At 70.1% G+C, this 113,315-nt stretch carries 107 protein-coding genes and 1 pseudogene (1 of these 108 only partly in view); 65 read left to right on the top strand and 43 right to left on the bottom strand.

Going from position 1 to position 113,315, the window contains the following annotated elements:
* Window positions 1-50 carry the 3' end of a hypothetical protein gene (locus ACFY1J_RS15385; RefSeq protein WP_390713033.1) on the top strand. Its footprint begins 463 nt before the window's first position, so the window shows 50 of its 513 coding nt (coding positions 464-513); its start codon lies off the left edge, out of view; the stop codon is at window positions 48-50.
* A gap of 13 nt (window positions 51-63) precedes the next feature.
* On the opposite strand, the gene ACFY1J_RS15380 is transcribed toward ACFY1J_RS15385, so the two are convergent.
* Window positions 64-963 carry a helix-turn-helix domain-containing protein gene (locus tag ACFY1J_RS15380; protein ID WP_390713032.1) on the bottom strand — a complete coding sequence of 300 codons (900 nt, stop codon included), beginning with the start codon at window positions 961-963 and terminating at the stop codon, window positions 64-66.
* A gap of 179 nt (window positions 964-1,142) precedes the next feature.
* Here ACFY1J_RS15380 and ACFY1J_RS15375 point away from each other — a divergent pair, with 179 nt between their 5' ends.
* Both ACFY1J_RS15375 and ACFY1J_RS15370 read left to right on the top strand, forming a co-directional pair.
* Window positions 1,143-2,186: an NAD(P)-dependent alcohol dehydrogenase gene (locus tag ACFY1J_RS15375; RefSeq protein ID WP_390713031.1), complete on the top strand. Its 1,044-nt coding sequence runs from the start codon at window positions 1,143-1,145 to the stop codon at window positions 2,184-2,186.
* Between the two features lie 135 nt (window positions 2,187-2,321).
* Window positions 2,322-2,705 (top strand): VOC family protein, encoded by a 384-nt coding sequence (locus ACFY1J_RS15370; RefSeq protein ID WP_390713030.1) that lies wholly within the window; start codon window positions 2,322-2,324, stop codon window positions 2,703-2,705.
* A 1-nt stretch (window position 2,706) separates the two neighbouring features.
* Here the strand turns inward: ACFY1J_RS15370 and ACFY1J_RS15365 are convergent, their stop codons facing one another.
* Together ACFY1J_RS15365 and ACFY1J_RS15360 are read right to left on the bottom strand one after the other, a co-directional pair.
* The gene (locus tag ACFY1J_RS15365; RefSeq protein ID WP_390713029.1) at window positions 2,707-3,456 is read right to left on the bottom strand and encodes a Type 1 glutamine amidotransferase-like domain-containing protein; all 750 of its coding nucleotides are present in this window, start codon (window positions 3,454-3,456) and stop codon (window positions 2,707-2,709) included.
* Between the two features lie 94 nt (window positions 3,457-3,550).
* Window positions 3,551-4,837 (bottom strand): ATP-binding protein, encoded by a 1,287-nt coding sequence (locus ACFY1J_RS15360; protein ID WP_390713028.1) that lies wholly within the window; start codon window positions 4,835-4,837, stop codon window positions 3,551-3,553.
* A gap of 172 nt (window positions 4,838-5,009) precedes the next feature.
* Here ACFY1J_RS15360 and ACFY1J_RS15355 point away from each other — a divergent pair, with 172 nt between their 5' ends.
* A complete protein-coding gene (locus ACFY1J_RS15355) occupies window positions 5,010-5,738 on the top strand; it encodes an SDR family oxidoreductase (protein WP_390731324.1) in 729 nt (242 codons plus the stop codon).
* 7 nt (window positions 5,739-5,745) lie between these two features.
* Here the strand turns inward: ACFY1J_RS15355 and ACFY1J_RS15350 are convergent, their stop codons facing one another.
* A complete protein-coding gene (locus tag ACFY1J_RS15350; RefSeq protein WP_390731323.1) occupies window positions 5,746-6,180 on the bottom strand; it encodes a hypothetical protein in 435 nt (144 codons plus the stop codon).
* Between the two features lie 120 nt (window positions 6,181-6,300).
* Entirely contained in the window at window positions 6,301-6,759 is a 459-nt protein-coding gene (locus ACFY1J_RS15345; RefSeq protein WP_390713025.1) for a DUF4291 domain-containing protein, read from the bottom strand.
* A 174-nt stretch (window positions 6,760-6,933) separates the two neighbouring features.
* Here ACFY1J_RS15345 and ACFY1J_RS15340 point away from each other — a divergent pair, with 174 nt between their 5' ends.
* Window positions 6,934-7,707, top strand: coding sequence for a hypothetical protein (locus tag ACFY1J_RS15340; RefSeq protein ID WP_390731322.1), 774 nt, complete (start codon window positions 6,934-6,936; stop codon window positions 7,705-7,707).
* 151 nt (window positions 7,708-7,858) lie between these two features.
* Here ACFY1J_RS15340 and ACFY1J_RS15335 read toward each other — a convergent pair whose 3' ends face one another.
* Window positions 7,859-8,206 (bottom strand): hypothetical protein, encoded by a 348-nt coding sequence (locus ACFY1J_RS15335; RefSeq protein ID WP_390731321.1) that lies wholly within the window; start codon window positions 8,204-8,206, stop codon window positions 7,859-7,861.
* Between the two features lie 264 nt (window positions 8,207-8,470).
* On the opposite strand from ACFY1J_RS15335, the gene ACFY1J_RS15330 reads away from it, so the two are divergent.
* Window positions 8,471-11,173, top strand: coding sequence for an ATP-binding protein (locus ACFY1J_RS15330; RefSeq protein ID WP_390731320.1), 2,703 nt, complete (start codon window positions 8,471-8,473; stop codon window positions 11,171-11,173).
* Window positions 11,174-11,414: 241 nt separating this feature from the next.
* Here ACFY1J_RS15330 and ACFY1J_RS15325 read toward each other — a convergent pair whose 3' ends face one another.
* The 3 genes from ACFY1J_RS15325 to ACFY1J_RS15315 form a co-directional block, all read right to left on the bottom strand.
* Window positions 11,415-11,684: a hypothetical protein gene (locus ACFY1J_RS15325; RefSeq protein ID WP_390713021.1), complete on the bottom strand. Its 270-nt coding sequence runs from the start codon at window positions 11,682-11,684 to the stop codon at window positions 11,415-11,417.
* Window positions 11,685-11,873: 189 nt separating this feature from the next.
* Window positions 11,874-12,287, bottom strand: coding sequence for a hypothetical protein (locus tag ACFY1J_RS15320; protein WP_390713020.1), 414 nt, complete (start codon window positions 12,285-12,287; stop codon window positions 11,874-11,876).
* A 69-nt stretch (window positions 12,288-12,356) separates the two neighbouring features.
* A complete protein-coding gene (locus tag ACFY1J_RS15315; protein ID WP_390731319.1) occupies window positions 12,357-13,013 on the bottom strand; it encodes a hypothetical protein in 657 nt (218 codons plus the stop codon).
* 469 nt (window positions 13,014-13,482) lie between these two features.
* Here ACFY1J_RS15315 and ACFY1J_RS15310 point away from each other — a divergent pair, with 469 nt between their 5' ends.
* Both ACFY1J_RS15310 and ACFY1J_RS15305 read left to right on the top strand, forming a co-directional pair.
* A complete protein-coding gene (locus ACFY1J_RS15310) occupies window positions 13,483-14,022 on the top strand; it encodes a hypothetical protein (protein ID WP_390708567.1) in 540 nt (179 codons plus the stop codon).
* A 74-nt stretch (window positions 14,023-14,096) separates the two neighbouring features.
* Entirely contained in the window at window positions 14,097-15,446 is a 1,350-nt protein-coding gene (locus ACFY1J_RS15305; RefSeq protein ID WP_390708568.1) for a VanZ family protein, read from the top strand.
* Window positions 15,447-15,670: 224 nt separating this feature from the next.
* On the opposite strand, the gene ACFY1J_RS15300 is transcribed toward ACFY1J_RS15305, so the two are convergent.
* From ACFY1J_RS15300 to ACFY1J_RS15290, 3 genes and pseudogenes are all read right to left on the bottom strand, one after another.
* Entirely contained in the window at window positions 15,671-17,269 is a 1,599-nt protein-coding gene (locus tag ACFY1J_RS15300; protein ID WP_390708569.1) for a M48 family metallopeptidase, read from the bottom strand.
* Window positions 17,270-17,496: 227 nt separating this feature from the next.
* Window positions 17,497-17,643: pseudogene (locus ACFY1J_RS15295) on the bottom strand (DUF4291 family protein); the annotation flags it as partial.
* Window positions 17,644-17,735: 92 nt separating this feature from the next.
* Window positions 17,736-18,854, bottom strand: coding sequence for a hypothetical protein (locus ACFY1J_RS15290; RefSeq protein WP_390708570.1), 1,119 nt, complete (start codon window positions 18,852-18,854; stop codon window positions 17,736-17,738).
* 175 nt (window positions 18,855-19,029) lie between these two features.
* Here ACFY1J_RS15290 and ACFY1J_RS15285 point away from each other — a divergent pair, with 175 nt between their 5' ends.
* Window positions 19,030-20,184, top strand: coding sequence for a cystathionine gamma-synthase (locus ACFY1J_RS15285; RefSeq protein ID WP_390731318.1), 1,155 nt, complete (start codon window positions 19,030-19,032; stop codon window positions 20,182-20,184).
* A gap of 31 nt (window positions 20,185-20,215) precedes the next feature.
* Here ACFY1J_RS15285 and ACFY1J_RS15280 read toward each other — a convergent pair whose 3' ends face one another.
* From ACFY1J_RS15280 to ACFY1J_RS15270, 3 genes are all read right to left on the bottom strand, one after another.
* Window positions 20,216-20,464: a hypothetical protein gene (locus tag ACFY1J_RS15280; protein WP_390708572.1), complete on the bottom strand. Its 249-nt coding sequence runs from the start codon at window positions 20,462-20,464 to the stop codon at window positions 20,216-20,218.
* A 25-nt stretch (window positions 20,465-20,489) separates the two neighbouring features.
* The gene (locus ACFY1J_RS15275) at window positions 20,490-20,993 is read right to left on the bottom strand and encodes a sigma factor-like helix-turn-helix DNA-binding protein (RefSeq protein WP_390708573.1); all 504 of its coding nucleotides are present in this window, start codon (window positions 20,991-20,993) and stop codon (window positions 20,490-20,492) included.
* A 109-nt stretch (window positions 20,994-21,102) separates the two neighbouring features.
* Window positions 21,103-21,609: a MarR family transcriptional regulator gene (locus ACFY1J_RS15270; RefSeq protein ID WP_363293889.1), complete on the bottom strand. Its 507-nt coding sequence runs from the start codon at window positions 21,607-21,609 to the stop codon at window positions 21,103-21,105.
* Window positions 21,610-21,770: 161 nt separating this feature from the next.
* On the opposite strand from ACFY1J_RS15270, the gene ilvA reads away from it, so the two are divergent.
* The 3 genes from ilvA (at window position 21,771) to ACFY1J_RS15255 (ending at window position 25,039) form a co-directional block, all read left to right on the top strand.
* Window positions 21,771-23,000: a threonine ammonia-lyase gene (gene ilvA / locus ACFY1J_RS15265; RefSeq protein ID WP_390708574.1), complete on the top strand. Its 1,230-nt coding sequence runs from the start codon at window positions 21,771-21,773 to the stop codon at window positions 22,998-23,000.
* Between the two features lie 174 nt (window positions 23,001-23,174).
* Complete coding sequence (locus ACFY1J_RS15260; protein ID WP_390708575.1) at window positions 23,175-24,185, top strand: ATP-binding cassette domain-containing protein; 1,011 nt, start codon at window positions 23,175-23,177, stop codon at window positions 24,183-24,185.
* Window positions 24,182-25,039 (top strand): ABC transporter permease, encoded by an 858-nt coding sequence (locus tag ACFY1J_RS15255; protein WP_390708576.1) that lies wholly within the window; start codon window positions 24,182-24,184, stop codon window positions 25,037-25,039. Before ACFY1J_RS15260 ends, ACFY1J_RS15255 begins: the two co-directional genes overlap by 4 nt.
* Before the next feature lie 58 nt (window positions 25,040-25,097).
* Here the strand turns inward: ACFY1J_RS15255 and greA are convergent, their stop codons facing one another.
* Both greA and ACFY1J_RS15245 read right to left on the bottom strand, forming a co-directional pair.
* Complete coding sequence (greA, locus tag ACFY1J_RS15250; RefSeq protein ID WP_363293893.1) at window positions 25,098-25,598, bottom strand: transcription elongation factor GreA; 501 nt, start codon at window positions 25,596-25,598, stop codon at window positions 25,098-25,100.
* Between the two features lie 167 nt (window positions 25,599-25,765).
* Window positions 25,766-26,164, bottom strand: coding sequence for a DUF4307 domain-containing protein (locus tag ACFY1J_RS15245; protein ID WP_390708577.1), 399 nt, complete (start codon window positions 26,162-26,164; stop codon window positions 25,766-25,768).
* A gap of 202 nt (window positions 26,165-26,366) precedes the next feature.
* Here ACFY1J_RS15245 and mca point away from each other — a divergent pair, with 202 nt between their 5' ends.
* On the top strand, window positions 26,367-27,248 hold the full coding sequence (gene mca / locus ACFY1J_RS15240) for a mycothiol conjugate amidase Mca (protein WP_390708578.1): 882 nt from the start codon (window positions 26,367-26,369) through the stop codon (window positions 27,246-27,248).
* A gap of 1 nt (window position 27,249) precedes the next feature.
* The gene (locus tag ACFY1J_RS15235; protein WP_363293897.1) at window positions 27,250-27,483 is read left to right on the top strand and encodes a hypothetical protein; all 234 of its coding nucleotides are present in this window, start codon (window positions 27,250-27,252) and stop codon (window positions 27,481-27,483) included.
* 24 nt (window positions 27,484-27,507) lie between these two features.
* On the opposite strand, the gene ACFY1J_RS15230 is transcribed toward ACFY1J_RS15235, so the two are convergent.
* Window positions 27,508-30,708, bottom strand: a complete 3,201-nt coding sequence (locus tag ACFY1J_RS15230; protein WP_390731317.1) for a tetratricopeptide repeat protein — start codon at window positions 30,706-30,708, stop codon at window positions 27,508-27,510.
* A gap of 178 nt (window positions 30,709-30,886) precedes the next feature.
* Here ACFY1J_RS15230 and ACFY1J_RS15225 point away from each other — a divergent pair, with 178 nt between their 5' ends.
* The 5 genes from ACFY1J_RS15225 to ACFY1J_RS15205 all read left to right on the top strand — a co-directional run bounded on the left by ACFY1J_RS15225 (window position 30,887) and on the right by ACFY1J_RS15205 (window position 39,761).
* Complete coding sequence (locus ACFY1J_RS15225) at window positions 30,887-32,914, top strand: thioredoxin domain-containing protein (RefSeq protein ID WP_390708580.1); 2,028 nt, start codon at window positions 30,887-30,889, stop codon at window positions 32,912-32,914.
* A gap of 193 nt (window positions 32,915-33,107) precedes the next feature.
* On the top strand, window positions 33,108-34,376 hold the full coding sequence (locus ACFY1J_RS15220) for a glycosyltransferase (RefSeq protein ID WP_390708581.1): 1,269 nt from the start codon (window positions 33,108-33,110) through the stop codon (window positions 34,374-34,376).
* Window positions 34,373-36,025 (top strand): ArnT family glycosyltransferase, encoded by a 1,653-nt coding sequence (locus ACFY1J_RS15215; protein WP_390708582.1) that lies wholly within the window; start codon window positions 34,373-34,375, stop codon window positions 36,023-36,025. The genes ACFY1J_RS15220 and ACFY1J_RS15215 overlap by 4 nt, the downstream gene beginning before the upstream one ends.
* Window positions 36,022-37,362: a glycosyltransferase gene (locus ACFY1J_RS15210; protein ID WP_390708583.1), complete on the top strand. Its 1,341-nt coding sequence runs from the start codon at window positions 36,022-36,024 to the stop codon at window positions 37,360-37,362. Before ACFY1J_RS15215 ends, ACFY1J_RS15210 begins: the two co-directional genes overlap by 4 nt.
* Window positions 37,359-39,761 carry a galactose oxidase-like domain-containing protein gene (locus ACFY1J_RS15205; protein WP_390708584.1) on the top strand — a complete coding sequence of 801 codons (2,403 nt, stop codon included), beginning with the start codon at window positions 37,359-37,361 and terminating at the stop codon, window positions 39,759-39,761. Before ACFY1J_RS15210 ends, ACFY1J_RS15205 begins: the two co-directional genes overlap by 4 nt.
* Here ACFY1J_RS15205 and ACFY1J_RS15200 read toward each other — a convergent pair.
* From ACFY1J_RS15200 to ACFY1J_RS15185, 4 genes are all read right to left on the bottom strand, one after another.
* The gene (locus ACFY1J_RS15200; RefSeq protein ID WP_390708585.1) at window positions 39,758-40,489 is read right to left on the bottom strand and encodes a Mut7-C RNAse domain-containing protein; all 732 of its coding nucleotides are present in this window, start codon (window positions 40,487-40,489) and stop codon (window positions 39,758-39,760) included. The genes ACFY1J_RS15205 and ACFY1J_RS15200 overlap by 4 nt on opposite strands.
* Window positions 40,490-40,522: 33 nt before the next feature.
* A complete protein-coding gene (locus tag ACFY1J_RS15195) occupies window positions 40,523-41,161 on the bottom strand; it encodes a TetR/AcrR family transcriptional regulator (RefSeq protein ID WP_390708586.1) in 639 nt (212 codons plus the stop codon).
* A complete protein-coding gene (locus ACFY1J_RS15190; RefSeq protein ID WP_390731316.1) occupies window positions 41,158-42,774 on the bottom strand; it encodes an MFS transporter in 1,617 nt (538 codons plus the stop codon). The genes ACFY1J_RS15195 and ACFY1J_RS15190 overlap by 4 nt, the downstream gene beginning before the upstream one ends.
* Before the next feature lie 110 nt (window positions 42,775-42,884).
* The gene (locus ACFY1J_RS15185) at window positions 42,885-43,598 is read right to left on the bottom strand and encodes a hemolysin III family protein (RefSeq protein WP_363293908.1); all 714 of its coding nucleotides are present in this window, start codon (window positions 43,596-43,598) and stop codon (window positions 42,885-42,887) included.
* 353 nt (window positions 43,599-43,951) lie between these two features.
* Here ACFY1J_RS15185 and ACFY1J_RS15180 point away from each other — a divergent pair, with 353 nt between their 5' ends.
* Window positions 43,952-45,775 carry a phosphoenolpyruvate carboxykinase (GTP) gene (locus ACFY1J_RS15180; RefSeq protein WP_390708588.1) on the top strand — a complete coding sequence of 608 codons (1,824 nt, stop codon included), beginning with the start codon at window positions 43,952-43,954 and terminating at the stop codon, window positions 45,773-45,775.
* A 202-nt stretch (window positions 45,776-45,977) separates the two neighbouring features.
* Here ACFY1J_RS15180 and ACFY1J_RS15175 read toward each other — a convergent pair whose 3' ends face one another.
* The gene (locus tag ACFY1J_RS15175) at window positions 45,978-46,406 is read right to left on the bottom strand and encodes a GtrA family protein (protein ID WP_390731315.1); all 429 of its coding nucleotides are present in this window, start codon (window positions 46,404-46,406) and stop codon (window positions 45,978-45,980) included.
* Between the two features lie 127 nt (window positions 46,407-46,533).
* Between ACFY1J_RS15175 and ACFY1J_RS15170 the strand changes: the two genes are divergently transcribed.
* Complete coding sequence (locus ACFY1J_RS15170) at window positions 46,534-47,580, top strand: glycosyltransferase family 2 protein (protein WP_390731314.1); 1,047 nt, start codon at window positions 46,534-46,536, stop codon at window positions 47,578-47,580.
* Window positions 47,581-47,672: 92 nt separating this feature from the next.
* Here the strand turns inward: ACFY1J_RS15170 and ACFY1J_RS15165 are convergent, their stop codons facing one another.
* On the bottom strand, window positions 47,673-48,953 hold the full coding sequence (locus ACFY1J_RS15165; RefSeq protein ID WP_390731313.1) for a hypothetical protein: 1,281 nt from the start codon (window positions 48,951-48,953) through the stop codon (window positions 47,673-47,675).
* A 137-nt stretch (window positions 48,954-49,090) separates the two neighbouring features.
* On the opposite strand from ACFY1J_RS15165, the gene rfbA reads away from it, so the two are divergent.
* Complete coding sequence (gene rfbA, locus ACFY1J_RS15160) at window positions 49,091-50,020, top strand: glucose-1-phosphate thymidylyltransferase RfbA (protein WP_390708592.1); 930 nt, start codon at window positions 49,091-49,093, stop codon at window positions 50,018-50,020.
* 30 nt (window positions 50,021-50,050) lie between these two features.
* Window positions 50,051-50,695, top strand: a complete 645-nt coding sequence (locus ACFY1J_RS15155) for a dTDP-4-dehydrorhamnose 3,5-epimerase family protein (RefSeq protein ID WP_390731312.1) — start codon at window positions 50,051-50,053, stop codon at window positions 50,693-50,695.
* Between the two features lie 185 nt (window positions 50,696-50,880).
* Here ACFY1J_RS15155 and ACFY1J_RS15150 read toward each other — a convergent pair whose 3' ends face one another.
* Window positions 50,881-51,435 (bottom strand): hypothetical protein, encoded by a 555-nt coding sequence (locus ACFY1J_RS15150; protein ID WP_390731311.1) that lies wholly within the window; start codon window positions 51,433-51,435, stop codon window positions 50,881-50,883.
* Window positions 51,436-51,462: 27 nt separating this feature from the next.
* Between ACFY1J_RS15150 and ACFY1J_RS15145 the strand changes: the two genes are divergently transcribed.
* The 3 genes from ACFY1J_RS15145 to rfbD all read left to right on the top strand — a co-directional run bounded on the left by ACFY1J_RS15145 (window position 51,463) and on the right by rfbD (window position 53,717).
* On the top strand, window positions 51,463-51,666 hold the full coding sequence (locus ACFY1J_RS15145; RefSeq protein ID WP_390731310.1) for a hypothetical protein: 204 nt from the start codon (window positions 51,463-51,465) through the stop codon (window positions 51,664-51,666).
* A 168-nt stretch (window positions 51,667-51,834) separates the two neighbouring features.
* Complete coding sequence (gene rfbB / locus ACFY1J_RS15140) at window positions 51,835-52,809, top strand: dTDP-glucose 4,6-dehydratase (RefSeq protein WP_390708596.1); 975 nt, start codon at window positions 51,835-51,837, stop codon at window positions 52,807-52,809.
* Complete coding sequence (gene rfbD, locus ACFY1J_RS15135) at window positions 52,806-53,717, top strand: dTDP-4-dehydrorhamnose reductase (RefSeq protein WP_390731309.1); 912 nt, start codon at window positions 52,806-52,808, stop codon at window positions 53,715-53,717. The genes rfbB and rfbD overlap by 4 nt, the downstream gene beginning before the upstream one ends.
* Window positions 53,718-53,772: 55 nt before the next feature.
* Here rfbD and ACFY1J_RS15130 read toward each other — a convergent pair whose 3' ends face one another.
* The 5 genes from ACFY1J_RS15130 to ACFY1J_RS15110 form a co-directional block, all read right to left on the bottom strand.
* Window positions 53,773-54,252, bottom strand: a complete 480-nt coding sequence (locus ACFY1J_RS15130) for a tetratricopeptide repeat protein (RefSeq protein WP_390731308.1) — start codon at window positions 54,250-54,252, stop codon at window positions 53,773-53,775.
* 205 nt (window positions 54,253-54,457) lie between these two features.
* A complete protein-coding gene (locus ACFY1J_RS15125) occupies window positions 54,458-55,732 on the bottom strand; it encodes a glycosyltransferase (protein WP_390708599.1) in 1,275 nt (424 codons plus the stop codon).
* A 52-nt stretch (window positions 55,733-55,784) separates the two neighbouring features.
* Entirely contained in the window at window positions 55,785-56,339 is a 555-nt protein-coding gene (locus ACFY1J_RS15120; protein WP_390708600.1) for a tetratricopeptide repeat protein, read from the bottom strand.
* A 250-nt stretch (window positions 56,340-56,589) separates the two neighbouring features.
* On the bottom strand, window positions 56,590-57,024 hold the full coding sequence (locus tag ACFY1J_RS15115) for a hypothetical protein (protein ID WP_390708601.1): 435 nt from the start codon (window positions 57,022-57,024) through the stop codon (window positions 56,590-56,592).
* An 86-nt stretch (window positions 57,025-57,110) separates the two neighbouring features.
* Window positions 57,111-58,322 carry a pyridoxal phosphate-dependent aminotransferase gene (locus ACFY1J_RS15110; protein ID WP_390708602.1) on the bottom strand — a complete coding sequence of 404 codons (1,212 nt, stop codon included), beginning with the start codon at window positions 58,320-58,322 and terminating at the stop codon, window positions 57,111-57,113.
* 126 nt (window positions 58,323-58,448) lie between these two features.
* On the opposite strand from ACFY1J_RS15110, the gene ACFY1J_RS15105 reads away from it, so the two are divergent.
* The gene (locus ACFY1J_RS15105) at window positions 58,449-59,231 is read left to right on the top strand and encodes a hypothetical protein (RefSeq protein WP_390708603.1); all 783 of its coding nucleotides are present in this window, start codon (window positions 58,449-58,451) and stop codon (window positions 59,229-59,231) included.
* A 154-nt stretch (window positions 59,232-59,385) separates the two neighbouring features.
* On the top strand, window positions 59,386-60,246 hold the full coding sequence (locus ACFY1J_RS15100; protein WP_390708604.1) for a serine protease: 861 nt from the start codon (window positions 59,386-59,388) through the stop codon (window positions 60,244-60,246).
* A gap of 29 nt (window positions 60,247-60,275) precedes the next feature.
* Here the strand turns inward: ACFY1J_RS15100 and ACFY1J_RS15095 are convergent, their stop codons facing one another.
* Both ACFY1J_RS15095 and ACFY1J_RS15090 read right to left on the bottom strand, forming a co-directional pair.
* Entirely contained in the window at window positions 60,276-61,886 is a 1,611-nt protein-coding gene (locus tag ACFY1J_RS15095; RefSeq protein WP_390731307.1) for an amidohydrolase family protein, read from the bottom strand.
* Window positions 61,887-61,933: 47 nt separating this feature from the next.
* Window positions 61,934-63,199 carry an amino acid deaminase gene (locus ACFY1J_RS15090; protein WP_390708606.1) on the bottom strand — a complete coding sequence of 422 codons (1,266 nt, stop codon included), beginning with the start codon at window positions 63,197-63,199 and terminating at the stop codon, window positions 61,934-61,936.
* Window positions 63,200-63,335: 136 nt separating this feature from the next.
* On the opposite strand from ACFY1J_RS15090, the gene ACFY1J_RS15085 reads away from it, so the two are divergent.
* The gene (locus ACFY1J_RS15085; protein ID WP_390708979.1) at window positions 63,336-64,382 is read left to right on the top strand and encodes a sugar kinase; all 1,047 of its coding nucleotides are present in this window, start codon (window positions 63,336-63,338) and stop codon (window positions 64,380-64,382) included.
* Window positions 64,379-65,140 carry an IclR family transcriptional regulator gene (locus ACFY1J_RS15080; protein WP_390731306.1) on the top strand — a complete coding sequence of 254 codons (762 nt, stop codon included), beginning with the start codon at window positions 64,379-64,381 and terminating at the stop codon, window positions 65,138-65,140. Before ACFY1J_RS15085 ends, ACFY1J_RS15080 begins: the two co-directional genes overlap by 4 nt.
* Window positions 65,141-65,153: 13 nt before the next feature.
* Here ACFY1J_RS15080 and ACFY1J_RS15075 read toward each other — a convergent pair whose 3' ends face one another.
* Window positions 65,154-66,272, bottom strand: coding sequence for an RNA-guided endonuclease InsQ/TnpB family protein (locus tag ACFY1J_RS15075; protein WP_390731305.1), 1,119 nt, complete (start codon window positions 66,270-66,272; stop codon window positions 65,154-65,156).
* A 44-nt stretch (window positions 66,273-66,316) separates the two neighbouring features.
* On the opposite strand from ACFY1J_RS15075, the gene ACFY1J_RS15070 reads away from it, so the two are divergent.
* On the top strand, window positions 66,317-66,727 hold the full coding sequence (locus tag ACFY1J_RS15070; RefSeq protein ID WP_390708608.1) for a RidA family protein: 411 nt from the start codon (window positions 66,317-66,319) through the stop codon (window positions 66,725-66,727).
* Window positions 66,728-66,740: 13 nt separating this feature from the next.
* Entirely contained in the window at window positions 66,741-70,883 is a 4,143-nt protein-coding gene (locus ACFY1J_RS15065) for a CHAT domain-containing protein (protein ID WP_390708609.1), read from the top strand.
* A 4-nt stretch (window positions 70,884-70,887) separates the two neighbouring features.
* Here the strand turns inward: ACFY1J_RS15065 and ACFY1J_RS15060 are convergent, their stop codons facing one another.
* Window positions 70,888-72,666, bottom strand: coding sequence for a caspase domain-containing protein (locus tag ACFY1J_RS15060; RefSeq protein ID WP_390731304.1), 1,779 nt, complete (start codon window positions 72,664-72,666; stop codon window positions 70,888-70,890).
* A gap of 97 nt (window positions 72,667-72,763) precedes the next feature.
* Between ACFY1J_RS15060 and ACFY1J_RS15055 the strand changes: the two genes are divergently transcribed.
* The 6 genes from ACFY1J_RS15055 (at window position 72,764) to ACFY1J_RS15030 (ending at window position 78,229) form a co-directional block, all read left to right on the top strand.
* The gene (locus ACFY1J_RS15055; RefSeq protein WP_390731303.1) at window positions 72,764-73,225 is read left to right on the top strand and encodes a hypothetical protein; all 462 of its coding nucleotides are present in this window, start codon (window positions 72,764-72,766) and stop codon (window positions 73,223-73,225) included.
* Between the two features lie 58 nt (window positions 73,226-73,283).
* Window positions 73,284-75,110: a hypothetical protein gene (locus tag ACFY1J_RS15050; protein ID WP_390731302.1), complete on the top strand. Its 1,827-nt coding sequence runs from the start codon at window positions 73,284-73,286 to the stop codon at window positions 75,108-75,110.
* Window positions 75,107-75,445 (top strand): hypothetical protein, encoded by a 339-nt coding sequence (locus tag ACFY1J_RS15045; protein WP_390708613.1) that lies wholly within the window; start codon window positions 75,107-75,109, stop codon window positions 75,443-75,445. The genes ACFY1J_RS15050 and ACFY1J_RS15045 overlap by 4 nt, the downstream gene beginning before the upstream one ends.
* Entirely contained in the window at window positions 75,442-75,993 is a 552-nt protein-coding gene (locus ACFY1J_RS15040; protein ID WP_390708614.1) for a hypothetical protein, read from the top strand. The genes ACFY1J_RS15045 and ACFY1J_RS15040 overlap by 4 nt, the downstream gene beginning before the upstream one ends.
* Window positions 75,994-76,042: 49 nt before the next feature.
* Window positions 76,043-77,608, top strand: coding sequence for an AAA family ATPase (locus ACFY1J_RS15035; RefSeq protein WP_363293937.1), 1,566 nt, complete (start codon window positions 76,043-76,045; stop codon window positions 77,606-77,608).
* A gap of 84 nt (window positions 77,609-77,692) precedes the next feature.
* Window positions 77,693-78,229: a hypothetical protein gene (locus ACFY1J_RS15030; RefSeq protein ID WP_390731301.1), complete on the top strand. Its 537-nt coding sequence runs from the start codon at window positions 77,693-77,695 to the stop codon at window positions 78,227-78,229.
* A 4-nt stretch (window positions 78,230-78,233) separates the two neighbouring features.
* Here ACFY1J_RS15030 and ACFY1J_RS15025 read toward each other — a convergent pair whose 3' ends face one another.
* The gene (locus tag ACFY1J_RS15025; protein WP_390708616.1) at window positions 78,234-79,589 is read right to left on the bottom strand and encodes a M14 family metallopeptidase; all 1,356 of its coding nucleotides are present in this window, start codon (window positions 79,587-79,589) and stop codon (window positions 78,234-78,236) included.
* Window positions 79,590-79,953: 364 nt separating this feature from the next.
* Between ACFY1J_RS15025 and ACFY1J_RS15020 the strand changes: the two genes are divergently transcribed.
* From ACFY1J_RS15020 to ACFY1J_RS15010, 3 genes are all read left to right on the top strand, one after another.
* Window positions 79,954-82,272, top strand: a complete 2,319-nt coding sequence (locus tag ACFY1J_RS15020; RefSeq protein ID WP_390708617.1) for an ATP-binding protein — start codon at window positions 79,954-79,956, stop codon at window positions 82,270-82,272.
* A gap of 37 nt (window positions 82,273-82,309) precedes the next feature.
* A complete protein-coding gene (locus ACFY1J_RS15015) occupies window positions 82,310-83,230 on the top strand; it encodes an anti-sigma factor RsbA family regulatory protein (protein ID WP_390708618.1) in 921 nt (306 codons plus the stop codon).
* A gap of 132 nt (window positions 83,231-83,362) precedes the next feature.
* Window positions 83,363-83,845 carry an ATP-binding protein gene (locus ACFY1J_RS15010; RefSeq protein ID WP_390708619.1) on the top strand — a complete coding sequence of 161 codons (483 nt, stop codon included), beginning with the start codon at window positions 83,363-83,365 and terminating at the stop codon, window positions 83,843-83,845.
* 73 nt (window positions 83,846-83,918) lie between these two features.
* Here ACFY1J_RS15010 and ACFY1J_RS15005 read toward each other — a convergent pair whose 3' ends face one another.
* On the bottom strand, window positions 83,919-85,622 hold the full coding sequence (locus ACFY1J_RS15005) for a chitinase (protein WP_390708620.1): 1,704 nt from the start codon (window positions 85,620-85,622) through the stop codon (window positions 83,919-83,921).
* 247 nt (window positions 85,623-85,869) lie between these two features.
* Here ACFY1J_RS15005 and ACFY1J_RS15000 point away from each other — a divergent pair, with 247 nt between their 5' ends.
* The 14 genes from ACFY1J_RS15000 (at window position 85,870) to ACFY1J_RS14935 (ending at window position 97,052) form a co-directional block, all read left to right on the top strand.
* Window positions 85,870-86,730 (top strand): hypothetical protein, encoded by an 861-nt coding sequence (locus ACFY1J_RS15000; protein WP_390708621.1) that lies wholly within the window; start codon window positions 85,870-85,872, stop codon window positions 86,728-86,730.
* A gap of 67 nt (window positions 86,731-86,797) precedes the next feature.
* Window positions 86,798-87,499, top strand: coding sequence for a Flp pilus assembly protein CpaB (gene cpaB / locus ACFY1J_RS14995; RefSeq protein WP_390708622.1), 702 nt, complete (start codon window positions 86,798-86,800; stop codon window positions 87,497-87,499).
* Between the two features lie 12 nt (window positions 87,500-87,511).
* Window positions 87,512-88,756 carry a CpaE family protein gene (locus ACFY1J_RS14990; protein WP_390731300.1) on the top strand — a complete coding sequence of 415 codons (1,245 nt, stop codon included), beginning with the start codon at window positions 87,512-87,514 and terminating at the stop codon, window positions 88,754-88,756.
* A gap of 14 nt (window positions 88,757-88,770) precedes the next feature.
* Window positions 88,771-89,148, top strand: coding sequence for a TadE/TadG family type IV pilus assembly protein (locus ACFY1J_RS14985; RefSeq protein ID WP_390708624.1), 378 nt, complete (start codon window positions 88,771-88,773; stop codon window positions 89,146-89,148).
* A 1-nt stretch (window position 89,149) separates the two neighbouring features.
* Window positions 89,150-89,500, top strand: a complete 351-nt coding sequence (locus tag ACFY1J_RS14980; RefSeq protein ID WP_390708625.1) for a TadE/TadG family type IV pilus assembly protein — start codon at window positions 89,150-89,152, stop codon at window positions 89,498-89,500.
* Window positions 89,501-89,524: 24 nt separating this feature from the next.
* Window positions 89,525-90,862 carry a CpaF family protein gene (locus tag ACFY1J_RS14975; protein WP_390708626.1) on the top strand — a complete coding sequence of 446 codons (1,338 nt, stop codon included), beginning with the start codon at window positions 89,525-89,527 and terminating at the stop codon, window positions 90,860-90,862.
* 11 nt (window positions 90,863-90,873) lie between these two features.
* Window positions 90,874-91,818, top strand: coding sequence for a type II secretion system F family protein (locus tag ACFY1J_RS14970; protein WP_390731299.1), 945 nt, complete (start codon window positions 90,874-90,876; stop codon window positions 91,816-91,818).
* A gap of 16 nt (window positions 91,819-91,834) precedes the next feature.
* Window positions 91,835-92,722: a DUF5936 domain-containing protein gene (locus tag ACFY1J_RS14965; protein WP_390708628.1), complete on the top strand. Its 888-nt coding sequence runs from the start codon at window positions 91,835-91,837 to the stop codon at window positions 92,720-92,722.
* A gap of 17 nt (window positions 92,723-92,739) precedes the next feature.
* Entirely contained in the window at window positions 92,740-94,146 is a 1,407-nt protein-coding gene (locus ACFY1J_RS14960) for a sensor histidine kinase (protein ID WP_390708629.1), read from the top strand.
* Between the two features lie 13 nt (window positions 94,147-94,159).
* Entirely contained in the window at window positions 94,160-94,912 is a 753-nt protein-coding gene (locus ACFY1J_RS14955) for a response regulator (RefSeq protein ID WP_390731298.1), read from the top strand.
* Window positions 94,913-95,019: 107 nt separating this feature from the next.
* Entirely contained in the window at window positions 95,020-95,217 is a 198-nt protein-coding gene (locus ACFY1J_RS14950; protein WP_363293951.1) for a hypothetical protein, read from the top strand.
* Window positions 95,214-95,807 (top strand): pilus assembly protein TadG-related protein, encoded by a 594-nt coding sequence (locus tag ACFY1J_RS14945; RefSeq protein ID WP_390708980.1) that lies wholly within the window; start codon window positions 95,214-95,216, stop codon window positions 95,805-95,807. Before ACFY1J_RS14950 ends, ACFY1J_RS14945 begins: the two co-directional genes overlap by 4 nt.
* 34 nt (window positions 95,808-95,841) lie before the next feature.
* A complete protein-coding gene (locus ACFY1J_RS14940; RefSeq protein ID WP_390708631.1) occupies window positions 95,842-96,423 on the top strand; it encodes a hypothetical protein in 582 nt (193 codons plus the stop codon).
* Window positions 96,420-97,052, top strand: a complete 633-nt coding sequence (locus ACFY1J_RS14935) for an OmpA family protein (RefSeq protein WP_390708632.1) — start codon at window positions 96,420-96,422, stop codon at window positions 97,050-97,052. Before ACFY1J_RS14940 ends, ACFY1J_RS14935 begins: the two co-directional genes overlap by 4 nt.
* Before the next feature lies 1 nt (window position 97,053).
* Here ACFY1J_RS14935 and ACFY1J_RS14930 read toward each other — a convergent pair whose 3' ends face one another.
* A complete protein-coding gene (locus ACFY1J_RS14930; RefSeq protein WP_390708633.1) occupies window positions 97,054-97,419 on the bottom strand; it encodes a DUF192 domain-containing protein in 366 nt (121 codons plus the stop codon).
* Window positions 97,420-97,496: 77 nt separating this feature from the next.
* Here ACFY1J_RS14930 and ACFY1J_RS14925 point away from each other — a divergent pair, with 77 nt between their 5' ends.
* Window positions 97,497-98,369 carry an LLM class flavin-dependent oxidoreductase gene (locus ACFY1J_RS14925; protein WP_390708634.1) on the top strand — a complete coding sequence of 291 codons (873 nt, stop codon included), beginning with the start codon at window positions 97,497-97,499 and terminating at the stop codon, window positions 98,367-98,369.
* 50 nt (window positions 98,370-98,419) lie between these two features.
* A complete protein-coding gene (locus ACFY1J_RS14920; RefSeq protein ID WP_390708635.1) occupies window positions 98,420-98,977 on the top strand; it encodes a GNAT family N-acetyltransferase in 558 nt (185 codons plus the stop codon).
* Between the two features lie 18 nt (window positions 98,978-98,995).
* Here the strand turns inward: ACFY1J_RS14920 and ACFY1J_RS14915 are convergent, their stop codons facing one another.
* Window positions 98,996-99,526, bottom strand: a complete 531-nt coding sequence (locus tag ACFY1J_RS14915; RefSeq protein ID WP_390708636.1) for a DinB family protein — start codon at window positions 99,524-99,526, stop codon at window positions 98,996-98,998.
* Between the two features lie 767 nt (window positions 99,527-100,293).
* Between ACFY1J_RS14915 and ACFY1J_RS14910 the strand changes: the two genes are divergently transcribed.
* The 4 genes from ACFY1J_RS14910 to ACFY1J_RS14895 all read left to right on the top strand — a co-directional run bounded on the left by ACFY1J_RS14910 (window position 100,294) and on the right by ACFY1J_RS14895 (window position 105,389).
* The gene (locus tag ACFY1J_RS14910; protein WP_390708637.1) at window positions 100,294-101,067 is read left to right on the top strand and encodes an isoprenyl transferase; all 774 of its coding nucleotides are present in this window, start codon (window positions 100,294-100,296) and stop codon (window positions 101,065-101,067) included.
* 345 nt (window positions 101,068-101,412) lie between these two features.
* Window positions 101,413-102,738: a PhoH family protein gene (locus tag ACFY1J_RS14905; protein WP_363293958.1), complete on the top strand. Its 1,326-nt coding sequence runs from the start codon at window positions 101,413-101,415 to the stop codon at window positions 102,736-102,738.
* A 418-nt stretch (window positions 102,739-103,156) separates the two neighbouring features.
* Window positions 103,157-103,852, top strand: a complete 696-nt coding sequence (locus ACFY1J_RS14900) for a transglycosylase SLT domain-containing protein (protein ID WP_390708638.1) — start codon at window positions 103,157-103,159, stop codon at window positions 103,850-103,852.
* Between the two features lie 139 nt (window positions 103,853-103,991).
* Window positions 103,992-105,389: an AI-2E family transporter gene (locus tag ACFY1J_RS14895; RefSeq protein ID WP_390708639.1), complete on the top strand. Its 1,398-nt coding sequence runs from the start codon at window positions 103,992-103,994 to the stop codon at window positions 105,387-105,389.
* Between the two features lie 27 nt (window positions 105,390-105,416).
* On the opposite strand, the gene ACFY1J_RS14890 is transcribed toward ACFY1J_RS14895, so the two are convergent.
* Together ACFY1J_RS14890 and ACFY1J_RS14885 are read right to left on the bottom strand one after the other, a co-directional pair.
* Entirely contained in the window at window positions 105,417-105,950 is a 534-nt protein-coding gene (locus ACFY1J_RS14890) for an alkyl hydroperoxide reductase (protein WP_390708981.1), read from the bottom strand.
* A 1-nt stretch (window position 105,951) separates the two neighbouring features.
* A complete protein-coding gene (locus ACFY1J_RS14885; protein WP_030859927.1) occupies window positions 105,952-106,506 on the bottom strand; it encodes a peroxiredoxin in 555 nt (184 codons plus the stop codon).
* 148 nt (window positions 106,507-106,654) lie between these two features.
* Between ACFY1J_RS14885 and ACFY1J_RS14880 the strand changes: the two genes are divergently transcribed.
* The 4 genes from ACFY1J_RS14880 to ACFY1J_RS14865 all read left to right on the top strand — a co-directional run bounded on the left by ACFY1J_RS14880 (window position 106,655) and on the right by ACFY1J_RS14865 (window position 109,572).
* On the top strand, window positions 106,655-107,599 hold the full coding sequence (locus ACFY1J_RS14880; RefSeq protein WP_390731297.1) for a LysR substrate-binding domain-containing protein: 945 nt from the start codon (window positions 106,655-106,657) through the stop codon (window positions 107,597-107,599).
* A 186-nt stretch (window positions 107,600-107,785) separates the two neighbouring features.
* A complete protein-coding gene (locus ACFY1J_RS14875) occupies window positions 107,786-108,694 on the top strand; it encodes a MarR family transcriptional regulator (RefSeq protein WP_390731296.1) in 909 nt (302 codons plus the stop codon).
* Window positions 108,695-108,752: 58 nt separating this feature from the next.
* The gene (locus ACFY1J_RS14870; protein WP_316747973.1) at window positions 108,753-109,139 is read left to right on the top strand and encodes a roadblock/LC7 domain-containing protein; all 387 of its coding nucleotides are present in this window, start codon (window positions 108,753-108,755) and stop codon (window positions 109,137-109,139) included.
* Window positions 109,140-109,143: 4 nt separating this feature from the next.
* Complete coding sequence (locus ACFY1J_RS14865) at window positions 109,144-109,572, top strand: hypothetical protein (RefSeq protein WP_390708643.1); 429 nt, start codon at window positions 109,144-109,146, stop codon at window positions 109,570-109,572.
* Between the two features lie 55 nt (window positions 109,573-109,627).
* Here the strand turns inward: ACFY1J_RS14865 and ACFY1J_RS14860 are convergent, their stop codons facing one another.
* Genes ACFY1J_RS14860 through ACFY1J_RS14850 form a run of 3 tightly spaced genes read right to left on the bottom strand, consistent with a single transcriptional unit; the run spans window position 109,628 to window position 113,168 of the window.
* Window positions 109,628-111,961 carry an ABC transporter permease gene (locus ACFY1J_RS14860; RefSeq protein WP_390708644.1) on the bottom strand — a complete coding sequence of 778 codons (2,334 nt, stop codon included), beginning with the start codon at window positions 111,959-111,961 and terminating at the stop codon, window positions 109,628-109,630.
* Complete coding sequence (locus ACFY1J_RS14855) at window positions 111,958-112,647, bottom strand: ABC transporter ATP-binding protein (protein WP_390708645.1); 690 nt, start codon at window positions 112,645-112,647, stop codon at window positions 111,958-111,960. The genes ACFY1J_RS14860 and ACFY1J_RS14855 overlap by 4 nt, the downstream gene beginning before the upstream one ends.
* Complete coding sequence (locus tag ACFY1J_RS14850) at window positions 112,644-113,168, bottom strand: PadR family transcriptional regulator (protein ID WP_390708646.1); 525 nt, start codon at window positions 113,166-113,168, stop codon at window positions 112,644-112,646. Before ACFY1J_RS14850 ends, ACFY1J_RS14855 begins: the two co-directional genes overlap by 4 nt.
* Window positions 113,169-113,315: the final 147 nt, after the last annotated feature.

Raw genomic sequence — 113,315 nt, 5'->3', positions numbered from 1 at the left:
TGACCGCGATGCGCCGGGCCATGCGCAAGGACCTCGGTGTGGAGGACTGAGCGCGGGCCGCCGTCAGGCCGACGGTACGATCCTCGTCGCGTCCGTGCCCCAGCTGGCGAGCAGCCGCAGGGCCTCCGCCGACGGTGAGCCTGGCTCCGCGTGATAGGTGACCAGGGACTGGTCACTGTCGTCCGAGATACGGAACGACTCGAAGTTCAGCGACAGCTCGCCGACCAGCGGATGGTGCAGCCGCTTGACGCCATGGTTCTTCTCCTTGACGTCATGCGTCGCCCACAGGCGCCGGAAGTCCGGGCTCTTCACGGACAGCTCGCCGACCAGCGCCGAGAGCCGGGGATCGTCGGGATAGCAGCCGGCGTCCATCCGCAGCGCGCACACGATGTCGATGGCCTTCTGCTCCCAGTCGACGAACAGCTCGCGGTACTCCGGCTTCAGGAACACCAGCCGCGCCCAGTTCCGCTCCGCCGCCGGCAGCTCCCCCCAGTCCCCGAAGAGGGCGGCGGCCATCCGGTTCCACGCCAGGATCTCCGAGCGCCTCCCGACGACATACGCCGGCACTCCGTCCAGCACGTCCAGCAGCTGCCGCAGCGGCACCCGCACCTGCTGGGCGCGTGCCGACGCCTTCTTCTTGTGCTGCTTGCCCTTGGCGAGGTGGGTCAGATGGGCGTGCTCCGCGTCGGACAGCCGCAGCGCCCTGGCGATCGAGTCCAGCACCTCCGCCGACACGTTCCGCCCGTTGCCCTGCTCCAGCCGCGTGTAGTACGCCACGGACACCCCGGCCAGCTGCGCCAGCTCCTCGCGGCGCAGCCCGGGCACCCGGCGGTGCCGCCCGAAGTCCGGCAGCCCCACGTCCTCCGGCTTCAGCCGGGCCCGCCTGCTGCGCAGGAACTCGCTCAGCTCGGCGCGCCGGTCCAGGGAGTGGCCGGGGGCGGCAGTCTCGGGCTGTTGGTCCATACAGCCAGTATCGGACGCATTCCGTGGTCGTACGCCCAGGAGCCTGACCCCGCCAGTGGTAGGCACGGCGGACGTACGCAAAGGTGTGGGCTGGGTGAGTGCCGGGACGTGAGGCAGGCTGGAGCTGTGCCCGGCGGGAAGGCAGCCGGGCGCATCACCCCCGCTAGGAGAACCACGCCATGACCACTGTTGCTGCGTATGCCGCGCCCGCCGCGAAGGCCCCGCTGGAGCGGACCACGATCGAGCGGCGCCCGGTCGGCGAGTTCGACGTCCTGATCGACATCAAGTTCGCCGGCATCTGTCACTCCGACATCCACCAGGCCCGTGAGGGCTGGGGCACGGCGATCTTCCCGATGGTGCCCGGCCACGAGATCGCCGGTGTCGTCTCCGAGGTCGGTTCCGGTGTCACGAAATACCAGGTCGGCGACCGTGTGGGCGTCGGCTGCATGGTCGACTCCTGCCGCGAGTGCGACAACTGCCGGGCCGGCCTGCAGCAGTACTGCTCCCAGGGCGGTCCCGTCTGGACGTACAACGCGGTCGGCAAGGACGGCGAGCCCACCTACGGCGGCTACGCCGAGAAGATCGTCGTCGACGAGAGCTTCGTCGTCCGCATCCCCGACGGTCTCTCCCTGGACGTGGCCGCGCCGCTGCTCTGCGCCGGCATCACCACGTACTCCCCGCTGAAGCACTGGAACGCCGGCCCCGGCAAGAAGGTCGCCGTCGTGGGCCTCGGCGGCCTCGGCCACATGGGCGTCAAGATCGCGCACGCCCTCGGCGCGGAGGTCACCGTCCTGTCGCAGTCCCTGCGCAAGAAGGACGACGGCCTGAAGCTGGGCGCCGACCACTACTACGCCACCAGCGACCCGAAGACCTTCGAGGAGCTGAAGGGCACCTTCGACATCATCCTGAACACCGTCTCCGCGCCGCTGGACTTCGGCGCGTACCTCTCGCTGTTGCGCACGGACGGCGCGATGGTGAATGTCGGCATCCCCGAGGAGCCGGTCCAGATCCTGCTGTCCTCGGTGTTCGGCAACCGCCGCAGCCTGAGCAGCTCCGGTATCGGCGGCATCCCGGAGACCCAGGAGATGCTCGACTTCTGCGCCGAGCACAACCTGGGCGCCGAGATCGAGCTGATCGGCGCCGACAAGATCAACGAGGCGTACGACCGGGTGGTGGCGAGCGACGTCCGCTACCGGTTCGTGATCGACACCGCGACGATCTGAGCCGCGCCGCCCGGCAGCGCAGCCGCCGCCAGGGCCGGCCCCGACTGCGGGGCGGGCCCCGGCGGCGTTCGACGATCAAAGTAAGGCTTGCCTCACTTCGCGTCGGAGTATGTTGGGCAGCAGGAGGTGCACACGATGACTGTGCAGCTGAACCACACCATCGTCGCCGCGCACGACAGCCACGTCTCGGCTGACTTCCTCGCCGGTCTCCTGGGCCTCGAAGTGGGCGCGGACTACGGCCCGTTCGTCCCCGTCGGGATACCCAACGGCGTGACGCTGGACTACATGGACACCGCCGGCGCCATCACCCCGCAGCACTACGCCTTCCTGGTCTCCGAGGACGACTTCGACGCCATCTTCGCCCGCATCGGGGAGGCGGGCCTCACCTACTGGGCGGACCCGTTCCACAGCCGCGCCGGCGAGATCAACACCAACGACGGCGGCCGCGGGGTGTACTTCGACGACCCCTCCGGCCACCGGATGGAGATCCTCACCCGCCCCTACGGGAGCGGGAGTTGAGTCAGCGCACGGGGAACGTCCCGCCGTCGCCGTAGGACCGTACGAGCACGTCCTGGCCGTCGCTGTCGTAGCTGTCGCCGCTGTCGTCCGCCGGCCGCACCACGTGGGCGCGCCCGAGCCCCGAGACCCGGGCGTACCCGTCGTCGCCCACCTCGACGAGCGTGTTCTCGTCGAGGGCGACGCCGTACGGGACGTACCCGCGGGCGACCGCGGCGACGAGCCTTGGCAGTGTCCCCCACTGCGCGGCGTGCACGTCCACCCCGAACGGCACGAGCCCGAGCCCCGGCCGTACAGCGATCTCCTCCAGGTCCTCCGCGGAGTTCTCCGGACACACCGGAACCCCGTCCAGGAGCCACCCGCCCACCACGGCGTGCCGCGCGGCGACGGCGGCGCCCGCCGAGAACCCGGCGTACGGGACACCGCGCTCGGCGAGCGCGCGCAACAGCCCTTCGAGACACTGCGCGAACGCCTCCTGATACGCGGGCGTCAGCCCGCCGCACACCAGCACCCCGTCGACACCCGCCACCGCCTCCGGCCCGAACCGCCCGCCCAGAGGCACGAGCAGCGGTACGGGCGTGCAGTCCCCGGCCTTGCGCAACGCCCCCTCGTACCGGGCGAACTGCTCGCTGCCGTCGCCCTCGTCCAGGACCACGCACCCGATGCGCGGAGCGTCCCCGGCCGCATCGAGAAACGGCTCGTAGACCTCCGCGGTGTCCCATCCCCCGCCTATCAGAAACGTACGGCTGCCCATCCCCGTCCCTCTCGTGTGGTGAGAGGCGAATGTATGAGGAGGGAGAGGCGACCGTCGACCGGATAGCCGACCGGACAGACGTCTCCCTTCGACCTCAAAGGCGGCTGTAGGTCTCGATGTCCTCCGTGAACTCCTCGATCGCCCGTGCGGTGAGCGTCGGCCGGGTGTCCGCGATGGCGGTCATGTAGTCCTCGGTCGTGGCCGGCAGGCCCCGGCGATGCGTGACCTCGCGTTCGAATGCCGTCTGCGCGCCCTTGCGGGCCGCGTATTCGATGTCGGCCGGGGTGAACAGCTCGCTGGCCTCGACCAGCCGGGTGAGGTCCACGGAGTCGGCGGCGGCCCGGAGATAGCGGGTCCAGATCGCGGCGCGGGCGGTGGGGTCCGGGGGGCCGATGGGGATGACGTAGTCGAACCGGCCCGGCCGCAGAAAGGCCGCGTCGAGGGACCGTACCGAGTTGGTGGCGCACGTCAGCAGGCGTGTGTCGTGCTCACGGAAGACGGGGATGAGTTTCAGCAGCTCGTTGGTCACCCCGTGGCCGGGATCGACGGCCTTGCCGGACCGTGCGCCGGCGATCTCCTCGACCTCGTCGATGAAGAGCAGTACCGAGTCCAGTTCCGCCAGGTCCGCGAACGCCTGGCGCAACGCCACGGCCAGCCCCTCGCTCGTGTCGGCCGCGAGCCGGGACGGGAAGAGCTCCACGAACGGCCAGCCGAGCCGGGAGGCCACCGCTTTGGCGAAGCTGGTCTTTCCCGTGCCGGGCGGGCCGAACAGGATGACCGCCTTCGGCGGGGCGACGGCGAAGCGGTCGGCCAGCGCCGGTTCCGTCAGCGGAAGTACGACGCGACGCTCGACGACCTGCTTCTCCCGCTCCATGCCGGCCATGGCGTCCCAGAGCCCGTCGGGCAGCATCCGGCCGCCCAGCGCGGCCAGGACCTCGGCGTTGGCGGTGTCGTCCCGTTCGATCTTCTCGTAGTAGGTCAGGTCGTCGCGGAGCCGGTACCCGGAGTTCTCCAGGGCCTTCGTCCCGGCGGCGTCGGCGGACAGCAGGGCGCTGACGCGCCGCACGCCGAGTGCCCGCAGACGTCGTTCCAGCTCGGAGAGGAGGGCGCTGCCGATGCCGCGCTCGCGCCAGCGGGAGGCGAGGGCCACCAGCAGGACCCAGCCCCGGGTACCGCCCGTCTGTGCCACGGCCATACCGACCAGCTCGTCGCCCACGACGGCGACCACGGCCGTCTGACCGCTCTGTGCCGCGGCCATCACCTCGGAGACCGGAAACACGGGGTCCTCGTCGGCCAGCCGGCTCTGTTCCCAGATCCGGATCGCCTGGTCGAGGTCGCGGTCGTGATAGTCGCGCAGATGCCATGCGGGCATGGCCGTCACCTCACCTCACCCGGCCCGGGAGTGCGCTGATGGTCATCCCTGCCTCCAGGCTGCGCCGCGCCTGCCGAGGGCGCATCCGGAGGTCGCTGAGGGGTGCCGTGCCGGGTTCATCCGCGGCCACCTCACTGCCCATATGCGATATTGCGGACATAGCACCGACGAAAGGCACGTCATGAAGATCGCAGTCATCGGCGGTACCGGGCTGATCGGGTCGCAGGTCGTCAAGAACCTGAAGGCCGCCGGGCACGAGGCGGTACCGCACTCGCAGTCCACCGGGGTCGACGTCATCAGCGGCCGGGGACTGGACGAGGCGGTGGCGGGAGCCGACGTGGTCGTCAATCTGACGAACTCCCCGACCTTCGACGAAGCCTCCCCGGCCTTCTTCCAGACCTCGATGGACAACCTTCTGGCCGCGGCCCACAAGGGCGGCGTCGGCCACTTCGTCATCCTCTCGATCGTCGGCGTGGACCAGGTGCCGGAGCTGGACTACTACCGGGCCAAGGCGCTCCAGGAGCAGCTTCTCGCGGCCGGTCCGATCCCCTACTCGATCGTCCGGGCGACGCAGTTCATGGATTTCATGGACGCCGTCCTGTCCTGGACCACCGACGGCGACACCGTCCGGCTGCCCGCCACCCCGATCCAGCCGATCGCCTCCAAGGACGTGGCCGCCGCCGTGTCGGACGTCGCCGCGGGCGCCCCGCTGAACGGCATCCGCAACATCGCCGGCCCCGAGGTCTTCACCCTGGACGAGCTGGGCCGGATCACCCTGAACCACAAGGGCGACGACCGCACCGTCGTCACCGACCCCACGGCCGGCATGTTCGCCGCGGTCAAGGGCGACGTCCTCACCGACGAGAACGCCCACCTGGCCGGCACGCGCTACACGGACTGGCTCTCCTGACCTGCGTTCACCGGCGGCCGCCGGTTTCGATGTGATACCTCGTCAGCGCGAACAGGATCAGGAGGTCGAGCGTCATCACGGAGATGGCCCACACCGGGTAGTACGGAACGAACATGAACTGGGTGATCAGGCTGATCCCCGCCGTCGCGGCACCGGCCCCGCGGCCCCAGCTCTTGTTCATCAGGACTCCGAGGCCGGCGACGACGAGCGCCACTCCGACGACGAGGTGAATGACGCCCCAGGTGGTCAGATCGAACCGGTAGGCGTACTGGGAGGAGGAGACGAGCAGGCTGTCCTGCGCGATGCCCGACACGCCCATAAGAATGCTGAGCGGTCCGCTGAGCATCATCATGGCCCCGGCGGCCAGGGACGCACTGTCGATCGCTCTGCCGCTCTCGGACCCCCCGTGCCCTCGCTGTGTCTTGTCGGGCATCGCTGTCATGGCCGTCGCCTTCCTGTACAGCGCGGTCACCGACGCACAATGGCCGTGCGAGGCCGGCCGCGTCTCCCTGACAGGATCACCGCAATCCTGCGACGCCGCGACTGCAGCCGGCCCTGCCCGTCATCCGTGCAGGTGGGCAAGCAATGCGTCTCCAACGGGATAGGGGTGTTCCTGGGGCAGCAGCCGGGTGGCCGAGTCCAGGTCACCACTGCGGACGAGGGCGTGTATCTCGTGGGCGAGTGGGGTCACGTCGCGGATGGCGACCGTCCACTCGTCCGCGTAGCGTCGTGCGGCCTCACCGGAGAGGCCGAGTTGCAGGGACCGGTACGGCAGGGGCTGTAGGCGCAGGTCCCGCTCGGGGTCCCACTGCACACGAGCGGGCGCACGCTTCAACTGACGCTGCCAGGTGGCTCGGTCGGGGTGCACCCCGCGGGCGTAGCTCGACAGACACGCGTGGCGCAGCGCCCAGTCGAAGCCGTCACGGCTGATCTCGACAGCCAGGACGGTCTCCTGCCCCTCCTTGGCGCCCCAGCCGCAGCGGTACATCATCCACAGGAACGACGGCTTGATCCACGTCAAGCCTCGCTCACAGCCCTTTTCCTTGACGGGTCACCTGGCTTGACCCCCGTCCCATTCAGCCCGCAGTACCCCGCCGGGGCTCTCGTCGAGGTAGCCCCGCGCCCCGGCCACCCACAGGAGCGTGCGCCGTGACCCCCGTACCCTTGACCTGGGGCACAGACCAACCTCGTCGGGGTGATGGAGATGCTCGACCTTTCCTCCGCGCTGTCCGATGTTCCGCCCGTACGGGGCCGGGCGCCATGGCCCCATCACGAATACGTCAAGGGCTGGGGTGTCTTCGGACTCCCCTTCGACTCCGGTCACGTACTCGCCCTACGCGTCTTTCCGGAGAACTGCTTCGGTCCCTACCGCACGTTGTGGCATCGCGACCCGAACGGCAACTGGTCGATTCACGTCGACGGGCCACGACTCGACACCGCGTGCCCCAGGTACTACGGCGCTGCCTGCGATCACACAGGATATGCCCGGATCGGGCTCACGTGGGCGGGCCCTGCCACCTTGCGGGTGACGATGGATTCCCCCTCCCTGGACTGGACCCTCACAGCCTCCGCGACACGACTCCTCGGTCTCCTCAACGGCATCAGTGGGGCGCTGCCGCTCGCCACCTGGCGCCCTCGACTCCTGGTGCGGGCTCGCGAGCGTCTGGCCCGTGCGCTGGGAATGGGGGACCTCCAGCTGTCCGGCACGATGCCGAGCGGTCACACCGGAACGCTCATGCCACAGCGGATGTACTTCGTCGACGACTCGCATGCCACATTCGATGGCGTCGACCTCGGTCGCCCGGTCCGGCTGAGGGAGAACCCGCGCATCGGTGACGTGCCCCTGCCAGCCCGCGGCATTCTGGCCATCGGCCAGGCGGTATGGGAGATTCTCGACCCGACGGAATACGAGCGCACTCGTACCGAGACCGCCCGGGATCTCGCCGTACCGGGAGAGGAAGGTCCGTGACGACTGCGAGCGGTCACCGAACTGCGATCGGCCTGGGGAGTTCAAGGTGGCATCCGCTCCAGAGGATCTGTGGGGAAACGTGTGCCCTACCTGTCCATTCCGGGTGCCTCAGCTACGGAAGGAGTCTCTGAACGTGGCTTGATGACCCACGTCAAGCCATGTTCATAGACCTTTCCGGCATGTCGATCTCGGGGCCAGGATCAGTGTCGACACCGGTGCTTGGCTCCGTGCTCTCAACCAGGTGGTGTTCCGAGGAGTCAGCCTGCCCAGCCATCGTGGTGATCGCCACCTTGCCATCCGCAAGCTGTGCTGCTTCCGGCATGTCGGCCGCCGAGGGTCCCTCGCTCCCCTGACCGCGCCGCCAGACTTCGTGCAGTTGCTGGAAAGCGCACACGAGTTCGATGCATGCGCGGACTACCTCGGCAATGGCCCCGGGAATGCGTGCTGCTGCGCCGAGCAGCACCACCACAGCTCCCACGACGGCGATGGCGGTGGTCATGACGACTCCCTCGTTCAGGTGGTATGTCGGCTGCCGGTCGCGGCCGAGCAGACGCCATGACGCTCCTTCCGGATGGTTTCCGTCGAAGTTCCCCTCGCTGATGACTCGGCAACTAGCCTTGTTGCCACGGCAATCAAGAGATGTTCGGGGAGATGTATTCGCCGGAAGAGACGGAGCCGGGGCCCATTGAAGGAGCACCAAGAACGGTTGAGGGTTGCACTGCAAGCCCTGTATGCAGCAGCGGCGCGTCCCACGCTCAGCCACATGAGAGCGAAGCTGCAAGCGCAGCAGCCATCGGTTGCCGTGGCCGCCACCACGATCCATGGCTGGTTGAACGGCGATGCTGTGCCCGGCGCTCAGAGCACCAAGGCTTTCCTGGCCCTGACTGCCTACCTCCACTCTCGGGCGGCAGTCAAAGAGAGCAAGTATGTGAAACAGCCGGAGGGGTGGTGGCAGCAACTCCTCGCCAAAGCTCAGGCCGAGAGCAGCCAGAACCAAGGCGGTCGACCGCGTACTACCGTCCCACCCCCAGCGCTCACCGGTCCCGTAACCCTGCCGCCGGCCTCGGCAGGCTTCACTGGGCGAGGGCAACAGCTACGACAAATCCTCGCCTACCTAGGGCCGGATCACGGGCAGGCAAGGTCAACTACCCAGCAGCCCACGGCCGCGGTCTTGGCGGTGGCGGGCATGGGTGGCGTCGGAAAAACCGCGCTCGTCCTGCAGGCCGCTCACCAGGCCCGGAGGGAGGGGTGGTTTCCCGGCGGGGTTCTCTACGCTGACATGCGCGGCTACAGTCCCGAGAGTGACTTGGACGTAGGCGCGGTCGCTGAACGGTATCTTCGCGCGCTGGGAGCGAAGGCCAAGGACCTGCCTCCGACCTCGGAGGAAAAGAGGGACGCCTGGCACTTGACGCTCAATAGGCTCGCTGACCAAGGACGCCCCCTCCTGGCGGTATTGGACAACGTCCGCGTCACTGGACAAGTCTCGCAGCTTCTACCCACGGCTCCGCATCGGGCAATTGTCATCTCCCGCCACACTTTGTCTGCCTTGTCTCCCCACCGCGTCAACCTCAGCCCCCTCACCCTCACCGAAGCAGTGCAACTCGTTGATCAAGTGCTGCGCATCGGCAACCCCAGCGACGAGCGAGTGGTGTCCGACCACGCCGCAGCCTGTCGCTTGGCCGAGTTGTGCGGGCATCTGCCGCTGGCCCTGCGCATCATTGCCGCTCTTCTTCGGGACGAACCTGCGCGGCCCCTCCATGAACTGGCGGACGAACTGAAGGATGCGCGGACGCGGCTGGACCTGATGGCCTGCGACGACACCGACGAGGAAGGTCGCCCCCTGGCGGTGAAGGCATCCCTTGGCTTGTCGTACAAGAACCTGCCCGAGGAACAGGCTTGGGCCATTCGTCTCCTGGCTGCGATTCCCGGCCCGGACATCTCCACGACGGCGGCGATTGCTCTTTTCGACCGAACCGACGGACGGCGACTGCTGGCTGGCCTAGCCCGTGCGCATCTTCTCCAGCCGCTGCCCACCGGGCGCTGGTACCTGCACGACCTGGTTTCCCTCTTCGCCCGCAACGTCAGTCATGTCCACGATGACGAAGACCAGCAGTCGGCGGCAATCGCTCGGCTGATGGACCACTACGTCACCCATGCGAAGGCGGCCAGCACGTACCTGCTCGTCTCCACCGAACAGGCGGCGACAGACCTCTACCCAGACCATGATCAGGCCCTGGCCTGGCTGGATGCAGAGTATCCAGCCCTAGTTTCCACTGCTCGCTACTCTCTCGATCGCCATCAGCCCGCGGGAACGCGACTCGCCCTCGCTCTGGCCGCCTTCTTTGAGCTACGGAAATACTCCGATGACGGCATCGCCGTATACAACAGCACTGTCGACGTCTGTCGGGAGACCGGTGATCGACGTGGTGAAGGGCAGGCGCTAAATTATCTGGGGCATGCACTCCGTCAGTCACGACGGTTTCAAGAGGCCATCGAATCCCAAACCCTTGCCCTAGAAATCTTCCGAGAGATTGGGGATCCCGAGCAAGAAGCCGCGGCATTGCACGGCCTTGGAACCGCACTGTGGGGTGATCGAAGATTTGAAGAAGCTCTCGGCGCCTACCGTGACGCCGCCACGGCTCTCCATTCTGTCGGCAACGCTGACGGTGAGGCTCTGGCATTGGACGGAATTGGAGTGGCACTCAACGGTATGCGGCGCTTTCAGGAGGCCGTCGAGGTCCACACTCGCAGCTTGGAGAAATCCCGGGAGAGCAGAAACCGGCATATCGAAGCGACAGCACTGAATCATCTCGGCGCGTCTCTCCAGAAGATGCAGCGGATTGAGGAGGCCGTCGAGGCTCACCGTGCCGCTGCTACCATTTTCCACGAAACCGGAGATCGGCACCGCGAAGGAGAGGCGCTGAACAACCTCGGAGTCGCGCTTGGAAACCTCCAAAGATTTGAGGAATCCATTGAAGCTAGCCAGGCTGCCATCGCCATCGATCGGGAGAATGGGGACCCGAACGGTGAAGGGGCCTCGCTGAACACTCTCGCCTATTCGTTGCAAGCGATGGGGCGGATTGACGAGGCAGTCGAGGCGCAACGCAGCGCCGTAGCCGCCTTTCAGAAGAGCGGCAACCGGCACAGCGAGGGCGTCGCGTTAAATAATCTCGGAGCATCGCTTCAGCTATCCGGCCGATTGGAGGAGGCTGTCGAGGCACACTATCTCGCGCTGGGGATCCACCGGGAGACCGGAGACCGGCACGGTGAGGGAGGCGTGGTCAACAACCTTGGGGTGGCCTCTCGCGAAATGGGATGGTTCGACGCGGCTGTAACAGCCCACCAAGTCGCTGTGGGAATCTATCGGGAGACCAACGACCAACAAGGAGAAGTAAAAGCATTCGCCCTCTTGTTGGAGGCCCTACGGGCCCAACTGTCGGCTTCAGCAGACCCAACAGAAAAATGATCACGCAGCGGCTGGTGTCGCACCCCGGTCGGTCGACAGTCGGTCACGGATGTCCGGCCATACCGAGCAGCTACCGCGTATTCAGGAAATCACTTCGTATGTCGTTCTCGAAGTGTGCGCCAGCACGGACCAGGGGCACCAGGTACGCGCCGACGATCGCGCGTCATCGCACCGACCGGAGAGTGGCGCTGGTTGGCGCTGCTTCGGCCTCAGCCCGAGAGCACGGTGTCGTGAGGTCTCGTCACGGACGGTCAGAGCGTCCGGCCGTTGGCGCTCCGCCTTGGACGGCTGATCTGTAGATGGCCCGGACCGGATCGATCTTCACCAGCAAGCCCTTCGAGGCAAGTTGGCGAAGAACTCGCCGTGCTTCCTTCTCTGCGGCCCGCAGGTCGGCCGGTTCATGCCCGGAGTCGCGCAGTGTCGTCACGGCTCGCTGTGTGTCCCAGGTACCGCCCAGGGCCTCGACCGCCTTGGCAACGACGTCTTCGTGTCGCTTTGGTACATCGGTCATCGGTACCCCTCCCCTGGAGTCCTCAGCCTGCCATGCTCAGAGCGTCTCGGCCACGGTAAGAGTCTGCGAACGCGCCTTGATGATCCACGTCAAGCCTTGTTCACAGCCTTTTCAGCGGTGGGCCCGCTGACTGAAGTACGCCAGAAGTTGTTCGCCTGCCTGCGACTGCCGGACAGCTGGTTTCGTGCGTCACTGCGCATAGTAGGCGGCGTACTGAGCGGACTGTGCTTCGGTGGAGAAGTCCTCGAAGTCGCCGGCGGCTTCGCACTGGAGCAGTCGTTGCAGTGCCGCATCCGCTTCGGGTAGACGCTTGCACGACAAGTACGCCTTGGTCCTGGCCAGTCCGCTGCCGCACAGCAACTGGACGTCGATCGAGCAGTCGGCGTCCATGCTGGCGGACTTGGCCTGCCAGATGAGCAGTACGTCATCCAGGGAACCTACGTTGAACAACTGCACGCAGCACAGCTTCATCAACTCCGTGTCGCCATTCCCCTGAGACTCCTGCTCCAGCCGGACTTGGGCGATGAGCAGGTTTCGTACTTCGTCGAGGCTCGGGCCGACGGGGTGTAGGCCGTAGCGGTGCAGGCTTTCGTCTTCGTCCATCCCCATGCCTTCTCTGTGACAGCGGACATCGCCCTCCATCGCGCCATGCCAGCGGGGCGGCACCTTCGGTCAGCCCTGAGCGCCATCGGCGCCACTGCGATCCGTTAGGCGTGTCCATAGGGATACATCACTGCTGGTCGCGACAGCGATGGTCTGCCCGGAGGGCGAGAAGCCGGCTGCTCGGAGTTCGGAGTAGCTGGAGTGAAAGATGTGCCACCACCGCTCTCCGTGTGGGCCGCGGTGTGGCAGTCCGCCGCCGCGGGAGAGCAGGACACGCTCGTGGGGCCAGACAGGGACGACGACCTCCAGTCTCCAGCCGTCCCCGGTGGTGGTGTGCAGTCCTCCCCCGAAGAGCCCGGCGATGTGCACCCTGCTTCCGCGAATCGGCCCGAGCCCAGGGCAGGACAGATCGGCAGCCGCGTCGGGAGTGCTGTCCTCGGGGTCGGGATCGCGATCCCGGGCGATCTTCTCTCCCGTGATGGCGTCGAAGAGACCGTGACCGTCGTGTGAGACGACCATCACGAGATCGTGGCCGTCGTCGGGATGCGACGCGAAGCCGATCCCGAGGAGCCCGCCGACCGGGACGAAGGCAACAGGCTGCCAGGGTTCGGGCGCAGGCACCACGGGAGCCGCCAGGAGCTGCTTACGCAGCGCCTGTTGGTACGCGGAGAGCTCTGGCTCGGGATCCGGCGGCTCGACGGGAGCTTCCTTCTTCGTCCACTTCATCACGGCTCCATGATCCACGCTTCGGCGGGCTTGCCCAACGGCGTTGATGGAGCCTCGCGTTCAGTCACGTCTTTGCAGGCTTTGAACGCGGCTTGATGACCCACGTCAAGCCTCGCTCACAAGCCATTCGTGGACCTCGCTCGGCTCGCGAGAGGAACGGCGGACTCCTACTGGCCGCGCTCTCTCGCCTCCACACCCCCGACCCAGCGGTTCAGATCAGTAGCCATCCTCGCAATTGATACTGTAGGTTGATCATGATGCTCTCGAGGCCCTGACCAGGCCACCAGAGCATGCGCCGCGCGAGAGCGCGATGGCGTCCTAGGGGGAGTTTTTTTATCCCGGATTTCCGGGCTTATTTGTGTGCAGTCATGTTCGTGACCTGTACCTGAATCATCTCCTGATCCGAGGGCTCCATCGGTTTGCCCTGCGGGCGTCGCTTGTCCTAAGTGAATCAGGGGAGGATTCTTTGATGCGCTCCATGCGTAATGGCAGCCGAGCCGCCACCGTCTTTGCTGCGCTCGCGTTCGTCCTGGCACCGACTGCCGGATACGCGGCCGACGACGTACCCACCGGCGCGGCGACAACCGCCGAACCCGGTAACGGCACCGACCAGACTGACGATGTCGACACCTCGACGGATGAGCCGTCGGGGCTCGCTTCCGCGTCACACACCTACTGCTCGCACGACGGGTACACCGCGACGGGCGACCCTCGGCAGCGCTGTACCAAGCTCGACAACGGTTACCTCTTCCACTGGAAGAACACCCTCGACACTGAAACGCGCGCCTACACCAGGTACGAAAAGACAGGCGGCGGCAGCGTTTCGGTCCGGCTCGGCTACAGCTACAACGGCACCGAGCACTGGAGCCATTACTTCTCCATGAATTCGGGTGACGGGAAGTCGAAGTCGTGGAGTTTCGGTGAACGGAACAGAGACTGCAAGTCGACGATCGGTCTTCTGCAGCAGCGGAGCCATGACAAGGTTCAGACGCCGATAGCGAAGTGCTGATCTGGCAACGTTTCGTATGCGCCCCCGAATATCTTTCGGGGGCGCTTTAGGGTAACCAACAGAGAGGATATGAGGTGTTTGGCGCTGTCTTCGGTGACGACATGTGGTTCCTGGCCGGGCTCACAGTCGTTGCCACGATCGTGGGGCTGTCCGCGTGGGCAATGGCGCGCCGATGTCAAGTGACCCATTCCTCCTGGTGGTTGCCCCTGGCCTTCTGCCTGACCGGCGTGCTCGGCGTTACGCTCGCGCTGCGCGGAGGCGAGGCGGGGCGTGCCGAATGTGTGATCAATCATGAGGTCACCGAGCCGCTGTACACCACACAAGGGTTGTGGAACCTGGCGATGTTCGTCCCGCTCGGCCTGTTCGGCGTGCTGGCACTGCGCCGGCCGCTTCCCGTGCTTTTCGGTGTATTGGCCTTGCCCTGCTTCATCGAACTCGCCCAGGCCCTGGCACCGTTCGTGAGCGGAATCTGCGACAGCGCCGACGTGGAGATGAACGCCGGTGGGGGACTTCTAGGCGTGGCCTTGGGACTCGTGCTGGTGCGGGGGCGCGTCGCATGGAAGGCGTGGGCCCGTCCCACCTTGATCGTGGCCGCAGTGCTCGGTGTGATGGGGCTGGCGGTCTGCCAGACCGCCATCACCCTGGACCACGTGGACGGCTCCGGCGTCCGGGACGCGCATGGCGCCGAGCGGAAGGCCGCCGAGCGGGCCATCCATCAGGCATTCGGGAACTACTATCACGTCGGTGCCGTACGCGTCAGCCCTGGCCTCAACGGATACAACGGCTGGATTTCCATCCAGATGTCCGATGGATTTCCCGCAGAACTGATGTGGCCCGGTGGACGCCAACTGAACGTGAGCTTCGAAAACTCCACCCACCCGACCAAGGCCAGCTTTCCAGTTCCTGGCGTCGGCAAGCCCGGTGACGCTCAGAGTGCCTACCTCGTCGCCCGCGCCTACATGAAGGCCCACTACCCCTGGGCCGAGGCAGCCTCCTGGCACGAGACCCAACCCGTGGGCAGCAAGGCCGAGTTCGGATGGCTCTCCTCATGGCGGTTCAAGGAGCACGGGGTGGTGATGCCCCGCAGCCTCGACGTGCAGATCAATCGAGCCGGCCGTGTCTCGCAGATGCTGGTGGACCTCGGGCCCACGCACGTGAACCTTCCAGCCCAGCTGATTTCGGCGAAGCAGGCCGAGGAGATCGCAAGGAAGAAGCAGAAGAAGATTGGTGCCGATGTCGGGGCGCTGAGAATCCGGGCCGACGTGTTGAAGGTCGAACGCCCCAAGGGCTGGCAGGGGCCCTGGCGCACGGTGTGGTCCGTGAAGATCACTGACACAGAGTGCACACCCGACGAGGACGGCTCTGGATGCGAGCCGTTCAGCACGGTCGTCGATGCGGGCACCGGTCAGATCTACGACGAGTGAAGGGCGACCCTCTGCCGGCCAAACCATCAGAAGGCTCGGCGTGACGGGGCGTGCATGTGCTGGTTCGGTCGTCCTCAGCCACGGAGAAGGGGTCGTCAGCGCGAGCTGAAGACCCACGTCAAGCCACGCTCACAAACCATTTGTCGAGTTGAAGCGGACTAGGACCGTTCCATTGACCGGCGATCGTGACCGAGAGCCTGGCCGCACAGCGGCGATGAGGACACTCAGTAGGGGCTGGCGAGTAGGGCGCGCAGCGGAGCGGTGTCGGGTGTGTCGGCGACGGCCGCGTCGATGGCGTCGTCCATGCCCTTCTCCCACGAATCGGGCAGAAAGAGTCCGGGCTGCCCCGACCAGGCGATGTCCGGTTTGGCGTGTCCGGACTCGGCGAGGCGCAGGTGGACCATGCCCGCGAGTCCGTCGAAGATCTTGGGCCGGATGAAGTTGCGGGCGGACGGACCGGTCAGTCGCGCCGCCTGATGCGGCTTGGGCAAGCGGTCCGCGACCGCCATCCATAGCAAGCCTCGGTCGAACGCGTCGAGTATCTCCTCCAAGCCGAGCAACTGGTCGTTGGCCATCTCATCAGCCGTGGCATCTCGGCGTACGGTCGCCGTACCGCCTGCGCCTTGCGCCGATGAGTGAAGCGCCCTGGCCACGGCGACCCGCAGCGGCCGGGACCAGCCCTCGGCATCGGCGACCGCGCGAGCCATGACGAGGTCGTCCCAACTCATGCGCCGCAGCCGCGCCGCCTCCTGCGACAGCGTGCGCGCCTCCAGCGCAGCGAACACCCGGCCCGGGTCGCGCAGCGGGGTCAGCCCGGCCGGCTCATCGGCCGACTCATCAGGCCGGCCATCGGTGGGCAGTTGCTCGATAAGGGCGATCCGTTCGACTATCGGCGGGTGCGAATCGTACTGGTGCGGCCGCGGCGGACGCTGCCCGGCGGAGAGCACAGCGAGCTGCTCCCCAGTTCGGGCGGCGAGCAACCGACGGAAACCACCATGCACCTCGCCCACAGGCGGTAGCACTCCCAGCGACCTACCCATCGCGGCGTACGTCTCCAGGTAGTGGGTGTAGGCGCCGGCGAGCACCGGAAGCATGCGTAGTGCAGCCGCCGTCGCGTCACGGCCCGCGTGCCGGGCGGCCATCTGGTCCGCGGCGAGCTCCTGGTGGCGAGCCACGGACTGCGAGGTGCGCAGGAACATCCGGGCGTAGCCGACGTACAGGGCACCGATCGCGTAGTGCAGCCGGGTGCTGCCCTCCTGGAAAACCTCCACTGTGTGCAGTACTGCTTCCCGGCCGCGCATCGTGACACCGCCGAGCCGGGTGTCGAGGTTGCCGTAGTGCCCGAACTCGTGGGCGAGGACGGCGCGCAGCTGCGGGACGGTCAGCCCGGCGAGCAGCGGCAGGCCCAGGAGCATACGGCGTCGTCCCTGCAGCAGTCCCAGCAGGCGGCTTTGTTCGGCAACGCCCGCGTTGACCTCAGCGACCAGGTAGAGCTCGTCCGGCGGCCGCTGCCCCGTCACTTCGGCAGCGACGCGTATCTGTTCCCACAGCTCGGGCTGATCCTGAGGAGTGACCGCCACCGCGTGTGACACCGGGCCCAGACGCCCGGCCCGTAGAAAGGCGAAGATGCCCCGCAGAATCGCCGCTGCCAGCAGCACGGTGACAGCCAGGACCGTGCCTTCGAACCAGGCCGCCTGCGCGGTGAACAGCCGCGTCATCAGCAGCCAGTCGAGCACCGCCATGGCCGACAGCAGAACCATGCCCATCAGAAAGAAGCCGACCAGCAACGCGAACGCGCGGACAGCACGCAGTCGAAACGTCATCGAGAAATCCCCCACCCACATGGTTCAACAGCCCGAGGAGGCCAAAGCGCCCGCGGATACTACCTGCAGCTTTCCGAACGGGTCCGCCGCTCCTCAGTGACCGAGGCAGACACGCCCCCGCAGAACCCGGCAAACCATCGCCTACGGCCCTGGAAGGGGAGCAGAACCTCCACTCTTGGGTCGGACGACTCCAGCACCACTGATGCGGTCTGTGAACGCGGCATGATGATCCATGTCATCCTGTCGCGCTTCCACGCGGAGGGGAAACGGCCCTCGCGGACGGCGGGCAGGCCGATTTCCGGAGAGTACGCCTGGTAGACGGTGATCGTGGATTCCGCATAGGCCGCACGGATCTCGCGTTGCGGTTGTTGCATGCCGTACAGCGTGGGGTCGGCCGGTTCGGGCGGCCACTGGTTTTCTCCTGCCGTTCGCACGTGCCTCGGCCGTGGTCGCCCGCTCGGGGCCGTCAGCTGAGCAGTGTTGCCGGGCTGCCGCCGTTCGCCTCGTAGCCCGCCACCGCCAGGGCTCGGTAGACGGCGAACTCCGCGGCCGGGTCGGGGGACAGGGACCAGGGGAGGGCGCCCACATGGCCGTCGACGTGTATCAGCTGGTTCATGGCCTCCGACCAGCGCTCGGCGCGGACCAGGAAGAAGACCAGGAGATGGCGGACGTGCGCCGTCATCGGGTCGTCGGGGCGGGCCGCGTGCACCGCGTGGAGCGCGCCGTGGATGGCCTTGGTCACGACCTCGCTCTGGTAGAAGCTGCTGACCAGGTTCACCTCGGGGAGGTGCTCGAAGACCGCGAAGAGCGGCATCGCGGCGAGCAGGGAGCCCTGGGGCGCGCGCGCCGCGGCGGCCTCCGCGAAGGAGTACGCCAGCTCGCGCGAGCCGTGCCACTTCTCGCACCAGTAGTGCAGGGCCGCGAGATGGGCGCCCATGTGGGCCGGGTCCCGGTCCAGGATCTTCAGCCACAGCTTCTCGAACTCCGGCTGGGGGTACGCCAGTCCGCGCGCCACCGACAGTTCGACGATGTGCGGGACCGGGTCGCCGGGAGCCAGCAGCGCGGCCTGTCCGCACGCGTCCCGGGCCTCCTCCATGATGATCCGGAACTCGTCCGTGCCCGGGGTCGACGTGCGCCACGCCTGCTGCACCAGGAACTCCGCGTGCACCGCCGCGCCGCCCGCGTCCTTGGGCTGCTCGGCCCGCCACACCCGCAGCCACTGCCCGCCCGGAGTCTCGTGGACCCCGCCGGGCCGCTGCTGCAGCTCCAGCGCCGCCGCGCCCGCGAAGGCCTGCACACGCTGCCAGCGCAGCTCGCCCTCCGTCTCGGTGCCGGCCAGCAGCTGCGAGGCGGCCCGGTAGTCCTGGGTGCGCTGCACCAGGTCCAGGACGTCGAGCAGGTCCTGGTCGGGGCCGGGCATGCGGATGTCCAGCTCCTCCTCGCGCGCGAAGCCGTAGTTCGCCGGGTCCGCGGCGTCCGGGTGGCCCGGGTGGACCCGCTCGATCATCCCGCGCCTGCGCCGCAGGACCGGGAGCAGTGCGAAGCTCAGCATGAGCAGCGCCATCAGGACCCAGAGAATTTCCATGGCTCAAGCGAACCAGACGCCGCCGACAATTGGCCAACCCGTCCCGCTCCGCCTGTGGAAAACCGTCCGGCCGGCCCGCCGCGTGCCCCGTCACGCACGGGGAAAACCCTTGCTTCCGGCCGTGTGCGACCCGCTGTCCGGCAGCAGTGCCGCGGGCGCACTACGCTCGGTGCACATGAGCGACAGGCACATCAGTCAGCACTTCGAGACCCTCGCGATCCACGCGGGCAACACCGCCGATCCCCTCACCGGCGCGGTCGTCCCGCCGATCTACCAGGTCTCGACCTACAAGCAGGACGGCGTAGGCGGCCTGCGCGGTGGCTACGAGTACAGCCGTAGCGCCAATCCGACCAGGACCGCCCTGGAAGAGAACCTCGCCGCGCTGGAGGGCGGCCGTCGCGGCCTCGCGTTCGCGTCCGGTCTGGCGGCCGAGGACACTCTGTTGCGTACGCTGCTCAGCCCCGGCGACCACGTGGTCATCCCGAACGACGCGTACGGCGGCACGTTCCGCCTGTTCGCGAAGGTCGTGTCCCGGTGGGGCGTGGAATGGTCCGTCGCCGACACCAGCGATCTCGCAGCCGTACGGGCCGCCATCACCCCGAAGACCAAGGCCGTGTGGGTGGAGACCCCCTCCAACCCGCTGCTCGGCATCACCGACATCGCCGCCGTCGCTCAGATCGCCCATGACGCGGGGGCGAGGCTCGTCGTCGACAACACCTTCGCCACGCCCTACCTCCAGCAGCCGCTCTCGCTCGGCGCGGACGTGGTCGTGCACTCGCTCACCAAGTACATGGGCGGTCACTCGGACGTGGTCGGCGGTGCGCTGATCGTGTCCGACCAGACGCTGGGCGAGGAACTGGCGTACCACCAGAACGCGATGGGCGCGGTCGCCGGGCCCTTCGACTCCTGGCTGGTGCTGCGCGGCACGAAGACGCTCGCGGTGCGCATGGACCGGCACAGCCAGAACGCCACGAAGATCGCCGACATGCTGAGCCGGCACGCGCGCGTGACGCGGGTCCTGTACCCCGGCCTGCCGGAGCACCCGGGTCACGAGATCGCCGCCAAGCAGATGAAGGCGTTCGGCGGCATGGTCTCCTTCCAGGTCGAGGGCGGCGAGGAGGCGGCCGTCGAGGTGTGCAACCGTGCCGAGGTCTTCACCCTCGGGGAGTCCCTCGGCGGCGTCGAGTCCCTCATCGAGCACCCCGGCCGTATGACGCACGCGTCCGCGGCGGGTTCGGCCCTGGAGGTCCCGGCCGACCTCGTCCGCCTCTCCGTGGGCATCGAGAACGTCGACGACCTGCTCGAAGACCTGCAGCGGGCGCTGGGCTAGCAGCCGGTGCCGGGCCGGCAACAGCGCCGGTTCACCAGCCCGTGACCGGTGGAGTCGTCCGGGACGGCGGCTCCACCCAGGGCCGGGCCGTCACGGCCCACACGGTGAAGGCCACGGTCGCGGCGAACAGCAGCAGCCACAGGAGACGGCGGGCCGCAGTCCTGCGGCGCAGCATGCGGCTCCCGCGGCGCACGACCTCCGCGTACAGCTCCGGTGGCACCGGTGGCGGCACCTGCTCCATGATCCGCCGCGCGGCGGCCTCCCGCTCGGGCCGGTTCACCTGCGCCTCCCCTCGTCCCGCCGCCTCACGACGGTGCCACCTTCGCGCCGATCACGGCAGGTGGCTGCCCCCGGCGCGGATGCAGCAAAGTGGCCGTCGCCCGGTCGCAGATCGCGTGGACCCGTTCCGGCGGGAGTCCGAGCAGCGCCGCCACCTGCTCCTCGGCGACCCCCTCGTACAACCGCAGGACGAGGATCAGACGCTCCTGGGGGCCGAGGACGGCCAGGGCGCTTGCGGGATGCGGGCGGCCGCGGCCGAGACCGCCGTACTGGTGCCAGGCCCCGCGCGCGAAGCGCGTGGCGAGGTGCTGGCGGGCGCGGTCGTACGGGTCCTCGCCGCGCAACCGGTCCCAGCACGCGTACGTGTGCGCGAGGGCCAGGGTGAGCAGCCGCCGCGCGCGCGGGTTGTCGTCCGGCGCCTCCGCGGTCAGCAGTGTGGCGGCATGCAGCAGCCGCCCTGCCGCGCCCGCGACGAATGCCTCGAACTCCCGGGCCCGGCGGGCGCTTTGGGACGCCTGCCGTTCTCGCACCGTGCCTCCCGCCTGAGGGGGCCCTGCCGGTACGGAATGCGGAACCGTGTGCGACCGGGACCCGGTCTCATATGAGGCCAGCGGCGGCCCGGGGTCAAGAGTCCGGGACTCAGGAGGCCGACGGAGTCTCCGGCGCGGGCACGCCCGGGACCGCCATCCGCGCGGAGAGCGCGGTGTTGAAGCGCGTGAGGAGCGTGCAGAACGTCTCGCGCTCCTCCGGCGCCCAGTCGTGTGTCAGCTCGGCCATCAACTGACGCCTGGACGAACGAACTTCCTCCAGCCGGGACAGCCCGCGCGGGGACAGCTGCAGCACCACCGCCCGCCCGTCCTCGGGGTGCGAGGTCCGCTTGACGAGCCCGGTGTCGACCAGGGGAGCCACCTGCCGGGTGACCGTCGACGAGTCGATCCCCATGCTCGCGGCGAGGGCCTTGACGCCCATCGGTCCTTCCTTGTCGAGGCGGTTCAGCAGCAGGTACGCGGCGCGGTCCATGGAGTTGCGCACCTGTCCGACGCCGCCGAGCCGGGTCTGTTCGGCACGGCGGGCGAAGACCGCCACCTCGTGCTGCAGCGTGTCGAGGAGACCGGTGTCACCGACGGTCGTCATGTCCATCGACATTTCAGGTGTTGTGGGCATGGCCGGGGGCTCGCTTCATGAAGAGTGCTGGGTTGGGGGACAGGGTACGCGGCGAGGGGGCGGGTCGTACCGGGGCTGCGCAAACCGGTCTCGGAGCTTGGTCACACCCGCTGCGCCCGGCTGTGAACTGCGAGACTTGTGTCATGAGCTACAGCACGGCTGACTCCTTGCGGCCCGTCACCCTCGACGACGTGCGCGGCGCCCAGAAGATGCTCACGGGCGTGGCACGGGTGACCGCGATGGAGGGCAGCAGGCATCTGTCGCAGCTGGTGGGCGCGCCGGTCCACCTCAAGTGCGAGAACCTCCAGCGGACGGGGTCCTTCAAGCTGAGGGGCGCCTACGTCCGTATCGCCGGCCTGCTGCCCGAGGAGCGCGCCGCCGGTGTCGTGGCCGCGAGCGCCGGGAACCACGCGCAGGGCGTGGCGCTGGCCTCCGCGCTGCTCGGCGTGCACGCCACCGTGTTCATGCCGAGGGGCGCCCCGCTGCCGAAGATCAGCGCGACCCGGGACTACGGCGCCGAGGTGCGCCTGCACGGTCAGGTGGTCGACGAGACGCTGGCCGCGGCGCGGGAGTACGCGGAGGAGACGGGCGCCGTCTTCATCCACCCCTTCGACCATCCCGACATCATCGCGGGGCAGGGCACGGTCGGTCTGGAGATCCTGGAGCAGTGCCCGGAGGTGGGCACGATCGTCGTCGGCATCGGCGGCGGCGGGCTCGCGGCCGGCATCGCCGTCGCGGTGAAGACGCTGCGGCCGGACGTGCGGATCATCGGCGTGCAGGCGGCGGGCGCGGCCGCGTACCCGCCCTCGCTCGCGGCCGGGCGGCCGGTGGTGATCGACAACCCGGCGACGATGGCCGACGGCATCAAGGTGGGGTGTCCGGGCGAGGTGCCGTTCGGGATCATCGCCGAGCTGGTGGACGAGGTCCGCACGGTCACCGAGGACCAGCTGTCGGCCGCGCTGCTGCTGTGCCTGGAGCGGGCCAAGCTGGTCGTCGAACCGGCCGGGGCGAGTCCGGTCGCGGCGCTGCTGGCGGACCCCGGCGCCTTCCCCGGTCCGGTGGTCGCGGTGCTCTCCGGCGGGAACGTCGATCCGGTGCTGCTCCAGCGGGTGCTGCGCCACGGCATGGCCGCGCAGGGCCGCTACCTGGCCGTTCGGCTGCGGCTGACGGACCGGCCGGGCGCCCTCGCCACGCTTCTCGGGGTGTTGTCAGTGGTGGACGCTAACGTCCTCGACGTGAGTCATGTACGGACCGATCCACGGCTCGGGCTCACCGAGGCGGAGGTGGAGCTGCACCTGGAGACAAAGGGTCCGGCGCACTGCGCCGAGGTCGGCCAGGCCCTGCGCGAGGCGGGATACACGGTCATCGATTGAGGTCGGAGACCTCGCCGACACTCATCCTTCACCTCGCTCGGGCAACGTCGAGCCCGTCACTCGTTCGGGCAATGACGAGAAAATTCCATTGAGTAACGCGATACATCGCGTTATGGTCTGTTGCGCAGCCACCCCCAATTCTTTCGCCCCATCCCCAAAAACGTGGAGATTCATATGCCAGGCGCCATCTACGCCGAAGGCCTGGTGAAAACCTTCGGCGACGTAAGGGCACTGGACGGCGTCGACCTCGATGTCCCCGAGGGCACGGTCCTCGGTCTGCTCGGGCCGAACGGCGCCGGCAAGACGACGGCCGTCCGCTGTCTGACGACCCTGCTCCGCCCCGACAGCGGCAAGGCCGTGGTCGCGGGTGTGGACGTCCTCAAGCACCCCGACGCCGTCCGCCGCTCCATAGGCCTGTCCGGCCAGTTCGCGGCGGTCGACGAATACCTCACCGGCCGCGAGAACCTGCAGATGGTCGGCAGGCTGTACCAGATGGGCGCGAAGGCGTCGAAGGCCCGCGCGGTGGAACTGCTGGAGCAGTTCAACCTCACGGACGCCGCCGACCGCTCCGCCAAGACCTACTCCGGAGGCATGCGCCGCCGGCTCGACCTCGCGGCCGCGCTCGTGGTGTCGCCGCCCGTGATGTTCATGGACGAGCCGACGACGGGCCTCGACCCGCGCAACCGCCAGCAGTTGTGGGAGGTCATCAAGCAGCTGGTCTCCGGCGGTACGACGCTGCTGCTCACCACCCAGTATCTGGAAGAGGCCGACCACCTGGCCCACGACATCGCCGTGGTCGACCACGGCCGCGTCATCGCCAAGGGCACCTCCGACCAGCTCAAGGCCCGCACCGGCGGCGAGCGCGTCGAGGTCGTCGTGCACGACCGCGAGGACATCGCGACGGCCGCCGAGGTGCTGGGCGGCTTCGGCAAGGGCGAGACCACGGTCGAGGAGCACACGCGCAAGCTGACCGTCCCCGTCACCGGCGGCGCCAAGCTGCTCGCCGAGGTCATCCGGGAGCTGGACACGCGCGGCATCGAGATAGACGACATCGGACTGCGCCGCCCCACCCTCGACGACGTCTTCCTGTCCCTGACGGGACATGTGGCGGAGGAGAACGACGGGGGCAACGGCGCCTCGAAGAAGCCCGGCGACCGCAAGAAGAACAAGGAGACCGCCAAGTGAGTGCCGTAACCGACGCGACGCCGGTCGCGGCCCCCGGCAACCCGTTCAGCAGGTCCCTCCGGGACTCGCTCATCGTTGCCCAGCGCAATCTGATCCGCATGTCCAGGATCCCGGAGATGGTGATCTTCGGGCTCATACAGCCGATCATGTTCGTGGTGCTGTTCACCTATGTGTTCGGCGGATCCATGAAGATCGGCACCAGCACCAGCGCGGTCGACTACAAGAACTTCCTGATGGCGGGCATCTTCGCGCAGACCGTCACGTTCGCCACCGCCAGCTCCGGCGCGGGCATCGCCGACGACATGCACAAGGGCCTCATCGACCGCTTCCGCTCCCTGCCCATGGCACGCGGCGCGGTGCTGACCGGGCGCACGCTCGCCGACCTGGTCCAGACGGCGCTGACCCTGCTCGTCCTCGCGGTCGTCGCCGTGCTGGTCGGCTGGCGCACGAGCACGTTCGGGGACACCAACGTCGCGAGGATCCTCGGCGCCTTCGGGCTGCTGCTTCTGCTCGGGTACGCGTTCACCTGGATCGGCGCACTGATCGGCCTGACCGTCCGCACCCCGGAGGCGGCCACCTCCGGCGGGCTGATCTGGCTCTTCCCGGTGACCTTCATATCCAACGCGTTCGTGGACACCAGCAACATGACCCCGTGGCTGCGCCATGTCGCGGAGTGGAACCCGTTCAGTGCCACGGTCCAGGCGTGCCGTGTGCTGTTCGCCAACCCCGGCCAGTCCCACTCGGACGCCTGGCCCATGCAGCACCCGGTGTGGGCCTCGCTGATCTACTCGATCCTGATCGTCGTCATCTTCCGCACCCTGGCGGTCCGGAAGTACCGCTCGGCCACCGCATGACGAGGCCCCCGGCGTCTTGCCGACGCCGGGGGCTCCGCCGGGAAACCGGCAGCTGGTATCAGCCCGAGTAGGCCTCGGCCTTGAGGATCCGCACCGAGGCCCGCTTGCCGTTCGGCAGTTCGTACTCCGCGTCCTCGCCGACCTTGTGGCCGATCACGCCGGAGCCCAGTGGGGACTGCGGCGAGTACGTCTCGATGTCGGCGCTCGCGTACTCGCGCGAGGCGAGCAGGAACGTCATCGTGTCGTCCTCGTCGCCGTCGAAGGCGATCGTCACGACCATGCCGGGGGCCACGGCACCGTCCGCGGAGTTCGGAGCCTCGCCGACCTTGGCGTTCTCCAGAAGCTGGGTCAGCTGGCGCACACGGAGCTCCTGCTTGCCCTGCTCCTCCTTGGCCGCGTGGTACCCGCCGTTCTCGCGCAGGTCGCCCTCCTCGCGCGCGGCCGCGATCTTGGCGGCGATCTCCGTGCGCGCAGGACCAGACAGGTACTCCAGCTCGGCCTTGAGCTGGTTGTACGCCTCCTGGGTCAGCCAGGTGACGTTCTCGCTGGTCTGGGTCACAGGTGCTCCTCGTAGGTACTGGGAATACAAAGCATCGCCCTACCCAGAAGAATGTTCCTTCACGGATGGGCGAAACCACGAGCCTAACAATTCAACGGCTGAAGGGGGAGGACATAAGCCATCAGAATTACGTCAACGCAGGTCAGTGCCTATGTGCCGGGGTGAAGTCACCCGGCGTGGCAGCCGACCAGCTCGGCCGTCGTGCCCCGGGCCGTTGTACGGAGCGTCACGACCTTGTCGATGCGTGTGGCCGAACCGGCGAAGCGGAAGTCCGCCCGGCCGACCTCCGTGCCGTTCTCGCTCTGCGAGCGCAGTGTGCAGTAGCCGTCGGCGCCGGCGTCCTTGTGGACCTCCAGATGCACCTCGACCGCGCTGTCCGAGGCCTTGAAGGCGATCACCTGCGCGCTGATCTCGTTCTGCGCGACATAGTGGTAGGCGAAGTAGCCGACCAGCGCCAGCAGGGCCGCGCCGAGGACGGTCCCGGCGATCTTCAGACGGCGGTCGGAGCGCTCCTCAGAGGGACGGCCGTAGCGGCCCTCGGGCAGCCGCGTGCTCGCCGTACTCATGATCGTCCTCTCGCCGGGTCGGGACATACACCCCGAAAGGGGTCTCCGAGGCTGGACCCCGGAATTATTCGCCCCCCGATTCGGTCACTATAGGAGCCCCCGCCCGCCGCCCGACCGCCACCCCTCAACGACGTCCCTGCGGGACGGCCCCCATCGAACTGCACCCGAAGACACCGGGCGCCAATTTACCGAGGATTGAGTCTTGACTGACCAGCTGCGACTGATGGCCGTTCATGCGCACCCCGACGACGAGTCGAGCAAGGGCGCGGCCACCATGGCGAAGTACGTGTCCGAGGGGGTGGACGTGCTGGTGGTGACCTGCACGGGCGGGGAGCGCGGCTCCATCCTCAATCCCAAGCTGCAGGGCGACAAGTACATCGAGGAGCACATCCACGAGGTACGCAAGAAGGAGATGGACGAGGCCCGCGAGATCCTCGGCGTCAAGCAGGAGTGGCTCGGCTTCGTCGACTCCGGCCTGCCCGAGGGCGACCCGCTGCCCCCGCTGCCCGAGGGCTGCTTCGCCCTGGAGGACGTGGACAAGGCGGCCGGTGAGCTGGTCAAGCAGATCCGCACGTTCCGTCCCCAGGTGGTCACCACCTATGACGAGAACGGCGGCTACCCGCACCCCGACCACATCATGACCCACAAGATCTCCATGGTGGCGTTCGAGGGCGCGGCGGACACCGAGAAGTACCCGGAGTCCGAGTTCGGCCCCGCCTACCAGCCGCTCAAGCTCTACTACAACCAGGGCTTCAACCGTCCGCGCACCGAGGCGCTGCACAACGCGCTGCTCGACCGCGGCATGGAGTCGCCCTACGGGGAGTGGCTCAAGCGCTGGGCGGAGTTCGAGCGCACGGAGCGCACGCTCACCACGCATGTGCCCTGTGCCGACTTCTTCGAGATCCGCGACAAGGCGCTGATCGCCCACGCCACGCAGATCGACCCCGACGGCGGCTGGTTCCGGGTTCCGATGGAGCTCCAGAAGGAGGTCTGGCCGACCGAGGAGTACGAGCTCGCGAAGTCTCTCGTCGATACCTCCCTCCCCGAGGGCGATCTCTTTGCGGGCATCCGCGACAATGCCTGACATGAGCGCGAGCCTGGCACTGACGCACCTCGTCCCCCTGGCCAAGGAGGTCGACGAGAACAAGGTCACCCCCGGCGTCCTCGGCTTCATCGTCTTCGCGGTGATGGCCGTGGCCGTGTGGGGCCTGATGAAGTCCATGAACAAGCACATGGGGAAGGTCGACTTCAAGGAGGCCCAGGACCCGAAGGCGGAGTCCGGGACCTCCGTGGCCGACCCGAAGGCGCAGCGGGGCTGACCCGAGGCGCGGGGCCGGCCGGAGTCACTGCCTGGCCGGCACCGGGACCCCCATGACCTCCCGGGCATGCCGGTCCGGCACCATGCCGAGCCGCCATGCCTGCCAGCCCGCCTCCAGGTTCACTCCGCGCTCCAGCAGCAGCGCGTACGCCGCGGTGTACTCGTCCAGCTTCCCGTCGCGGGCCGGGTGCCCGGTGCGGGAGAGCTGGGCCAGTTCCTCCTGGGCGACGGCCGTGCCGACCTCCACACCGCCGGGCGCGGCGTAGGGGAGCAGGGTGCAGCGCAGGAAGCGGGCCCAGTCCTCGCCGCGCCGGTCGCCGTACGCGGTGAACAGGCCGATCGCTTCGTCGCACAGGGCGAGGGCCTGCTGGGTGCGGGTGTTGCCCGCGTCCACGACGGCCAGCTCCAGGCAGGTCCAGGCCTCGCCGTGGGCCACGCCGATGCGCTGGAAGTCGGCGCGGGCGTCGACGAGCAGCTGCCTGGCGAAACCCGAGTTCCTCAGCGAGCCCGTCTGGGCGGCGCGCTGGTCCCGGGTCACCCGGGCCGAGTGGTGGCGGGCACAGGCCAGGCCGTAGACGTCGCGCATCCGGGAGAACATCGTGCGGGAGCGTTCCAGCTCGCGGACCGACAGATCCAGGTTGCCCGTCTCCTCCAGGGCCTGGCCCAGGTAGTAGACCGTCCAGGCCTCGCCACGCACGTCCTCGTTGTCGCGGTGCCGGGCGGCCGCCCGGCGCAGTTCGTCCACCGCCGGGGACGGGTCGCCGGCCACCAGCCGGGCGCGGGCCAGCTGGGTGAGCGCCCAGGCCTCGCCGCGGGCGTCGCGCGTGCGGCCGTAGCGTTCGAGGGCGGCCCGCAGCTCTTCTTCCGCGCGCGGCACGTCCCCCATCCGCAGCCCCAGCTGGCCCAGCTGGAAGTGCGCCCATGCCTCACCGTGCACGGATCCGCCCTCGCGGTGCAGGACCAGCGACCTGCCGAGCAGGTCCAGCGCCTCCGGCAGCCGGCCGCGGTCGCGCTGGACCGCGGCCAGCGCGTGCATCGTCCAGGCGCGGTCCGTCGCCAGTTCGGGCGGCGCCTGCAGATCCAGGGCCTCCTGCAGCTTCGCCGCCGCCTCCGTGAGTTGACCCTGGTGGTGCAGCGTGATGCCGAGCGAGCACAGGGCACGGGCGGCGCCCGCGTCGTGATGCGCCTCCATGTAGAGATCGACGACGGAGGTCAGGGTGGCACGGGCCTTGTCCAGCTCGCCCAGCTGGCGGGCCGCGATGCCGGTGCGCCACTGCACCGAGCGCACCAGCAGGCCCTGGTCGACGGCCTGCGCCAGCTCGCTGATCTCGCCGAGGCGATAGAGGTCGCCGCGCAGCAGGCAGTAGTCGCACAGCGCGCCGAGCAGGTTCAGTACGGCCGCCTGGTTCACGCCCTCCGCATGGCGCAGGGTTGCCGTGATGAAGCTCGACTCGTCGTCCAGCCAGCGCAGCGCCTCGTCGAGGGAGGTGAAGCCGTGCGGGCCGAAGCGGTCCGAGCGGGTGGACATATTGCCGTCGACCAGACGGAGCACGGAGTCGGCGAGCTCGCCGTAGTTCACGATCAGACGCTCCTGCGCGGCCGTGCGCTCGGCCGGCTCCTCCTCGTCCAGGAGACGGGCCTGGGCGAAGGTGCGGACCAGATCGTGCAGCCGGTAGCGGCTGCCGCGGACATGGTCGATCAGACCGGCCTGCGCGAGCGCCACCAGATGGCGGGTCGCCTCGGCCTCGTCCGTGGCGAGCAGGGCGGCGGCCGCCGCCGCGCCCAGCGAGGCGCGACCGGCGAGGGCGAGTCTTCTCAGCAGCCGGCGCCCGGACTCGGACTGGTCGCTGTAGCGCAGCCACAGCGCGCGCTCGACCGGTTCCACCGGTCCGTACGCCGCCAGGCCCGTGGCCAGTCGGCGCGGTGAGCGCGGGCCGAGGGACGAGCCGGCGATGCGCAGCGCGAGCGGCAGCCCGCCGCACAGCTCCCTGATCCGGTCGGCCGATTCGGCGTCGTAGGGCCCCGACATGTCCTGGGCGGCCGCGCCCAGCAGTTCCTCGGAGCCGACCGCGTCCAGCGAGTCGACCGGGAGGTGGTGCACCCAGGCCGCCAGGTCCGCGGGCAGGTCGAGGGGTTGCCGGGCGGTGACCAGGACCAGGCTGTCGGAGCGCTCGGGGACGAGGGTGCACACCTGCTCGGGGTCCGAGGCGTCGTCCAGCACGATCGTCACCGCAAGGCCCGTCAGATGCTGGTGGTACAGCTCGTTCAGCCGCTTGACCTGCTGGTCCGGGGAGGAGCGCTCACGGAACAGGAGCTGTTCGCGGGGCGCGCCGAACCGGTTGAGCAGATGCAGCAGGGCGTCGCGGGTGGGCAGCGGCGGCTCCTCCCGGCTGTCGCCGCGCAGATCGACGACGACGGCGCCGCGGAAGTGGTCCCTGAGGTCGTGCGTGGCGCGGACGGCGAGCGTGGTGCGGCCGGAGCCGGGCGTCCCGTGCAGCACGACCACCGTCGGCCGGGTCTCCGTGGCCGCCCTGGCCGCCCGCACCCACTGCCGGATCCGGGCCAGCTCCTGCCGCCGTCCCGCGAACGGCCCTTCCGGCTCAGGCAGTTGGCCGAACGACTGCTCCAGCACCGTACGCCTGCGGGCCGCCGCGCTCTTGTCCGAGCCGCGCAGCTGCGGGCCCGTCTTCTTCGGGCCGGTGGAGGCGCTGAGCACCCGCTGCTGGTCGAGGAACGGGCGGATGCCGCGCACCTCCAGCGCCGTCAGCCACTGCAGGCGCAGCTGCTCGGGACCGCCCGGCTGTCCGACGGCTCCGGCGCGGTGGTGGGCGGCGGGCAGATGGGAGCCCGCCACCTTCACGACGGTGGCGGCCGCGCCCACGACGCCCACGGCCACGCCCGCGCCCACCGCCGTCCCCGCGCCGGTGCCGAGGGCGAGGTCGGCCACGGTGGCCGCGACCGCGGCAACGGCCGCTATCAGCAGGGGAGTTCCGGCGCCCTCGCGGGCGTAGCGCTGTCCGAAGGTCTGCCGTCCCGCATCCGCCTCGTCCAGGGCGCGGGTATAGGCCTCGTACTCCTCCGCGGCGGTCTGGGCCATGGCGTCCAGGGCACCGCGCGCCCGTGACAGCAGCACCTGCCCGTCCACGCGCCCGCCCGAGCGCCGTACCTCCTCCTCCACGGCCCGCACCACCAGCCGCTCGGCCTCCGTCCGATGGCTGTCCCGCATGTCACGTCCCCCTCCGGCGGCAACTCCTTTGACTACGAGTGTCCTTCGGGGGAGGCGGGAGCGCGAGAGGGGAGACGATCACGAAGGGCGGCGAGCACACAGACGGCGGCGCCGGAGGGGGCGCGCCGGGCGAACCCGCGCTTCTACGCCGAGCCCGACGCCGTGGGAGAGTGGAACGGTGAACCGACTGGCCCATGAGACGTCCCCGTACCTGCTCCAGCACGCCGACAACCCCGTCGACTGGTGGCCCTGGTCGGCCGAGGCCTTCGACGAGGCCCGGTCCGCGAACAAGCCCGTTCTGCTGAGCGTCGGCTATGCGAGCTGCCACTGGTGCCATGTGATGGCTCACGAATCCTTCGAGGACCGGGCCACCGCCGACTACCTGAACGAGCACTTCGTCAGCGTCAAGGTCGACCGCGAGGAGCGCCCCGACGTAGACGCCGTCTACATGGAGGCCGTCCAGGCCGCCACCGGGCAGGGCGGCTGGCCCATGACCGTGTTCCTCACGCCGGACGCCGAACCCTTCTACTTCGGCACGTATTTCCCGCCCGCTCCCCGCCACGGCATGCCCTCCTTCCGGCAGGTGCTGGAAGGGGTCCGGCAGGCCTGGAGCGAGCGGCGTGACGAGGTCACCGAGGTCGCCGGGAAGATCGTGCGGGACCTGGCCGGACGCGAGATCGACTACCAGACCGCGCAGGTCCCCGGCGAGGAGGAGCTCGCTCAGGCGCTGCTCGGGCTCACCCGTGAGTACGACCCGCAGCGCGGCGGATTCGGCGGCGCGCCGAAGTTCCCGCCGTCCATGGTCGTCGAGTTCCTGCTGCGCCACCATGCGCGGACCGGCTCCGCGGGCGCGTTGCAGATGGCGCAGGACACCTGTGAGCGGATGGCGCGCGGTGGCATCTACGACCAGCTCGGTGGCGGGTTCGCAAGGTACTCCGTCGACCGCGACTGGGTAGTGCCCCACTTCGAGAAGATGCTCTACGACAACGTGCTCCTGTGCCGCGTGTACGCCCATCTGTGGCGGTCCACCGGATCCGATCTCGCCCGCCGTGTCGCCCTGGAGACCGCCGACTTCATGGTCCGCGAACTGCGCACGAGCGAGGGCGGGTTCGCCTCGGCGCTGGATGCCGACAGCGACGACGGCACGGGCAGGCACGTCGAGGGCGCGTACTACGCCTGGACGCCCGGTCAGCTCCGCGAGGTCCTCGGGGACGACGCCGAACTCGCCGCCCACCACTTCGGGGTGACGGAGGAGGGAACCTTCGAGGAGGGGCAGTCCGTGCTGCAACTCCCCCAGGACGAGGGGGTGTTCGATGCCGCGAAGATCGCGTCCATCAGGGAGCGGCTGCTCGCGGCACGCGCCGAGCGCCCCGCCCCCGGCCGTGACGACAAGGTCGTGGCCGCCTGGAACGGGCTGGCCGTCGCCGCGCTCGCCGAGACCGGCGCCTACTTCGACCGCCCCGACCTGGTCGAGGCCGCGGTCGGCGCCGCCGATCTCCTCGTACGGCTGCACCTGGACGACCATGCCCGGCTGGCCCGCACCAGCAAGGACGGCCGGGCCGGTGCCAACTCCGGTGTGCTGGAGGACTACGCCGACGTCGCCGAGGGCTTCCTCGCGCTGGCATCGGTGACCGGGGAAGGGGTGTGGCTGGAGTTCGCCGGACTGCTCCTCGACCAGGTCCTCACCCGCTTCACCGACCCGGACAGCGGCGCCCTGTACGACACCGCCGCCGACGCCGAGCGGCTCATCCGCCGGCCGCAGGACCCCACCGACAACGCCACCCCCTCCGGCTGGACCGCCGCCGCGGGCGCCCTGCTGAGCTATGCCGCCCAGACGGGTTCCGAGCCCCATCGCACCGCGGCGGAAAGGGCGTTGGGTGTGGTGAAGGCGCTCGGGCCGCGCGTGCCGCGGTTCATCGGCTGGGGGCTCGCCGTCGCCGAGGCACTGCTCGACGGCCCGCGGGAGATCGCGGTCGTGGGACCGGCGCTCGACGACGAGGCGGCAAGAGCCCTGCACCGTACGGCACTTCTGGGTACCGCGCCCGGTGCGGTGGTCGCGTTCGGCGCACCGGAGAGCGACGAGTTCCCGCTCCTCGCCGACCGTCCGCTGATCGGCGGCGCGCCGGCCGCGTATGTCTGCCGTAACTTTGCCTGCGATGCCCCGACGACCGATCCGGAGCGGCTGCGCACGGCGTTGAACAGCTGAAACGGCATCAGGCCAACCGTCGTAAACGTAACTAGCGTTCGAATTGCTCATCGAGGACGTGCATAGTGAGGAAACACGCTCTTCATTGAAAAGGCCCACGCGCTTCACAGATCACACATAATCTCTCCATCGTGACGCGACGGGCGGGGGTGCCACGTCGCGCCGGGGGGTTTGGGGATCTGGGGGGATCTTTTTGCTCACGTCCGTCTTCATTGCTGCCGTCTCGCTTGCGCTGTTCTGGATGGCGGCGTTCACCTTGTGGTGGCAGATGCACGCGTGGCGTACGCCCGAAGTGCTCGCCTCCACCCGGTTCAGCAGACCGGACGGGGACGAACACGTCTCGTTCTCGTTGCTGCTGCCGGCGCGGCACGAACAGGCCGTGCTCGACCACACCATCCAGCGGCTGCTGGAGTCCACGCACACCGACTTCGAGATCATCGTGATCGTGGGGCACGACGACCCCGAGACCACGGCGGTGGCCGACGCGGCCGCCGAGCGCGACCCGCGCGTCCGTGTCGTCGTCGACACGCACGAGAAGAAGAACAAGCCCAAGGCCATGAACACGGCGCTGCCGCACTGCCGCGGCGACGTCGTCGGGGTCTTCGACGCCGAGGACCAGGTCCACCCGGAGCTCCTGGCCCACGTCGACCACGCCTTCCGGACGACGGGAGCCGATGTCGTCCAGGGCGGCGTCCAGCTCATCAACTTCCACTCCAGCTGGTACAGCCTGCGCAACTGCCTGGAGTATTTCTTCTGGTTCCGCTCCCGGCTGCATCTGCACGCGCAGAAGGGGTTCATCCCGCTCGGCGGCAACACCGTCTTCGTCCGCACGGACGTGCTCAGGGAGGCCGACGGCTGGGACCCCAACTGCCTGGCCGAGGACTGCGACCTGGGTGTGCGGCTGTCCAGCGTCGGCAAGAAGGTCGTCGTCGCCTACGACTCCGACATGGTCACCCGTGAGGAGACCCCCGGCTCGCTGATGTCGCTGCTCAAGCAGCGCACCCGCTGGAACCAAGGCTTCCTGCAGGTCTACCGGAAGAAGGACTGGAAGCAACTTCCGGGATTCGGGCAGCGGTTGCTCGCCCGGTACACGCTGATGACGCCGTTCCTGCAGGCGTTCTCCGGAGTCGTCATCCCGCTCAACGCCGCCGTGGCGCTCTTCCTCGACGTCCCCGTCGGGATCGCCTTCCTGACCTTCCTGCCCCTGGTCACCGCCGCCGTCACCTTCGTCTTCGAGGTGGTCGGGCTGCACGACTTCGGCAAGCAGTACGGACTGCGTGTCCGCCTCGTCCACTACCTGAAGCTGATCGTGGGCGGCCCCTTCTACCAGGTCCTCCTCGCAGGTGCCGCGATCCGCGCCGTCTGGCGTGAGCAGCGCGGCCGTAACGACTGGGAGCTGACCAGCCACGTCGGCGCGCACCTCACCGCGGCCGAGACGATCCGAGAGGACGTTCCTGCGTGACCTCCACCCTTCCCGCGGTGACCGCTCCGAAGGTCCCCGCGCAGCGCCGACCTGTACCCAAGGAGCGTTCGACCGGTCGAACATCGCCGCCGGCCCGGCTCCGCTCCTCCCGTTCCGACCTGCTCCTGTGCGGTGTGCTCCTCGTGGCGATCCTCGTCGTCCAGGGCTGGAACATCGCCGACTACCCGACCCTCAGCGACGACGAGGGCACCTATCTCGCCCAGGCCTGGGCCGTGCAGCAGGGCAAGGGCCTGGCCCACTACACGTACTGGTACGACCATCCGCCGCTGGGCTGGATCCAGATAGCGCTGCTCACCTGGATCCCGTCCGCGCTCAGCCCGGACTCGATGACCGTCGGCAGCATGCGCGTCGCGATGCTGGTGATCAGCGCCGTCAGCGCGGTCCTCGTCTACGTCCTCGGGCGGCGGCTGTCGCTGCCCCGCTGGGCCGCCGGGCTCGGCATGGTGCTCTTCGGGCTCTCGCCGCTGGCCGTCGTGCTCCAGCGGGAGATCTTCCTCGACAACATCGCCGTGATGTGGCTGCTGCTGGCGTTCTGCCTCGCCGCCTCGCCCAGCCGGCACCTGTGGCACCACTTCGGCGCGGGACTCGCGGCCGCCGCGGGTGTGCTCACCAAGGAGACGATGCTCGTCGTCCTGCCCGCCCTGCTGCTCACCATGTGGCGCCACAGCCACCGCGACACCCGTAAGTTCGCCCTCACCGGAGCGGTCACCGCCTGCGTCCTGGCCGGCTTCTCCTACCCCCTGTTCGCCCTCCTGAAGGGCGAGCTGCTGCCGGGCAGCGGACACGTGTCTCTCTGGGACGGCATCAAGTACCAGATGTCCAGGCCGGGTTCGGGCTTCATCCTCGACACGTCGTCCGGCTCGTACGGAGTGCTGCACTCCTGGCTGTACTACGACCGTGTGCTGCCCCTCGGCGGCCTGGCCGGGGCGCTGCTGCTCCTCGTCACCTGGCGCTGGTCGGTCACCGCCCGCGCCCTCGCCGGACCGGCGCTGACCGTGGCGATCCTGGCGCTGGTGGCGATGCGGCCGGGCGGCTATCTGCCCGCCATGTACGTCATCGGCGCCCTGCCCTTCCTCGCGCTGGTCCTCGCCGGGGGCACCGCCTCCGTCGCCCACGCCGTGCTGCGCAGACGGCGGTCCGAGAACGAGAACCGGTATGTCACCTCCGGCCGGTACGCGCTCGCCGCCGTCCTCGCCGTCGCCGCCGGCGCCTATGTCGTACCGCACTGGTACGACGGCGACCGCACCGCCGTCACCGCCGACGCCAACGCCCCCTACCGGCAGGCCTCCAAGTGGCTCGGCAGCGAGGTGGACGACCCGGGGCACACCCGGGTCCTCGTCGACGACGCGCTGTGGCTGGACCTGGTCCATCACGGCTACCGGCCGGGGCTCGGCGCCATCTGGTTCTACAAGGCCGACCTCGACCCGGCCGTCACGAAGACCATGCCGCACGGCTGGAGGGACATCGACTACGTGGTCGCCTCGCCGACGGTCCGGCGCGATGCCCGCGACCTGCCCAACGTCAAGGCCGCCATCCGGCACTCCACCCCGGTCGCCAGCTTCGGCACCGGGCCCGACCGCATCGAGATCCGGAAGATCCAGACGGCAGCCGCGGGAGGCGAGCGATGAGCAGCCACGAGTACACCGTCCCCGGTGAGCTGGGCGATCCGGCCGTACGGGCCGCGACCGCGAGTGAGCCGGAGGGGCGCGCCGGTGTCGAGGCGGCGAACGCGCGCAGGCCCGAAGGGGTGAGCACGATCGCCGCCTCGACACCGGCTGGAGCGCCCCGGAGGCGAAGCGAGCCCGAAAATGCAGTGCCCGAGCCCGGTGCCGTCACCATCGTCGTACCGACCTTCAACGAGTCCGCGAACATCCGGCAGCTGCTGCACCGGATCACCGAGTCGGTGCCCGCCCGGCTGCCCTGCGAGGTCGTCTTCGTGGACGACTCCACGGACGACACGCCCGAGGTCATCCGGCAGGCCGCGCAGGACTGCCCGTTCCCGGTGACCGTGCTGCACCGCGAGGAGGCGGTGGGCGGACTCGGCGGGGCGGTGGTCGAGGGGCTGAAGGCGGCCACCTCGGAGTGGATCGTCGTCATGGACGGCGACTGCCAGCATCCGCCGTCCCTGGTACCGGAGCTGGTCGCCACCGGCGAGCGGACGGGCGCCGGGCTCGTCGTCGCCTCCCGGTACATCAAGGGCGGCAGCCGGGCCGGGCTCGCCGACAGCTACCGGGTGGCCGTCTCGCGCGGGGCGACCTGGCTGACCAAGTCCCTCTTCCCGCGCAGGCTGCACGGCATCAGCGACCCGATGAGCGGCTTCTTCGCCATCCGGCGCAGCGCGGTCACGGCGGAGGTGCTGAGGCCGCTGGGCTACAAGATCCTGCTGGAGCTCGCCGTGCGGAGCCGGCCGCGCGCGGTCGCCGAGGTGCCGTTCGTCTTCCAGGACCGGTTCGCCGGCGAGTCCAAGTCGACCGCCCAGGAGGGCTTCCGCTTCCTGCGCCATCTGGTCGGCCTGCGCACCGCCTCACCGGTCGCCCGCATGGTCGCCTTCGGTCTGATCGGCGCGACCGGCTTCGTGCCCAACCTGGTCGGGCTGTGGGCGCTGACCGTGCTGGGCATGCACTACGTCCCCGCCGAGATCCTCGCCAACCAGCTCGGCGTCGCCTGGAACTTCCTGCTCATCGAGCAGCTGTTGTTCCGCGACCGGCGCGCGCACCGCCGCTGGTGGGACCGCGTCGGCCGGTTCGCGCTGCTCGCCAACGCCGACCTGGTGCTGCGCATCCCGTTGATCGCGCTGCTCGTCGACCGGTTCGGGATGGGCGCGCTGCCCGCCACCGCGCTCGCGCTGGTGACGACCTTCGTCCTGCGCTTCGTCGGTACCGAAGCGCTGGTCTACCTCCCGCGTCGCGGCGCCCCTGCGACCGCAAAAGAAAACTGTCGCACCGCAGCAAGGAGAGCCGTGTGAACCTGCACCGAAGAAGGACGGCACTGGTCGGGGTCGGGGCCCTGACCGCCGGTCTTCTCCTCACCTCACCGCAGTCCGCCGAGGCCGCCAACCTCGTCAAGAACCCGGGCTTCGAGACCGCCGGCACGGACGACATGCCGTACTGCTGGGAGAAGTCCGGCTGGGGCAACAACGACTTCAGCTTCGCCACCGTCGCAGACGCCCACTCCGGTTCCAAGGCCATGAAGGTCACGCTCACCCGGCGGGTGGACGGCGACCGCAAGGCGCTGATCACCGAGTCGACCGAGTGCGCACCGGTGGTGACGGCCGGCAAGCAGTACGACCTGTCCCTCTGGTACAAGTCGACGACACCCGACACCGCCGTCACGCTCTTCCGGCACGACGCGACGGCGGGCTGGCAGTACTGGACCGACCTCAAGACCCTCGACATGGCGTCGGGCTACACCCAGGCCACCGTCCGCACCCCCGAGGTCCCGGCCGGCACCGACCGCATCACGTGGGGTGTGTCGGTGTACGGCACCGGCTCGGTGACCACCGACGACTACACCATGGAGCAGGTCCCCGACACGCTCCCGCCGCCGCAGTGCACCGGCACGGGCGACCAGTGCGCCAACGGAAGCTGGTCGGTGCTGCCGACGCAGAACCCGGTCCGCTCGATGCACTCCGTCGTCCTGAACAACGGCAAGGTGCTGCTGATCGCCGGCTCGGGCAACAGCGAGGAGAACTTCAGCGCGGGCACGTTCACCAGCGCGGTGTACGACCCGGCGAACGGCACCTACAAGGTCATCCCCACGCCGAAGGACATGTTCTGCGCGGGGCACATCCAGTTGCAGGACGGGCGCGTGCTCGTCATGAGCGGCAACAAGGCGTACCCGGTCGCGGGCGGGCACGGCTACGAGGGCTTCAAGGACTCGTACATCTTCGACCCGACGACCGAGACCTACAGCAAGACCAACGACCTGAACGACGGCCACTGGTACCCCTCGGCGACCGAGCTGGGCAACGGTGACGTCATCTCCTTCGGCGGGCTGCGCGAGGACTCGTCCGGTTCGGTGACCACCGAGTACTGGTCGGACAAGGACCAGGCGTGGCAGCCGCTGTGGAAGGTCAACCAGACCTGGTCGTTCTGGGGCCTGTACCCGTCGATGATCCTGATGCAGGACGGCCGCCTCTTCTACTCGGGCAGCCATGTCTTCGGCAACAACATCCCGGGCACCGGGTCGGCGATCTACGACTACAACGCCAACACGGTCACGCAGATCCCGGGCCTGCAGAGGAAGGACGAGCGCGACCAGTCGGCGAGCGTGCTGCTGCCCCCGGCGCAGGACCAGCGGGTGCTGACCATCGGCGGCGGCAACATCGACACCAACCCGGACGGCAACCGGCTCACCGACGTCATCGACCTCAAGCAGGCCAGCCCGTCGTACGTGCCCGGGCCGCCGCTCCCGCAGGGCACGGTCGACCTCGGGGCCGGCAAGGTCCCCGAGACCGGTGACCAGGGCAAGATGTACGTCTCCGCGGTCCTGCTGCCCGACGGCAAGGTCCTGGAGACGGGCGGCGCCCTGCACAACCGGGCCAACCCGGTGTACGAGTCGTCGATCTACGACCCGGACGCGGGCACCTTCGACCCGGTGGCCGCCGACCCCGAGGCCCGCGGCTACCACTCGTCGGCGTTCCTGCTGCCCGACGGCCGGGTGATGGCCACCGGTGACAACCCGGGCAACGGCAGCTGGAACCACAACGTGTCGATCTACACCCCGCCCTACCTCTACAAGGGCACCCGCCCGACGATCACCTCGGTGATCAACCAGGAGTGGAAGTACGGCGACACCCAGCGGATCACGGTCGACCGGCCCATCGCCAAGGCGGAGCTGATCCGCCCGGCCGCGGTCACCCACTCCTCCGACCCGAACCAGCGGTTCGTCGACCTGCCCCTCGCGGTGGACGGCAACAACGTCGACCTGAACGTGACCAGCAACCCCAACCTGGCCCCGCCCGGCTGGTACATGCTGTTCGCGGTGGACGCGGGCGGCGTGCCGTCGGTGGCGAAGTGGGTGCATCTGCAGGGCCCGGCCGCGCTCGCCGCCACCGCCCCCTCGGCGCACGTCCACTCCTTCGCCGACTCCCTGGGGGGCAAGGTCTCCGGGCCCGGCAAGAAGCGGTCGTCGCAGAAGGTCAGCACCACGATCTCCGGCTGCGACCGGCACTACGGCTCGGTCAACGTCTGTGTGCCGACCGTCTTCCCGTCGGAAGTGAAGAGGACGACGGCCGCGCGCTGCACCTGGCTCAAGCAGAACCACTACGGCCGGCTGAAGATCAACGGCAGGGACGATCCACTGGGTCTCGACCGCAACAAGGACGGGATCGCCTGCGGAAAGGCCGATGTGAGAAAGCGTTAGCCCCGCCCGCTGAACTCCGTCAGGGCGCGCTCCACGATGGCCTCCAACTGGTCGTGGTGCGCGCCCTTCCAGTACGCGCGCCCGCACTCCAGGCACCGGGCGAAGACGTCGTACGACCGCTGCGTCCCGCCCTTCAGCTGGTGCGCCACCTCGTCCTTGGTGGCCTCCTTCAGCAGGCCGTTGCACGCCGTGCAGCGTGTCCAGGGGCGCAGTTCGGGCGCGAACCGGTCGAGGACGTCGCGGAGTTGGTCCTCGGGGCGGGTGCTGTAGACATAGGCGCCCGCCCACAGTTCGCGGCGGCGCAGCAGCCCGCGGTCGCGGCTGAGCATGACCCGCTTCTCGGCGGCGGAGCGGGTGGCCAGCGCCGGGTCGCCGATGTCCGTGGACTCGTAGGCCGTGTCCACGCCGAGCAGGCGCAGCCGGCGGGCGAGCGTGCCGAGGTGGACGTCGAGGAGGAAGCGCAGGGGAGCGCCGGGGACCCGCTGGGGCCGCTCGACCGCCCGTACGCTCACGGACTCGCCCGCCGTCGGAATGTGCGACACCGGCACCGGCCGGCCGTCCACGACCAGCGCGCCGACCTCGGTGAGCGGGACCCCGAGGGACTCGATGACATGGCCCAGGGTCGAGACGCCGTCGGTGGCGAGCGGGGTGGTGCCATGGCGGCGGGCGTGCGGGACGAACAGCCGGAGCTCGGGGGCTACTTCGACGTGGATCTCGGGTCCGTTCACCCCGTCAGGATGTCACGGGTGAGCGGCGTGGGCTCAGGGGTTTTCCCTGGGCAGGCCGTGCTCCAGGACGTCCAGGGTGCGGTCGACGAGGGCCGCGAAATCGTCCCGGTGATCGTTCGCCGCCCAGTACAGGGAGGTCTCCATCAGTCCCCCGACCAGGGACATCGCATAGACCCGCACCTCCAGGCTCTCCGGGTCCCGGCCGGTGCGCTCGCCGATGGCCAGGCAGAGCATCCGGCCGGTGACCGACATGCTCTCCATCATCCGCGAGCGCACGGCGGGGACCTCGACCATCAGCCGGGTCCGCAGCCGGGTCACCCGGGCGTCCTCCTCGACACCGAGCTGGACGGCCCGTCGCATCACGTACCGGACGGACTCCGTCCAGGGCTCCTCCGCGGGCCGCGCCCTCAGTTCCTCCAGGATGATCGGGTCGTACTCGTCCGTGAGGACGATGTCCTCCTTGGTCGGGAAGTACCGGAAGACGGTCGACGGCGACACTTCGGCGCGCTCGGCGATCTGGTCGATCGTGGTGGCGTCGTACCCCTGCTCCTCGATCAGTCGATACGTCGCGGTGCGGATCGCCTCGCGGGTCTTGATCTTCTTCCGCTCGCGCAGTCCCAGTCGGGAGCGGTCGGTGGGAGAAGAGGTACGTGCGGCCGTCATGGTGGTCATTCTCCGGCATCCGTGACGGAGGTGGCCATGGCCCGGGCCTCCTTCCGCGGTGTGGCGCGGCCGCCCGGCGCGCTCGGCAGGAACGCGGCCGCCAGCAGGGCGGAGAGAAGCGAGGCGATACCGCACACCAGCAGGACCAGGGTCATGCCGTGCACATACGCGGCGTCGGCGGAGGCGGCGAGGTGGGCCGCGCCCTCGGGGCCGGCCTTCTCGGCGATCAGGTGCGCGGCGACCACGGAGTCCCCGGCGGTGTCGGCGGCCCGCGCGGGCAGCCCGGTGACGTCGAGCCGGTCGCGGAAGGCGCCCGCGAGCAGGCTGCCGAGCAGGGCGATGCCGACCGCGGAGCCGACCTGGCGCAGCGTCATCAGCAGTCCGGAGCCGCTGCCGGCGCGGTCGGCGGGCAGCGTGGCCAGGGCACCGTCCATCGCCGGGACGACCGAGAAGCCGAAGCCGACACCCGCGACGGAGAGCCACAGCGCGGTGAAGCCGTAGCCGGAGTCGACCGTCGTACGGCTGCCGAGGAGCGCAGCGAAGGCGAGGACGACCAGGCCCGCGCTCACCACGGCACGCGCGCCGAACCGCTCGACGACGGGCTGCGCGGTCTTCGCGGCGACCATCAGACCGCCCATCATCGGCAGCAGCCGCACCCCGGTGCCCAGGGCGTCATGGCCGAGGACGGCCTGGAGGTACGGCGGCAGGACGAACATCAGGCCGGAGAGCACGAACATCACCAGGGTCGCGGCGACGGTGTTGAGCAGAAAGCCGCGCTGGGCGAGCAAGGACATGTCGAGCATGGGGCGTTCCCCCAAGCCCTCGGCTCCGCTCGAGCAGGGGGTACCCCCATCCCGGCGCTCGCGCAGGACGAGTCCGGTGAGCAGGACGGCGGCCGCCGCGAACAGACAGAGGACCAGGGTGTCGCCCCAGCCGCGGTCGGGCGCCTCGATGATCGCGTAGACGAGGGCGGCGAGTCCGGACGCGGTGAGCGCGGTGGAGACCGCGTCGACCTTGGGCGAGGCCGGGTCGCGGGTCTCTGGCAGCAGGAGGACGCAGGCGGCGACACCGATGGCGACCATCGGGACGTTGACCAGGAACACCGAGCCCCACCAGAAGTGGTTCAGCAGGAAGCCGCCGATGATCGGGCCGAGGGGCAGACCGAGCGCCGAGGCGGCCGAGATGATGCCGACGGCCTTGGTGCGCTCGTCCGGCCCGAAGAGCGAGGGCAGCACGGACAGGGCGAGCGGCATGACCAACGCCCCGCCCACGCCCATCACCGCGCGGGCGGTGACGACCCAGTTCACATCGCCGGCCAGGGTGCCGACGAGCGATCCTGCCAGGAAGACCAGGAGCCCGGCGATCAGCATCCGCCGGCGCCCGAACCGGTCGCCGAGCAGCCCCGCCGGGAGCATCAGCGCCGCGAAGACGACGACGTACGAGTCCGCCATCCACTGCTGTTCACCGGTGCTCGCGCCGAGCTGCTCCGCCATGGTCGGCAGCGCGACATTGAGGATCGTCATGTCGAAGCCGAGCACCAGCATGCTCGCGACCAGGGCCCCGAGGGCCCACCAGCGGCGGGGATCGCGCCGCGCTTCCTCTGCAGGAGTGATAGTAGCCATGAAATGAGAGTAACTCTCAAAATCTATAGACTGTCAATAGAGTGCAGATGTCAGGCAATGCAAAAATGGCCACGGCTCGCGAGCCGTGGCCATGAGAAGGGGTGCGGGGTCTACGCGTGCTGGTACGCCACCAGGGAGATGCCGACGTAGTGGACGACGAAGGCGGCCAGGGTGAAGGAGTGGAACACCTCGTGGAAGCCGAACCAGCGCGGTGACGGGTTGGGGCGCTTGATCCCGTAGATCACGCCGCCCGCGCTGTACAGCAGGCCGCCCACGATCACCAGGACCAGGACGGCGATGCCGCCGCTGCGCATGAAGTCCGGCAGGAAGAAGACCGCCGCCCAGCCCATGGCGAGGTAGCAGGGGGTGTAGAGCCAGCGCGGGGCGCCGACCCAGAAGACACGGAAGACGATCCCGGCGGCCGCGGCCGCCCAGATGCCCCACAGCAGCCACTGCCCCTTGGCACCCGGCAGCAGCAGCATGGTCAGCGGGGTGTAGGTGCCCGCGATGATCAGGAAGATATTGGCGTGATCCAGCCTGCGCAGGATGCCGTCCATCCGCGGGCTCCAGTTGCCCCGGTGGTACAGCGCGCTCACGCCGAACAGCAGACATGCCGTCAGGACGTAGATGCCGCAGGCCACGCGCCCGCGGGGGGAGTCGGCGAGGGCGGTGAGCACCAGCCCCGCGACGAGTACGGCCGGGAACATGCCGAGATGGAGCCAGCCCCGGAGCTTGGGCTTGACCGGGTGCGGCAGGGAGAGCGCGACGGGACCGCGGCCGGCGGCGGGCGGGTCCGTGGGCGCGTCGGGGGCGGACGCAGTCATGACCCGAATCGTACCTACGGAACCGTAAGTTACGGGCCACTCCGGCTCGATGGCGGGTCGATAGTGGCCATCGTCTCACGGGGGTGTGCGCTCGCGCCGCTGCTGCGTCCGGCCGCGACCTGCAAACCCTCGGTAACGCAAAAAGACCTTCCGGCGAACCCAACGTGCACGCAAAGAAACACGGTAAGCGTGGCCTTCCTCACGTCGCTCACCTGTGATGCGCTCTGGACATATGCGCACTACCATCGGATGATCAAATGAGTGCGGTCGGCACCGGATGAGCGGCTACGAAGCGTCCGGGCCGCGGCCCCCACGGGGCAGACAAGAACAAAATCCCTCATTTAGGAGCAATCGTGGCGCGCGACATCGCGGCTCCCCCCGTCATCCCCACCAACCACCAGGAACTGATCTCGTGGGTCAACGAGATCGCCGAACTGACCCAGCCGGACAACGTGGTCTGGTGTGACGGATCCGAGGCCGAGTACGAGCGACTCTGCGACGAGCTCGTCACCAAGGGCACCTTCAAGAAGCTGGACCCGGTCAAGCGCCCCCACTCCTACTACGCGGCCTCCGACCCGACCGACGTCGCCCGCGTCGAGGACCGGACCTTCATCTGCTCCGAGAAGGAGGAGGACGCCGGGCCCACGAACCACTGGATGGCCCCCGCCGAGATGCGCGAGGTCTTCTCCGGCGAGAAGGGCGTCTTCCGCGGCTCGATGCGCGGCCGCACCATGTACGTCGTCCCGTTCTGCATGGGTCCGCTGGGCTCGAAGCTCTCCGCGATCGGCGTCGAGATCACCGACTCCGCCTACGTCGCGGTCTCCATGCGCACGATGACGCGCATGGGCCAGGCCGTCCTCGACGAGCTCGGCACCGACGGCTTCTTCGTCAAGGCCGTGCACTCCGTCGGCGCCCCGCTGGAGGAGGGCCAGGCCGACGTGGCGTGGCCGTGCAACCAGACCAAGTACATCTCGCACTTCCCCGAGAGCCGCGAGATCTGGTCCTACGGCTCCGGCTACGGCGGCAACGCCCTGCTCGGCAAGAAGTGCTACGCGCTGCGCATCGCCTCCGTCATGGCGCGTGACGAGGGCTGGCTGGCCGAGCACATGCTGATCCTCAAGCTCACCCCGCCCACCGGGGAGTCGAAGTACGTCGCCGCCGCCTTCCCGAGCGCCTGCGGCAAGACGAACCTCTCCATGCTCGACCCGACCATCTCCGGCTGGACCGTGGAGACCATCGGCGACGACATCGCGTGGATGCGCTTCGGCGAGGACGGACGCCTGTACGCCATCAACCCGGAGGCGGGCTTCTTCGGCGTCGCACCGGGCACCGGCGAGCACACCAACGCCAACGCGATCAAGACCCTGTGGGGCAACTCGATCTTCACCAACGTCGCCCTCACCGACGACGGTGACGTGTGGTGGGAGGGCCTCACCGAGGAGACCCCGGCCCACCTCACCGACTGGAAGGGCCGCGACTGGACGCCCGAGTCCGCCGAGCCGGCCGCCCACCCCAACTCCCGCTTCACCGTTCCGGCCGCGCAGTGCCCGATCATCGCGCCGGAGTGGGAGGACCCGAAGGGTGTGCCGATCTCGGCGATCCTGTTCGGCGGCCGCCGGGCCAGCGCGGTGCCGCTGGTGACGGAGTCCTTCGACTGGAACCACGGTGTGTTCCTGGGCGCCAACGTCGCCTCCGAGAAGACCGCCGCCGCCGAGGGCAAGGTCGGCGAGCTGCGCCGCGACCCCTTCGCGATGCTGCCCTTCTGCGGCTACAACATGGGCGACTACATGGCCCACTGGATCGACGTGGCCAAGGACAAGGACCAGTCCAAGCTGCCGAAGATCTACTACGTCAACTGGTTCCGCAAGAACGACGAGGGCAAGTTCGTCTGGCCGGGCTTCGGTGAGAACAGCCGCGTCCTGAAGTGGATCGTGGAGCGCCTCGACGGCAAGGCCGAGGGTGTCGAGACCCCCATCGGCATCCTGCCGACCAAGACGGCCCTCGACACCAACGGGCTCGAACTGGCCGACTCCGACCTGGACTTCCTCCTCACGGTGGACAAGGAGGTCTGGCGCGAGGAGGCGGCGCTGGTCCCCGAGCACCTCAACACCTTCGGCGACCACACCCCGAAGGAACTGTGGGACCAGTACCGGGCGTTGGTCGAGCGCCTGGGCTGAGCCCCGCCCGGAAAGACTCCGCGGCCGGTCCTCGGATGCCCTGACCAGCGATCGTCACGGCCGGCCGCGGTGACAACACCATGAAGAAGGGCCCGGGGCCCGCACCGTACAACGGCGTACGGAGCGGGCCCCGGACCCGTTTTCGGGGGGGGCGGGGTCCTCTGGAGTCGGGGCCCTTCTCTGGAGTCAGGGTCCTTCGGAGTCAGGGTCCCTTGAAGACCCACAGCCGCAGCAGCACGAAGCGAAGTGCCGTCGCGGCGGCATTGGCCACGATCAGCGCGCCGATCTCCACCTGCGTCTCGTCCGGCAGGGTCCGGTGCACCACGGCGAGGGCCCCGCTGCTCAGCGCGAGCCCGGCGAAGAAGGCCACCAGTCCCTGGAGTTGATGCCGGGCCGCCCCGTCCGCACCGCGCACCCGGAAGGTGAACCGGCGGTTGGCGGCGGTGTTCGCCACGGCCGTGACCAGCAGCGCGACCAGATTGGCCGACTGGGCGTCGAGCACCGGCCGCAGCGCCGTGTACAGGCCCAGATACGCGGCTGTGGACAGCACACCGATGATCGCGAACACGGGCAGCTGCCGGGCGACCCCGGTCTCGGCCACATCGGCGGCGGTCTCGGTGGAGTTCGGCATCGATTACGGCACCCGGGGTTCGAGAACGTGTGTCTGACGCGCTGAAACAACCTCAGACAGTACCGTATGCGAGCAAATCGGGCGCATTATTGCGTCGACCCGCTCGAGAATGGGCTGGCAACTCCGAATGATTGATGTGCTCCACGACTCCGCCGACCGCCTTGAGCCGGCGGTCGAACTGTCGGTCGTGATTCCGATGTTCAACGAGGAAGAGGCGTTGCCGGCGCTCGTGGGGCGGCTGCGGCCGGTGCTGGACGCCACGGGCGAGCTGTACGAGGTCGTCGCGGTGGACGACGGCTCCACGGACCGGACGGTCGAACTGCTGCTGGAGCTGCGGGCCGGCTGGCCGCAGCTGCGGATGGTACGGCTGCGCCGCAACAGCGGACACCAGGCAGCGCTGACCGCCGGCCTGCACCATGCCCGCGGGCGCTACGCCGCGAGCCTCGACGCCGATCTCCAGGACCCCCCGGAGAAGATCCCCGAGATGCTCGACCTGGCCCGCTCCCGGCACCTGGACATCGTCTACGGAGTACGCGCCAACCGCTCCACCGACACCGGTTTCAAGCGCCACACGGCCGGCGCCTACTACTGGCTCATGCGCCGCATGGTCGGCAACCACGTCCCCGCCCAGGCAGGCGACTTCCGCCTGCTGTCGCGCAATGTCCTCGACGCCCTGAAGGCCCTGCCCGACCAGCCGCAGGTGTACCGGCTCCTGGTGCCCTGGTTCGGCTTCCCCAGCGGAGAGGTCACCTACCACCGCGACGAACGCGTCGCCGGCCACACCAAGTACCCCCTGCGCAAGATGGTCCTGCTGGCGGTCGACAGCATCATCAGCTTCTCCGTCGCCCCGCTGCGCCTGGCCACCTGGCTCGGCACCCTCGCCTTCTTCGTCTGCCTCGGCACGCTCGTGTACACGCTGGCCGTGTACACGGCGGGCAACACCACCCCCGGCTGGGCCTCCCTGATCATCGCCGTGCTCTTCATCGGCGCCGTCCAGCTCATCTGCCTGGGTGTGCTCGGCGAGTACATCGGCCGTGTCTACTCCGCCGTCCAGCAACGCCCGACCTACTTCGTCGCCGACGACACCGGCCCGGCGCGCACCCCGGTGCAGGGCATCTCCTGGCCGGGCCCGCGACGCGGCCACGGGACCCGACAGGACTACCTCGGCGGCTGAGCGCTCCGCTGGAAGGGCCGCGATATGCCGTCAGCTGTCCGCGGCACCGTCCTGGCTGGTCGCGCGGTTCCCCGCGCCCCTTCAGGGCGCCCCTAGGTCCGGGCCGTCTCGGCCGTGGTGTCACCGGCGACCGGCTGGCTGGGTACGGCCGGTGCTTCGGGTGCCCGGCGGAGCTCCTGGACCGTCGTGCGGAGCACGATCACCGATGCCAGCAGCATCAGCGCGCCGTGCGCGGGCATCGACAGATACGGGGACAGCTCCGGGGCGATGGTCTTCAGGTAGCTGCCGAACGAGGCGAGTTGCACCAGTACCGGCACGTACCAGAGCTGCCGGGGCCGGCGGAACGCGGCCATCACGGTGAGCACGTCCGCGGCGTAGAAGTACCGCTCGTGCATGGAAGGCAGCAGGAACGGCACCACGATGGCGGAGCAGGTGGCCAGCAACACGACCTGGGTGTCCGTGAGTTCCGGCATGCGAAGGCCGGAGCCCGGCACGCCGCCTCGGCCGCGTCGCAGGGAGCGGACCGCCAGCCCCATCAGCAGCGTCACCAGCACCCCCGCGACCAGCACGCCCACGCTGCGCACGGGATCGGTGTCACCGGGCACCGACACGAACTGGTAGACGGACGGCGCGTTGATGGTGAGGAAGTGGTACGTGTCCGTCTGCCGGGCGTAGACCGACAGCAGCTGCCCCGGATCGGCGCCGATCAGGAGGGCCGGAACATCGAGCGCGAGGTACACCGCGGGAACGGCGAGCAGGCTCCGCCATGGCACCCGCCCCGCCGCCACCAGTACGAGCAGGAAGGGGAAGAGGAAGACGGCCTGGAACTTGAACGCCAGCGCGAGCCCGAAGAACGTGCACGCCCACCACGGCCGGTGGCGCAGCACATAGGAGATCCCACCGACGAGGAAGGCCGCGTAGGTGGCGTCGCACTGCCCCCACCACGCGCTGTTGGTGACGACGGTGGGCAGGAAGAGCACGACCGCGCCCGCACCGAGGGCCGCCCAGCGGCGCGTGGGCCGGAACAGGGAAACGGTACGGAAGGTGTAGTACGCCAGAGCCAGGTCGAAGAGCACCGAGATCCATTTGATGGCCACCAGCGACGACAGCGGCAGATAGGTCAGTGCGGCCATCAGATAGAGGTAGGGGACGTTGTAGTCCGAGAAACTGGGATCGGCGAGCGCGTGGAACCCGCCGTGGCTCACGATGTGCCAGTACCAGGGCTGGAGAAAGTTCTCGAAGTCCCATGACTCGCCGGGCAGCAGAAACATTCGGACCAGGATGGCCACCGTCGCCGTGATGTACGCGGCCAGTGCCAACACCCTCGAATCGGCGGTCCGCCGGCGGGGGGCCTCGGCGGCTGTGTCGGGCATTCCGGACTCCGTTCAGGTCGCGCTCGATCGCGCCGCCCGGACGGCATCCGGGCGCGACGGCGATCAGTATGTCCGAAACATTCCTTGGCGACGTGTAACAAACCGGGATTCAAGGGCAATTCGCCTATGGTGCTGCCATGCGCGGAATTCTTCTGGCCGGGGGCACCGGTTCGCGACTGTGGCCGCTGACCCGCTCGGTGTCGAAGCAACTGCTGCCGGTTTTCGACAAACCGATGGTCTATTACCCGCTTTCCACACTGGTGATGGCCGGTGTGCGCGACATCCTTGTCGTCACCACCCCCGAAGACCAGTACCAGTTCCGTCGCTTGCTCGGCGACGGCCGCCAACTCGGTCTGCGGCTCGCATACATGGCGCAGGAACGCCCGGAGGGCATCGCCCAGGCCTTCCTCCTGGGGGCCGACTTCATCGGCGACGAGTCGGTGGCCCTGATCCTGGGCGACAACATCTTCTACGGGAGCGGCCTCGGCACCCGGCTGGCCCGCCATGACGACCTCAAGGGCGGAAGGGTGTTCGCCTACCCGGTGGCCAACCCCTCGGCCTACGGGGTCGTGGAGTTCGACGAGTCGGGCCGGGCGCTGTCCATCGAAGAGAAACCGGCCCGGCCGAAGTCCCGCTACGCCGTGCCCGGCCTCTACTTCTACGACCGTCACGTCGTGGAGGTCGCCCGCGGTCTGCGCCCCAGCGCCCGGGGCGAGTTGGAGATCTCGGACCTCAACCGGGTCTATCTGGACGCCGGGACGCTGCAGGTCACCCGGCTGGACCGGGGCACCGCATGGCTGGACACCGGGACCTTCACCTCCCTGATGCAGGCGTCGGAGTTCGTCCGGGTGATCGAGGAGCGCCAGGGCTTCAAGGTCGGGTGCGTGGAGGAAGCGGTGTGGCGCGCCGGCCTGATCGATGACGACCGGCTCAGGGAACTGGCCCGGCCCCTGCTCAAGAGCGGATACGGCCACTACCTGCTCGGACTGCTGGAGGACTACCGGCAGGTCGTCGTGCCGCAGAGAGGCGGCGCGGCGCGCCACGAGGAACCGATGGGCCGTCCCTGAACCGAATGCGAGGCGGAAAGGAGCATCCACATGGAGCCACTTGGCATCGAAGGGGCCTGGGTGGACACGCCCAAGGTGTTCATGGACACCAGGGGCAGATTCCATGAGTGGTTCAAGGGGGAACAGTTTCGTGATTCCACCGGCCAGGGACTCCGGCTTGAGCAGGCCAACTGCTCGCGCTCCGTTCTCGGCACTCTCCGCGGCATCCACTACGCATCGGTCCCCCCGGGCCAGGCCAAGTACGTCACCTGCGTCAGCGGCGCCGTCCTCGACGTGGTGGTCGACATCCGTATCGGTTCTCCGACCTTCGGGAAATGGGAAGCGGTCGGGCTCGACGACACGACGCACCGCTGCGTCTATGTCTCGGAAGGCCTGGGCCATGGCTTCATGGCGCTGGAGGACAATTCCACCGTCGTCTACCTCTGTTCAGCGGGATATGCGCCGCACCGTGAATACGGGATCAACCCGCTCGACCCCGATTTGGCCATCGCCTGGCCCGAGGAACTCGTCCCGCACCTTTCCGACAAGGACGCGTCCGCGCCCACGCTGGAGGAGGCCGGGCGGCAAGGTCTGCTGCCTTCCTTCGAGGACTGCGTCGCGTATCGCCGAGCGCTTGCCGAAGGAATCCGTGAGGAAGACACGGAGAAAGTACGTCCATTGAGGCCGCACGGGTGATCCTCGAGCAAGTCGTGGCGTGACCCGTGACCTTTCAATTGCCGCGAGTTTAAGAATGGATTCGTCCGAAGCCAGAGGCGACGTGACGCGCATGCGAAAAAAGCGCACCGGGTGCGCCCGCTTGCGGTCTGACTCCCTCCCAGTTACTGAGGAAGGTTCTCTTGAACCGTAGAACGATCCGAAGTTCACGCCTGAGGTCCGCCACGCTGGTGACCGCGGGCGCTCTCGCGGTGGCGCTCAACGTTGGGCAGAGCTCGGTGGCCATCGCCGACGCGATCCACAGGTCGAGCTCCGCACCCCATGCGGCGTCCACCACCAGCACGCACGAAGACGTGGCCGGCGGCCGGGGCGGTGACCGCGGCCCCCAGGGTCCGCGGGGCCCGCAGGGCCATGACGGCAAGCCGGGCAAGCGGGGCCCGCAGGGCGCCCAGGGTGCTCAGGGTGCTCAGGGCGCGCAGGGTGCCCAGGGCGGGCAGGGTCCGCAGGGTCCGCAGGGTCCGAGGGGCCCGCAGGGCCCGCAGGGCGCTCAGGGTGCCCAGGGTGCGCAGGGCGCTCAGGGCGCGAACGGTGAGAACGGTGAGAACGGCGCTCAGGGTGCTCAGGGCGCGCAAGGTGCCCAGGGCGCACAGGGAGCCCAGGGTGCGCAAGGTGCTCAGGGAGCCCAGGGCGCTCAGGGAGCCCAGGGCGCCCAGGGTGCACAAGGTGCTCAGGGCGCGACCATCCACACGTACGTCGTCCACGACACGTTCACTGTCGCCACTGGGGGGGTGACTGTCTTCTGCCTGCCCGGCGACGAAGCCACCGGCGGCGGATTCAACGGACCTGCCCCCGTCGTCCTGACCAGCAGGCCCGTCCCCAGCTCCACAGGAGTCACCCCCATCGGGTGGCAGGTGACCATCCCACCTGGTGTCGCGCTGCCGCCGACTGCCCCGCCCACGTTCGACGCCTACGTGGTCTGCAACAACCTGTAACCCCACGCGAGCGGTGGCGTGCTACTGGCCACCCGCTTCCGTAGAGAATGAGCGACGGTGCCCCCGAGGCTTCGGCCTCGCGGGCACCGTCCGCTTTGTGTCCGCGCCCGCGACCCGGCGTCTGACGCTTCGGTGCCGGCCCCGGGCGACAGAAAGACTCGGAGAACCATGCGCATCCTTGTGACCGGCGGTGCTGGATTCATCGGTTCGGAATACGTCCGCCGACAACTGAATTCGGATCCGGCAACGCGGATCACCGTCCTCGACAAACTCACCTATTCGGGCGTCGAGGCCAATCTGGCACCGGTGGCGCGGCACCCGGGACATACCTTCGTCCGGGGCGACATCTGTGACCCGGACGTGGTCGACCAGGTGATGGCGGGCCAGGACGCGGTGGTCCATTTCGCCGCCGAGTCGCACGTGGACCGGTCGATCGACGGGGCCGGTCCGTTCGTCCGCAGCAATGTGATGGGCACGCAGGTGCTCCTGGACGCGGCCCACCGGCACGGCGTCGGCCGCTTCGTCCACGTCTCCACCGACGAGGTCTACGGCTCGATCCGCGAAGGCTCATGGACCGAGGACCGGCCCCTGGCGCCGAACTCCCCCTACTCCGCGTCGAAGGCCGGCTCCGACCTGCTGGCACTCGCCCACCACCGCACCCACGGCCTGGACGTGGTGATCACCCGGTGCTCCAACAACTACGGCCCGCACCAGTTCCCCGAGAAGGTCATCCCGCTCTTCATCACCAACCTCATCGACGGGAAGACGGTCCCCCTCTACGGCGACGGCCGCAACATCCGCGACTGGGTGCACGTCTCCGACCACTGCCGGGGCATCGACCTGGTCCTGCACGGCGGCAGGGCCGGGGAGGTCTACAACATCGGCGGCGGGACCGAGCTGAGCAACCACAAGCTCACCGGCCTGCTGCTGGACGCGGTCGGGGCGGGCTGGGACCGGGTCGAGTACGTCGCCGACCGCAAGGGCCACGACCTGCGCTACTCCCTGGACGACAGCAAGATCCGCGAGCACCTCGGGTACGTCCCGCAGGTGTCCTTCACGGAGGGCCTCGCCGACACGGTCGCCTGGTACCGTGCACACCGCTCCTGGTGGGAGCCGCTCAAGGAGAGGGCCGCGCTGCGATGACCACGAGCTGGCTGGTGACCGGCGCGCGCGGGCTCCTCGGGCAGGACGTGCTGGCCGAGCTCGCCGGCGATCCGGACGCCGTGGTCACGGGGCTGAGCCGCGACCGGCTCGACATCACCGACCCCTCAGCCGTCCGTGCCGCCGTCGCCGGTCACCGAGTGGTCGTCAACTGTGCGGCATGGACGGATGTCGACGGCGCCGAGCGGTCCGAGGCGGCGGCCACGGCCGTGAACGGCACGGGCGTCCGGCACCTCGCACGCGCCTGTGCCGACAGCGGCGCGTTTCTGCTCCACGTCTCCACCGACTATGTGTTCCCGGGCGACGCCCGCCGGCCGTACCCCGAGGACGCGCCGACGGGGCCCGTCAACGCGTACGGGCGAAGCAAGCTCGCGGGGGAGCGGGCGGTCCTCGAACTGCTGCCGCACACCGGCTACGTCGTGCGCACCGCCTGGCTCTACGGCGCGCACGGCCCGAACTTCGTGGCCACCATGCTCGAACTCGCCACCCGGCACGCGACCTTGGATGTGGTGGCCGACCAGCACGGCCAGCCGACCTGGTCCCGGGCCCTCGCCCGGCAGCTGATTGGTCTCGGCCGGGCCGCGTCGGCCGGACGGGCGCCGGCCGGCATCTACCACGGCACGGCGGCAGGCCGCACCACATGGTGCGGTCTGGCGCGTGAGACCTTCCGGCTCAGCGGACTCGATCCCGAGCGGATCCGCCCGGTCGGCTCGGACAAGTTCCCGCGTCCGGCCGCCCGCCCGGCCTTCGGCGTCCTCGGCCACGACCACTGGTCGCGGGCCGGCCTCGCCCCGCTCGCCCCTTGGGGCGACCAGCTGGCGGCCGCCCTGAAGGAACCGGCGTTCACCGGCCTGGCCGCCGCGGCGCGCGCGAGCGCCTGCCCCAGGTAGAAGGCGCCCTGCGGAACCGGGCGGTCCGCAGGGCGCCCTCCGCGCCTTTGGCCACTCATCGAGAAGATCGGCTCACGGAATCCCGGAACTCCTCAGGCACTTGGGAAAGCAGTCCGTGCTCGATCTCGACCGCATGACGGTACACTTCCTCGGCCTCGTCCTTGCGGTGCTGCTCCGCCAGCAGGAAACCCAGCTGCATCTGGACCGCGGTGCCCTCCGGATCGGCGGCGACGGCACGCCTCAAGAGCTCGATGGCCCGGTCGGGATCGCTCGACCTCAGCAGATTCGCCTCGCTGTAGAGGGCGGACATGAAGGACGGATCGGACTCCAGGGCCTTCTCGTACGCCGCACGGGCGTCCGCCGTCCTGCCGTTCTGCTGCTCGATGAGGCCGAGGCCGTACCAGGCCTGCTTGTTCCCGGGGTCCAGTTCGAGCACATGCCGGTAGTCCCGGGCGGCGCCGAGGGAATCCTGGTGCGCCTGGCGGTCGAGCGCGGACCGCAGGAGCGCGTCCGCCTGCTTGCTGTTCCGGGTCACGGGCGCGGGCTTGGATTCCGGCCGCACGGTCGACGCGTGCTTGGATTCCGACGGCACGGTCGACGGGGACGGAAGCGCCCAGACGGTCACCCCGGCGGCAACCGCCGCCGTCGCGACGAGCCCTGCCCACAATCTCCTACGTGTCACTTTGTCCCATCTCATGGAAAGGTGGTGGATGGATTCACGGGTTCACGGGTTCACGGGGCTAGACCAGGAGCTTGCCGCCGCACCGTGCGGTGCCGTCCTTCATCGCGATGAGGTTGGCGACCACGTACGAGATGTCGTTCTTGGAGTGCCACTCGCTCGGGAAGTAGGTGACCAGACGCGATGACTGGAACCGGGCCTCGAGGTCCGGCACGAAGGCGCGGTACTGGTCGTCCGTGTAGTACCAGAACGAGTTCTCGTTGTAGTAGGCGGTGTGCGTCGGGTCCTGGTAGGCGCCGCGGCCGTCGGAGCTGGGCGTCATGGTGAGGAGCATGCCGCCGGGGGCCAGCAGCCGGTACAGCTCGTTGATCAGCGGCACCTTCGCGGGCACGTACTCGAGGAAGTCCACCGCCCGCATCAGACCGACGGAGCCGTCGGGCAGGTCCAGCTTCCCGGGCAGGGTCGCGACGATGTCGACACCCTTTCCCGGCCGCCGGTCCACGCCGACGTAGCCCGGCGGCTTCCGGTGGGCCGCGCCGAGGTCCAGCGCGAGCAGTCCGTGCCGGTGGGTCCAGGCGAGGGCGTTGGCTTCGATGTACTTGTCGTACAGGGCGACCGTCTCGCGCTGGATGTGCGCGTTGATCTCCGGGTCGCGCTGGGTGTTCCCGGGGTGCACCCGCTGCAGGTAGAGGCAGCGGTTGATGTGGTGGAAGTCGCCGATGTGGAACAGGCGGCACATCAGGTCCTGGTCGTCCAGCACCGTGCGCGCGGCGTCGTACCCGCCGGCCTTCTCGTAGCTCTCCTTGCGGAACGCCCGTACGTGGTTGGGCGCGTACCAGATGTAGGCGACGTTGTGCGGCGTCGGCGCCAGGGAGACGACCTGCAGCAGCTTGCGGCCGTCGACCTTCACCTCCTCGTACTGCCAGCCGAACGTCTCGTCGAAGCGGCTGTCGTCCCGCTTCCCGTCCTCGTCGATCTGCGCGGTGTTGCTGTAGACGAAGACGGCGTCGGGATGCTCGTCGAACGCCTTGCCGAGCTCCGCCAGGCACGCCTTCGCGAGCAGGTCGTCGTGGTCGAGTTCCACGAGGATCTCGCCGCGCGCCAGTTCACAGGCCCTGCGCTTCGCGGCCCCCACGCCGTCGACGTCGTCCGCGATCTCGATGCGGACCCGGTCGTCGGGCCGCTCCGGCCGCCACCGGGCGCCGTTGTTGAGCAGGACGATCCACTCCCAGTCCGAACAGGTCTGTGCCTGCAGGGTTGCCAGGCACTCATCGAGGAAACGGGGCCGGTGGCTGGGGGTGAAGACGGAGAACCTCGGTGTCGCGGTCGACGTCATCTGTTGCTCCCTGCTTGGCTCGATGTCGCTGAGAGGGTTACGGGGTCGTAAATCACCGGAATTCCTCCGGCACTTGGGAACGCAGTGAGGGATCGGCGGCGATTGCGCGCCGGAACTCGTCCGCGGCGTCCTTGTCACGGTTCTGCCGCGCCCGGATTCGTCCGAGGTGAAGATGTGCCGTGGCCGCACTGGGATTGCCGGCAATGACACGCTTCAGGAGTTCGCCGGCCTGATCGGGATCGCTCGACTCCACCAGAAGCGCCTCGTTGAAGAGAGCCGACGAGAACACCGGGTCGATCTTCAGGGCCTTGTCGTAGTCCGCACGGGCATCGGCCGCCCGGCCGGCCTGGTGCGCCATGACTCCCAGGTTGTACCAGGCGTACTTGTTCTGCGGGTCCAGCTCCAGGACGCGCCGGTAGGTGCGGTCGGCCCCTTCGACGTCATGGTTCTGCTGCTGCGCAATGCCGGCCTGCAAAAGCGTATCGGCGTCACGGAGGTTCTGGTCCGCCGATGACGGGGCCTTGGCATCCGGGGGCACGGCCGAGTAGGAAAGAATCGCCCACGACGTCACTCCGGTGGCAACTGCAGCCACAGCGAAGAGCCCCACCAACAATTGCCTACGTTTCACTTTGTCACATCTCGTGGAATAGTGAGGGACGATGGGTTGTCGGAGTCCGAACCACCGTCATTTCCACCGACGTTACGAGGCAGTGGTGACGCGGCCGCCGTTTGGCGGGCATGAGGGACGCGCAGTCCACCCGAATGTACGCGTCGTATCACAAAAAAATGGCGCCCGGTCCGCGCGTCGCTGCGGGTGCACGCGGACCGGGGCCGACGAGGGGACCCCGGGGGAGGGGTCAGTGGGCCGCGCTGAGTTCCTTCGGGTCGGCCAGCGCGGCGGCGTGTGCGTCCATGCGTTCGGCGGACAGGATCGCCGCCGACGTATCGGCGCGGGAGGCCGCGACGACGAGGGCGCGACCGGCGAGGGTGTGGGCCCGCTCGTGCAGGGCCGTCGGCCGGGGGTCGGGCCCGGTGCCGGGTGCGCGGGCCGGGGTGCGCCCGCCGCGCAGCCGGGCCACCTGCTCGGCGAGCCGTTCGGCCGCCAGGTCCAGGTCGGCGGAGGGCGCGAGCGTCCGCAGCTCGTCCGTGACGGCGAGCAGGGCCGCGAGATGTCCCGCGAGCTGGATGTCCAGCTCCTCCTCGCGCGACCGGTGGGGGAAGTCCGAGGTGGTGCCGGCCATCGTGCTGTGGACGGACCTGCGGGAAGGCCCAGTGCGGATCGGTTCGTACATGGATGGCCTCCTGTGCTCTGACAGGAAGCCATCCTAGCTTAGATTTCGTCTAAAGTTGAGTCCGGTCACGGATTGCGGTCCAGCGGCTACGGCTGGCCGTATCCGTCCAGGAAGGTGCCGATCCGGCTCACCGCGTCGCGCAGGTCCCCGACCGACGGCAGTGTCACCACGCGGAAGTGATCCGGCTCCGGCCAGTTGAAGCCGGTGCCCTGGACGACCATGATCTTTTCCTGGCGGAGGAGATCGAGGACCATCTGACGGTCGTCCTTGATCTTGAAGACCTGGGGGTCCAGACGCGGGAAGAGATACAGCGCGCCCTTCGGCCGTACGCATGTCACGCCCGGGATCCGGGTCAGCAGTTCGTAGGCGGTGTCCATCTGTTCCTTCAGCCGCCCGCCCGGCAGCACCAGGTCGCTGATCGACTGGCGGCCGCTCAGCGCGGCCACGACCCCGTGCTGGCCCGGCATGTTCGCGCACAGGCGCATGTTCGCCAGGATCGTCAGACCCTCGATGTAGGAGTCGGCGTGCGCGCGCGGGCCGGAGATCGACATCCAGCCGACCCGGTAGCCGGCCACCCGGTACGCCTTCGACATGCCGTTGAAGGTCAGTGTCAGCAGGTCGGGGGCGACGGACGCGGTCGGGATGTGCGTCGCGTCTTCGTAGAGGATCTTGTCGTAGATCTCGTCCGAGCAGACCAGCAGATTGTGCCGGCGGGCGATGTCCGTCAGGCCCTTGAGCACCGACTCGTCGTACACCGCGCCCGTCGGGTTGTTCGGGTTGATGATGACGATCGCCTTGGTGCGGTCGGTGACCTTGCGCTCGATGTCGGCGAGGTCGGGCATCCAGTCGGACTGCTCGTCGCAGCGGTAGTGGACCGCCGTACCGCCGGAGAGGGAGACGGCCGCCGTCCACAGGGGGTAGTCCGGCGCCGGTACGAGGACCTCGTCGCCGTCGTCCAGCAGGCCCTGCATCGCCATCACGATCAGCTCGGAGACGCCGTTGCCGATGAAGACGTGCTCGACGTCCGTCTCGATGCCGATGGTCTGGTTGTGCATGACGACCGCGCGGCGGGCGGCCAGCAGGCCCTTCGCGTCGCCGTAGCCGTGTGCCGTGGAGACGTTGCGGAGGATGTCCTCCAGGATCTCGGGCGGGCACTCGAAGCCGAACGCCGCCGGATTGCCGGTGTTCAGCTTGAGGATGCGGTGGCCGGCCGCCTCGAGCCGCATCGCCTCCTCAAGAACCGGCCCCCGGATCTCGTAACAGACGTTGGCGAGCTTCGTCGACTGGATCACCTGCATGTCCGTGAGCTTACGGCCCGGTAACGCCCCATGGGCCGTGTTTTCCACCACGTGAGACAAAGCGTTTTGTGCTGTTATCGCCGGTAGCTGTCCCAGCCGCCCCTCCCGTACCTAGAATTCCCGGCCATGTCCAGCCATCGCCAGCATGGAAACGGGGCCGAGGGTGTGAACGACGCGAACGACGCGAACGGCACGCCCGGGGCGCACGACGCCCACGAGGCGGGTCCCGCGGGCGGTGGGCCCGCGGCGGTGCCGAACGTCTACCACCCGCAGGCCGCGGCGGCGCCCGCGTACGACGCGTACGCCGATCCGGCGACCGCGCACGGCTGGCAGAGCGCGTACGACGAGACGTGCGAGCTGCCCCGGGTGACCGACGAGACGGCCCTGCTGCCGGCTCCCGTGCCGGCCGCCGCGGCGGGCCTGCCCGAGGGGGCGCCCGAGGGCGTGCCGGCGGGGCAGGGCCGTGCCGCGGCGCGGCGAGCGCGGAGCAGGCGCGGCGCGTCGCGGCGCCGGATCGCGGTGGCCGCCGGTGCCGTGGGCGCCGTCTCCCTCGCCGTGATCGCGGGGATGTCCGCCTTCTCGGGGTCCTCGCCGGGCGGGCCGCAGGGCCAGGGCGAGCGCAGCGGTTCGAACGCCAAGGACGACTCCGGGTCGCCGACCGGCTCGCGGTCGTCCGGCGCGCCGTCCGCCACGGACCCCTCGGGCGGCGCGACGCAGGCTCCCGCCGTCTCCGCGAGCGCGACCCCGAAGGCCTCGGCGAGCGGCTCCGCGCGCGGCGGTACCTCGCCCGCGTCCTCCGCCCCCGCCACGGTCACCGGCCGGCCGTCGGCGACCGCCTCCTCGGGCGGCCAGGACGACCAGGGTGGCCGTCCCGGGCGCGGCTGGGGCCGAACCAAGTACCCCAAGTAGACGTCTTTTGAGGTGAGTTGGGTATGCGGTCCGCTCCGTGCGGACTGCATACGACTTCTTGCCGCCCGCGTCGGGCACCCTCACAATGCACATGACAAGACGGCAGGCGACCGGAAGATCTCCGGTCGCTCACGTCTGCAGAGGGGACCCCCACATGAACAAGCCTCTCCTTGCCGCGCTCGCCACCCTGGTGATCACCGGGGCGGGCATGGCACCCGCGGCGGCCGCCACGGCGACGCAGAAGACGGCCACGGAGACGAAGAGCGCGGCACCCACGCTCAAGGCCGTCAACTTCGCCGGCACCGTCTCGCTCAGCAACTGCTCCGGCTCCGTCATCCGCTTCCCGGCCTCGGCGGACAGCGACCCGGCGCTGGTGATGACCAACGGCCACTGCCTGGAGACCGGCTTCCCGTCGCCCGGCGAGGTCATCGTCGACCAGGCCTCCAGCCGCAGCTTCGGTCTGCTCAACGCGTCGGCCACGCGGGTCGCGACACTGCGCGCCAGCAAGGTCGCGTACTCGACGATGACCGACACGGACGTCACGATCTACCAGCTGACCCGGACGTACGCGCAGATCAAGAGCTCGTACGGGATCGACGCGCTGACGGTGCAGGACACGCACCCGACCGCCGGAACCGCCATCACCGTCGTCTCCGGCTACTGGAAGAGGACCTACGCCTGCAACATCGACGGGTTCGTCTACCGCCTCAAGGAGGGCAGCTGGACCTGGAAGGACTCGGTCCGCTACACCTCCGCCTGCCAGACCATCGGCGGCACCTCGGGGTCCCCGGTCATCGACAACGCCACCGGCAAGGTCGTCGCCGTCAACAACACCGGCAACGAGGACGGCCAGCGCTGCACCGACAACAACCCCTGCGAGGTCGACGCCAACGGCAACGTGACCGTCCGCTACGGCATCAACTACGCCCAGGAGACCTACAACATCCCGGCCTGCTTCACCACCGGCAACAAGCTGAACCTGAACGCCAGCGGCTGCACCCTGCCCAAGCCGTAGCGGGGAGCGGGGAGCGGGGGCGCGGGCGGTCACACCGGAGTCCGGCGGACCGCCCGCCCCGCCAGCACGTCCGTCCGGCGCCCGTCCTCGATCACGAACCGGCCGTCGACCAGGACGTGGGGAATGCCGGAGGGCAGCGCGCGCGGCTGCTCGAAGGTGGACCCCGCCGCGACCGTCTCCGGGTCGAACAGGACCAGGTCGGCGCGGTACCCCTCGCGGACGAGCCCGCGGTCCGGCAGGCGCAGCCGGGCCGCGGGCCGTGCGGTGAGATGGGCGACGCACTCCTCCAGGGACAGCACGCCCAGCTCCCGCACATACCGGCCGAGGTAGTGCGGGAAGGTGCCGTACGCCCGGGGATGCGGCTTGGCGCCCTGGAGGATGCCGTCCGAGCCGCCGGTGTGCGCGCGGTGCCGCATGATCGCCCGGACGTTCTCCTCGTGTCCGACGTGATGCAGGATCGTCGAACCGAGCCGGTCCTCGACCAGCAGCCGGCGCGCGGTCGTCCAGGGGGCCTCGCCGAGCAGCTGCGCCGACTCCTCGACCGTACGGCCGACGTACTCCCCGAGCGCCGGGTCCGTCACGCCCGAGATCTCGATCGTGTCCCAGTCCACCGGCACGCCGTGGCAGCCGTCCGCGCCGACGACCTCCAGGTGGTGCCGGATCCGCTCGGCGGCCGCCTCGTCGGTGAGCCGGCCGAGGACCGCCTCCGGGCCGCCCTCGCCCGCCCAGCTCGGCAGCAGCGCGGCGAGCGTCGTACAGCCGGGCGTGTAGGGATACGTGTCGAGGCTGATGTCGGCACCGGCGGCCAGGGCGTCGTCGAGCAGCGCGAGCAGCTCGGGCGCCCTTTTCTCGTTGACGCCGAAGTTCATGGTGGCGTGGGCGAGATGCAGCGGGCAGCCCGCCTGTCGGGCCAGCTCCACCATCTCCGCGTACGCCTCCAGGGCGCCCGCGCCGTACGAGCGGTGGTGCGGGCAGTAGTAGCCGCCGTAGGACGCCACCACCCGGCACAGCTCGGTCAGTTCGGTGTCCTTGGCGTACATGCCCGGCGTGTAGGTGAGCCCGGACGACATGCCGACCGCGCCCTGTTCCATGCCCTCCGCGACCAGCTGCCGCATCCGGTCCAGCTCTTCGGGCGTGGCCTCCCGGTCCTCCCAGCCGACGGCGAGCGCGCGCACCGTGCCCTGGGGGACGAGATAGGCCGCGTTCACGGCGATTCCGCGGTCGAGCCGGTCCAGGTACTCGCCCACCGACCGCCAGTCGAAGTCGACGTCCTCGCCGCACCCGTTCCAGCCGGTGACCGCCCGGCGCATCTCGTCGAGCGTACGGTCGTCGACCGGCGCGTACGACAGCCCGTCCTGGCCGAGCACCTCCAGCGTCACGCCCTGCGCCGCCTTGGCGCTGTGGTCGGGGTCGCGCAGCAGGGCGAGGTCGCTGTGGGCGTGCATGTCGATGAAGCCGGGGGCCAGGACCAGGCCCTCGGCGTCCAGCTCCCGCATCGCCTGGGGACGCTGACAGCCCGCGGCCGCCGCCTCCTTGACGATCGAGACGATTCGGCCGTCGTCGATCACCACATCGGCGCGGTACGAGGGCTCCCCGCTGCCGTCCACCACGTCCGCGTCCCGGACGACGAGCTGCTCCACGAGCGGTGACCTCCTGGAAGAACGTGCGGACTGGAAGAACCCACGGACTAGAAGAACGTACGGATGTAGTCGACGACCGTCCCGTCCGCCTCGGCCACCGGGATCAGCTGCCACTTGTCGAAGGACGTGCAGGGGTGGGACAGGCCGATGCCCAGCCAGTCGCCGACCTCGACGTCCGCCTCCGGTCCGGTGCGCAGCCACAGGTGCTGGTCGGACAGCGCGGTCACCTCGATCCCGGCCGCCGGGCGCTCGACACCATCCCTGCGTACCACCTGGGCGACCGGCAGGTCGAGATCGTGGGCGGCGTCCCGCTTGCCCGCGTTGACGAACGCCTCGCTCGCCGACGGGCGGGACACCACCTGCGCCCACAGCCGGAACGCGGGCTCCAGGGCGCCCTCCTCGGGGACCCGGTTGAACGGGGTCTGCCTGCGGTAGTGCACGTCGTCGTGCGAGACGTAGGCGCCCGAGCGCAGCAACTTCAGCACCGGCAGGGAGAGTCCGGGGATCTCGGCGAAGACGTCGGCGACCGCGTCGAACCACTCGCTGCCGCCCGCGCTCACCACGATCTCGTCCGCCCGCGCGAACCGCCCCGCCTTGTCGAACTCCACGGCGATCCCGGTCAGCCGGCGCAGCCACGCCCCCACCGACTCCACGGAGGCGCCGGAGACCTGGGCCTCGTAGCCCGCCACGCCCACCAGGCGCAGCGTCCGCGCGCCCGCCACCGCGTCCGCGACCGCCGTGCACTCCGCGTCCGTGCGCGCGCCGGTGCGGGCGCCTTCGCCCGCGCCCAGCTCGACGACGACGTCCACCGGACGGGCTGCGCCGCGCAGGGCCGCGTCCATCAGTTCCACCCCGCGCACGGAGTCGACGTAACAGATGAAGCGGAAGGACGGGTCGGCGTCCAGCTCGGCGGAGATCCAGCGCAGCGCCGCCGCGTCCACCAGCTCGTTGGCGAGGAACACCCGCTCGATCCCGAACGCCCGTGCCACCCGCACCTGGTGCGGCAGCGCGAGCGTGATGCCCCAGGCGCCGTGCTCGATCTGGCGCCGGAAGAGCTGCGGGGCCATGGAGGTCTTGCCGTGCGGGGCGAAGGCGAGGTGGTGCCGGGCCGCGTAGCTCTCCATGAGCCTCAGATTGTGTTCCAGGCGCTCGGCGGACAGGGCGAGGACGGGCGTGGTGAAGCCATCGCCGAAGAGGTTGCGCCGCTCGGCCGCGAGCTCGCCGACGGTCAGGCCGTCGGCGTCCGGGGGAAGGCCCTTGAAGCGGTGGTCGACGCGTTCCTCGGCCAGGCGGGCGAGCGCTTCGGTGCTCATGGAGCCTCCCTCTCAAGGTGGTTGCAACATATGCAACGTGCATTGCGTATGGCGCTGATCGGTGTCTAGCATCTCGCCGACAACCGGGTCAACGGCGCCGCCGCGGCCCGTACATCGACACGAGTCAGGAGCCATCATCCTGGACGCTACTGACGACTCGGCTGTCGCCCCCGCCGTCGTGGACGTCGTCGCGCTCGGCGAGTCCATGGTCACGTTCCTGCCCACCCGGCCCGGCCGCCTCGCCGACGTCCCCGTCTTCGACCGCGCCATCGGCGGCGCCGAGTCCAACGTGGCCTGCGTCCTGGCCGCCGCCGGACATCCGGCGCGCTGGGTGAGCCGGGTCGGGTCGGACGGCTTCGGCGACCACCTCGTCGAGACGATCGGGGCGTACGGCGTCGATGTCGCCTCCGTGCGGCGCGACCCGGAGCGGCCCACGGGCATCTACTTCCGCACGGCCGGCGACCGGGCGGCCGGCGACCACGAGGTGGCGTACTACCGCGCCGGATCGGCGGCCTCGGCGATGGCTCCGGGAAACGTGGACCTGGCGGCGGTGCGCGCGGCGCGCGTGCTGCACCTGACCGGCATCACCGCCGCGCTCTCCGCGGACTGCCTGGAACTGGTACGGGCGCTCACCGCCCCCGGCGCCGGGCGGCCACTGGTCTCCTTCGACGTCAACCACCGGCCGGAACTGTGGCGGGACGGCACCGGGGCGGGGGTCCTCCTTGAGCTGGCCCGCGGGGCCGACATCGTGTTCGTGGGCGAGGACGAGGCGGCTCGGCTGTGGGGCCTGGACGGCCCCGACGCCATCCGCACGGCCTTGCCCGCTCCCACGGTGCTGGTCGTCAAACAGGCCGGTGCCGGAGCGACCGTCCACGACCGGGACACCGTCGCCTTCGTCCCCGCCCTCTCCGTCGACGTCGTGGCCGCCGTCGGCGCCGGCGACGCCTTCGCCGCGGGCTTCCTCTCCGCCACCCTGCGCGGGCTGCCCGTACGCGACCGCCTGAGGCACGGCCACCTCATGGCCGCCGCCGCGCTCACCGAGCCCGGCGACCTCGCCGCACCCCCCTCCCGCGACCACGCCGACCGGCTCGCCGCCCTGGACGAGGGGTCGTGGGGGAGACTTCGACTCGGCCCCGGCTGGACGCGGGCCGACCGGGCCCCGGAGGAGGCGATCACCCCATGAGCCAGACCGTCGACCGCGCGCTGAGCATCCTGCCGCTGCTCGCCGAGGGCCCCGCCGACCTCGGCCGGGTCGCCGACCGGCTCGGCGTGCACAAGTCCACCGCGCTGCGACTGCTGCGCACCCTGCACGAGCACGGCCTCGTCTACCGCCAGTCCGACCAGCGCTACCGCCTCGGCGCCAGCCTCTTCGCCCTCGCCCAGGAGGCGATGGAGAACCTCGACGTCCGCGAGATCGCCCACCCCCACCTCGTCCGCCTCAACGAGCAGTGCGGCCACACCGTCCATCTCGCGGTGTACGAGGAGAACGAGGTGCTCTACCTCGACAAGGTGGAGAGCCGCTACCCCGTGCGCATGTACTCACGGATCGGCAAGCCCGTCGCCATCACCGTCGCGGCCGTGGCCAAGCTGCTGCTCGCCGATCTGCCCGAACCGGAGCGCCGCGCGGTCGCGGAGCGGCTCGAATACCCCATGTACACGGCCCGTTCGACACCCAACGCCCCCGCCTATCTGCGGGAGTTGGACAAGGTGCGCGAACAGGGCTGGGCCACCGACCTCGGCGGCCACGAGGAGTCCATCAACTGTGTCGCGGCCCCCGTCCGGGGCGCCGACGGCCGGGTGGTCGCCGCGATGTCGGTCTCCGCACCGAACGTCGTCGTCACCGCCGAGGAACTCCTCACCCTGCTCCCGCTGGTGCGTCGTACCGCGGACGCGATCAGCGGCGAATACTCCGGCCGAACTCCGGTGAAGGACCCCGTTTGACTTCCTCCGCCGCCTAAGGGCGGGGGGTTCCAGCGGTCGCCCGCTGGGTTTCCTGCTTCACCGACGACCGCCCCGTCCGGGAAGGCTCCCGTTGAGGTCTTACACCGTCTCCACAGGCAGACGCCGCCAGCCCGGCGGCCAGGATGTTGCGCGCCGCGTTCACATCACGGTCATGCACGGTGCCGCACGCGCACGTCCACTCACGGACGTTCAGCGGCAGTTTCCCGCGGACCGTGCCGCACGCCCCGCACAGCTTGCTGCTGGGGAACCATCGGTCGATCACGACGAGTTCGCGCCCGTACCAGGCGCACTTGTACTCCAGCATCATGCGCAGGTCCGTCCAGGCCGCGTCGGAGATGGCGCGCGCGAGGCGGCCGTTCTTCAGCAGGTTGCGGACGGTGAGGTCCTCGATCACGACCGTTTGGTTCTCACGGACGAGACGGGTCGACAGCTTGTGCAGGAAGTCACGGCGCCGGTCGGCGATCCGCGCATGCACGCGAGCCACGTCCCGCTTCGGGTTGGCGATCTTCTCCCCGGTGGACAGGGTCACCAGCGATGTGATCCCGGCGTCGATGCCGACCGCCGCGGCGGTGGCGGGGGCCGGGGGGATGGTGTCTTCGCAGAGCAGGGACACGAACCAGCGGTCGGCCGCGTCGCGGGACACGGTGACCGTCGTGGGCTGCGCGCCCTGCGGCAGCGGACGCGGCCAGCGGATGTCCAGGGGCTCCGCCATCTTCGCCAGCGTCAGCCGGCCGCCGCGCCACGTGAAGGCGCTGCGGGTGTACTCCGCCGACGCCCGGGACTTCTTCCGGCTCTTGTACCGGGGGTACTGGGACCTCTTGGCGAAGAAGTTCCCGAACGCCGTCTGAAGGTGGCGCAGCGCCTGCTGGAGCGGGACGGAGGACACCTCCGCGAGGAAGGCGAGTTCCTCGGTCTTCTTCCACTGCGTCAGCGCGGCCGACGACTGCACGTAGGAGATACGGCGCTGCTCGCCGTACCAGGCCCGCGTGCGCTCCTGCAGCGCCTTGTTGTACACGAGGCGGACACAGCCGAACGTGCGCGACAGCTCAGCCGCCTGCTCGTCCGTGGGGTAGAAGCGGTACTTGAACGCCCGCTTGACCTGCCGCGTCATACCTCACATTTTGTCAGCTTCCGTGTGAGCCAAGGAGAGCCCCGATGACGGACAAGATCGCACTCACCCCGAAGACCCACAACACCCCTCCGGCCAAGTTCTCGTTCGGTGTGCGCAAGGGCAACATCCTCCAGGTGGCCGGGCAGGTCGGCTTTCTTCCGGCCGAGGAGGGCAGGCCCCCGACGCCCGCCGGTCCCAGCCTGCGCGAGCAGACCCTCCAGACCTTCGCCAACGTCAAGGCGGTCCTTCAGGAGGGCGGCGCGAGCTGGGACGACGTGATGATGCTCCGTGTCTATCTGACGGACACGGCGCACTTCGCGGAGATGAACGAGATCTACGACGCCTACTTCGAGGAGCAGGGGCTCACACAACCTCCGGCCGCTCGTACGACGGTGTACGTCGGTCTCCCCAAGGGCCTGCTGATCGAGATCGACGCCCTGGCCGTACTGGGCTGACCGTCCGGGCAGTATGGGCCCTGTGACCGACGACCTCCTCGAAGAGCTGGCCGCCGAGCGCGACCAAGTGCTCGACGCGCTCGCCCAGTTGTCCTCCGGCGACCCGGACGCGCCCGGCATGTGCGGGTACGCGGGCGAGTTGAGCCACCGGCTGTATCTGCTGCGCGCCCGGGGCGCGGACGCCGAGGAATTCGCCCTGGCCGTCGACGCGTTCGAGCACGCCTTCCGCAAGCCCGGCGCGGAGCCGGTGTGGTCGGCCTGGCGGATCCGCTTCGGGCATCTGCGGGCCGTGCAGTACGAGGAGGAGGGCGAGCGCCGACTCCTCGACGAGGGCTGGGAGTTGCTGCGGGACGGGGTCGACGGGCTGGCGGCCGACGACCCCGACTTCGGCAACGAGCGGGCGTGGGGCCGGTATCTGCTCGCCGTCTGCGCCAAGACCCGCTACCTCGCCGCCCCGGACCCGGACGCCCTCGACGAGGCCCTGCGCCGCCACGCCGACGCACTGGACGACGTGGAACCGGACGGAGAGGAGCAGGCCGACCTGCGGACCGCACTGGGCTTCCTCCAACTGCAACGAGCCCGACGGTACGGCGACTTGGAAGCCGCCGCCGAGTCGGCCGCGCAGTACCGCGCCGTACTCGGCACGGCCGGGCCCGCCGACCTCCCGCACATCCGCTACAGCATGGGCCTCGCCACGATGCTGCACGGCCGGGCCACCGGCGACCAGGCGGAGCTGGAGAGGGCCCGGGACGCCTTCGACACGGCCCTCACCGAGGCCCGCAGGGCGGGCGGCCCCGAGCCCGACTGGGCCTTCGAGGCCGAGGTCAACGCCATCTTCGTACGCGCCGTGATCTGGTCCACCTGGAAGGACGTCGGGCACGCCCTCGCCGCCGAGGTCGAACTGCGCCGGCTGCTCGACCGTCCGGGCGCCGAGGCCCAGTTGCTGCCCCAGTACCTCGACGCGTTCGGACGGCTGCTGTACGAGCGGGCCGCCGAACGCGACGACGCCGAGGGCCGGGACCGCGGGATCGCGCTGGTACGGCGGTCCGTGACCGAGTGGGACCCGGACCGCGACGGCGAGATCGCGCCCGCCGCCCTGTTCCTCGCCCTCCTCCAGCAGGCCCGCTACCACGACGACCCGGACCCGCGCCGGGCCCAGGACGTCCTGGAGGCCGCCGGACGGCTCCTGGACGGACAGCACGGCAACCATGAACTGACGCAGTCGGCCCTCATGCTGGACGGCTGGGCCCGCTTCACCCTCGCCGAGCACGGACTCCTCGCCCGGACCGACGACGGGCTCCCGGAGGGCCTCGACGCGGAGGCGTTCCGCGGGACCGTCGACACGATGCTCGACGACCTGCGCGAGGGACGCGCCTTCCTCGACTTCGGCGAGGAGGAGTTCCTGCGCGGCATGGAACGGGACGTGACCGGCCGCAGACGCCGTATCGAGGGCTTCGAGAAGGCCCTCGCCCAGCTGCGCGCCGCCGAACCGGGCAGCGCGGGCCGGGCCCAGCTCGCCGCGATGATGCTGTGCAACCTCACCGTCGTCGACCCGGAGGGCACCTACATCACCGCCGAACACCGGCGGGAGCTGACCGAGGCGGTGCTCGAACGCGCCGAGCGGGACCCGGCCTGGCGCGGACAGGCACACGTCGTCGCCGGCATGGCCCGGCTGCACGAGGAGACGACCGTCGGCACCGGCGCGGGCCTCGACGAGGTGCTCGCCCACTTCGACCGGGCGCAGGAGGCCGGCGTCCCGGAGACGGACGGCCACGGCGGCTACGGCCTCGCCATGGCCCGGCTCATGGCACAGACCCAGCGCGGCCAGACCGGCGGCGCCGCCGACGACATGGAGGCGGGCGCCCGGACCTGGCGCCGGCTGCGCGACGACCCCGCCCTGCCCGCGCACCTGCGCCGCATGATGGACCTCCAGCAGGCCGGCTTCGACGCGCACACCGCCGTCCAGCGCGGCGACCTGGCCGCCGCCGACCGGCACATCGCCGCGCTCACCGAGGGCCACGCCGCCATGAGCGAGGAGGACCCCTCCCGCATCGAGATCTACACCGCCCTGGAGAACGCCCGCGCCGCCCGCGACAACCTCGCCCGCACCCTCGGCGCCCCGCCCCTGCCACCGCTCCCCGGCCGCCCCGGCGCGGCCGAACTGCGCCGCCAGGCCCGCAGACTGCCCCGCGACCACCGCGCCTGGGTGCTCGGCGACGCCGGCATCACCCGCTTCACCCGGGCCGGGGCCGCCATGGACGGACCCGGCATCGCGGAGGCGATCGGCCTGCTCAAGGAGGCCCACGAGCTGTCCGAGCCGGGCAGCGACAGCCGCCTCAGATACGGCCACTGCCTCGGCATCGCCCACTGCGCCCTGTCCGGCCTGGAGTTCGACCGGGTCCGCCGTCGCGAGCGGCTGGCCCGGGGCATCGAGCTCCTGGAGCGCGGGTTCGCCGAGGCGGGCGGGCCCGAACACCGCCTGTACGCCGAGATCGGCCTCGCGCTCGCCCGTGCCCACCGCACCCGCGACGACCTCCACCGCCGCGACCGCGCCTCCGCCCGCACCCTCGGCCTGACGTCCCTGCGCGGCCACGCCTGGGCCGCACTGCTCCAGTCCGGCACCGACCACGCCGCCCTCGCGGCCGCCCACGCAACCCGCTCGGCGCTGGAGGTGGCCGGCTGGTGCCTCAAGGACGACCGCCCCGAGGAGGCGCTCCAGGCCCTCGACGCCTGCCGCGGCCTGGTCCTGCACGCCGCGCTGACCTCCACCACCGTGCCCGACCTCCTCACCACGGCGGGCCGGGCCGACCTCGCCGAGGAATGGCGGGCCACCGGCGCGGACGCCACCGACCGGCCGACCGACCCGCTGACGGCCGTCCGCGCGCCCCTCGCCGTCCCCAGCACCCTGCGCCGCCGCGTCCTCACCGCGCTCACCGACACCGAGGCCGGCGCCCCCCTCGCCGCCCGGCTCCTCGACCCGCCCGCCCCCGAAGAGATCGCCGAGGCCCTGCGCGTCCTCGCCAAGGACGCCCTCGTCTACCTGGTCCCGTCGTCCGACGACGCGCCCGGCACCGCCCTGGTCGTCACCTCCAACGGCACGGTGCACGCCATCCCCCTGCCGACGCTCTCGGAGGACGCGGCGCCGCTGAAGGAGTACGCCCCCGCGGGCGCCCTCACCCGCGACCTCGGCCCGGTCCCCGGCTCCGCGTTCGCCGCGGCCTCGCCCTCTCTGCGCAAACAGCTCGACCGCCTGTGCGGCTGGGCCTGGTACGCCGCCGTGCGCCCGCTCCTTGAGGCCTTCGAGATGCCGCGGGGCCGGCTGCCCCGGCTCGTCCTCGTCCCCATGGGGACGCTCGGCCTGGTCCCCTGGCACGCCGCGTGGGAGGCGGGCGGCCCGCGCGGGCGCCAGTACGCCCTCCAGGCCGCCGAGATCTCCTACGCCGCCTCCGCCCGGCTGCTGTGCCAGGTGGCCGCCCGCCCCGCCACCGACCACACCGGCGGGGCGCTGGTCGTCGGCAACCCCACCGGCGACCTCCATTACGCGGGCGAGGAGGCCGACGCCGTCCAGCGCGCCTTCTACCCCCGTGGCCGCTTCCTCGGCCGCCGCGGGACCGGCCCGGCGGACGGCACGGGCACCCCGGGCGAGGTGCTGGACTGGCTGCGCGAGGGCGCCGACGGGGGAGTGCTGCACCTCGCCTGCCACGCCTCCGTCGCCGCGAACGCCCGCCGCAGCTCCTACCTCTCCCTCAGTGACGGCCAGTTGGCGGCCGAGGAGATCACCGGCGCGGGTGCCGGGGACGGCGGCGGCCCGGCACTCGTCCTCCTGGCGGCCTGCCGCAGCCATGTCTCCGGCCGCGGCCACAACGAGGCCTACAGCCTCGCCACCGCCTTCCTCGTCGCGGGCGCCCGCTCGGTCGTCGGCTCACTGTGGCCGGTCCCCGACGAGGCGACCTCGGTCCTGATGTTCCTCACCCACCACTTCCTGCGCACCCACGGCGAACCCCCGGCGAAGGCCCTGCGCCGGGCCCAGCTGTGGATGATCGACCCCGACCGCGAACTGCCCGCCGAACTCCCTCCGGCCCTGGCCGACCGCGCCCGCCGGATCGATCCGCACGACCTGAGTGCGTGGGCGGGGTTCACCCACCTGGGCCGCTGATCGGCTACGGCACGAGCGTGCGGAGCGGCACAGTGACGGCGGTCCAGCGGCCGGGCCCTCCCCCGGGGACCGGTCCCAGGTCGCGGACGCCGGAGGGGGCCCAGGGATCCCAGGCGGGCAGTTGGAACGGCAGCGTGTTCAACTCCCCTTCCGCGACGATCAGCTTGAGCCAGTCCCGCCCCTCGGCCCCGGGCACGGCCGGACGGCCGCGTGGCAACGACAGCTGTACGGGCTCGCCGTCCAGCGCGTACCCCGTACGCCCGGGGCCGATGAAGTGCCCGGGATACAGGAGGGAATGGCAGGCGTAGCCGTCGGTCAGGTCCAGCAGCAGGCACCACAGCGTGCGGTCGGGGGAGCTGTTGTGCAGCCGGATCGAGACCCAGGGCGCCTGCCCGTCCGTGTACGGACAGACGATCTCCCCGGCGGCGTCACATCGCAGTGGCTCGTCGGAGCCCCAGGGAGTGATCTCCACCCGTACCAGTTCGTCGAGCAGCGAGGGCCGCGGAGTCATGTCGCGCAGCTGGTGCCAGCGGGTGAGGTGCGTCAGACAGTCCACGACCCGTCGTGCGTCCGCACCGCCGCCGTACGGCAGAGGCTCGCTGAACGGCGTGCCGTCGCGCCGCAGCACCGCGGCCGCACCGTCCCGTACCCGTATCCGGAAGTGCAGATCACCGGCGTCTTCGGGCCCGTTCACCAACCGCACCAGTGGCGCATCCGAGAGGGCTTCGGCCAGCTCCCGTACGTCCGGGGCGGGCCCGTCGACCGCCACCGTCCCGGGCGGCAGCGCGACCGCCGAGAGTTCCACCGGATAGACCCGATCCTGCTCCGGCACCCACCCGACGGGCGTGACCAGCGTCCGGCCCACCCCCACTTCCCACGCCTGTACGACGGATCGTCCGTCCACCACCGCGAACTCCGTCCCCCGTGCCCCCGCACCGTGCACGCTGCCGCAGTCCACCTCCCAGCCGTCCGGCCCATGGCTGAGCAGATGCGGACTCGGCGCCCTGCCCGCCCCGCCTCCCAGGAACGGCCGGTCCGCCGCGCCGCCCGGCAGATCCGGGTACAGCACCGGCCGCTGCCCGCTGCCGAGTCGCTGCACACCCACCGCGGCCGTCACCAGCAGTTCCCGGCAGGTGGCGTCGTCCCCGGCGGCGCGGGCCGCGTCGACCAGCGCACGCGTGAACGCACCCTGCCGCACCCCGTCGAACCAGCCCTCGAACGACTGCTGGTCGAGCCGGCACGCGGCCAGCAGCAGATGCCGGGGAGTGGTGCGGGAACCCTGCGTGTCACGTGCCCCCAAGTCCCAGGCGGGCAACGGCGGTGCGTACCGCGCTGTCAACTCCGCGTCGCGCGAGGCACCCCCGGAATGGCAGCAGTCCAACACCGCCACCACCTGCGCACCCCCGCCCGCGACCGTGTCGAGCAGCGCGCCCAGCCGTTTGTCCAGCAGCGGGCCGTCCACGCAGACCAGGGCCTGGTTGAGCCCTGTCGCCTCGATCAGCAGGTCGTGGCCGGTGGCCTCCCGCTGGGTGCCGTGCCCGGAGAACCACAGCAGCGCGGTGTCCCCGTCGTCCGCCGCGCCCAGATGCCGTACGACCGCGTCCGTCACCGCGTCGACCGTCGCCTCGTCGTCCAACAGGACCATGACGTCGGCCCGTTCGCCCGCGAGGTCGGTCAGCAGCCGGTGTGCCGCGGCAACGTCGTTGGCGCAGCCACCCAGTGGTGTCGCCACGGATTCCGGATAGTCGTCGACCCCGACCAGGAGCGCCTTGATCCTTCCCATGGGTCCGAGTGTGTCAATTGCGCTTCGAGCTCGCACTCTTGACGTGACGTCACTAAACTTTGCTCCTGGTAACACCACCCGTGACATCGGGGGACACATGGGGTACACCGAACGTCCGCGACGTATCGTGCGGCCCACGCTCGGCACCGGACAGTCGCACGCGCCCGCCGCTCCCGCACCCGCGCCCGGCATCGCGCGCCGCGAGCTGTACGGGCCACGCTCCGCAGCACTGCTGGAGGCCGTGCGCCGGCTCGACGCGGGGCTGGACGAGCAGGCGAGCCGCTCGCTGGCGGACTGGGTCCGGGAGCAGTACACGACGTCGTACGGCTCGGTGCCGCTCGGCTTCGTCGCGCGCTGCTGTCTGGGCCCGCCGTACGTCGACCACCAGCTCAACCTGTTCCACGTCATCGTGCGGCACTTCGCCCCGGCCGAGCAGATGCCCGAGCCGTTCTCGGCGGCCCGGATGCTCGCCCGCTCGGGCGGCTACGCCTACGTCGAGGTGTACGCCGACGGCCTGGTCCTGCCCGTACTGGACGACGGCACGGTCGTACGGCCCTGAGCCGGCGCCGCCCCCACGCTCCACACCCCCAGACGCAGCACGCGAACGGAGTTCCCGCATGTCCGAGGTCGACCTCGCCCTGCACCGCAAGGTGCAGGAAGTCAGCAACCTCGTCATCAGGCTCAGCGAACAGGTCGGTTCGGTGTCCGGCCAGGTCTCCACGGTCGAGTCCAACCAGCAGCAGACGCGTACCGAGCTCCAGCAGCTGCGGGACGAGTTCCTGGCCTTCGTGAGACAGGCCGAGTCCACGGCGAACGTGCAGCGCGCCGAGACCCGGATCGGGGCCATCGAGGACAAGATCGACCACGAGTTCGGCCATCACAAGACGGTCCGGCGCACCGCGGTCGGCATGCTCCAGGCCTTCGACGTCGGCCTGGTCTCCGAGGAGAACGTCCGGATGGTCAGCGACCAGCTGATGATCCAGACGCCCCGCTACTGGCTGGCGCCCGCCCTGGTCGCGCTCGCCTCCTGGTCGGCCGACGACCGGCAGCTGTGCGACCGCGCCGTCGACGAGGCGTTCCGCCGCTCGCCCGACCGCACCTCGCTGTTCTTCGCGCTCACCCTGCGCCGCCAGGGCCGGTCCGAGTCGGCGGTGCGCTGGCTGCGGCACTATCTGCTGGCCCAGGACCCGGCCGCCCTCGGACGTGAGTTCGCCGTCATCCTGGAGGCCATCGCGCAGGGCGCCTTCGGACTCGTCGGCCGTGATCTGCTCGACCGCACCCTCGCCGAGTGGCGCGCCCAGCTGATGGACAGCGCGGACGCGCAGGCCCGGCAGATCAAGCGGTGGCGCGACGAGATCGAGACGCTGCGCGCCCCGTCCGGCCAGGGCGAGTTCCCGCGGCTGGCCGCCGTCTCGCCGCAGTGGGTCATTCTCGACGGCGTGCTGTCCGCCGCGCGCGGGCAGACGGCCCTCCTGGACAAGTACAAGGCCATCCTGGAGCGGGAGTTCGAGCCGTCCGAGCGTATCGAGGACGCCGTCGACGACATCCTCGACCGGCTGGTCTCCGAGTACGACAACGAGGAACTGCCGCTCCGCCGCGACCTCGCCTTCAACCAGGCGGTCGTGGACCACGACGGCGACCTCGGCGCCGCCCGGCAAACGGCCGACGCGGACGCCGCCTCGTACGAGGAGACCCTCGACTACCTCACCGTGCAGACCACCGCGGCCCTCAACCCGCAGGCCATCGGCACCTCCCCGGCCACCCAGCGGCTGGCCGTGGCCGCCTGCCACGAGTGGTTCCAGCAGGCGCACGCCGGCCACACCCGCGACTACCGGGCGGCCGTGCCGCAGGATGTGCAGGCCCAGTTCGGCACCGCGCACAGCGTCGGCGCGCAGACCTTCCAGCTGCCGCCGTGGATCGGCTCGTTCACCCAGCCGCTGGCCACCCTGGAGAAGGCGCTGAGCGACCACTGGGACCACTACACGGGCCCGTTCGTCGACGCGCTCGCCTACCCCTGGCTCAAGAAGGCCGCGCCGCTGGTCGCGGTGGTCGCGGGCATCCTGCTGGTCTTCGTCGGCATCTTCCCCGGGTTCGCGTTCGGCGCCGCCGCGATCGTCGGCATCGTCTGGGGCCTGGTCCTGTACAACGGCTCCCAGACCGCCAAGCGCAACCAGGACGCGGCGCGTGAGCTGCTGGCCCGCGCCAAGACCGAGTCGCTGCACCAACTGCGCGCCGCATCCGCCGAGCTGACGGACTGGTACGAGAAGTTCCAGGCCGCCGACCGGGTCGAGGCCCGGGTCCGCGAGCTGATCGCCACGCTGCCGACGGCGGGCGGCGGCGCCTCGCCGTTCGAGGGCCGCACCGTACGCAAGGAGCCCGAGGCCAAAACGTCCGAGGCCGAGGAGCCCGTGACCAAGGCGCCCGAGGAGGACACCGTCCGATGAGCACCCCGCCCCCCACCGCCCAGCCCGACCCCACCCCCCCGCCGCCGTACAGACCGCCGGCCGACTCGCCCTGGGCGGCGAGCGTCCCACCGGCGGAGGCTCCGGCCGCGCCGTGGAGTGCGGCCGCCGGGCAACCCGGCCAGACTCCCGCGGCTTCCCCGTGGGCCGCCTCCGCCGACGGCGCACGCGCCCAGAGCTCCCCCTGGGCCGCCCAGCGCCGTCCGCAGCAGGAGCGGGTCACCAGCAGGCTCCGGCGGGTCGTCGAGGGGCTGCCCGACTGGGAGCCGCTGCCGCCCGGCGAGACCGTGGTGCGCCGGCCGGGCAGCACGTCGTGAGCGGGCTGTGGGGCGACGGCGGCGCCTACCAGGCATGGGTCGGCTTCCTGCGCCGCTGGGCCGCCCTGGAACCCGCCGACCCGGCCACGCTGCCCGCGCTCGTCCAGGAGCAGTACGACGCCGACACCTGGGTGCGCCTCACCGAGCACCTCACGACCGCCCTGGACACCCGGCTCGGCACCTGGGCCGAGTCCCTCGTCCGCGCCCTGGACCAGGCCCGGGACGAGTTCTCGTACGGCCGTGAGCTCGCCCAGGCCCGCACCGGTCTGCACACCGTCCGCGCCCTGGCGGCCCACCCCGGTCTGCCCGAGTCCCTGCGCATCCGGCTCACCGAGCTGGTCGACCGCCAGATCCCGCAGGTCCAGGCCCAGTTGGAGCAGAACCTGGACCACGAGGCCCGGCGCGGCGCGGACCCGAGGACCGTCGAGCGCCGCCGCCGCACCCTGCGGGACAACGCGCTGACCGGAGCCCTCACCGTGCGAACGACCCAGGACGGCTGGGCGTACGACCCGGCGGCACCGTCGCGACGGCGCATCGTGCCCGGGTGAGCGGCCCCGCCGCCCCGCCGCCCGCAATCCACCCTTCGAGAAGGCCCGAATGTCGAACTACGCCGAGAGCCTCAGCCACCTCGACAGCTATATCTCCGCCCGCGTCCCGGTCATCGCGATGCGCACCATCGAGCAGCAGCGCGCCCTGAGGCTGCTGCGCGAGGCGGCGACCCAGTCCCGGCGCAGCAGCATGCCGTTCTGGATCTACACCCGGGCCACCGGCCTGCGCGACCTGCGCACCAACGCGCCCGTGCAGGACGACCGTTCGCTCACCGGCGCCATGGACTTCGCCGCGGCCCAGTTCGGCAGCCGCGCCAATGCCACCGTCGTCTTCGTCGACCCCGACGAGCTGGAGTCGGACACCCCGGTCACCCGGCACTTCGCCGAGCTGGCGCGGCTGGCCGACAGCAACATGGGCAGCATCGTGCTGATCACGGACACACCGATCTGGAGCGGTCTGCAGCGCCTCGGCATGAGCCTGCGTCTCGACCTGCCCGACTCCGAGGAGATGTACGGCATCCTCAGCGGTTTCCTGGGTGATCACCACGGCCACATCCCCATCGAGTGGACCGAGGAGGACGCACGCCGTGCCGCGGAGTTCCTGAGCGGGGTCACCGAGGCGGAGTGCGTCAACCTGATGGCGACCATCGCCGCCAAGGGCTCGATCCGGCGCGACGACGTCCTCGGCCTCGCCCAGGCCAAGGACCGCATCTTCAGCGACCTCACGGGCCTGGAGCGGGTGCAGCTCAAGCAGAGCGACTACGCCATCGGCGGGCTGAGCGGTCTGCGCACCTGGCTGGAGCGCAAGCACGACATGATCTCCCGCGACCTCAGGCACACCGCCCTGCGGCCGCCGCGCGGAGTGCTGCTGGTCGGCGTCCCGGGCTGTGGCAAGTCCCTGTCCGCCAAGGCCATCGCCCACGACTGGAAACTCCCGCTGTACCGGCTCGACATGGCCTCCATCCACGGCAAGTACCTCGGTGAGTCCGAGGGCCGCTTCCGGGAGGCGCTCGCCATGGCCGACCGGGTGGCGCCCTGTGTCCTGTGGATCGACGAGATCGAGAAGGGCCTGGCCGGCCGCGACGACATGTCCGGCGTGCCGCAGCGCATCATCGGCCAGTTCCTCTACTGGCTCCAGGAGTCCCAGTCGCGCGCCTTCGTCGTGGCCACCGCCAACGACATCCGCAGCCTGCCGCCCGAACTCCTGCGCAAGGGCCGCTTCGACGAGCTGTTCTTCGTCGACCTGCCCGACGCCCAGGACCGCAAGGAGATCATCCGCATCTACCACCGGCGCTATCTCCAGGCGGACCTCGACCCCGACCGGCTGGACCGGCTCGTCGACCTCTCCGAGGGCTTCGCCGGCTCCGACATCGAGGCCGCGCTGCACGACGTGGGCGAGGAGGCGGTGCGCCGTGGCGGCGTGGGCCAGCTGAAGGACTCGTATGTGATGGACACCTTCGCCCAGGTACGCCCGCTCAGCGTCAGCAATCCCGAGCAGATCGAGGAGATCCGTGCCTGGGGCCGCGAGCGCGCGGTGCCGGCCGGCCGGGCCGCGGTGACACCGGTGCCGGGCGACGGGGGACGGACGCGGCGGATCGTGTTCATGGACGAGTAGGGCCGAGGACGAGCAATCGGGGTGAACCCGGGTGAAGGGTGGTCCGGCTGGTTCCGGCACAGGTATGTCGTCCATACTGCCGCCGTGGAGCAGCGCATAGGATCGAGCAGCAAGCCCCTGAAGGGCGCCGGATTCGACCCGGCCTTCATCCCCGGGCTCACCTCACCCGAATCCGCGGAGCCGGAGGACGCCGAGCCGGAGACGGACGAGGCGGAGGCCGAGGCGGCGGTGTCGGACGAGGACGCGGCACCGGTGGAGGCCGCGGACGCCGAGGCGGCGGAGGAGGCCGAGGACGCCGAGGAATCGGCGGAGTCGGAGGAGCCGGAGGAGTCGGAGACCCCGGAGGGTCCCGTCTTCGAGGCCGCCGACCGTCGCGCCAAGATAGTGGCCGACCACAAGGGCGTCCGCCTCACCCTCGACGAGGAGTCCTGCGAGTTCCGCTGGGACGAGATCGGCGCGGTCGAGACGGAGGCCCCCCGCTTCGGCAAGCGCTTCACCGTCACGGTGCACACCCCTGACCGCCGCTGGTACCCGATCGAGATCGAGGCGACGGCCAGGAGTCGCTTCAAGGAGTGGGAAGAGGAGCTGGACGCGGTGCTGGACGCCTACTTCGAGGAGTGACCGGCTAACTGCAGTACTGGGCTTCCTTCCCGATCGACCGGTACATGCAGTCCGCGTTCTCCAGCAGCTGGAACACCGCGTCGCGGTTCCGGGAGGTCTCCCGCTCGATCACCTCGTCGGGCGGGTAGAACCCCCCGTTCCAGGCGGACGTCGGATACATCTCGAAGGTGTAGTCGAAGATCTTGTGCGCACCCCAGAGGTAGTCGTCGATCGACCCGTCGGTGATGTACAGGTCGCTCGCCTGCTCCGGCGTGTACCCGTTGCTGGCCGCCATCTTCTGCCCCACGGCCTTGAACGCGGCGGCGTCGTCCGCGGTCATCCCGGTGTCCGTGTCGGAGTAGGTGTAGCCGTACGGCCACAGCACCAGCTCGCTGTACGTGTGGAAGTCGATGCCCGCCTTGATCTGCTGCTTCCCGCCGACGACCCGGCCGCGCACGAAGTCGGAGACGACCTTCACCTCGGGCGCGGACTCCGCCGCGGAGCCCCGGTAGGTCTCGGAGGACTTGGAGCCCGAGGACCCGCCGCAGCAGCCCCACTTGTAGTTCCAGTTGCGGTTGAGGTCCGTGCCGACGTACGACGACCCGCTGTTGGGCTGCCGGTTCTTGCGCCACGAGCGGTAGGACCCGGTGGCGATGTCGTACTCGCCGCCGTCGGGGTTCAGGTCCGGCACGATCCAGATCTCGCGGCTGTTGACGATGTTGGTGACCCGTGAGTCGGTGCCGTACCCGGCTCCCAGTTCGCGCAGCAGATACAGGGCCATCTCGACGGTGAGGTGCTCGCGGGCGTGCTGGTGGAAGGTGAGGAGCACCTCGGGTTCGTTCTCGTCCGTGGCCACGTTGTCGCTGACCTTGATGGCGACGATGTCCCGGCCCTGGTACGACTTGCCGATCACCCGCCTGCTCATGATGGCCGGGTAGGCGGCGAGCCGCTGGTCGATCTCCGCGTTCATCTCGGCGTAGTTGTGGTACTTCGAGTCGGCCGAGGGGAAGTCGAAAAGCCGCAGCTCGTCGGCGGGGCTCGACCGGTCGGGCGCGGCACCCGACGGCGTGACGTCGTAGCCGAGTTGCCTCAGCTGGCGGATCTGGGCGGCGCGTCCGGAGACGACCACGGTCTCCTCGTCCGCCTCGTCCACGGTGACGCCGGTCTGCTGGATGGCCGTGCGGGTCACGGGGGTGGTGCCCTGGTGGATCTCGTACTGCCGGACGTCGTCGGCGGAGGGTGCCGCCTTGCGGGCGCTGTCGGCGGTGGCGTGCGTGGCCGTCGCCGACACGGGTGCCGCGAGTGCGAGGGTCAGCAGGGCGCCGAGGGCGGCGGTCCTTCTGCTGCCGCGGGCGCCTGAGCCGCGTGTGCGAAGTCGCATGAATTCTCCTTGGATCTCCAGGAATTCCGGGGTCGCCGGATGTGGGGTGGAGCGGAGCTGGGGGGTGCTTCAGTGCGACGTGCAAGGTGCGGATGCCGTGCGTGGGCCGTGCGTTGGCTGTGCTTCGGCCGTGCGTGGGCTGTGCGTGGGTTGTGCGTGGGTGGCGCTCATGGTGAGGCGTTGGCATGGCTAGGTCAAGGGCAGTTCAGCGGTATCGGCCCAAACCGGCCGGGCAGTGTACGCGCGCGCCGACCGACCGGAGTGTCCCCGGTCAAAGAGCACTCGTTGGCGTGATGAGCGCGTGCGGACCCGCGCACCCCCGGGGAAGAGTGGGGGGTCCGGCCAAGAGGAGGGCTGGCTGATCATGGGCGGATCAGCGCCACGACGCGACTCTCGCCGGCCGGTCGAGACGACCAGCTTCGTCGACCGGCGGGACGAGCAGGCGCAGGGCCGTGAACTGCTGGCCATGGCACGTCTGGTCACGCTCACCGGTCCCGGTGGCGTCGGCAAGACCCGCCTCGCCGGACGGATGGCAGCCCGCGTCGAGCGCGCCTTCCCGGACGGTGTGCGCCACGTCCAGCTCTCCGGCCTGCACGACCCGGCGCTCGTCCCGCTCGCCGCCGCCGACGCGCTCGACCTGCACGACTACTCCGACCAGCCCCCGCTGGACGCCCTGGTGGAACAGCTCCTCGACCGCCGCCTCCTGCTGGTCGTCGACAACTGCGAACACCTTTCGGCCGCCTGCGCCGAACTCGCCGCCGCCCTCCTGCGCGGCACCACCGGCATCCGCATCCTCGCCACCAGCCGCCACCGCCTCGGGCTCACCGAGGAGCACCTCATGGAGGTACGTCCCCTGCCGGTCCCCGACCCCGACGGCGACCTGTCCGCCGCCGAGGCCCACCCGGCCCTGGCCCTGTTCGCCGACCGCGCCGCCGCCGTCGTCCCCGGCTTCCGCCTCACCCCCGGCAACCGCGCCGCCGTCGCCCGCCTCTGCGCCCGCCTCGACGGCCTCCCGCTCGCCATCGAACTCGCCGCCGTCCGGATGCGCGTCCTCGGCATCGAACAGCTCCTGGCCCGCCTCGACGACGGCTACCGCCTGCTCTCCGCCGGCAGCCCAGCCGTCCCGCCCCGCCACCAGACGCTCCGCGCGGCCGTCGACTGGAGCCACGAACTGTGCACCGGGCCCGAGCAGTTGGTGTGGGCGCGGCTGTCCGTGCTGGCCGGGAGCTTCGACCTGGAGACGGCGGAGGCGGTGTGCGCGGACGGCGAGCGGATCGTGCCGTACGACGTCCTCGAAGCCGTCGCCGGGCTCGTCGACAAGTCCGTGCTGGGCCGCGAGAGCGGGCCCGGCGGGGTGCGCTACCGGCTGCTGGACACCCTGCGCCACTACGGCCTCGACCAGCTGCGCGAGCACCCCGGCGAGGAGACGGCCGCCCGGTGCCGCCAGCGGGACTGGATGCAGGAGCGGGCCGCCGGATACGAGAGACGCTGGTTCGGGCCGGGCCAGCGGGAGATCGTGGCCCGGCTCCGCGCCGACCAGGACAATCTGCGCGCCGCCCTCGACTTCAGCCTCACCACACCGGGCGAGGAACGCGCCGGGCTGCGCCTCGCGGGCACCCTGTGGTTCTACTGGCACGCCTGCGGAGCACCCCGCGAGGGCCGCTACTGGCTCGACCGCGCCCTCGACGCCGACCCCGGGCCGAGCCGGGAACGCGCCCGGGCCCTGTGGATCTCCGGTCTGCTGGCGGGCTGCCCCGAGGACCTCACCCGCGGACTGCGCCGCGCCGAGGAGGCCCGTGCCCTGGCGCAGGACCTCGGCGACCCGGCCGAGGCGGCCCACGCCGACTACGTCATCGGTGTCGTCCAGCTCTTCGCCGACGACCTGCACACCGCCCTGAGCCACTACGAGTTCACCGTCGCCCGCGGCCCGGTTCCCGGCCAGCACCTCAGCCTGCACGGCCTCGACCTGGTCGAACTCGCCTGCGCCCTGGCCCTGCTGGGCGAGGCGGACCGCGCGGTCGCCGTCTGCGAGGACGCCCTGCGCCTGTGCGAGCGGCACGACGAGGAGTGGGTGCGCTCGTACGTGCTGCGCATCCTCGCCCTGGCCCACGCCGTGCGGAAGGACTGGCGGCGCGCCGAGCCGTACGCCTGCCAGGCCCTGCGCCTCAAGCTCGATGTGCACGACGTCATCGGCATCGGACTCACTCTCGACCTGCTGGCGCGGCTCGCCGACGGGTCCGGGGCCGCCGAGCGCGCCGCCGTGCTGCTCGGCGGCGCCGACCGGGTCTGGTCCGACATCGACCGCGACCGCTGGGGCTCCGAGGCCCTCAACTCCGCCCGGCGCGACTGTGAGACGCGGGTGCGCGCGGCGGTGAAGCAGCGGACGTACGAGCTGGCGTACGACCGGGGCGCCGGGCTCGGCCTCGGCGAGATCGTGTCCTACGCGCTGCAGGACCCCCAGGACACCGGCGCGGGGCGGGAGCCGGCCCCGGCGCCGCGGCTGACCCGCCGGGAGGCCGAGGTCGCCCGGCTCGTCGCCGAGGGGCTGGCCAACCAGCAGATCGCCGACCGCCTGGTCATCGCCCGTCGCACGGCCGAGGGCCATGTGGAGCGGATCCTCAGCAAGCTCGGCTTCAGCAACCGCAGCCAGATCGCCGCCTGGGTGACGGCCCAGCGCCGATGACTCCCACCGTGAGGGACGTACGACAGATGGGGAACCCATGAGTGCAGACACGCGTGCGCAAACCGGCCCGGTCCAGGGGGACTTCGACCATCGTATGGCGGTGTTCGGCTCGGACCACGAGTTCGTGGCGGCGGCGCTGCCCTTCCTCGCCGAGGGCCTGGCCGCCCCCGACGAGCCACCGCCCGCGGCCATCGTCGCCCCCGCCCGTCTCGACCTCCTGAGGGCCGCCCTGGGGCTCGACGCCTTGAGGGTCGCCTTCATCCCGCACACCGACTGGTACACCGGCTCCGCCGCCAACGCGGTGGCCCGGAGCGCCGACTACCTCGCGGCGCACGCCGGCCCCGGCGGCCGTATCCACCTCCTGATGGAGCCGGACTGGGCGGGCCGCGCGGGCAGTTCGCCCCGTGAGACCGCCGAGTGGATCCGCTACGAGTCCCTGGCGAACCTCCTCTTCGCCCCCTTCTCCACGACGGCGATGTGCGCCTACGACACCCGTACCGCGGGCCTCGCCCTCGTCGAGGCGGCCCGCCGGGCGCACCCCGCCACCGGCGTCTACGAGCCCCCGCCCGCCCTGGTGCGCGAACTGGACGCCGTACCCCTGCCGCCGCCGCCCGACGACGCCACCGCGCTGTCCTCCCCGACGCACGAATCCGTATGCGCGTGGTCGGAACAACACGGACTCCCGCCCGCCGACGCCGAGTTGTTCACCGCGGCGGTCACCGACGCGGCGGCCGAGCTCGGCCCCGTCACCGGCACCCTGCTGTGGGGCCGGGCCCCGTCCTGCGTCTGCGAGCTGCGCCTGCCGCACCGTGTCGCCGACCCGCTCGCCGGCTTCGTACCGCCGCCCACCGGGGATCTGGAGCCCGGGCAGGGCCTGTGGTTCACCCGCCAGGTCTGCGCCTACGTGGACGTACGCGACCACGCCCAGGGCTCGACCGTCCGCATCCAGTACACCTAGCGGCGGCTGCGGCCGCGTGTACGCACGCATGTCCGCATCCATGCATACGCGGGTGCCGGGCGAACCGGCGCAGGTACGGATTCGGGTATTCCTCCCCGTGTGGGCGGGTATACGGGAGGGCACGCTGTGAACATGCTGCATCCTTCCGGAAGAAGCCTTCCGGACCCCGGCCCTCAGTACGCCGCGTATCCGCAGCCGCCCATACGGGCCGGCCATCTGAGCGTCGAGTACGACCCCGTTCCCTCGGCGGCCCACGAGGCGCGCTCGGTCGTGCGCAGGCAGCTGGAGGAGTGGGGGCTCGCGGAGCGGGACGAGGTCGTCGACGTGGCCGAACTCCTGGTCAGCGAGCTGGCCACGAACGCCCTGCGGCACGCGGCGAGCCCTTTCCGGCTGACCCTCCTGGCCTCCCACGGCGTCCTGCGCTGCGAGGTCGCCGACACCGACCGCCGCGCGCCCGTGGTACTGGACGCGGGCATCACGGAGAGCGGCCGGGGCATGACCCTGGTGGACGCTCTCGCCCGCCGCTGGGGCTGCCACCGCGAAGGCCCGGGCAAGACGGTCTGGTTCGAACTCGGCACCTGCGACTGCGACGGCTGCGACCACCGCCGGCCGTAGCCCCGAAAAGCCCGGACCCCCGGCGGCCCGAGTGGTCGCCGGGGGTCCTTGTCCTGCCGCCTTCCGGTCGCTCCTACGGCAGTGCGTGCACGTGCGGGGCCACCGAGTTCGACCAGGCGTTGCCCGCGGACGCGTCCCAGTTCGTCGACCAGGTCATTGCGCCCCGTAGGCCGGGGTAGGTCTTCGACGGCTTGAAGGTGCCGCAGGCCGTGGCCTTGGTCAGGCAGTCCAGGGCGTTGTTCACCACGGTCGGTGAGACGTAGCCGCTGCCCGCCGCGCTCGTCGAAGCAGGGAGGCCGAGGCCGACCTGGGACGGGGACAGGCCGCCCTCCAGCTGGATGCAGGCCAGGGCGGTGAGGAAGTCCACGGAGCCCTGGGAGTAGACCTTGCCGTCGCAGCCGAGCATCGAACCGCTGTTGTAGTACTGCATGTTGACGACCGTGAGGATGTCCTTGAGGTTCAGGGCCGTCTGGAAGTAGGAGTTCGAGGTCGACTGCATGTCGATCGTCTGCGGAGCCATCGTCAGGATCAGGGACGAGCCCGCCTTCGCCGACAGCGCGCGCAGCGCCTGCGTCATGTACGTCGCGTTGAGGCCGTTCTCCAGGTCGATGTCGACGCCGTCGAAGCCGTACGTCTGCATCAGCGAGTAGACCGAGTTCGCGAAGTTCGTCGCCGACGTCGGGTCGCTCACCGACACCGTGCCGTTCTGGCCGCCGACCGAGACGATGACCTTCTTCCCGGCCGCCTGCTTCGCCTTGATGTCCGCCTTGAACTGGTCGACGGTGTAGCCGCCAAGACCGGCCGAGTCCAGGTTGAAGGTCACGGCGCCCGGCGTCGAGGTCGCGTCCGCGAAGGCCACCGCGATGATGTCGTACGACGAGGGCACATCGGAGATCTTCTGGACCCTCGCCCCGTTGTTGAAGTTCTGCCAGTAGCCGGTCACCGCGTGCTTGGGCAGGGCGCCGCCGCCCCCGCCCCCGCCTCCGGTCGCCGTCGTCGTCCCCGTCACTGCCGCCGACGTCGGCGACTCACCCGCCGAGTTGGTCGCGGTGACCTGGAAGGAGTACGACGTCGACGCGGCCAGGCCGGTCACGGTCGCCGAGGTGCCGGTCACCGCCGTCACCTTCGTGCCGTCGCGGTAGACGTTGTAGCCCGTCGCGCCCGACACCGCGTTCCAGGACAGCGACACCGACGAGGAGGTCGTACCGGACACGGCCAGGCCGGCCGGTGCGCCCGGCACCGTCGGGGCCGGGTCGCCGCCTCCGCCGCCGTCGGGGCCGTACACCGACACGTCGTCGGCGTAGTACGCGGGCTGGCCGTACCAGCCGTGCGTGTACACCGTGACCGACGTCGTCGACGCACCCGTCGTGAACGAGGTCGACAGCTGCTTCCACGACGTGGAGTCGGGGGTCCACGTCGACACGTCCGTCGTGCCCGTACCGGTCACGCCCAGGTATGCGTAGCCGCCCTGCAGCCACGCGCTCAGCGTGTACGACGAGTTCGGCTTCACCGCCACCGTCTGGGAGCACTGGGCGTAGTCCTGCCCGGCCGGTGTCGCCTTCAGCGCGGCCGTGCCGGAGTGGGCGGGGGAGGAGACCGTCGTACCGCTGCTCGCGGAGCAGGTCCAGTTGCTCAGGGCCGACTCGAAGCCGGCGTTCTTGACGTTGTTCACATCCGCGGCGGATGCCGGACTCCCGGACATCCCCGCCAGTGCCACCGCCGTCGAGAGGGCGGCGACCGCCGACCAGGTTCGTGTGCGTCGTCTCTGTCTGGGCATGACAACAAGTTGGTCCAGACCAATCCGCCTGTCAATAGGTCCAGACCAAATGAAATACCTGCCGGATGCTCAACCTGTCCTGATTTGACGGGTCTTGCGCACGCACGGATCCCGACCAGCTACCCAAACGCTGTTCTCCGGTCACGGAGCCGTGGATACAGTGCTGAGGTAGTCACGCAATGAAGTCGTCCCGGCGCATTGGAGTAACACCGGTGGGCCGACGGGTGGGAAGAGCGGGGAGCTGCGCGTGCCAACTGCCATTGCCGTGACCAGCGCCGACCTGGCGCTGCCGCCGCAGGACGAACGGACCGTGCCCGCCGTCGTGCTGCGGGATCTCGACAAGCGGCCGCTGGAGCATGCGCTCGCCGAACTCCAGGGGCTCGTCGAACAGCACGGGCATGTGATCGTCGTGTGCTCGCAGGCCGTACCGGCCGCCGTGACACAGCGGCTGCACACCCTGCGCTCGCTCATGGAGAGCGACCGCATAGCCCTGTTCCGGCCCGAGCTGCCACCGCTCGGGATCGCCGTCCTGGCCCGCCAGTTGAGACAGCTCGCCTCCTGCGACCTCAGCCCCGGCGTCCTCGCCTCCGCGGGACGGCTGCTCACCCACTACATCCACTCCGGCGCGGTCCTCGGCTCCGTGGCCAGGCTCGACCGCGTCCCCGTGAGCCTGAAGGCGCACGCCAAGTCCTGGGTGCCCGGCAGCCAGTTCGCCGTCCTCGCCCATCCCGAGCCGCAGCTCGTCCGGGTCGGGCCCGGCGCCACCCTGGCCGGTCCCGAGTTCGCCACCTGGATGCTCGTCGCCAAGGGCCAGTTGCAGTCCGAGTGGACCGGCACCCTCTCCAAGGCCTGGAGCGTGCACGGGCTGCGCGAGACCCCGCTGCCCGCCGAGTCCGCCCACTGGTGGGGCACGAGCCGGGTCGTCGAGTTCTGCAGCTACCTCGCCGACCTCTCCGTCCTCTACCAACTCGTCACCTCGGTACGGCAGAACAGCTGCCACTGGTGCGGCATCGACGTCATCGGCGACCGCTGCGTCTTCTGCTCGGCCACCCCGCCCGGCCATGAACCACCCGCTCCACGGGCCCTGGAGCAACGAACGCCCGCCTGATGGGCCCGGCCCGCTCAGTCCCCTTCGATCCCGCACGACCGATTCCCCCAATGAGGTTGCACGGTTCATGAACTCCCGTCAGCGCCGCGGCGTGATACTCCTGATCCTGTCGGTGCTCTGCGCGCTCGGCGCGTTCGCCGGCGTGCTCTCCGTCATCGACGACGTGAAGTCCAAGGTCGGCCCCGAGGTCACCGCGTACCGGCTGAGGTCCGACGTGGCGCCCTACACGACGCTGAACACGGGCCAGTTCGAGAAGATCAAGATGCCCAGGCGGTGGCTGTCGGCCAACGCGGTCACGAGCCTGCGCCAGATCGACGGCAAGATCGCCGTGACCACCCTGCGCAAGGGCTCCCTGCTGCAGACCGACATGATCGTCGAACAGCCCGCGCTGCAGGCGGGCCAGCAGGAGGTCGCCATCATGATCGACGCGGCCACCGGCGTCGCCGGCAAGATCACCCCGGGCTCCCGGGTCAACGTCTACGCCACCTTCGAGGGCAAGAAGCAGGGCGACCCCGACCAGTCCAAGATCATCGTGACGAACGCCCGGGTGCTCGACGTCGGCAAGCTCACCTCCCTGGAGCCCGACAACAAGAACCAGCAGCCCACCGACGCCGTCCCGATCACCTTCGCGCTGTCCACCATCGACGCCCAGCGCATCACCTACGCCGAGTCGTTCGCCCAGCGGGTGCGGCTCGCGCTGGTGGCACCCGGCAGCGCGACCACCGTCCCGGACAAGGACCGCACGTACGAACTCGCGACGGACAAGTGAGAGGCGGCCCGCATGCCCACCAGGATCCTCCCGGCCGTCTCGGACGCGGACGCGGTCCGCTCGCTCACGACCCTGCTCAGCCAGCTGCCCGACGCCGAACCGCTCGTCCCGGTGACGGACTCCACCCAGCTGATCGACACCCTCGCCCGCCTCGCCGCCGAGTCCGTCGACGAACTGCCCGAGGTCGTCGTCGTGCACGAGCGCATCGGCCCGGTCCCCGCACTGGAGCTGATCCGCGAAGTCGCCCTGCGCTTCCCGGCCGTCGGCGTCATCCTCGTCACCACGGACGTCAGTTCCGGGCTCTTCTCCGCGGCCATGGACTCCGGCGCCCGCGGCCTGGTCGGACTCCCGCTCAACTACGAGGAGCTGGCCAGCCGCGTCCATGCCGTCGCCCAGTGGTCCAACGGCGTACGACGCCATCTCGGGCACGGCGCCGACGTGTTCTCCGGCGTCGGCGGTACGGTCGTCACGGTCAGCGGCGCCAAGGGCGGCGTCGGCGCCACCCTCACGGCCATCCAGCTGGCCCTGGCAGCCCAGGCGTCCGGCCGCGCCACCGCCCTGATCGACATGGACCTCCAGGCCGGTGACGTCGCCTCCTTCCTCGACGTCCAGTTCCGCCGCTCGGTCGTGGACCTCGCCGCCATCACCGACATCTCGCCGCGCGTCCTCGCCGACGCCGTCTTCCGCCACGACACGGGCCTCGCCCTGCTGCTCGCCCCCGGCGACGGCGAACGCGGCGAGGAGGTCACCGACCGCGCCGCCCGCCAGATCGTCGGCGCCGTGCGCTCCCGCTACGAGGTCGTCGTCGTCGACTGCGGCGCCCAGCTCAGCGGGGCCAGCGCCGCCGCCGTCGAGATGGCCGACACGGCACTGCTGGTGACCACCCCCGACGTGGTCGCGGTACGCGCCGCCAAGCGCACCGTGCGCATGTGGGACCGGCTGCAGATCCGCAAGGCCGAGGAGACCACGGTCGTCGTCAACCGCCACACCCGCGGTACGGAGATCCAGCCGCCGCTGGTCCAGCGCATCACCGGCACCGCACTGGCCGGCACGGCCGTTCCCGCCAACTTCAGGGAACTCCAGAGCGCCGTGGACGCCGGACGCATCCACGAGCTCGACAGCAGGAGCACGGTGAAACAGGCCCTGTGGCGGCTCGCCGGAGAGCTGGGACTCGCGCGTGCGCCCGAAGGCTCCCACCGGGGCGGCCGGATGCGCGGGGACCGGGGGTCGGTGAGTCTGCGGCGGAAGAAGGAGTGAGGGGAAGTGAGGGGATGAGACGGCCACGCGGGGACGAGGGACAGGTCAGCATCGAGTTCCTCGGCATGACTCCGCTCATCGTGCTGACGCTGGTGCTGATGTGGCAGTGCGTGCTCGTGGGGTACACCTTCACGCTCGCCGGGAATGCTGCCGACGAGGCGGTGCGGGCGGGAACGGCGGCGCCGCGGGGGGAACGCGAAGCCGCTTGCCGGGCCGCGGGGATGAAGCACCTGTCGGCGGCATGGAGGGGGGATGCCACGGTGAACTGCGGCGGGGTCGGTTTCGTGACCGCCGACGTGTACCTCAAGGTCCCTGTCCTGTTTCCGGGCGCGATCGGCTTCCCGGTCACGGTGCACGGCCACGCCGGCGCCGTGGAGGAGGTGAAGGACTGAGATGCCGTACCTCCGCAGGCCGAGGCGACGCGACAGCGGGCAGGTCGCCATCGAGTACCTCGGCTTCATCCCGATCCTGCTGATCGTCGCCCTGGCCGGCATCCAGATCGGAGCCGTCGCCTACGCGGCCGAGCAGGCCGGAACGGCGGCCCACGCGGGGGCGCGTGCCGCCTCCCTGCGACAGGGCGTCGCACAGGCGTGCGCGGACGCGGTCAGCGGCGGCCTCGACGTGCGGTGCGCCTCCTCGGAGGGGGGCGACACCGTCACCGTCACCGCCACCGTCCGCATCCCCAGGATCGTCTGGGACTTCGGCTCCGCCAGCAGGACCGCCACGATGCCGCTCGACCACTGACCAGGAACGAGGAGCACCCCACCCATGAGCCTGCGGGCACGCATCAACTCCCCCGAGGAGCACGGCAGCCGGGGCGAGGACGGCCATCTGGTCGCCTCCTACCGGGCCAAGCTCCTGGAGGAGATCGACCTCGCGGAGATGAGCTCGCTGGCCGCCGCCGAGCGCCGGGCCAGGCTGGAGCGGGTGCTCGGGCACATCATCAGCCGCGAGGGCCCGGTCCTGTCGACGGTGGAGCGTGCCCAGCTGATCCGCCGCGTGGTCGACGAGGCGCTCGGCCTCGGCATCCTGGAACCGCTGCTGGAGGACGCGTCCATCACCGAGATCATGGTGAACGGCCCCGACGCGATCTTCGTCGAGCGCGGCGGCCGGGTCGAGCAACTGCCGCTGCGCTTCGCCTCCCAGGACCAGCTGATGCAGACGATCGAGCGGATCGTCTCGACGGTCAACCGCCGGGTGGACGAGTCCAATCCGATGGTCGACGCCCGCCTCCCGTCCGGCGAGCGCGTCAACGTCATCATCCCGCCGCTGTCGCTCACCGGACCCACCCTCACCATCCGGCGCTTCCCGCGCTCCTACACCCTCCCGGAGCTGATCGAGTTCGGCTCGCTGGACGAGCACATGCTGTACCTGCTCGCGGGCCTGGTGCAGGCGAAGTTCAACATCATCGTGTCCGGAGCCACCGGCACCGGAAAGACGACCCTGCTCAACGCCCTCTCCGGGCTCATCCCGGCACACGAACGCATCATCACCATCGAGGACTCGGCCGAACTCCAGCTCCAGCAGTCGCACGTCGTCCGCCTGGAGTCACGCCCCCCGAACGTGGAGGGCAAGGGCCAGGTCACCATCCGCGACCTGGTCCGCAACTCCCTGCGTATGCGCCCCGACCGCATCGTCGTCGGCGAGGTCCGCGGCGGGGAGTCCCTGGACATGCTCCAGGCGATGTCGACCGGCCACGACGGCTCCCTGGCCACCGTGCACGCCAACAGCGCGGAGGACGCGCTCACCCGGCTCCAGACCCTCGCCTCGATGTCCGACGTCGAGGTCCCCTTCGTGGCGCTGCACGACCAGATCAACAGCGCCGTCGACGTCATCGTCCAGCTCACCCGCTTCGCCGACGGCGCCCGCCGCATCACCGAGATCGCACTGCTCGACAGCCACGGCGGCGAGCCCTACCGGCTGGCGACGGTCGCCCACTTCCACGCACAGCCCATGACCCCCGACGGCCGTGTCCACGGCGCCTTCCAGCACTTCCCCCTCCCGCGCCGCAGCGCCGACCGCCTCTACATGGCCGGCCAGCCCCTGCCCCAGGCCTTCGGCGTCGCCCGGCACGCGGACCAGCTCGCCATTCGAGAAGCCAGGTAGGTAGGCCACCCATGGATCTCCACGACCTCGTCACCCTCACCACCGGTGTCACCCTGCTCACCTGCGTCCTGGCCGTGGTCGGCGTGCACACCTACGCCTCGGGCCGGGCACAGCGCGCCGAGCTCATCGACCGCCTCTCCTACACCGGCCGGCTCCCGGAGACCGGCCGCAGGCGCCGCTTCCGCAACCTCGACCGCCGGCTGCGCCGCACCCGGCCCGGCCGGAAACTGGAACTGCGGCTGGCGGCCACCGGCCTGGACGTCACCCCGGGCGAGTTCTTCGCCTACATGCTCGCCACCGTCGCCGCCCTCTGGCTCATCGGCCAGGCCGCCCTGGCCCCCTTCGTCGGCCCGCTCGCCGGTCTGCTCGGCATCGGCGCGGCGTTCCAGTTCCTCAACTGGCAACGCCAAAAGCGCATCGAACGCTTCATCAACCAACTCCCCGAACTGGCCCGCATCCTGGCCAACGCCACCCAGGCTGGCCTCGCCCTGCGCACCGCCATCGGCATGGCGGCGGAGGAGCTGGAGGCCCCGGCGGGCGAGGAACTGGCCAAGGTGGCCAACCAGTTGTCCATCGGCCACTCCATGGACGACGCGCTGGGCGAACTCGCGGACCGCCTCCCGTCCCGCGAACTGGTCGTCCTGGTCACCACCCTCGTCCTGTCCAACAAGGCGGGCGGCCAGGTGGTCTCCGCCCTGCGCAACCTCACCGAGACGCTGGAGGAGCGCAAGGAGACCCGGCGCGAGATCCGCACCCAGCTCTCCCAGGTGACCATGACCTCGTACGCGGTCCCCGTCCTCGGCATCGGCGCCCTGTTCCTCATGGACGGCGTCAAGGAAGGCGCCCTGGCGCGCATGACCGGCTCAACGGTCGGCCAGGCCTGCGTGATCATCGCGTTCGGGCTGTACGCGATCGGCTTCGTCCTCATCCGCCGTATGAGCCGGATCGACGTCTGAGGGAGGGAACGGACTCGTGGCACTTCTGCTGGCCCTGGTCATGGGCCTGAGCGTCTGGGGCGTCTTCGCCGGGATCCGCATGTACCGCGCGGACACCAAACTGCCCGGGGACCTGGCGGTGGCCCTGGAGGTGGGCGCGACCCGCACCGGCGCGGTGGACTCCCTCATCGACCGCATGGGCATGCGCTACGCGCCCACGGTGCTGCGCCTGATGGGCCCCAGACAGGTCGCCAAGTACCGCCGCAGGATCGACCTCGCGGGCAACCCCGGCGGCCTGACCATCGACCGCTACGCGGCCCGCCGCGCGGTCTACGGCGCACTCGGCGGCGTCGGCTTCCTGGTGATGCTGATGCGCGGCAACTACCTCGTCGCCCTGATCCTGCTCGCCTTCGGCGCGTTCTGGACGGAGGTCGGCATCTGGTCGGCGATCAGGATCCGCCGGGACGTGATCGAGCGGACGCTGCCCGACTTCCTCGACGTGCTCGCTGTGGTCGTCAGCGCGGGCCTCGGCTTCCGCCAGGCGCTGGACCGCGTGGCGTCCCGGTACGAGGGCCCCTGGGCGGACGAACTCCGCATCACGCTGCGCCAGATGGACCTGGGCATGAGCCGCCGCCAGGCCTTCACCGAGCTGCGCCGCCGCAACGACTCCGAGCAGGTCGCCATGTTCGTGACCGCATTGCAGCAGGGCGAGGAGCTGGGCGCGCCGATCGTCGACACCCTCGTCGCCCTGGCCAAGGACATGCGCCGCACGGACGCGCAGAACGCCCGCCGCAAGGCCGCCCGCGCGGTTCCCAGGGCCACGCTGATGATCACCACGTTCATGGTCCCGGCGACCCTGCTGCTGCTCGGCGCCGGTCTGCTGCTGGGTTCCGGGGTGGACTTCGGCTCGATCACGGGGAAGTAGGCGGGGCGGTGACGGCGATGGCGACGACGAGGGCGAGGGAACGCACGCGGCCGCGGTGGCGCCGCGCGCGGCCGCCTGCGACCGCGATCGACGCGTCGTCGGCCGCACAGCAGGCGCCGCTGGAGACGCAAGTCCCGGCCGGCGGAATCCACGGCCCGCTCCTCGACCCCGAGAAGATCCAGATCCGCGCCCTCCAGGCGATGTGCCGTCAGGTCTTCGGCTTCCGCCTGGCGATGATCGCGCTGGCCGCCCCCGCAGCGCTCGTCAACGCCGCGCCCGGCCTGGGCGTCCGCCTGGTGGGCGCGGCCGTGGTCGTCACCTTCATGGTTTCGTACGTCCTGTTCCGCGACTGGGAGCGCTTCGGCCCCCTCCTCCTGCGCCACCCCTCGCTCCTCGCCGCGGACACCCTCTTCGGCTCCCTGCTCCTGGTCTCGGCGGGCCCCGACACCACCCTCGCCTACGTCAGCGTCTGCACCCCCCTGCTGGCCGGCCTGGTCTACAGCTGGCGGGGCGCGGCCTGCTTCGCCTCGCTCCAGTCGCTGATCCTGCTGCTGGTCCACGCGACGCTGAAGGACGCCCATCGGGCGGACGTCGCCGAGTCCCTCCTCCTGCCCGGCCTCTGTGTCATCGCGGGCGCGGTGGGCTCGACCCTGCGCAATCTGATGCTCCGCTTCGGCGCCGCGACCCGGGCCCTGACCACGGTCCAGGCCCGGCTGGCGGTGGCGGAGGCGGTGAGCGCGGAACGGGCCCGGCTGGCCCGGGAGATGCACGACTCGGTGGCGAAGACCCTGTACGGCGTGGCACTGGCCGCCGACGGCCTGGCGGGCTCGGCGGCCGCGGGCGCGCGCATGGACCCGGCCCTGATCAGACAGCAGGCGGAACTGGTGTCCCGCTCGGCCCGCAGGGCGGCCACGGAGGCCCGCGAACTCCTCACCGACCTGCGCCGCGAGCACGACCCCGCGCATGGCGTGGACGTCCTCACCGAACTGGCCGCCCGCACCGAGGACTTCGCGTCCCGCACGGGCCTGCAAGCCGCGTACCGCCGGACAGGCGACCACCCGCTCCCACCGGTCCCGCCCGCGGTGGCCCGCCAACTCCTCGCGATCGCCTCGGAAGCACTGGAGAACGCGCATCGCCACGCGTCGCCCACGCGGGTCGAGGTGGAAGCGGGAGTCCGAGAAGACGTGTTGCGCATGACCATTTACGACGACGGCCGGGGCCTGCCTCCCGGTACCACGGTTGAACGACTGCGCAGCTCAGGCCACTTCGGCCTGATCGGCATGACCGAACGGGCGGCGTCCGTGGGCGCCCGCGTCCGAATAGGCACGGGCAAGGACGCCCGGGGCACGGAGGTCCGCCTGGAACTCCCCCTGGCCGCCCTGACGCCCTCACCCCCCACCCCCCGACAGTCCCCAGACGCATGAGAGGAGGCACCCGATGCCAGGCAACTCCTTCGAGAACCTCCCACCGGCCACCCCGGCCGCACCGCTTCGGCTCGTGGTCGCCGACGACAACCCCGTGGTCCGTGCGGGCCTCACGGCCCTCCTCTCCGGCCGGGAGGACATCACCGTGGTCGCGGAGGCGGCGAACGGCAGGGAGGCGTGCGAGGCGGCCCTGCGACACCGCCCCGACGTCATCCTCCTGGACGTCCGCATGCCCGATGTGGACGGCATCTCGGCGCTTCCGTACCTCGTGCGGCTGGCGCCGGTCATGATGCTCACGTACAGCTATGAGCCGGAGACCATCCAGGAGGCCGTACGTCTGGGAGCCGGGGGCTACTTGGTCCACGGCGAGTTCGGCGTGGAGCAACTGGTCAGGGCGGTACGGGACATCGGGGAGGGCAGGCCGCACTTCACTCCGACGGCGGCCGGAGCGTTACTGGAGCAGCTGGGAGTGCGTGCAACTGCACACATAGTTCGTGAACTTCCGGACTTTCCAACGCCTATTTCTTCCCAAAACCTTTCGCAACTGCAACCTGGTGTGGGACAGTCGGTAAGGTCGCGGTTCCGGCTGAGTTCCAGGGAGGCGGAGATCATGGACCTCATCGCGTCCGGCATGAACAACCAGCAGATCGCCGCGGCCTGCTTCATCAGCGAGAAGACGGTCAAGAACCACATCAACCGAATCTTCGCCAAGCTCCAGAGCACGAGCCGCTCGCAGGCGGCGGCGAAGTGGTTGGGGGTGGCGTGAAGTGGGGAGTTCTGATTGGGCCCGGGAATGGGCCCTGGGACCCTCCGGGGGGCGGGGGGACGGGGCATACGGTGCCCGCGTCGGAAGCGAATCCGGAGGGGAACACCATGAGCAACTGGTTCAACACCACTGTCGCTTACTTGCAGGCCCGCGCCGCCCGCAGCGACAGGGGCCAGACCGCGGTGGAGTACCTCGGCATCATCGCGGTGGTTGTGGCGATTGTGCTGGCGATCACGGGTACGAGCATCGGTCAGTCGATCTACGACGCGATCACGGCGAAGATCGCCGAGGTGACCGGCGGCTGACCCGCCTCCGCACATACCGCGACGCAGGGCAGGCCTTCCCCATCTACATCACGGTGGTGGCGGGTCTGCTCTTTCTTGCGTTCGCCTACCTCGCGGTCGGCCAGGCCGCGGCGAATCGGAACAGCGCCCAGACGGCCGCGGACGCGGCCGCTCTCGCGGCGGCACAGAACACCCGTGACCAGCTCGCCGACCAGTGGAAGCTGGACGTGCTCGACCCCACCAAGTGGCAGGACGTCTTCGACGGCGTCGTGACAGTCGCCCCCTCGTGCTGGCGGGCATATCAGCTTGCCGCGCAGAACGACGCCGCCGTGGAGTACTGCCGCCCATGGCTGCTGAACTTCGAGGTCCGGGTCAAGACCTCCAAGTCCGTTGGTGACTCGGTTGTCCCCGGCACGGAGAACGTGCACTCGGCAGCGACCGCCAAGGCCGTGATCGAGCCGCTGTGCAAGTTCAAGCTGCCCGGCGAGGACGCCCCGGACGACACGCTGCCGCAGCTCAATTGCAGGGACCGGGACTGGGACTTGAACCCGGACGACCTCACCGACCTCCCGGGACCTGAAGACCTCTTCGACGTCCACCTGGCCGACTGACAAGCGAACGACGATTCAAGAAGGAAGCAGAGCGATGATCATTCGGTTCACTGCGAACGCTCGCAGGGGGTTGGTCGCGCTGACGGTGGCGACCGGTCTGGCACTCGCCGTGGGCGGCTGTGGCGGCGGTGGCGGCGATGACAAGAAGCCGGAGACGTCGGCATCTGCCTCCAAGGGCGGAGGCTCCGGGCCGACTGCGCAGGAAGGGCAGTCGGACGCGCCCCTGGCGGAACTGAAGGGCTCGGACGGTCTGTTGCTCCAGATCACCTCTGCTCAGCGTGACTCCGGTGGCTTCGTCACGGTGAACGGCACTTTGAAGAACGACGGCGCCAAGAGCATCGTCGTCCCCTCCGCCCTGAGCGGTAACGAGACCGAGATCATCAAGAACGGCAGGTCTCTGGGGGGTGCCACGCTGGTCGACCCCAAGGGCAAGAAGCGTTATTACGTCCTGCGGGACACCGACGGCCGTCCGCTGACCACCACAGGCTTCTCGACGCTCAAGCCCGGTGACAGCCTGGCGGTCTTCATGCAGTTCCCGTCACCCCCGGCGGGTACGGCCGAAGTCGACTTCCAGCTGCCCACGTTCGCGTCCGCCACCATCCAGATCTCCGGATGAGGCCAAACGTGACCACAAAACGCCGCCTCGTCGTCACCACCTTCGTCTTCGCCGCCAACCTCTGCGGGACCGTGGCGGCCCACGCCGACGACACCAGCCCCAGCGTCCCCCCAGGCACCGAAGCCTCCGCCGCCGCCCCCGTGAAGATCGACCCCACCGACCCCGACCTGAAGCTCCCCGAGGGCGCCACCCTTGCCCAGCCCAAGGTCCTGGACATCAAGTCGGTCGTCGAGGACCAGAGCGGGGACGAACGCCGCGAAGACACCAACGCGGACGTGAAGTTCGCGCTCCAGGCCGAGGTGCTGTTCAGCAAGGACAGCGCCAAGCTGAGCGCCGAGTCCAAGTCCCGTATCGACGCGATCGCCGAGGAGATCAAGAAACAGAACGCGACCCAGGTCAGGGTCTTCGGCTTCACGGACAACCTCGGCTCCTCCGCCCACGGCGACGTACTGTCCCGGCAGCGCGCCAACGCCGTACAGGCTGTCCTGGACGCCGACCTGAACGACTCGAACATCACCTTCGAGGTACGGGGCTACGGCGAGCAGTACCCCATCGCGGACAACTCCACGGAGGCCGGCCGCAAGAAGAACCGCCGAGTGGAGGTCTCCTTCCCGCGCTCGGAGGGCTGACCTACTCGACCTCCACGGCCACCCGCACCCCGACCCGAACCCCCCACCCCGCCATGACCCCCGCCTCCGCCTCCAGCACATGCCGGGACCGCAGGCGGGGCAGACCGAGCCGGCCCGGCCGCATCGTGCGTACGGCGATCACCGTGAGGTCGCGGTCGAGATAGGCGACGTCGATGGGGATCCGCATCCGGAAGGTGTGCACGCCGTTGGCGGGGGACAGCAGCATTGCCCCGTCGACGGAATCCCGGCCCAGCAGCCCCTTCGTACGGGCGCGATACGACGTCGCGAGCTCCAGCGGTACGGTCACCGCCGCCGAGCCCCCGCCCCGCACGACCAGCCTTCCCCGCCCGTCCCGCCAGCGCGCCATGCCCGGACCCCCTCCGTCGACCCACCTCGCACTGTAAACAAGTTGTCCCACCCGCACCGGCACGTTAGGAAGGCACCATGACCGGACTTGGCGCTGTGTTCCGTCCCCAACTGCCCCCCGAGCGGCTCAGGGCGGTGGCCCGCGTCGCGGACGAGGCCGGGCTCGAAGAGCTGTGGCTGTGGGAGGACTGCTTCCGGGAGGGCGGCTTCTCGACCGCGGCCGCCGCGCTCGCCCGGACCGAGCGGGTGCGGGTCGGCGTCGGTCTGCTGCCCGTGCCGCTGCGCAATGTCGCCATCACCGCGATGGAGGCCGCCGCGCTGCACCGGATGTTCCCGGGGCGCGCGATCCTCGGCGTCGGGCACGGCGTGCAGGACTGGATGGGGCAGGTCGGCGCGCGGGCCGAGTCCCCGCTGACCCTGCTCAGGGAGCATCTCGACGCGCTGCGGGCCCTGTTGCGGGGCGAGCGGCTCACCGTGGACGGGCGGTACGTCAAGCTGGACGACGTCGGGCTCGACTGGCCGCCGGAGGGCCCCGTCGAGGTGCTCGCCGGTGCCACCGGGCCACGTACGCTGCGCCTCTCCGGGGAGGCGGCCGACGGCACGATCCTCACCGCCGCCACCCCGCCGGACGGCGTACGGCGGGCGCGGCGGCTCATCGACGAGGGACGCGCCTTTGCCGGCCGTACCGAACGGCACGAAGTCGTCGTCTACCTCCTCACCGCCACCGGCGCCGACGCCGCCGCCCGCCTCCGTGCCGAACTGGTCGCCGAGGGGGTGGAGTCGGTCCCGGACCTCGGGGTCGCCGGAGACGCGAAGACCGTGGCCGAGGCCGTGCGGCTGCTCGCGGAGTCGGGAGCCGACACGGTGATCCTCCAGCCGACGGGGGACGAGCCGGACCCCGAGGGATTCGTACGGTTCACGGCCGAGGAGGTCCGGCCACTCGTGCCGTGACGGAGCCGTGAAGGGGCCGTTGTCAGTGCCTCCTGCCAGACTCGGTCGGCATGAGGGAGACGGAGAAGACCGAGACGCCCAGAACAACCAACGAGACGCCCCAAACAACCAAGAAGCCCCTCGTACTCCTGCGCCCGGTGACGGAGGACGACCTCGAAGTCTTCCTCGCCTACGAGCACGACCCGGAGGCCGTTCGGCGGTCGAGGTTCACGCCCCGGCCGCGGGACGCCTTCCTGAAGCACTGGAGGGAGAGGGTCCTCGGCGATCCCGAGGGCCTCGTGCGGACGGTCACCGTGGACGGGGAGGTCGCGGGGAACATCGTCGCCTGGTGGGAGGGCGAGGACCGCTACGTCGGCTACTGGCTGGGCCGCGCGTACTGGGCCCGCGGCATCGGCACCGAGGCCCTGGGCGCCTTCCTCCGGGAGGAGCGCACGCGGCCGCTGTACGCCGACCCGTTCTCGGGCAACACCGCCTCCGTCCGCCTCCTGGAGAAGCACGGCTTCGAACACACCGGCACGATCCGAGACGGAGACGACGAATACAGCCTGCTCGTGCTGCGGCCGGCGGAGCGGACGAAGAAGGGGACCGCTTCGGCGAGTTCCTCGTGAACCTCCCAGGAGACCTGGTCAGCCCGTACCTGTGACCCGCGGACGGTCCCCGGTGGCCCCGTCGATCAGCTCCCGCAGGATGTCCATGTGGCCCGCGTGACGTGCCGTTTCCTCGATCATGTGGACGAGGACCCAGCGCAAGGACACCGGGTGGTCCCGCCACGCGGGGCGGCCGAGGTCGTCCAGGGACAGGTCGGTGATGACGCGGTCGGCGGCGGCGCGGGCGCGGCCGTAGAAGTCGGTGATTTGTTGCGTCGTCTCGCCGGGGCCCACGGTCATGTCCTCGTCGGTGTACGGGTCGAACCACAGCGGTTCGACCTCGCCGCCGAACGTCTCCACGAACCAGCCGTACTCCACCGACGCCAGATGCTTCACCAGACCGAGCAGATTGGTCCCGGTCGGGGTGATCGGCCGGCGCAGCTGTTCGTCGTCGAGTCCGTCGAGCTTCCACAGGACGACGTCCCGGTGCCGTTCGAGACTCGCGTGCAGGGTGTCCTTCTCGCAGCCCGTGTACGGCATGCCGGGAGCGTCTTTTTCAGGTGTCGTCATGCCGCGCGAAGCTAGCAGTGGGCACTGACAGCGCCCTGTGGGCGCGGTGGTTGCAGAAATGGCCGGGAAGCGCCGCTCAAGACACGGAGCAAATCGGGCGATCTGCGCAAAAGTGAACGCGTTGATCCAGTCGCCCCCCGGAATGTCCACGCGGTTTTCACATCGTTATCGCGAGCGGCTCGCATCTACTCGACCCCTCACGTAAGTTCAGACCAAGGGAATTCGCGTGAGCAAAGCTGCGCGGGCGGCACCGCGCAGTGGAGGGGGCTGCGCGGTGCCGAAATGCACCCGCGGACACGTCAAGCGGTCGTTCGCGACCGGGGTAGCCCTTCGGGGGGACCGTGGATGGCTTGTCGATTAGCTCCTCGCGGGGCCTCCAGCCCTTTTGATCTCTGTGTGCGCGCCCCGTTCGCCTGGGAATCCGCCGTGAATCGGCCAAGCGCGACCCCCGAACAATGGCTCACAAGCCCACCTGGGCGTTGTCGCGCGACTCCGGAGAGTAGTTGTGGCACGCCGATGCACGCATCAGCCCTTACAAAGGGTTATGGTGGAAACCCCCCCTCGGGCCGGTCCGTCTCCCCCCCACGGACCGGCCCGTTTTTTCGTCCGGCTGCCCTGCGGCTTCCGAGGGGCGCCGGCCGTTCTTACCGTCCGGGAAACCCCACCGGGAAACCTCACCCGCCCACAGCCCTCGCCAACGGTCAAGGCCCCACAGGGGTAGGCTTCGCCGGCAAGGGGACCGCACCGATGGAGGGGCTGACAATCACGTGAACCTGCGCGACAAACTGCGCGGCCTTCTGGTCAGGCTCTACGCACGCCGGGTGGAAGGCCACCTGGACCACGCTCAGGTGCCCAAGCACATCGGCGTCATCATGGACGGCAACCGTCGCTGGGCGAAGGCCGCGGGCTCCACCACGGTCCACGGCCACCGGGCCGGTGCGGAGAAGATCGAGGAGTTCCTCGGCTGGTGCTCCGAGACGGACGTCGAGGTCGTCACCCTGTGGCTGCTGTCCACGGACAACTTCGACCGCGCCAAGGAAGAACTCGTCCCGCTGCTCGGCATCATCGAGGACGTCGTCCGCACCCTCGCCGCCGACGGCCGCTGGCGTGTGCACCACGTGGGCACCCCGGACCTGCTGCCCTCTCAGATGCAGACCGCGCTGAAGGAGGCCGAGGAGGCCACCGCCGACGTCGACGGGATACTGGTCAACGTCGCCATCGGCTACGGCGGCCGCCAGGAGATCGCCGACGCCGTGCGCTCGATGATCACGGACGCCGCCGACAAGGGCACCTCCATGCAGGAGCTCGCCGAGTCCGTCGACGTCGACATGATCGGCCGCCACCTCTACACCGGCGACCAGCCGGACCCCGACCTGGTGATCCGTACCAGCGGTGAGCAGAGACTGTCCGGATTCATGCTGTGGCAGACGGCCCACTCCGAGTACTACTTCTGCGAGGTCTTCTGGCCGGCCTTCCGTAAGGTCGACTTCCTGCGCGCCCTGCGCGACTATGCGGCACGCCACCGCCGCTACGGCGGCTGACGCACACCAACCGGAGCGGTCATCGTCCGGAGCGTCGCCCCCTGTGCACCTGTTGGGGCGGAAGTTACGAGGAGTTCACCGGCGCGCTGTCCTATGCATTTGCATGGCAGTGCATGTTCGAGGGCATAAGCCAAGCAGGTCGACACCCGAACCACGGGTGTCGGATCTCAGCGGGCGGCGCGGAGCCGTCCGCCCGGGAGGCCCTTTGCACCAGCCCGACCGTGCGTTCTCAGCACGGACGCAGCCACGGAGGGCCGGTTCTCGGCCCGCCGTGCGCGGGGGCCGTCGACCGGTCCAGCTCCATCTCGTCGCTCCCCGACCTCATCCGAGGGGGTACGTCCTTCCGTGGTGACCAGCACAAAGCGCCACAAGTCAGACCGGCGCACGTATGTTCTCGACACCAGCGTCCTGCTGGCCGACCCCAACGCCCTGGCCCGCTTCGACGAGCACGAGGTCGTGCTCCCCATCGTCGTGGTCACGGAACTGGAGGCCAAGCGGCACCATCCCGAACTCGGCTACTTCGCCCGGCAGGCCCTGCGCCTGCTCGACGACTACCGGGTGCGGTACGGCCGGCTGGATGCCCCCATCCCGATCGGGGACCTCGGCGGAACGATCCGTGTCGAGCTCAACCACTCGGACCCCAGCGTGCTGCCCACCGGCTACCGCCTGGGGGACAACGACTCCCGCATCCTCGCGGTGGCCCGCAATCTGCAGGCCGAGGGGTACGACGTCACCGTGGTGTCGAAGGACCTGCCGCTCAGGATCAAGGCGTCGTCCGTGGGTCTCCTCGCGGAGGAGTACCGCGCCGAACTCGCCATCACGGACTCCTCCGGCTGGACCGGAATGTCCGAACTGACCCTGTCCGGCGAGCAGGTGGACATCCTCTTCGACGAGGGACACGTGTATGTACCGGAGGCATCCGATCTCCCGGTGCACACGGGCCTGACCATCCAGTCCGAGCGCGGCAAGGCGCTGGGCCGGATGACGTCGGAGGGCAACGTCCGGCTGGTGCGCGGTGACCGGGAGGCGTTCGGCATCAAGGGCCGCAGCGCCGAGCAGCGGATCGCCCTCGATCTGCTCCTCGACCCGGACGTCGGCATCGTGTCGATGGGCGGCCGGGCCGGCACCGGCAAGTCGGCGCTGGCGCTGTGCGCGGGTCTGGAGGCGGTCCTGGAGCGCCGTCAGCACCAGAAGGTGATGGTCTTCCGTCCGCTGTACGCGGTCGGCGGGCAGGAGCTCGGCTATCTGCCCGGCTCCGAGGCCGAGAAGATGAGCCCCTGGGCGCAGGCGGTCTTCGACACCCTCTCCGCGGTCACCAGCCGCGAGGTCATCGAGGAGGTCACCGCGCGCGGGATGCTGGAGGTCCTGCCGCTGACCCACATCCGCGGCCGCTCGCTGCACGACGCGTTTGTGATCGTGGACGAGGCGCAGTCGCTCGAACGGAATGTCCTTCTGACCGTTCTGTCCCGGATCGGCGCGAATTCACGCGTGGTTCTGACCCATGACGTGGCACAGCGGGACAATCTGCGGGTCGGCCGATACGACGGTGTGGTCGCCGTCGTGGAGAAACTGAAGGGGCATCCGCTCTTCGCCCACGTCACTCTGACGCGGTCCGAGAGGTCCCAGATCGCCGCACTTGTGACCGAAATGCTGGAGGACGGTCACATCTGACCCGACTGTCCAACTTGGACGGATTACTCGGCAGTTGGCGCCGCCCGGTAAAGGCCCAGAGCCTAGCCGGGCGGCGCCGTCGTATGTGGCGGTTTCTTAAAATCCCCTGGGTCAAACGGGATGTGAGCTTTCACACGCACCTCGGAATTGCCACCCGGCGTTGTGTTACGGCAGAGTCTCACTCCTGTCAGGCCCCGCATACGACACACCTGTACCCCCAGCGGTACGGCACCACGGAAGCACCACAACTAACTCCACAGCGACGTCGTATGCCGCCCGAGCACCACGCGGCGCTCCCGTGCAGGGAGTTGCCCACCGGGCCCGTGCCTCCCGTGACCCCGCAGTTGGGAGGCCAGTGCCAGGGGCACGATTGCGTCCGCCAGGGTCACCGAAGCGGGCGATGCTGGAAGGAAACCGTGTGAGCCGGATTTCGGTCCGGGGATTCGCAGTGGCCTCCGCCACCGCGGTCACCGCAGTCGGAAGCGTCGTCGGCGTTGCCTCGGGCAGCGTCGCGCAGAACAACAACGACGCCGAGCCGACGGCTGCCGACGCCACGCTCCTCGCGGACATACCCGCGGGTCAGCAGGCCCAGGTGCAGACCGCGTCCCTGACGCAGCAGGCCGACGCCCAGGCCATCCAGGCGGACGCGAGCGCCAAGAAGGACGCCGAGGAGGCGGCCCGCAAGGCAGCCGCCGAGACCGCCGTCGCCAAGAAGGTCGCCGCGGAGAAGGCCGAGAAGGAAGCCAAGGCGCGCGCGGAGGCGAAGAAGGCGGCCACCCGGTCGACCCGCGACTCCTCCAGCTTCCCCGTGCAGAGCTCGTACACGGTCGCGCAGATCCAGGCGATGGCGCGCCAGATGGTGGCGAGCGGCCAGTTCCAGTGCTTCAGCAACATCGTGGACCACGAGTCCAGCTGGAACTACCGTGCGGTCAACGCGTCCTCCGGCGCGTACGGCCTCTTCCAGGCGCTGCCCGGCTCCAAGATGTCGTCCGTCGGCGCCGACTGGCAGACGAACCCGGCCACCCAGATCAAGTGGGGCCTCAACTACATGAACAGCCGGTACGGCAGCCCCTGCGAGGCCTGGTCGTTCTGGCAGGCGAACCACTGGTACTGAGCCCGTCGGTTCCCTCTCAACCTTGCGCAGCCCCTCCCCGTCCTAGGGGGAGGGGCTTTCGCCCTGTACGGTCGGACGCGAACGGCTCCAGGGGGGAGTGGTGGCGAGCACCCGGGGACGCGGGGGAAAGGGACGGATCATGTCGCGAGTGCCAGGGTGGCTCGGCCGACTCGGCGCCGGACTGACCGAAATGGGCGAGCGGTTGGACGAGCGACGGGCCGAGGTGGAGAAGGAGACCATCGAGCCCGACCCGGTCGTCACCGACCGCGTGGCCGAACCGGCGCCGGCCGCCCCGCACCCGCCCGTGCCCGCCGGTCCCCGTCCCGACCCGGCCCAGGCCGTGCCGTGGGGCGTCAGGGTCGCCGCCGAGGCGGGCTGGCGGCTGCTCGTGCTCGCGGGCACGGTGTGGGTGCTGATGCGGGTCATCAGCGCCGTACAACTCGTCGTCTTCGCCTTCGTCATCGCGCTCCTGATCACCGCGCTGCTGCAGCCGACGGTGGCCCGGCTGCGGCGCCACGGGGTGCCGCGCGGTCCGGCCACCGCACTCAGCGCCATCCTCGGCTTCGTCGTGATGGGCCTGATCGGGTGGTTCGTGACCTGGCAGGTCATGGAGAACATCGACACCCTCTCCAGCCAGATCCAGCACGGCATCGACGATCTGCGCAACTGGCTGCTGAAGAGCCCCTTCCACGTCACGGACAAGCAGATCAACCAGATCGCCAAGAACCTCCGCGAGGCGATCGGTGCCAACGCGGACCAGATCACGTCCGCGGGCCTGGAGGGCGTACAGGTCATCGTCGAGACCCTGACCGGCATCCTGCTGGTGTTCTTCTCGACGCTGTTCCTGCTCTACGACGGCGAGCGCATCTGGGAGTGGTCGTTGAAGCTGGTGCCCGCGGCGGCCCGGCCGGGCGTGGCCGGCGCCGGACCGCGCGCCTGGCGCACCCTGACCGCCTACGTCCGCGGCACGGTGCTGGTGGCCCTGATCGACGCCATCTTCATCGGCCTCGGGATCTACTTCCTGGACGTCCCCATGGCCGTCCCGCTGGCCGTGTTCATCTTCCTGTTCTCGTTCATCCCGCTCGTGGGCGCGGTGGCGTCCGGCGCGCTGGCGGTCGTCGTCGCGCTGGTGACGCAGGGCGTGTTCACGGCGGTCATGACCCTGCTGGTGGTCCTGGCGGTCCAGCAGATCGAGGGCCATGTCCTGCAGCCGTTCATCCTGGGCCGCGCGGTGCGGGTGCACCCGTTGGCGGTGGTGCTGTCGGTCGCGGCCGGCGGCATGGTCGCGGGCATCGGCGGCGCGGTGGTGGCCGTACCGCTGGTGGCGGTGACGAACACGGTGGTGGGCTATCTGAAGGCCTATGCGGAGGAGCAGGCTCTTCTCGCGAGCCAAGAGGATTCAGCGCCTGGGGGTCCCCCCTGCTCGAAGAGCTCGGGGGACTTCGAGGGCGAGGCCGTCCGGGCCGAGGCGGGGTCCGCGGTCGCGGCGCCCAGGGACGCCCAGGAAAGCACCGGGGGCCTCGCCCACCAGGAGTGAGCGAGGCCCCGGCTCAGCACGGCCGAATTACTCGGAGAGCACCGCTTCCGCCTCCAGGGTCACCCCGACCGCCTGGACGACCGAGGCGATCTTGAAGGACTCCTGGATGACCTCACGGTCGACGCCCGCCTTGCGCAGCACCTGCTCGTGCGAGTCGAGGCACATTCCGCAGCCGTTGATCGCGGAGACCGCGAAGGACCACAGCTCGAAGTCGACCTTGTCGACACCGGGGTTGCCGATGACGTTCATCCGCAGGCCCGCGCGCAGGCTGCCGTACTCGTGGTCGGACAGCAGGTGACGGGTGCGGTAGAAGACGTTGTTCATGGCCATGACGGCCGCCGCGGACTTCGCCGCGGTGTACGCCTCCGGCGACAGGTTCGCCTTCGCCTCGGGCTCCAGCTCGCGCAGGACGATGGGGGAGCGGGAGGCGATGGCGGTCGCCAGCACCGTGCCCCACAGCTGCTGCGCCGGCAGGTCCGAGTTGCCGATGACCGAGCCCAGGTTGAGCTTCAGGTCCTTGGCGTAGTCCGGTATGCGGGACTTGAGGGAGTCGAGGGACAACTCACTCACCGGCCAGCAGGGCGACCGGGTCCAGCGTCTCGTCGCCCTTGCTCCAGTTGCACGGGCACAGCTCGTCCGTCTGGAGGGCGTCGAGGACCCGGAGGACCTCCTTGGGGTTACGGCCGACGGAACCGGCGGTCACCATGGAGAACTGGATCTCGTTGTTCTGGTCGACGATGAAGACGGCGCGCTTGGCGAAGCCGTCCTCGCCCTCGATGCCGAGGTCGCGCATGAGCTCGTGCTTGGAGTCCGCCATCATCGGGAACGGCAGGTCGCGCAGGTCGTCGTGGTCCTTGCGCCAGGCGTGGTGCACGAACTCGGAGTCACCGGAGAAGCCGAGCACCTGGGCGTCACGGTCGGCGAACTCGTCGTTCAGCTTGCCGAAGGCCGCGATCTCGGTCGGGCACACGAAGGTGAAGTCCTTCGGCCAGGCGAAAACGATCTTCCACTTGCCCTCGTAGGTCTTGTGGTCGATCGTCTCGAACTCCTTGCCCTTCTCCAGCGAGACGCAGGCGGTCAGTTCGAACTCGGGGAACTTGTCACCGACAGTGAGCACGCGCTCTCCTTGCAGCGAGGAAGCGCCCGGATCGCGGGCGTTTCCCTTGGGTTGGACGTTGTCGATGTTGGCACAGGGTCGATTGATACGGGAAATAGCTACACTCGGTCGTGTTGATCGGAGGTATCTATCAGTGACCGTGAGTAGCGTGAGCGGGAGGCGGCGCCAGCCCAGCCTGTCCCAGCTGCGTGCCTTCGCCGCCGTGGCCGAGCATCTGCACTTCCGGGACGCGGCCGCCGCCATCGGCATGAGCCAGCCCGCCCTGTCGGGGGCCGTCTCGGCCCTGGAGGAGACCCTCGGGGTCACCCTGCTGGAGCGTACGACCCGCAAGGTGCTGCTCTCGCCCGCCGGCGCGCGTCTCGCCGTACGGGCGAAGGCGGTGCTGGACGAGGTCGGTGCGCTGCTGGAGGAGGCCGAGGCGGTCCGTGCGCCCTTCACCGGGGCGCTGCGGCTCGGGGTCATTCCGACCGTCGCCCCCTATCTGCTGCCGACCGTCCTGCGGCTCACGCACGACCGGTACCCGGATCTCGATCTCCAGGTGCACGAGGAGCAGACCGCCAGCCTGCTCGACGGGCTGGCCGGCGGACGCCTCGACCTGCTGCTGCTCGCCGTCCCCCTCGGCATCCCCGGCGTCGTCGAACTCCCGCTCTTCGACGAGGACTTCGTGCTCGTCACCCCACTGGACCACTGGCTCGGCGGCCGCGAGGGAATCCCGCGCGAGGCCCTCAAGGAGCTCAATCTGCTGCTCCTGGACGAGGGGCACTGTCTGCGCGACCAGGCCCTCGACATCTGCCGCGAGGCGGGCCGGGCGGACGCTCCGGTCACGACCACCGCCGCGGGCCTGTCGACCCTGGTCCAGCTCGTCGCCGGCGGGCTCGGCTGCACCCTGCTCCCCCGTACCGCCCTCAAGGTCGAGACCACCCGCAGCAATCAGCTCCTCACCGGATACTTCGCCGACCCCGCCCCGAGCCGCCGTATCGCCCTCGCCATGCGCACCGGATCGGCCCGCGGCGCCGAGTACCGGGAGCTGACGTCCGCACTGCGCGAGGCCCTGCGGCCGCTGCCCGTACGGGTGCTCGACGGAACCAACTGAGTTCGCTTCGCAATCGATCAAATGAGTGTCGAACAAGGCGTTTTGAGTAGCTGGACGCTCCAACTTCCGTCAGCTGCAGACAGGTAGGAAATCCCCGGCAGAAATATGCCGCTGAACTGATACACATACCCCCTCGGTGCGACGCGTCAGGCGTCAGTGCGAAATGCCGATACGCCAAGGGGAGTGATGTCGGAGGTTCGGGATTCCCTTGACCGGGCCGGCTACGGACGGCTCGCGCACGCCCTCACCGTGTGCGGGCGCGAGGGATTCACGGGAGGACTGCGGGTGCCGGGCAACCCGGGCGGCGTGTTCCACCTGCGGGACGGGCTCGTGGTCGCGGCCGAGAGCCCCGGCGCCCCCGCCCCCGAGGCGCTCCTGCTGCGCTCCGACCGCATCGACGGCGAGCAATGGGCGGAACTGGTGCGCGAGTCCGGCGGGGCGCGCTGGCCGGCCGCCGGGCTGATCGCCCACGGCTACGCGGGGCCCGCCCAGCTCAGGGTGGTCTGTGTCATGGCCCTGCACGACGCGGCCTTCGCCATCGTCGCCGGCCAGGTGGACGGCTGCGAGCCCGTCACCGGCACCGAGCCGCACGCCCCGGTCGCCGTCGGCGAGACACCCGCCCGGCTGCTCCAGGAGGCGGTGCGCAAACTGGCCGCCGTGGCCGCGCTGCCGTACCCCGTGCGCCCCGACCGGGAACGCCCCCTGCCCGTGGCCCCGGCCGAGCGCGCCCGCACCCCGCTGCAACAGGAGCTGCTCGTCCATGCCGACGGCCGTCGCACGGCCCGGGACCTGGCCTTCCGTACCGGCCGCGGGGTCTACACCGTCACGGTGGAGGTCGCGCGCATGCTCGGCGAAGGGCTGCTGGAGTGCGCCGCCCTCGCCGACCGGATCCCCGTCCGGATGCCGGTGGAGGCTCCGGTCGTACGACACCGGGAGCCGCCCCCGAGCCCCCCGGCCCCGGAGCCGCCCCCCGCCCCCACCGAACTGCCGCGCCGCGACCCGGGCGCCAGCGGCATCACCGAAGCCCTCACCCCGACCAAGAGCGGGGCGAGCTGGAGAGGGTTCTTCCGGCTGCGGCACGGAACCGCCAAATGAAAGGCGCGAGTTGATCGCCGCAACGGTCGAATTCAGTCAGGAACGAGGAGTTGAGCACATGAATCACGAAGCCCTGGCGCGAGAAATGCGCGGGCTGCGCGAAAGGGTCACCGGAATTACCGACACAGCACTGGCCGCCGCCGACGGAATGCTCATCGCGGCCGACACGGCGGACTCGATCGACCCGGAGGGCCTCGCCGCGCTCGCGGCCGCCGGCCTCGGCCTGGCGCGCCGCACCGCCGAGGCCACCTCGCGCGGAGTGCTGCGCCAGACGGTGACGTACGGCAGCCACGGCTGCGTCGCCTTCTACGCCGTCGGCGACACGGCCCTGATGGTCGTGCTCGGCGACGAGGGGATGGACGTGGACCGACTGCACCGGGCCACCCACCCGGCCCTCGACCGGATCGGTTCGATCCTCATGGACAAGACACCAGAAGGAGTGTGAAGGGATGGCGACAAAGCGTATGACTCCGGGTTTCTCCGACCAGGTGATGAGTCTGGTCAAATCGCTCCGCAGCGACGCACCGGACTGCCTCGCGGCAGGTGTGGTCGACATGTCGACCGGGATGCTGCTGTCCTACGAGACGGTCGACAACCACCCGCCCGAGGTCCTGGACCTCCTGGCGGGCGCGACCCTCGACCTGTTCCAGGGGCGGACGGTCGTGATGATCGAGGACATCTTCAAGGAGCGTCGCGGCATCACCGCTGACAGCCACTTCTTCCAGGAGATCCTGGTCAACAGCGAGAATCTCACCCACCTGTTCATCCGCATGACCGAGCAGCAGGACGTCGTGGCCGTGATCGTCTGCCGCAAGTCGGTCAACGTAGGCATGCTGTTCGCCCAGGCCCGGAGGGTGGTGCGGGAGCACAGCCTGTGACCGCACGGGGCGTGGGCCCCTCCCATCGGGAAGGGGCCCACGCGACGGGGTGCGGCTACTCCGTCCGCAGCCCGTCCGGCCGCATCAGCCGCAGCAGCGGCGGCAGGCTGAGCAGCGTCACGGCGATGACGACCGAGGCACCCACGCCGGTCATCGACAGGACGCTCATCCAGTCCACGCGGACCGTGGTGTTCGTCATCCTCAGCAGGACCGCGCCCAGCGTCAGACCCACGGTGGACGCCAGCAGCAGGCCGAGCGCGATCGGGATCGCCGTCTGCCACAGCACCGACAGACCCAGGGTGCGGCGCCGGGTGCCGAAGGCGATCAGCGACGACAGCAGCTTCTTGCGCTCGCGCAGCTGCTCCAGCTGGGAGACCAGCAGGCTCACGCCGATCAGCACCAGGACGCAGCTGGCACCGACGAACAGGCCGGTACGGATGGACCGGAACTGCGTCGACTGCTCACTGGCCGCCAGGCTGAACACGTTCGCCATCGGGTCCAGCCGCGCGGCCGTGTTGCGCGCGTTCTCGCGAGCGTCCGGCACCGAAGGGTCCAGCATCACGAACACCTTCTGGTACAGACCGGCCGCCGCGCCCTTGGGCAGCGCGCCCGAGGTGATCAGCAGGCCGCCGCGCGCATAGCCGGTCGGGTCCTCGCGCTGCTCCGCCGACTTGACGCGGGAGGGCACCGTCCAGGCCGTCGTGTGGCTCGTCGTCCCCTCGTACGACGGGTCGAAGTACACGGTGCTGCCCGGCGCGGCGAGCTTCTTCGTCTTGCTGTCGTAGTCGCTGCCGAGGATCAGGAAGATGTCGCCGTTGCGGCAGGACGCCAGCCGCGCCACCTCGCGCAGCTCCGCGCAGCTGCCGACGGCGACGTCCAGCGAGGAGTCGGGCTCCTTCGCCCGGTCCCCGACCGAGGTCAGCGAGATGGCCGACGCGCGGCGCACGCCCTCGGTCTTCTCCAGCTGCCGGCCGGCCTCGGCCAGCGGGATGCCGTTGCCCGTGGAGACCTCCAGCTGAGCCCGGGTCAGATCGTTGGCGGTCTGCTTGGTGTAGTCGCCCTCGACCCCGGCGAACAGCATCTGCAGCGCGATCGCCCCGGCCACCGCGACGGCGATGCCGTTGACCATGCGGGCGGCCGTACCGCTGCTCAACTGAAGCCTGCGAACGGCCAGTTGCCAGGAGACCGAACCGGAGTTCAGCCGGGCCACCACGGCCTCGACGATCCACGGCAGCAGGGCGGTGATGCCGACGAGCAGCAGTACCGTGCCGCCGATCACCAGCCACTCGTTGAAGTTCCCGCTGTCGTTGCCCTGCCCGATCATCGGGTAGAGCAACGCGAGACCGCCCAGCGGCAGCAGCAGCCGCCACCACAGCCGGCGCCGCGGCGGCTGCGCCTTACGGACCACGCCGAGCGGTTCGATGACGACCCCGCGCAGGGCGAACAGCGTCACCAGGACGGCCGCCGCGGGCACGGCGACAGCGACGAGCGCGACGAGCGCCGGCGACGGGTTGAGGTCGCTCGGGAACACGCTGATGTCCTGCACCTTCAGCAGGGCCGCCAGCTGGCGCCCGGCCAGGAAGAAGCCGGTGCCGAGAGCGAGCCCGAGCAGTGCCCCGGCGAGCGCCTCGCCGCCGGCGATCCGGCGCGCCATCCGGCCGTCCGCGCCGACCAGCCTGAGCGCCGCGAGCCGGCGGTCCCGGCGCTCGCCGCCGAAGCGCACGGCCGCCGCGATGAACACGCCGACCGGCAGCAGCAGCACGGTGAAGACGATCAGGATGAGCAGCAGCAGAACCGGGTCCAGAGGCTCCTGGGCGTTCCCGGGGGAGGGCCCGAAGCGGTCGATGCGCTCGACGTTGCCGCCGGACAGATGGTTCCCCAGCCCCTGGGCGCCCGCGTAGTAGGCGAGTTCGGCGGGCCCGATGAGTCCGGACCGCTCGATGGTGCCGGTGATGCGGTAGGGGATGCGCTCGCGCAGCAGCTTGCCGGAGTCGGACTCGAGCAGGTTCTTCAGCGCGGGCGAGACGACCATCTCGCCCTTCGCCGGGAACTCTGTGATGCCCGGCGGCAGCGGCGCGCGTGCGCCCTCGGGCTCCAGGAGCCGGCCGCGGACGTCGTCGCTGCGGAACGTCGTGTCGGTGCGGCCGACGACGAGCGTGTCGTCCGCCTTCGGTATCACCTTCCCGCTGTAGGTGAAGTCGTCCCGGGCGCTGCCGCGCCGGTCACGCTCGTTCAGCGCGTTCGGCACCGCCGTCGTGAGCAGCAGCAGCGCCACCCCGAGCCCGACGCCGACCGCCGTCAGCAGCGCCCGGACCCAGCCCTCACGTCCGCCGGTGAAGGCGAACCGGACCCCCATGGCCAGATCCCTCGACCACTGGCGTGCGCTCATACGGCGCGCTCCATGTCCCGGGACTTCCCGTCCCGCACGACTATCTCGCGGTCGGAGTACGCGGCCACCCGTGCCTCGTGCGTGACCAGGACGACGGCCGCGTTGGTGGAGCGGGCCGCGTCCGTCAGCAGCTCCATCACACGCTCGCCGTTGAGGGAGTCGAGCGCGCCGGTCGGCTCGTCGGCGAACAGCACCCGCGGCCCGGTCACCAGCGACCGCGCCACCGCGACCCGCTGGCCCTGACCGCCGGACACCTCACCGGGCCGCTTGCCCTTCAGGTCGTCGACCTCCAGCCGCTCCATCCAACTCAGCGCGGCCCGCTCGGCCTCCTTGCGGGAGGTGCCGTTCAGCCGCAGCGGCAGGGCGACGTTCTCCACACAGGTCAACTCCGGTACGAGCTGCCCGAACTGGAACACGAATCCGAACTCGGACCGCCGCAGCGCGCTGCGCTGGGCGTCGCTCATCGTCGCGAGCTCCTGCCCGTTGTACGTGATCGAGCCCGAGTCCGGCGGCACGATCCCGGCGAGACAGTGCAGCAGCGTCGACTTGCCGGACCCGGAGGGGCCCATCACGGCGACGACCTCACCGGGGTGGATGGAGAACTCGGCGCCGTCCAGTGCGATGGTCGGCCCGTACGCCTTGCGCAGGTCCTGGGCGGTGAGCAGGGAACCGGGAGGAGGAGTCACTTGGCCACCGCCTCACGGAGCTTGTCGAGGCGCGCGGTGGTCAGCTCCAGCCAGCGCAGGTCAGCCTCCAGGTGGAACAGCGCGTGGTCGCAGATCAGCTGGTCCGCGAGGTCGCCCTTGCGCTTGCGGTCGGTCAGGATCCGCATGCTGCGCAGGTGCTCGGAGCGCTGGGTGTCGAGGATGTCGGCCGCGTTCCGGTGCGTGAGCAGCGCGAGGACGACCTTGGTGTAGAGGGTCGACTGGAGGTACTCCTCCGGCTTCTCCGGCGTCGCCAGCCACCGGTCGACATCGGTGATCCCGGCGTCCGTGATGGCATAGCGCTTGCGCTCGGGCCCGCCGCCCGCCTCGATCCCGTCGACTTCGACGAGCCCGTTCTTCAGCAGGCGGGACATCGTCGAGTAGACCTGGCCGTAGTGCAGCGGCCGGTCGTGACCGAACTTCTCGTCGAAGGCCCGCTTCAGGTCGTAACCGTGACACGGGCCGGACTCCAGGAGCCCCAGAAGGGTGTGACCGATGGACATGGCAGCACTCTACATACGGTGTATACGCGGTATGTATACGCGGAGTGTTTAGATCATGGCCCGGGGTACGGCCCCGCAGGTGGGGGCCGATTGTCACGGTTCTGCTACACGCCAGTCAGTCCGGCCCCGGGGGCCGCCCACGGCGCG

This window comes from Streptomyces sp. NPDC001406 (assembly GCF_042895285.1).
GTDB lineage: Bacteria > Actinomycetota > Actinomycetes > Streptomycetales > Streptomycetaceae > Streptomyces.
The sequence above is the reverse complement of the archived record's forward strand: the minus strand, read 5'-3'. Positions and strand labels throughout refer to the sequence as shown.

Coding starts and splice junctions, on each gene's coding strand:
- ACFY1J_RS14955 (WP_390731298.1), top strand. CDS start 94,160: ATGCCAGGCAACTCCTTCGAGAACCTCCCACCGGCCACCCCGGCCGCA.
- ACFY1J_RS15330 (WP_390731320.1), top strand. CDS start 8,471: ATGAGAGCGAAGCTGCAAGCGCAGCAGCCATCGGTTGCCGTGGCCGCC.
- ACFY1J_RS15065 (WP_390708609.1), top strand. CDS start 66,741: ATGGGCCCTGTGACCGACGACCTCCTCGAAGAGCTGGCCGCCGAGCGC.
- ACFY1J_RS15230 (WP_390731317.1), bottom strand. CDS start 30,708: ATGCGGGACAGCCATCGGACGGAGGCCGAGCGGCTGGTGGTGCGGGCC.
- ACFY1J_RS15025 (WP_390708616.1), bottom strand. CDS start 79,589: ATGCGACTTCGCACACGCGGCTCAGGCGCCCGCGGCAGCAGAAGGACC.
- ACFY1J_RS15045 (WP_390708613.1), top strand. CDS start 75,107: ATGAGCACCCCGCCCCCCACCGCCCAGCCCGACCCCACCCCCCCGCCG.
- ACFY1J_RS15115 (WP_390708601.1), bottom strand. CDS start 57,024: ATGTACGAACCGATCCGCACTGGGCCTTCCCGCAGGTCCGTCCACAGC.
- ACFY1J_RS15155 (WP_390731312.1), top strand. CDS start 50,051: ATGGAGCCACTTGGCATCGAAGGGGCCTGGGTGGACACGCCCAAGGTG.
- ACFY1J_RS15335 (WP_390731321.1), bottom strand. CDS start 8,206: ATGACCACCGCCATCGCCGTCGTGGGAGCTGTGGTGGTGCTGCTCGGC.
- ACFY1J_RS15235 (WP_363293897.1), top strand. CDS start 27,250: ATGAGCGCGAGCCTGGCACTGACGCACCTCGTCCCCCTGGCCAAGGAG.
- ACFY1J_RS15195 (WP_390708586.1), bottom strand. CDS start 41,161: ATGACCACCATGACGGCCGCACGTACCTCTTCTCCCACCGACCGCTCC.
- ilvA (WP_390708574.1), top strand. CDS start 21,771: ATGAGCTACAGCACGGCTGACTCCTTGCGGCCCGTCACCCTCGACGAC.
- ACFY1J_RS14985 (WP_390708624.1), top strand. CDS start 88,771: ATGAGACGGCCACGCGGGGACGAGGGACAGGTCAGCATCGAGTTCCTC.
- ACFY1J_RS14895 (WP_390708639.1), top strand. CDS start 103,992: ATGTCGCGAGTGCCAGGGTGGCTCGGCCGACTCGGCGCCGGACTGACC.
- ACFY1J_RS15075 (WP_390731305.1), bottom strand. CDS start 66,272: ATGACGCGGCAGGTCAAGCGGGCGTTCAAGTACCGCTTCTACCCCACG.
- ACFY1J_RS14940 (WP_390708631.1), top strand. CDS start 95,842: ATGATCATTCGGTTCACTGCGAACGCTCGCAGGGGGTTGGTCGCGCTG.
- ACFY1J_RS15185 (WP_363293908.1), bottom strand. CDS start 43,598: ATGACTGCGTCCGCCCCCGACGCGCCCACGGACCCGCCCGCCGCCGGC.
- ACFY1J_RS15105 (WP_390708603.1), top strand. CDS start 58,449: ATGTCCAGCCATCGCCAGCATGGAAACGGGGCCGAGGGTGTGAACGAC.
- rfbD (WP_390731309.1), top strand. CDS start 52,806: ATGACCACGAGCTGGCTGGTGACCGGCGCGCGCGGGCTCCTCGGGCAG.
- ACFY1J_RS14935 (WP_390708632.1), top strand. CDS start 96,420: ATGAGGCCAAACGTGACCACAAAACGCCGCCTCGTCGTCACCACCTTC.
- ACFY1J_RS15350 (WP_390731323.1), bottom strand. CDS start 6,180: ATGACAGCGATGCCCGACAAGACACAGCGAGGGCACGGGGGGTCCGAG.
- ACFY1J_RS14970 (WP_390731299.1), top strand. CDS start 90,874: ATGGATCTCCACGACCTCGTCACCCTCACCACCGGTGTCACCCTGCTC.
- ACFY1J_RS15190 (WP_390731316.1), bottom strand. CDS start 42,774: ATGGCTACTATCACTCCTGCAGAGGAAGCGCGGCGCGATCCCCGCCGC.
- ACFY1J_RS14870 (WP_316747973.1), top strand. CDS start 108,753: ATGAATCACGAAGCCCTGGCGCGAGAAATGCGCGGGCTGCGCGAAAGG.
- ACFY1J_RS15035 (WP_363293937.1), top strand. CDS start 76,043: ATGTCGAACTACGCCGAGAGCCTCAGCCACCTCGACAGCTATATCTCC.
- ACFY1J_RS15270 (WP_363293889.1), bottom strand. CDS start 21,609: ATGTCGATGGACATGACGACCGTCGGTGACACCGGTCTCCTCGACACG.
- rfbB (WP_390708596.1), top strand. CDS start 51,835: ATGCGCATCCTTGTGACCGGCGGTGCTGGATTCATCGGTTCGGAATAC.
- ACFY1J_RS15325 (WP_390713021.1), bottom strand. CDS start 11,684: ATGACCGATGTACCAAAGCGACACGAAGACGTCGTTGCCAAGGCGGTC.
- cpaB (WP_390708622.1), top strand. CDS start 86,798: ATGAACTCCCGTCAGCGCCGCGGCGTGATACTCCTGATCCTGTCGGTG.
- ACFY1J_RS15050 (WP_390731302.1), top strand. CDS start 73,284: ATGTCCGAGGTCGACCTCGCCCTGCACCGCAAGGTGCAGGAAGTCAGC.
- ACFY1J_RS14850 (WP_390708646.1), bottom strand. CDS start 113,168: ATGTCCATCGGTCACACCCTTCTGGGGCTCCTGGAGTCCGGCCCGTGT.
- ACFY1J_RS14860 (WP_390708644.1), bottom strand. CDS start 111,961: ATGAGCGCACGCCAGTGGTCGAGGGATCTGGCCATGGGGGTCCGGTTC.
- ACFY1J_RS14865 (WP_390708643.1), top strand. CDS start 109,144: ATGGCGACAAAGCGTATGACTCCGGGTTTCTCCGACCAGGTGATGAGT.
- ACFY1J_RS15055 (WP_390731303.1), top strand. CDS start 72,764: ATGGGGTACACCGAACGTCCGCGACGTATCGTGCGGCCCACGCTCGGC.
- ACFY1J_RS15080 (WP_390731306.1), top strand. CDS start 64,379: ATGAGCCAGACCGTCGACCGCGCGCTGAGCATCCTGCCGCTGCTCGCC.
- ACFY1J_RS15210 (WP_390708583.1), top strand. CDS start 36,022: ATGAGCAGCCACGAGTACACCGTCCCCGGTGAGCTGGGCGATCCGGCC.
- ACFY1J_RS15355 (WP_390731324.1), top strand. CDS start 5,010: ATGAAGATCGCAGTCATCGGCGGTACCGGGCTGATCGGGTCGCAGGTC.
- ACFY1J_RS15165 (WP_390731313.1), bottom strand. CDS start 48,953: ATGCCCGACACAGCCGCCGAGGCCCCCCGCCGGCGGACCGCCGATTCG.
- ACFY1J_RS15375 (WP_390713031.1), top strand. CDS start 1,143: ATGACCACTGTTGCTGCGTATGCCGCGCCCGCCGCGAAGGCCCCGCTG.
- ACFY1J_RS14990 (WP_390731300.1), top strand. CDS start 87,512: ATGCCCACCAGGATCCTCCCGGCCGTCTCGGACGCGGACGCGGTCCGC.
- ACFY1J_RS15125 (WP_390708599.1), bottom strand. CDS start 55,732: ATGACGTCGACCGCGACACCGAGGTTCTCCGTCTTCACCCCCAGCCAC.
- ACFY1J_RS15015 (WP_390708618.1), top strand. CDS start 82,310: ATGAGTGCAGACACGCGTGCGCAAACCGGCCCGGTCCAGGGGGACTTC.
- ACFY1J_RS14980 (WP_390708625.1), top strand. CDS start 89,150: ATGCCGTACCTCCGCAGGCCGAGGCGACGCGACAGCGGGCAGGTCGCC.
- ACFY1J_RS15005 (WP_390708620.1), bottom strand. CDS start 85,622: ATGCCCAGACAGAGACGACGCACACGAACCTGGTCGGCGGTCGCCGCC.
- ACFY1J_RS14960 (WP_390708629.1), top strand. CDS start 92,740: ATGGCGACGACGAGGGCGAGGGAACGCACGCGGCCGCGGTGGCGCCGC.
- ACFY1J_RS15310 (WP_390708567.1), top strand. CDS start 13,483: ATGCGCTCCATGCGTAATGGCAGCCGAGCCGCCACCGTCTTTGCTGCG.
- ACFY1J_RS15100 (WP_390708604.1), top strand. CDS start 59,386: ATGAACAAGCCTCTCCTTGCCGCGCTCGCCACCCTGGTGATCACCGGG.
- ACFY1J_RS14950 (WP_363293951.1), top strand. CDS start 95,020: ATGAGCAACTGGTTCAACACCACTGTCGCTTACTTGCAGGCCCGCGCC.
- ACFY1J_RS15380 (WP_390713032.1), bottom strand. CDS start 963: ATGGACCAACAGCCCGAGACTGCCGCCCCCGGCCACTCCCTGGACCGG.
- ACFY1J_RS15070 (WP_390708608.1), top strand. CDS start 66,317: ATGACGGACAAGATCGCACTCACCCCGAAGACCCACAACACCCCTCCG.
- ACFY1J_RS15010 (WP_390708619.1), top strand. CDS start 83,363: ATGCTGCATCCTTCCGGAAGAAGCCTTCCGGACCCCGGCCCTCAGTAC.
- ACFY1J_RS15175 (WP_390731315.1), bottom strand. CDS start 46,406: ATGCCGAACTCCACCGAGACCGCCGCCGATGTGGCCGAGACCGGGGTC.
- ACFY1J_RS15290 (WP_390708570.1), bottom strand. CDS start 18,854: ATGGAAATTCTCTGGGTCCTGATGGCGCTGCTCATGCTGAGCTTCGCA.
- ACFY1J_RS15245 (WP_390708577.1), bottom strand. CDS start 26,164: ATGAGTACGGCGAGCACGCGGCTGCCCGAGGGCCGCTACGGCCGTCCC.
- ACFY1J_RS15320 (WP_390713020.1), bottom strand. CDS start 12,287: ATGGACGAAGACGAAAGCCTGCACCGCTACGGCCTACACCCCGTCGGC.
- ACFY1J_RS14930 (WP_390708633.1), bottom strand. CDS start 97,419: ATGGCGCGCTGGCGGGACGGGCGGGGAAGGCTGGTCGTGCGGGGCGGG.
- ACFY1J_RS15365 (WP_390713029.1), bottom strand. CDS start 3,456: ATGGGCAGCCGTACGTTTCTGATAGGCGGGGGATGGGACACCGCGGAG.
- ACFY1J_RS15300 (WP_390708569.1), bottom strand. CDS start 17,269: ATGACGTTTCGACTGCGTGCTGTCCGCGCGTTCGCGTTGCTGGTCGGC.
- ACFY1J_RS15060 (WP_390731304.1), bottom strand. CDS start 72,666: ATGGGAAGGATCAAGGCGCTCCTGGTCGGGGTCGACGACTATCCGGAA.
- ACFY1J_RS15315 (WP_390731319.1), bottom strand. CDS start 13,013: ATGAAGTGGACGAAGAAGGAAGCTCCCGTCGAGCCGCCGGATCCCGAG.
- ACFY1J_RS15170 (WP_390731314.1), top strand. CDS start 46,534: ATGATTGATGTGCTCCACGACTCCGCCGACCGCCTTGAGCCGGCGGTC.
- ACFY1J_RS15020 (WP_390708617.1), top strand. CDS start 79,954: ATGGGCGGATCAGCGCCACGACGCGACTCTCGCCGGCCGGTCGAGACG.
- ACFY1J_RS14920 (WP_390708635.1), top strand. CDS start 98,420: ATGAGGGAGACGGAGAAGACCGAGACGCCCAGAACAACCAACGAGACG.
- ACFY1J_RS15090 (WP_390708606.1), bottom strand. CDS start 63,199: ATGAGCACCGAAGCGCTCGCCCGCCTGGCCGAGGAACGCGTCGACCAC.
- ACFY1J_RS14925 (WP_390708634.1), top strand. CDS start 97,497: ATGACCGGACTTGGCGCTGTGTTCCGTCCCCAACTGCCCCCCGAGCGG.
- ACFY1J_RS14915 (WP_390708636.1), bottom strand. CDS start 99,526: ATGACGACACCTGAAAAAGACGCTCCCGGCATGCCGTACACGGGCTGC.
- ACFY1J_RS15370 (WP_390713030.1), top strand. CDS start 2,322: ATGACTGTGCAGCTGAACCACACCATCGTCGCCGCGCACGACAGCCAC.
- ACFY1J_RS15285 (WP_390731318.1), top strand. CDS start 19,030: ATGAGCGACAGGCACATCAGTCAGCACTTCGAGACCCTCGCGATCCAC.
- ACFY1J_RS14975 (WP_390708626.1), top strand. CDS start 89,525: ATGAGCCTGCGGGCACGCATCAACTCCCCCGAGGAGCACGGCAGCCGG.
- ACFY1J_RS15260 (WP_390708575.1), top strand. CDS start 23,175: ATGCCAGGCGCCATCTACGCCGAAGGCCTGGTGAAAACCTTCGGCGAC.
- ACFY1J_RS15110 (WP_390708602.1), bottom strand. CDS start 58,322: ATGCAGGTGATCCAGTCGACGAAGCTCGCCAACGTCTGTTACGAGATC.
- rfbA (WP_390708592.1), top strand. CDS start 49,091: ATGCGCGGAATTCTTCTGGCCGGGGGCACCGGTTCGCGACTGTGGCCG.
- ACFY1J_RS14875 (WP_390731296.1), top strand. CDS start 107,786: ATGTCGGAGGTTCGGGATTCCCTTGACCGGGCCGGCTACGGACGGCTC.